At 73.1% G+C, this 94,650-nt stretch carries 84 protein-coding genes, 1 rRNA gene, 2 pseudogenes and 1 riboswitch; of the genes and pseudogenes, 40 read left to right on the top strand and 47 right to left on the bottom strand.

What is annotated here, in order from left to right; genetic code table 11:
• Nucleotides 1-140: 140 nt before the first annotated feature.
• Nucleotides 141-905 (bottom strand): GntR family transcriptional regulator, encoded by a 765-nt coding sequence (locus ABT354_RS29780; RefSeq protein WP_351499436.1) that lies wholly within the window; start codon nt 903-905, stop codon nt 141-143.
• A gap of 1,191 nt (nt 906-2,096) precedes the next feature.
• Nucleotides 2,097-3,224 carry a DMT family transporter gene (locus tag ABT354_RS29775; protein ID WP_351499434.1) on the bottom strand — a complete coding sequence of 376 codons (1,128 nt, stop codon included), beginning with the start codon at nt 3,222-3,224 and terminating at the stop codon, nt 2,097-2,099.
• A gap of 47 nt (nt 3,225-3,271) precedes the next feature.
• Here ABT354_RS29775 and pdxR point away from each other — a divergent pair, with 47 nt between their 5' ends.
• The 6 genes from pdxR (at nt 3,272) to ABT354_RS29745 (ending at nt 14,468) form a co-directional block, all read left to right on the top strand.
• Nucleotides 3,272-4,780 (top strand): MocR-like pyridoxine biosynthesis transcription factor PdxR, encoded by a 1,509-nt coding sequence (pdxR, locus tag ABT354_RS29770; RefSeq protein WP_351499432.1) that lies wholly within the window; start codon nt 3,272-3,274, stop codon nt 4,778-4,780.
• 184 nt (nt 4,781-4,964) lie between these two features.
• On the top strand, nt 4,965-6,548 hold the full coding sequence (locus ABT354_RS29765; RefSeq protein ID WP_351499430.1) for an alkaline phosphatase D family protein: 1,584 nt from the start codon (nt 4,965-4,967) through the stop codon (nt 6,546-6,548).
• Nucleotides 6,549-6,753: 205 nt separating this feature from the next.
• The gene (locus ABT354_RS29760) at nt 6,754-8,175 is read left to right on the top strand and encodes an SWIM zinc finger family protein (protein ID WP_351499428.1); all 1,422 of its coding nucleotides are present in this window, start codon (nt 6,754-6,756) and stop codon (nt 8,173-8,175) included.
• Complete coding sequence (locus ABT354_RS29755) at nt 8,172-11,132, top strand: DUF7824 domain-containing protein (RefSeq protein ID WP_351499426.1); 2,961 nt, start codon at nt 8,172-8,174, stop codon at nt 11,130-11,132. Before ABT354_RS29760 ends, ABT354_RS29755 begins: the two co-directional genes overlap by 4 nt.
• A gap of 97 nt (nt 11,133-11,229) precedes the next feature.
• Nucleotides 11,230-12,693: a GNAT family N-acetyltransferase gene (locus ABT354_RS29750; RefSeq protein WP_351499424.1), complete on the top strand. Its 1,464-nt coding sequence runs from the start codon at nt 11,230-11,232 to the stop codon at nt 12,691-12,693.
• 98 nt (nt 12,694-12,791) lie between these two features.
• The gene (locus tag ABT354_RS29745; protein WP_351499422.1) at nt 12,792-14,468 is read left to right on the top strand and encodes a DUF885 domain-containing protein; all 1,677 of its coding nucleotides are present in this window, start codon (nt 12,792-12,794) and stop codon (nt 14,466-14,468) included.
• Between the two features lie 131 nt (nt 14,469-14,599).
• Here the strand turns inward: ABT354_RS29745 and ABT354_RS29740 are convergent, their stop codons facing one another.
• Nucleotides 14,600-15,451, bottom strand: a complete 852-nt coding sequence (locus ABT354_RS29740; RefSeq protein WP_351499419.1) for an SDR family oxidoreductase — start codon at nt 15,449-15,451, stop codon at nt 14,600-14,602.
• 152 nt (nt 15,452-15,603) lie between these two features.
• Nucleotides 15,604-16,065 (bottom strand): rhodanese-like domain-containing protein, encoded by a 462-nt coding sequence (locus ABT354_RS29735; protein ID WP_351499417.1) that lies wholly within the window; start codon nt 16,063-16,065, stop codon nt 15,604-15,606.
• 93 nt (nt 16,066-16,158) lie between these two features.
• Between ABT354_RS29735 and ABT354_RS29730 the strand changes: the two genes are divergently transcribed.
• Nucleotides 16,159-16,605, top strand: coding sequence for an Lrp/AsnC family transcriptional regulator (locus ABT354_RS29730; protein WP_351499415.1), 447 nt, complete (start codon nt 16,159-16,161; stop codon nt 16,603-16,605).
• A 74-nt stretch (nt 16,606-16,679) separates the two neighbouring features.
• On the opposite strand, the gene ABT354_RS29725 is transcribed toward ABT354_RS29730, so the two are convergent.
• Nucleotides 16,680-20,579 (bottom strand): AAA family ATPase, encoded by a 3,900-nt coding sequence (locus ABT354_RS29725; protein ID WP_351499412.1) that lies wholly within the window; start codon nt 20,577-20,579, stop codon nt 16,680-16,682.
• Nucleotides 20,576-21,745, bottom strand: a complete 1,170-nt coding sequence (locus ABT354_RS29720) for an exonuclease SbcCD subunit D (protein WP_351499410.1) — start codon at nt 21,743-21,745, stop codon at nt 20,576-20,578. Before ABT354_RS29720 ends, ABT354_RS29725 begins: the two co-directional genes overlap by 4 nt.
• A gap of 446 nt (nt 21,746-22,191) precedes the next feature.
• Between ABT354_RS29720 and ABT354_RS29715 the strand changes: the two genes are divergently transcribed.
• Both ABT354_RS29715 and ABT354_RS29710 read left to right on the top strand, forming a co-directional pair.
• Complete coding sequence (locus ABT354_RS29715; RefSeq protein ID WP_351499408.1) at nt 22,192-22,788, top strand: ankyrin repeat domain-containing protein; 597 nt, start codon at nt 22,192-22,194, stop codon at nt 22,786-22,788.
• The gene (locus tag ABT354_RS29710) at nt 22,785-23,945 is read left to right on the top strand and encodes a YncE family protein (protein ID WP_351499406.1); all 1,161 of its coding nucleotides are present in this window, start codon (nt 22,785-22,787) and stop codon (nt 23,943-23,945) included. The genes ABT354_RS29715 and ABT354_RS29710 overlap by 4 nt, the downstream gene beginning before the upstream one ends.
• Nucleotides 23,946-23,987: 42 nt before the next feature.
• On the opposite strand, the gene ABT354_RS29705 is transcribed toward ABT354_RS29710, so the two are convergent.
• Nucleotides 23,988-24,614: a YigZ family protein gene (locus ABT354_RS29705; protein WP_351499404.1), complete on the bottom strand. Its 627-nt coding sequence runs from the start codon at nt 24,612-24,614 to the stop codon at nt 23,988-23,990.
• A gap of 94 nt (nt 24,615-24,708) precedes the next feature.
• Here ABT354_RS29705 and ABT354_RS29700 point away from each other — a divergent pair, with 94 nt between their 5' ends.
• Nucleotides 24,709-25,209, top strand: a complete 501-nt coding sequence (locus tag ABT354_RS29700) for a CoA-binding protein (RefSeq protein ID WP_351499402.1) — start codon at nt 24,709-24,711, stop codon at nt 25,207-25,209.
• 69 nt (nt 25,210-25,278) lie between these two features.
• Here ABT354_RS29700 and ABT354_RS29695 read toward each other — a convergent pair whose 3' ends face one another.
• Together ABT354_RS29695 and ABT354_RS29690 are read right to left on the bottom strand one after the other, a co-directional pair.
• A complete protein-coding gene (locus ABT354_RS29695; protein WP_351499400.1) occupies nt 25,279-25,833 on the bottom strand; it encodes a YbaK/EbsC family protein in 555 nt (184 codons plus the stop codon).
• Nucleotides 25,834-25,968: 135 nt separating this feature from the next.
• A complete protein-coding gene (locus ABT354_RS29690; protein ID WP_351499398.1) occupies nt 25,969-26,544 on the bottom strand; it encodes a helix-turn-helix domain-containing protein in 576 nt (191 codons plus the stop codon).
• A gap of 100 nt (nt 26,545-26,644) precedes the next feature.
• Between ABT354_RS29690 and ABT354_RS29685 the strand changes: the two genes are divergently transcribed.
• A complete protein-coding gene (locus tag ABT354_RS29685) occupies nt 26,645-27,511 on the top strand; it encodes an EamA family transporter (protein WP_351499396.1) in 867 nt (288 codons plus the stop codon).
• Between the two features lie 74 nt (nt 27,512-27,585).
• Here ABT354_RS29685 and ABT354_RS29680 read toward each other — a convergent pair whose 3' ends face one another.
• Nucleotides 27,586-28,548, bottom strand: a complete 963-nt coding sequence (locus ABT354_RS29680; RefSeq protein WP_502983524.1) for an acyltransferase — start codon at nt 28,546-28,548, stop codon at nt 27,586-27,588.
• A gap of 476 nt (nt 28,549-29,024) precedes the next feature.
• Between ABT354_RS29680 and ABT354_RS29675 the strand changes: the two genes are divergently transcribed.
• The 5 genes from ABT354_RS29675 (at nt 29,025) to ABT354_RS29655 (ending at nt 33,717) form a co-directional block, all read left to right on the top strand.
• Nucleotides 29,025-30,842, top strand: a complete 1,818-nt coding sequence (locus ABT354_RS29675) for a sensor histidine kinase (protein WP_351499394.1) — start codon at nt 29,025-29,027, stop codon at nt 30,840-30,842.
• Between the two features lie 170 nt (nt 30,843-31,012).
• Nucleotides 31,013-31,429, top strand: coding sequence for a roadblock/LC7 domain-containing protein (locus ABT354_RS29670; RefSeq protein ID WP_351499392.1), 417 nt, complete (start codon nt 31,013-31,015; stop codon nt 31,427-31,429).
• Nucleotides 31,429-31,788 carry a DUF742 domain-containing protein gene (locus ABT354_RS29665; RefSeq protein WP_351499389.1) on the top strand — a complete coding sequence of 120 codons (360 nt, stop codon included), beginning with the start codon at nt 31,429-31,431 and terminating at the stop codon, nt 31,786-31,788. Before ABT354_RS29670 ends, ABT354_RS29665 begins: the two co-directional genes overlap by 1 nt.
• Nucleotides 31,769-32,386 (top strand): GTP-binding protein, encoded by a 618-nt coding sequence (locus ABT354_RS29660; RefSeq protein ID WP_351499387.1) that lies wholly within the window; start codon nt 31,769-31,771, stop codon nt 32,384-32,386. Before ABT354_RS29665 ends, ABT354_RS29660 begins: the two co-directional genes overlap by 20 nt.
• Nucleotides 32,383-33,717, top strand: a complete 1,335-nt coding sequence (locus ABT354_RS29655; protein WP_351499385.1) for a cytochrome P450 — start codon at nt 32,383-32,385, stop codon at nt 33,715-33,717. Before ABT354_RS29660 ends, ABT354_RS29655 begins: the two co-directional genes overlap by 4 nt.
• A gap of 132 nt (nt 33,718-33,849) precedes the next feature.
• Here the strand turns inward: ABT354_RS29655 and ABT354_RS29650 are convergent, their stop codons facing one another.
• The 4 genes from ABT354_RS29650 to ABT354_RS29635 all read right to left on the bottom strand — a co-directional run bounded on the left by ABT354_RS29650 (nt 33,850) and on the right by ABT354_RS29635 (nt 37,134).
• Nucleotides 33,850-35,088, bottom strand: a complete 1,239-nt coding sequence (locus ABT354_RS29650) for a cytochrome P450 (RefSeq protein WP_351499383.1) — start codon at nt 35,086-35,088, stop codon at nt 33,850-33,852.
• A gap of 182 nt (nt 35,089-35,270) precedes the next feature.
• Nucleotides 35,271-35,804, bottom strand: coding sequence for a gamma carbonic anhydrase family protein (locus ABT354_RS29645; protein WP_351499381.1), 534 nt, complete (start codon nt 35,802-35,804; stop codon nt 35,271-35,273).
• A gap of 157 nt (nt 35,805-35,961) precedes the next feature.
• Entirely contained in the window at nt 35,962-36,414 is a 453-nt protein-coding gene (locus tag ABT354_RS29640; protein WP_351499379.1) for a DUF4442 domain-containing protein, read from the bottom strand.
• 120 nt (nt 36,415-36,534) lie between these two features.
• Nucleotides 36,535-37,134, bottom strand: a complete 600-nt coding sequence (locus ABT354_RS29635; RefSeq protein WP_351499377.1) for a hypothetical protein — start codon at nt 37,132-37,134, stop codon at nt 36,535-36,537.
• Between the two features lie 214 nt (nt 37,135-37,348).
• On the opposite strand from ABT354_RS29635, the gene ABT354_RS29630 reads away from it, so the two are divergent.
• The 4 genes from ABT354_RS29630 (at nt 37,349) to ABT354_RS29615 (ending at nt 41,735) form a co-directional block, all read left to right on the top strand.
• Nucleotides 37,349-38,461, top strand: a complete 1,113-nt coding sequence (locus tag ABT354_RS29630; protein WP_351499375.1) for a sensor histidine kinase — start codon at nt 37,349-37,351, stop codon at nt 38,459-38,461.
• Nucleotides 38,458-39,132, top strand: coding sequence for a response regulator (locus ABT354_RS29625; protein WP_351499372.1), 675 nt, complete (start codon nt 38,458-38,460; stop codon nt 39,130-39,132). The genes ABT354_RS29630 and ABT354_RS29625 overlap by 4 nt, the downstream gene beginning before the upstream one ends.
• Nucleotides 39,133-39,205: 73 nt before the next feature.
• Nucleotides 39,206-40,240 carry a DUF8017 domain-containing protein gene (locus ABT354_RS29620; protein WP_351499370.1) on the top strand — a complete coding sequence of 345 codons (1,035 nt, stop codon included), beginning with the start codon at nt 39,206-39,208 and terminating at the stop codon, nt 40,238-40,240.
• Nucleotides 40,241-40,355: 115 nt separating this feature from the next.
• A complete protein-coding gene (locus ABT354_RS29615; protein WP_351499368.1) occupies nt 40,356-41,735 on the top strand; it encodes an MFS transporter in 1,380 nt (459 codons plus the stop codon).
• Here ABT354_RS29615 and ABT354_RS29610 read toward each other — a convergent pair.
• Both ABT354_RS29610 and ABT354_RS29605 read right to left on the bottom strand, forming a co-directional pair.
• Nucleotides 41,697-42,554 carry a spermidine synthase gene (locus tag ABT354_RS29610; protein WP_351499366.1) on the bottom strand — a complete coding sequence of 286 codons (858 nt, stop codon included), beginning with the start codon at nt 42,552-42,554 and terminating at the stop codon, nt 41,697-41,699. The genes ABT354_RS29615 and ABT354_RS29610 overlap by 39 nt on opposite strands.
• Before the next feature lie 111 nt (nt 42,555-42,665).
• Entirely contained in the window at nt 42,666-43,868 is a 1,203-nt protein-coding gene (locus ABT354_RS29605; RefSeq protein WP_351499364.1) for an elongation factor Tu, read from the bottom strand.
• A gap of 519 nt (nt 43,869-44,387) precedes the next feature.
• On the opposite strand from ABT354_RS29605, the gene ABT354_RS29600 reads away from it, so the two are divergent.
• The 7 genes and pseudogenes from ABT354_RS29600 to lnt form a co-directional block, all read left to right on the top strand.
• Complete coding sequence (locus tag ABT354_RS29600) at nt 44,388-45,095, top strand: TVP38/TMEM64 family protein (RefSeq protein WP_351499363.1); 708 nt, start codon at nt 44,388-44,390, stop codon at nt 45,093-45,095.
• Nucleotides 45,096-45,328: 233 nt separating this feature from the next.
• Nucleotides 45,329-46,201 carry an undecaprenyl-diphosphate phosphatase gene (locus ABT354_RS29595; protein WP_351499447.1) on the top strand — a complete coding sequence of 291 codons (873 nt, stop codon included), beginning with the start codon at nt 45,329-45,331 and terminating at the stop codon, nt 46,199-46,201.
• 758 nt (nt 46,202-46,959) lie between these two features.
• Complete coding sequence (locus ABT354_RS29590) at nt 46,960-47,118, top strand: hypothetical protein (protein WP_351499361.1); 159 nt, start codon at nt 46,960-46,962, stop codon at nt 47,116-47,118.
• 139 nt (nt 47,119-47,257) lie between these two features.
• Nucleotides 47,258-48,424, top strand: coding sequence for a methyltransferase (locus ABT354_RS29585; RefSeq protein ID WP_351499359.1), 1,167 nt, complete (start codon nt 47,258-47,260; stop codon nt 48,422-48,424).
• 38 nt (nt 48,425-48,462) lie between these two features.
• Entirely contained in the window at nt 48,463-49,080 is a 618-nt protein-coding gene (locus ABT354_RS29580; protein ID WP_351499356.1) for a lipoprotein, read from the top strand.
• Between the two features lie 424 nt (nt 49,081-49,504).
• Entirely contained in the window at nt 49,505-49,969 is a 465-nt protein-coding gene (locus ABT354_RS29575; RefSeq protein ID WP_351499354.1) for a nuclear transport factor 2 family protein, read from the top strand.
• Nucleotides 49,863-51,535, top strand: a pseudogene (lnt, locus tag ABT354_RS29570) (apolipoprotein N-acyltransferase); the annotation flags it as partial. The gene ABT354_RS29575 and the pseudogene lnt, both read left to right, overlap by 107 nt.
• On the opposite strand, the gene ABT354_RS29565 reads toward lnt, so the two are convergent.
• Together ABT354_RS29565 and ABT354_RS29560 are read right to left on the bottom strand one after the other, a co-directional pair.
• Complete coding sequence (locus ABT354_RS29565; protein ID WP_351499350.1) at nt 51,522-52,433, bottom strand: Gfo/Idh/MocA family protein; 912 nt, start codon at nt 52,431-52,433, stop codon at nt 51,522-51,524. The pseudogene lnt and the gene ABT354_RS29565 overlap by 14 nt on opposite strands.
• Nucleotides 52,430-53,668 carry an FAD-dependent monooxygenase gene (locus tag ABT354_RS29560; RefSeq protein ID WP_351499347.1) on the bottom strand — a complete coding sequence of 413 codons (1,239 nt, stop codon included), beginning with the start codon at nt 53,666-53,668 and terminating at the stop codon, nt 52,430-52,432. Before ABT354_RS29560 ends, ABT354_RS29565 begins: the two co-directional genes overlap by 4 nt.
• Nucleotides 53,669-53,749: 81 nt before the next feature.
• Here ABT354_RS29560 and ABT354_RS29555 point away from each other — a divergent pair, with 81 nt between their 5' ends.
• Nucleotides 53,750-54,481, top strand: coding sequence for a TetR/AcrR family transcriptional regulator (locus tag ABT354_RS29555; protein WP_351499345.1), 732 nt, complete (start codon nt 53,750-53,752; stop codon nt 54,479-54,481).
• A 91-nt stretch (nt 54,482-54,572) separates the two neighbouring features.
• Nucleotides 54,573-55,082, top strand: coding sequence for a hypothetical protein (locus ABT354_RS29550; RefSeq protein ID WP_351499342.1), 510 nt, complete (start codon nt 54,573-54,575; stop codon nt 55,080-55,082).
• 65 nt (nt 55,083-55,147) lie between these two features.
• Here ABT354_RS29550 and ABT354_RS29545 read toward each other — a convergent pair whose 3' ends face one another.
• From ABT354_RS29545 to ABT354_RS29515, 7 genes are all read right to left on the bottom strand, one after another.
• Nucleotides 55,148-55,636: a hypothetical protein gene (locus tag ABT354_RS29545; protein WP_351499340.1), complete on the bottom strand. Its 489-nt coding sequence runs from the start codon at nt 55,634-55,636 to the stop codon at nt 55,148-55,150.
• Between the two features lie 156 nt (nt 55,637-55,792).
• A complete protein-coding gene (ung, locus tag ABT354_RS29540; RefSeq protein ID WP_351499337.1) occupies nt 55,793-56,488 on the bottom strand; it encodes a uracil-DNA glycosylase in 696 nt (231 codons plus the stop codon).
• Between the two features lie 115 nt (nt 56,489-56,603).
• Nucleotides 56,604-58,184 (bottom strand): ABC transporter substrate-binding protein, encoded by a 1,581-nt coding sequence (locus tag ABT354_RS29535; RefSeq protein ID WP_351499335.1) that lies wholly within the window; start codon nt 58,182-58,184, stop codon nt 56,604-56,606.
• A gap of 148 nt (nt 58,185-58,332) precedes the next feature.
• Nucleotides 58,333-59,106, bottom strand: a complete 774-nt coding sequence (locus ABT354_RS29530; RefSeq protein ID WP_351499333.1) for an SDR family oxidoreductase — start codon at nt 59,104-59,106, stop codon at nt 58,333-58,335.
• 117 nt (nt 59,107-59,223) lie between these two features.
• On the bottom strand, nt 59,224-59,985 hold the full coding sequence (gene fabG / locus ABT354_RS29525; protein ID WP_351499331.1) for a 3-oxoacyl-ACP reductase FabG: 762 nt from the start codon (nt 59,983-59,985) through the stop codon (nt 59,224-59,226).
• Nucleotides 59,986-60,258: 273 nt separating this feature from the next.
• The gene (locus tag ABT354_RS29520; protein WP_351499328.1) at nt 60,259-60,642 is read right to left on the bottom strand and encodes a DUF3037 domain-containing protein; all 384 of its coding nucleotides are present in this window, start codon (nt 60,640-60,642) and stop codon (nt 60,259-60,261) included.
• The gene (locus tag ABT354_RS29515; protein WP_351499326.1) at nt 60,639-61,475 is read right to left on the bottom strand and encodes a HipA family kinase; all 837 of its coding nucleotides are present in this window, start codon (nt 61,473-61,475) and stop codon (nt 60,639-60,641) included. The genes ABT354_RS29520 and ABT354_RS29515 overlap by 4 nt, the downstream gene beginning before the upstream one ends.
• Before the next feature lie 242 nt (nt 61,476-61,717).
• On the opposite strand from ABT354_RS29515, the gene ABT354_RS29510 reads away from it, so the two are divergent.
• Entirely contained in the window at nt 61,718-62,254 is a 537-nt protein-coding gene (locus ABT354_RS29510) for a Rieske (2Fe-2S) protein (protein ID WP_351499324.1), read from the top strand.
• A gap of 237 nt (nt 62,255-62,491) precedes the next feature.
• A complete protein-coding gene (locus ABT354_RS29505; RefSeq protein WP_351499322.1) occupies nt 62,492-62,959 on the top strand; it encodes a pyridoxamine 5'-phosphate oxidase family protein in 468 nt (155 codons plus the stop codon).
• Between the two features lie 106 nt (nt 62,960-63,065).
• Here the strand turns inward: ABT354_RS29505 and ABT354_RS29500 are convergent, their stop codons facing one another.
• Nucleotides 63,066-64,004, bottom strand: a complete 939-nt coding sequence (locus tag ABT354_RS29500) for a LysR family transcriptional regulator (protein ID WP_351499320.1) — start codon at nt 64,002-64,004, stop codon at nt 63,066-63,068.
• Nucleotides 64,005-64,079: 75 nt separating this feature from the next.
• Between ABT354_RS29500 and ABT354_RS29495 the strand changes: the two genes are divergently transcribed.
• Entirely contained in the window at nt 64,080-65,183 is a 1,104-nt protein-coding gene (locus ABT354_RS29495; protein ID WP_351499318.1) for a DMT family transporter, read from the top strand.
• On the opposite strand, the gene ABT354_RS29490 is transcribed toward ABT354_RS29495, so the two are convergent.
• On the bottom strand, nt 65,174-66,505 hold the full coding sequence (locus tag ABT354_RS29490) for an aminotransferase class I/II-fold pyridoxal phosphate-dependent enzyme (protein ID WP_351499316.1): 1,332 nt from the start codon (nt 66,503-66,505) through the stop codon (nt 65,174-65,176). The genes ABT354_RS29495 and ABT354_RS29490 overlap by 10 nt on opposite strands.
• A 23-nt stretch (nt 66,506-66,528) precedes the next feature.
• On the opposite strand from ABT354_RS29490, the gene ABT354_RS29485 reads away from it, so the two are divergent.
• A complete protein-coding gene (locus ABT354_RS29485; RefSeq protein WP_351499314.1) occupies nt 66,529-67,227 on the top strand; it encodes a pyridoxamine 5'-phosphate oxidase family protein in 699 nt (232 codons plus the stop codon).
• Nucleotides 67,228-67,305: 78 nt separating this feature from the next.
• Here the strand turns inward: ABT354_RS29485 and ABT354_RS29480 are convergent, their stop codons facing one another.
• The 3 genes from ABT354_RS29480 to ABT354_RS29470 form a co-directional block, all read right to left on the bottom strand.
• Nucleotides 67,306-68,280, bottom strand: coding sequence for a DMT family transporter (locus ABT354_RS29480; RefSeq protein ID WP_351499312.1), 975 nt, complete (start codon nt 68,278-68,280; stop codon nt 67,306-67,308).
• Nucleotides 68,281-68,499: 219 nt separating this feature from the next.
• Nucleotides 68,500-69,576, bottom strand: coding sequence for an EamA family transporter (locus ABT354_RS29475; RefSeq protein WP_351499309.1), 1,077 nt, complete (start codon nt 69,574-69,576; stop codon nt 68,500-68,502).
• 145 nt (nt 69,577-69,721) lie between these two features.
• Complete coding sequence (locus tag ABT354_RS29470) at nt 69,722-70,408, bottom strand: Clp protease N-terminal domain-containing protein (protein ID WP_502983523.1); 687 nt, start codon at nt 70,406-70,408, stop codon at nt 69,722-69,724.
• A 304-nt stretch (nt 70,409-70,712) separates the two neighbouring features.
• Here ABT354_RS29470 and ABT354_RS29465 point away from each other — a divergent pair, with 304 nt between their 5' ends.
• Nucleotides 70,713-71,150: a type II toxin-antitoxin system Rv0910 family toxin gene (locus ABT354_RS29465; protein ID WP_351499307.1), complete on the top strand. Its 438-nt coding sequence runs from the start codon at nt 70,713-70,715 to the stop codon at nt 71,148-71,150.
• Between the two features lie 163 nt (nt 71,151-71,313).
• Here ABT354_RS29465 and ABT354_RS29460 read toward each other — a convergent pair whose 3' ends face one another.
• Both ABT354_RS29460 and ABT354_RS29455 read right to left on the bottom strand, forming a co-directional pair.
• Nucleotides 71,314-71,949 (bottom strand): PadR family transcriptional regulator, encoded by a 636-nt coding sequence (locus ABT354_RS29460; RefSeq protein WP_351499305.1) that lies wholly within the window; start codon nt 71,947-71,949, stop codon nt 71,314-71,316.
• Between the two features lie 264 nt (nt 71,950-72,213).
• Nucleotides 72,214-72,579, bottom strand: coding sequence for a VOC family protein (locus tag ABT354_RS29455; protein WP_351499303.1), 366 nt, complete (start codon nt 72,577-72,579; stop codon nt 72,214-72,216).
• Nucleotides 72,580-72,675: 96 nt separating this feature from the next.
• On the opposite strand from ABT354_RS29455, the gene ABT354_RS29450 reads away from it, so the two are divergent.
• Nucleotides 72,676-73,641 carry a helix-turn-helix transcriptional regulator gene (locus tag ABT354_RS29450; RefSeq protein WP_351499301.1) on the top strand — a complete coding sequence of 322 codons (966 nt, stop codon included), beginning with the start codon at nt 72,676-72,678 and terminating at the stop codon, nt 73,639-73,641.
• 39 nt (nt 73,642-73,680) lie between these two features.
• Here ABT354_RS29450 and ABT354_RS29445 read toward each other — a convergent pair whose 3' ends face one another.
• Nucleotides 73,681-74,523: a phosphotransferase gene (locus ABT354_RS29445; RefSeq protein WP_351499299.1), complete on the bottom strand. Its 843-nt coding sequence runs from the start codon at nt 74,521-74,523 to the stop codon at nt 73,681-73,683.
• Nucleotides 74,524-74,625: 102 nt separating this feature from the next.
• On the opposite strand from ABT354_RS29445, the gene ABT354_RS29440 reads away from it, so the two are divergent.
• Entirely contained in the window at nt 74,626-75,054 is a 429-nt protein-coding gene (locus tag ABT354_RS29440) for a VOC family protein (protein WP_351499297.1), read from the top strand.
• A 156-nt stretch (nt 75,055-75,210) separates the two neighbouring features.
• Nucleotides 75,211-76,035 carry a PhzF family phenazine biosynthesis protein gene (locus ABT354_RS29435; RefSeq protein ID WP_351499295.1) on the top strand — a complete coding sequence of 275 codons (825 nt, stop codon included), beginning with the start codon at nt 75,211-75,213 and terminating at the stop codon, nt 76,033-76,035.
• A gap of 17 nt (nt 76,036-76,052) precedes the next feature.
• Here ABT354_RS29435 and ABT354_RS29430 read toward each other — a convergent pair whose 3' ends face one another.
• Complete coding sequence (locus ABT354_RS29430; protein ID WP_351499292.1) at nt 76,053-76,850, bottom strand: CPBP family intramembrane glutamic endopeptidase; 798 nt, start codon at nt 76,848-76,850, stop codon at nt 76,053-76,055.
• A 176-nt stretch (nt 76,851-77,026) separates the two neighbouring features.
• Nucleotides 77,027-78,541: a glutamate-cysteine ligase family protein gene (locus ABT354_RS29425; protein WP_351499290.1), complete on the bottom strand. Its 1,515-nt coding sequence runs from the start codon at nt 78,539-78,541 to the stop codon at nt 77,027-77,029.
• Between the two features lie 502 nt (nt 78,542-79,043).
• On the opposite strand from ABT354_RS29425, the gene ABT354_RS29420 reads away from it, so the two are divergent.
• Both ABT354_RS29420 and ABT354_RS29415 read left to right on the top strand, forming a co-directional pair.
• Entirely contained in the window at nt 79,044-79,634 is a 591-nt protein-coding gene (locus ABT354_RS29420; protein WP_351499288.1) for a hypothetical protein, read from the top strand.
• Nucleotides 79,635-79,977: 343 nt separating this feature from the next.
• Nucleotides 79,978-80,175, top strand: coding sequence for a DUF5999 family protein (locus ABT354_RS29415; protein ID WP_351499286.1), 198 nt, complete (start codon nt 79,978-79,980; stop codon nt 80,173-80,175).
• Nucleotides 80,176-80,413: 238 nt separating this feature from the next.
• On the opposite strand, the gene gcvP is transcribed toward ABT354_RS29415, so the two are convergent.
• Nucleotides 80,414-83,299 carry an aminomethyl-transferring glycine dehydrogenase gene (gcvP, locus tag ABT354_RS29410; RefSeq protein ID WP_351499284.1) on the bottom strand — a complete coding sequence of 962 codons (2,886 nt, stop codon included), beginning with the start codon at nt 83,297-83,299 and terminating at the stop codon, nt 80,414-80,416.
• A gap of 187 nt (nt 83,300-83,486) precedes the next feature.
• A riboswitch (glycine riboswitch) is annotated at nt 83,487-83,586 on the bottom strand.
• 112 nt (nt 83,587-83,698) lie between these two features.
• Here gcvP and ABT354_RS29405 point away from each other — a divergent pair.
• Nucleotides 83,699-84,124 (top strand): PRC-barrel domain-containing protein, encoded by a 426-nt coding sequence (locus ABT354_RS29405; RefSeq protein ID WP_351499282.1) that lies wholly within the window; start codon nt 83,699-83,701, stop codon nt 84,122-84,124.
• A 164-nt stretch (nt 84,125-84,288) separates the two neighbouring features.
• Here the strand turns inward: ABT354_RS29405 and ABT354_RS29400 are convergent.
• The 11 genes and pseudogenes from ABT354_RS29400 to rrf form a co-directional block, all read right to left on the bottom strand.
• Nucleotides 84,289-85,563: pseudogene (locus ABT354_RS29400) on the bottom strand (DNA polymerase IV); the annotation flags it as partial.
• 117 nt (nt 85,564-85,680) lie between these two features.
• Nucleotides 85,681-86,295: a MerR family transcriptional regulator gene (locus tag ABT354_RS29395; protein WP_502983522.1), complete on the bottom strand. Its 615-nt coding sequence runs from the start codon at nt 86,293-86,295 to the stop codon at nt 85,681-85,683.
• A gap of 222 nt (nt 86,296-86,517) precedes the next feature.
• A complete protein-coding gene (locus ABT354_RS29390) occupies nt 86,518-86,991 on the bottom strand; it encodes a bifunctional nuclease family protein (protein WP_351499280.1) in 474 nt (157 codons plus the stop codon).
• A 53-nt stretch (nt 86,992-87,044) separates the two neighbouring features.
• Entirely contained in the window at nt 87,045-87,827 is a 783-nt protein-coding gene (ftsR, locus tag ABT354_RS29385) for a transcriptional regulator FtsR (protein ID WP_351499278.1), read from the bottom strand.
• Between the two features lie 17 nt (nt 87,828-87,844).
• A complete protein-coding gene (locus tag ABT354_RS29380; RefSeq protein ID WP_351499440.1) occupies nt 87,845-88,795 on the bottom strand; it encodes an FHA domain-containing protein in 951 nt (316 codons plus the stop codon).
• Nucleotides 88,796-88,877: 82 nt separating this feature from the next.
• Nucleotides 88,878-89,597, bottom strand: a complete 720-nt coding sequence (locus tag ABT354_RS29375; protein WP_351499438.1) for a DUF881 domain-containing protein — start codon at nt 89,595-89,597, stop codon at nt 88,878-88,880.
• A gap of 182 nt (nt 89,598-89,779) precedes the next feature.
• The gene (locus ABT354_RS29370; protein WP_351499276.1) at nt 89,780-90,112 is read right to left on the bottom strand and encodes a small basic family protein; all 333 of its coding nucleotides are present in this window, start codon (nt 90,110-90,112) and stop codon (nt 89,780-89,782) included.
• Nucleotides 90,109-91,050: a DUF881 domain-containing protein gene (locus ABT354_RS29365; RefSeq protein WP_351499274.1), complete on the bottom strand. Its 942-nt coding sequence runs from the start codon at nt 91,048-91,050 to the stop codon at nt 90,109-90,111. Before ABT354_RS29365 ends, ABT354_RS29370 begins: the two co-directional genes overlap by 4 nt.
• 90 nt (nt 91,051-91,140) lie before the next feature.
• Nucleotides 91,141-93,636 (bottom strand): sugar phosphate nucleotidyltransferase, encoded by a 2,496-nt coding sequence (locus ABT354_RS29360; protein WP_351499271.1) that lies wholly within the window; start codon nt 93,634-93,636, stop codon nt 91,141-91,143.
• Nucleotides 93,637-93,745: 109 nt separating this feature from the next.
• Nucleotides 93,746-94,354, bottom strand: coding sequence for a cardiolipin synthase ClsA (clsA, locus tag ABT354_RS29355; RefSeq protein WP_351499269.1), 609 nt, complete (start codon nt 94,352-94,354; stop codon nt 93,746-93,748).
• Between the two features lie 227 nt (nt 94,355-94,581).
• Nucleotides 94,582-94,650: ribosomal RNA gene (gene rrf, locus ABT354_RS38120) — 5S ribosomal RNA — on the bottom strand; the annotation flags it as partial.

Genomic DNA, 94,650 nt, shown 5'->3' with positions numbered 1-94,650 from the left:
AGCGCCTCGGGACGGCCGACTGCTCACGACGACGGTTCCTCCCTGGCCTACTGCGTGTGCGGACAGCGGGCCCCATCTTGCCCCTCGGTCCACGCGCGCCCCGGCCCCGGGGTACCGGGGCCGCATCGGACGGGCCGATGTCAGGAGGCGCGGCGGGTCTCGTCGTGATGGCTTATCTCGACATCGCCGGAGGCACCGAAGGTGAGCCGGCAGGTGTCGGCCCGGTAGGTGGCGACCGTCACCGCGGCGGTCCTGCCGCCGGAGAAGTAACGGGTGGTCACCACCAGCACGGGGGCGCCGGGGAGCCGATCCAGCTCCTTGGCGTCGTCCGCGCGGGCGGAGCCCAGCTCCACCGCCCGGTCCTGCCCCTCCAGATCGAGGCGCTGGAGCTCGCGCAGGACCGCGCGGGCCCGTGCCGCTCCCGGCGGGGCGTCTATGGCCGACAGTTCGGGTACCGAGGCGGGCGGGACATAGAGCTGTTCCGCCGCGACCGGCTGTCCATGGCTGACGCGCAGTCTGCGCAGTGTGTAGGTCTCGTCGTCGGCCGCCGTTCCGAGGAGCCGGGCCACCGAGGCGGGTGGCACGGCCTTCTGGCAGTCGAAGGACTGCCATGCGTCCTGGGCGGATCCCGGCCATGCCTGCTGGGTGGTGGAGACATCCACTCCCATGCGCGGCGGAGCCACGGTCGTGCCCACACCCCTGCGTCGTTGCAGGCGTCCTTCCAGTTCCAGCTGTTCGAGGGCCTGTCGCAGTGTCGCGCGGGCGACCCCGAACCGCGCTGCGAGGTCCCGTTCGTTCGGGAGGACCTCGCCCACCGAGAAATCGGAGTCGAGCGCCTCCCCGATCACGGTCTTGAGGTGCCAGTACTTTGGTTCCGGCACTGATTCCAGCTGCGTGGTCCCCACCCTGATCCTCCGCATTCGCCGTGTCAGCGGCGGCTTTTTCGCGCCCTTGTTTATTAAAGGTTCCTGCACTATCTCTGCCGACCATAGGGTGGCGCGGCACCTTGGTCAAGACCAATCCTGCGTTTGTCACCCGGGTAAGTCGACTCGACGGGGGAAGCGTTCACAGGCTGTTAGCACCCCAGTGAAGCGCGCGCCATTCAGGACCCATGCCTTTTTGGACACGGCTCTGACGTGCGCGAAAGGGCTCACATGAACGTCACCCCGGCGACTTTGTCGGGGTTGCGCACCCATGTCGGGACCGTGTGCGCGGTCACCCGTACGACCCGGCCGGACAGCACTGTCCGGCGTTTCGGCGGGGCCCACGGACGGTCCGGGGTGCCGTTGGATCCGGCGGACCGGGGCTCCCTGTCCGGAACCGGCCCTCCGGCGGCGGCCACGAACCGATCGACGGGCTCCGCGTCCACCATTATCCGTGGTGATCGCCCCGCTCTGTCCCCATCATCGCCGATCGGGCGCCCTCGGAGGGCGAGCGGGCCGGTTGGCGCGTCCGTCTCCCCGCCGGACGCGGCGGCGGACACCCGCCCCGGACATCGGCCCGGGGTCACCACCCAGGCCGCTCCCAGGACTCCGCCTCCGGCCGTGCGCACGGGCATGCGACAGGGCGCCGCGGCCGGCACGGCGGAGGGACGGTGTTCCTGCGGGAGATCGGTCGGGGTCCGGTTCGCCACTCGTCCATCCCAGCCCACATACGCTTCCGTGTCCAGGTCGCCACGGTGCGTCATATGTCTCCCGGCCGGATCCGTCGGGTCGACACACCATCGACGGCTGTCGACGCCCCGATCTTGAAACTACCAGCCGGTAATCAGGGCTGACGACCCGTCCACAAGCTCCGATCAGGGGTGACACCCAGGAGCAACAGGCGCGGTCAGGGACATTTCCTGCTCCATCGCGCCACCCCGGGACAAGCGGAACGTGTCCGTCGACTGCGCGGAAAATGGCGCGGGAAGGCCGTTGCCCCGTGGTGAGCACGCGGAACACCGGCGGAGGGCGCACCGGGTGACACCCCTGGGCGACCGCGCTCCCGGGTGGCGCGGAACGGGCGAGGGGCGCCCGGCGGATGCCGGACGCCCCTGGGGCAGGGATGGCGTGAACTGCTCGCCGTGGGAGTCGGGGCCACGGTGCCCGCCGGGACTACCGCGACGGTCCGCGTACGGCCGGAGGCTTCCGAACCTCCGATGACTTCGCTGACTCCTGTGGTCCAGGCGGCTGCTGTGACGCCTGAGCGCCTTCGAGCCCGCCACCGGACCCGCCTTCGGAACCACCACCGGATCCGGTATCGGCTGCGGCATCGGCTCCGCCGCCGGACCCGCCATCGGACCCCTGGGCGCTGTCGGACCGCCGGGAGCGCCGGAGGGCGAACAGCCCCGACCCCAGCGCCGCTCCCGTCCCCACCAGGACCCCGCCCGCCGCCTGGGCCGCGCCGAAGGTCCCCGTGCCCACCAGCGGCGCGGTGAGCGCGGCGGCCACCGGGATCAGCCCGGTGAAGAGGGTCGCCCGCTCGGTGCCGATGCGCTGGATCCCCATGTACCAGGTGACAAAGCCGATCACGGTGACCACCGCCGCCTGCCACAGCAGCGCCCAGGCCTCGCCCTGGTCGGGCATCCGCACCCACTCCCGGCCGTCGAGGAGCACCCCGATGACCGCCGACTCCAGCGCCGCCACACCACAGACGCAGGCGGTGAGCAGCCGGGGGCCGAGGGGGCGCAGCACCGGCGCCGCGAGCACCGCGAAGCCGACCTCACCGGCGAGCGCGGCCACCGACCAGAGGACCCCGAGGGCGTCGGCGCGCCCCCACCCCTGGACGGTGAAGGCTCCGGCGGCGACGAGCAGCGCCCCGTACAGCACGGGACGGGTGGGCCTGCGGCCCTCGGTCAGCGGGACGAGGACGGCGACCACGACGGGTGCGCAGCCGACGAAGACGCCCGGCACGGCGGGTTCGGCGGTGCGTTCGGCGGCGAGGACGGCGAGGTTGAAGCCGACCATGCCGACCCCGGCGAGCAGGGCGATCCGGCCCCACTGGCGCGGGGTGAGGGCCCTCAGGGGGGCGAGGGCCCGGCGGCCGCCGAGGAGGGGCAGCAGGAGCAGCAGGGCGAGGGCGTAGCGGAGGGCCTGGCCGCCGGCCCAGGGGTACTCCCCGAGGACGCTGTTGGCGGTGAAGGAGGCGCCGACGAGGCAGTAGGCGAAGGAGACGAGGAGGATGCCGTGGAGGGCGGAGCGGTCGGTGGCCCACGCGGTCGGAGTGGGGGACGGGTGGTTCATGGGGCCGACGCTAGGCAGTGCGGCGGTCCCCTTTAAGGTCCACTTCCATGACGTCATCGGGGACCACTTCACACAACGGCGAGGACGGCGAGGGCGGGAAGGACAGGAAGGACGGGCGGGAGCGGGAGGCGCCCCGGGGGACGGGCCCGGCGTGGGAGCTGCTGCTGCCCGCCGCCGGGGCGCCCGCGCGGCAGCGGGGGCGGGCGCTCCAGTCGGCGCTGCGCGACGCGGTCCGCTCCGGCCGGCTGGCCCCCGGTACCCGGCTGCCCGCCAGCCGGGAGCTGGCGGTCGATCTGGGGGTGTCCCGGGGGCTGGTGACGGAGGCGTACGAGCAGCTGACCGCCGAGGGGTATCTGCGGAGCGAGCGCGGCTCGGGGACCTGGGTGGGTGCCGCGGCCCGCTCCGTACCGGATGCCGTACGGGATCTCGCGCCGCGCTCCTCCGGTCGCGGGGCGCTGGTGGACTTCCGGCCGGGGAGCCCGGATCTGTCGCTCTTCCCGCGCGCGGCCTGGGCGGCGGCGCAGCGGGCGGTGCTGGCCCGGCTGCCGCACAGCGCGCTCGGCTATCCGGATCCGCGCGGGCTGCCCCAGCTGCGGTCGGCGCTGGCGGCGCTGCTGACCCGGCGGCGGGGTGTGGTGGCCGACCCGGAGCGGATGGTGGTGTGTTCGGGGGTGGCGCAGGCGATGACCCTGCTGGGGTCGGTGCTGTACGGGCGGGGGCTGCGCTCGCTGGGGGTGGAGGATCCGGGGAGTCCGGGGCACGGTCCGCTGTTCCGGGCCGCCGGGCTGGAGATGGAGCCGCTGCCGCTGGATGGTGAGGGGCTGGCGGTGGGGCCGCTGTGGCGGTCGGGGGTACGGGCGGTCAGCACCAGCCCGGCCCATCAGTTCCCCACGGGGATCGCCTACTCCGCGCGGCGCCGGGTGGAGCTGCTGGAGTGGGCGCGCTCGGTGGACGGGCTGATCGTGGAGGACGACTACGACGGGGACTTCCGCTACGACCGGGCGCCGGTGGGCGCGCTCCAGGGGCTGGATCCGGAGCGGGTGGCCTATACGGGGTCGGTGAGCAAGTCGCTCGCCCCGGGGTTGCGGCTGGGCTGGCTGCTGGTGCCGGGGCCGCTGGTGGAGGAGGTGGTGGAGCGCAAGCGCACCCTGGACATGGGCCATCCGGCGATCGATCAGGCGCTGCTGGCGGAGCTGGTGACGAGCGGCGGTTACGACCGTCATCTGCGGTGCTGCCAGCGGGCCTACCGGGAGCGGCGGGACACCCTGGTGGCGGCGCTGACGGAGCACTTCCCGGGGGCACAGGTGAGCGGGATCGCGGCGGGGCTGCACATCATCGTCCGGCTGCCGGACCGGTACGGGCCCGAGAAGCGGTTCAAGGCGGCGGCCCGGCGGGCAGGGGTGATCGTCCGGTCGCTGGCGTCGCATGCGCTCGTCCCGGTGCCGGAGAGCGGGGTACGGCTGGTTCTGGGGTACGCCCATCTGGCGCCGTCCGACATCATGCGGGGGATCCGGCTGCTGGCGGCCGCGGCACGGGCGGAGGCCACCGCGGGCTGATGTGGCGCGTGTTGTTCATCCGGAGTTCCGGCGGGTGTACGGGGCGGGCGTCCATGATGGCCCGGCGGCCGTGCGGCCCGTACCGCACCCCGTACTGCCTGCCCGTACCGCACCGACTGCCTGCCGGTACCTCGCCGTACTGCTCCGTACCGCCCCGCACCGCCCGTCCTGGAGGCCCGTTCCGATGACTCTCGGTCAGTCGTACCGTCCCGTCCGGCCCAGCCGCCGTGCCCTGCTGCTCGGGGGTGCCGGTGCCTCGGCCGCGCTGGCGCTGCCCGCCGCCGTGTCCCTTCCGGCGCTCGCGCTGCCGGGGCGTCCGGAAGCCTCCTGGGGGGTGCAGAGCGGGGCGGTGACCTCCTCGTCCGCGCTGGTGTGGGTGCGTTCGGACCGTCCGGCGCGGATGCTGGTGGAGGTGGCCGCGACGGAGTCGTTCCGGCGGGTGCGCCGCTTCACCGGGCCGCTGATCGGGCCGGGGACCGACTTCACCGGCACCACCGCGCTGCACGGGCTGCCCGCCGGGGAGCGGGTCCACTACCGGGTGACCCTCGCCGACCCGTCCGATCCGCGCCGTACCGGCCGCCCGGTGCACGGCTCGCTGCGGACGGCGCCGCTCGGGCGGCGGCGCGGTGTGCGCTTCCTGTGGTCGGGGGACATCGCGGGCCAGGGCTGGGGCATCAATCCGGACATCGGGGGCTTCCGGGTGTACGAGGAGATGCGCCGGCTCGACCCGGACTTCTTTCTGTGCAGCGGGGACACGATCTACGCGGACGGGGTGATCCAGCCGAGTGTGACCCTGCCGGACGGGCGGGTGTGGCGCAATGTCACCACCGAGGAGAAGTCACGGGTGGCCGAGTCGCTGGACGGGTTCCGCGGCAACTTCCGCTACAACCTGCTCGACTCCCACGTACGGCGCTTCAACGCCCAGGTGCCGACGGTGGCCCAGTGGGACGACCACGAGGTGCGGAACAACTGGTACCCGGGGCAGCTCCTGGACGATCCGCGCTACTCCGAGAAGAACGTGGATGTGCTGGCGGCGCGGGCGCTGCGGGCCTTCGGCGAGTACTTCCCCGGGAGCACCCCCGCGCCGCACGGGACCACCGGACGGATGCACCGGGTGGTCCGGCACGGCCCGCTGCTGGATCTCTTCGTGCTGGACATGCGCTCGTACCGGAACGCCAACTCCCCCGGGCGGCAGCCGGAGGACCGGCAGGGGATCCTCGGGGAGGCCCAGCTGACCTGGCTGAAAAGAGAGCTGGCACGATCGCGGGCGGTGTGGAAGGTGATCGCCGCCGATATGCCGATCGGTCTGGTGGTGCCGGACGGGTCGGCGAACTTTGAGGCCGTCGCCCAGGGCGACCCGGGTGCTCCGCTGGGGCGTGAACTCCAGATCGCCGAGCTGCTGCGGTTCATCAAGCACCGGCGGATCACCGGCACGCTCTGGGTGACCGCGGATGTGCACTACACCTCGGCCCAGCACTACCGTCCGGAACGGGCCGCCTTCCAGGACTTCGCGCCGTTCTGGGAGTTCGTCTCCGGGCCGCTGGCGGCGGGCGGGTTCCCGGCCAACGCGCTGGACGCCACCTTCGGCCCCGAGCGGGTCTTCGTCCGGGCGCCGGAGCGGGCCAATGTGTCGCCGATGGAGTCCCCCCAGTACTTCGGCGAGGTCGCCGTCGACGGGGAGAGCGGGGAGCTGACCGTACGGCTGCGGGCCGAGGGCGGCACGGTGCTCTTCACCCGGACCCTCCAACCCGGCCGCGTGGGCCAGTGAGCAGGCGCCGGTGAGCAGGCCGGGTGACCAGGCAGGTGCGACCGGGCCGGTGCGACCGGGCCGGTGTGACCGGGCCGGTGTGACCGGGCCGGTGTGACCAAGCAGGTCCGACCGGGCCGGTGACCACACCCGGTCGACCCGCTTGACCTGCGAAAACCCTGGTGGGCAGGGGCCGTTGTCAGTGGCGGGTCCTACCTTCGGACCCATGACGCGAACCATGCAGGCGCTCGCCTACACCCGGTCGTCCGCCCTGGAGTCCGGTGCGGACGGCAGCCTCCTCGGCCTGGAGACCTCCGGCGGGCTCACCCCCTCCGGCGCCGAGGCCCACCCCACGTTCTTCTCCGGTTTCCTCGCCGCGCCGCAGGCGGCGGCCCGCGCCCTGCTGGCCGTCGCCGATGTGGCCGCCGCGCGCTACACCGACCCCACACCGCGCCCGCTGCTCGACCCGGTGGTGACGGGGAACGGCGACCGGCTGCGGTTCGAGTCCTTCTCCGGCTGCTGCGGGGTGTACGCCCGGCTCGATGTGCTGCGCGACGGCCTGGACGGCGCGGAGACCGGGCACGGCACCACCAATGTGGATGTGAACAACCCACTGCGGGAGGCGCTCTCCCGGATGACCGGGGACAGCCCGATGCATCTGCGGGTGGGTCCGGACGAGCTGGCGGTGACCACGCTGGACGGCCCGGTGGTGGAGAAGAAGGTGCCGCTGCCGGACCGCTGGCTGCGCGGGTTCGCCGAGGCCCAGGTCGCCACCGCCGGGTTCGACCTCCGGGCAGAGCTGTCGGGCCCCGAGGCGGTGCGGTTCCTGCGCACCCTGCCCCGGACGACCGGCCGGGCCTCCCGGGGCACCACCTGGGTGATCCCCTCGGGTCGCACCCTGCGGCCGACCACCCGGCCGGCCGCCGGAGCGGTCTGTCTGCCGGGCCCGGAGCGGCTGACCGCGCTGCACCGGGTGCTGCGGAACGCCACCGCCCTGCGGGTGTACGCACCGGCGGGCACCAGCGGCGAGGCGGCGCCGTCGGCCTGGGAGGTGGAGCTGCCGGGGATGCGGCTGACGCTGACCCTCTCCCCGGAGACCGGCCGGGGCTTCTCCGGCGAGGGCGGTGTCCTGGAGGCGCTCTCCACCGAGGAGGCGGCCGGGGACGCCGAGCTGATCTCGGTCCTGCTCGCCTGGGAGCCGGTGATCGACCCGGCCGAGCTGGCGAGCCGCTCCGGTCTGACGGCGGAGCGGGTCCGGGCCGCGCTGGTGCGGCTGGGCACCGCGGGCCGGGTGGGGTACGACATGGCCGACGCGGCCTACTTCCACCGCGAGCTGCCCTATGACGCACGGCGCGCGGAGAAGCACAACCCCCGGCTGGTCAACGCCCGTGAGTTGGTGGCCGCGGGGGCGGTGCGCCCCGGTACCGGCGGCGAGCCGGCCGCGGTGATCTCCGGCGACCGCACCTACCGGGTGGGTGAGCGGGCCGGGCGGCTCTGGTGCACCTGCCCCTGGTGGGCGGAGCACCAGGGCGGACGGGGACCCTGCAAGCACGCCCTGGCGGTCCGGATGGTCCGGCGCGGCGCCACGGCGGACGGCACGACCCACGCCACGACGGCCGGTGCGGACACGGCGGGAGTCGCCCGATGAACGAGATCATGGACGCCGTGCGGCGAGGCCGGCTCCAGGAGCTGACCAAGCTGCTGGCCCCGCTGACCACCGCCGAGCGCAAGGCGCTGCTGCCCGAGCTGAAGACCCTGCGGACCACCCTGCGCGACGGCGGGTGGGAGGACTGGGAGAGCTGGCAGCAGCTCGGAAAGGCCCGGATGGGGCTGCTGGTCGCGGGGGCGGCCTGCCACACCGGTGCCGCGGCCGCCGCGGCCTGGATCGGCGCACGGGATCTGCGGGTGCCGCGGGGCCCCGCCGAGATGCCGCTGCTGCCGCATCTGGTGGAGGTGCTGTCCACCCGGGAAACCGTCTGGCTCGGGGATCTCGCCCACCGGCTGGCGGCCCGCGCCTCCACCGGTGACGAGGACTACCCCCTGATCCGGCAGCTGGTGAACCTCACCCGCTGTCCGGTGCCCACCAGCGACGCCTATGTGATCGGCTGGGCCCTCCATCTGACCCAGCACCGCGGACTGATGCGCGGGCTGGCGCTGGAGCCGGAGGCCTCCGTCCTGGTGACCCGGCTGTTCGAACTGCCCGAGCTGCCCGGTGCGGTGCTCTCCTTCGCCGAACCGGACAAGCCCCACCACTGGCCGCAGGCGCTCGCCCGGCTGCCCGAGTCGGCGATGCCCCGGACCGAGCTGGCGGACAGCTGTGTCTCCCGGCTGCTGCGCGGCGGACGGCCACAGGATCTGCGGTTCGTGCTGACGGTGCTGAAGCAGCTCGCCCTCACCCCCGAGGAGGAGGCCGCGCGGATCCCCGACTGGATGGGGATGGCCGCCGACAGCACCTCCCCGGTGGCCGCCCACGCCCAGGGGGTGCTCGGCGCCCTCGCCCTCAGCGGCGCGCTGCCGGAGCACGCCCTGGCCGAGACGTCGGGAGCGGTGTTCTTCCGCCCCGAGAAGAAGCTCGTCCGTGACCAGCTGATCCTGCTGGGCAAGGTACTGACGGCACGGGCGCACGACGGGGAGACCGAGGCCGTCGGCACCCTGCTGCGGGCCGTCGGCGAGGCGTTCGGCCATACGGACAGCGGGGTGCAGCAGCGGGCACTGAAGCTGGTCGCCCGTCATCTGCCCACCGTGGACGCGTCGGTACGGGAGGAGCTGGCCGGGGCCGCGCTGCTGCTCGGCCCCCTCCACCGGGAGACGGCCGCCGCGCTGGGCCTCGTCCCCGCCGACGAACCCGTGGTGTACGAGGCGGAGACCCTGCCCGCCGTCCCGGCGCGCCGCCCGGCGGGCGCGCCCGCGGACTCCGTGCCCGAGCTGCTCTCCGAGCTGGTGGCGGCCCGGTCCGGGCGGGGGGAGCCGGTCGTCTTTGAACGGGTGCTGGACGGTCTGGTCCGGCTGGCGTACCGGGAGCGGGAGCCGCTCCTCGACGCGGTGCGGAAGTCCTTCGCCGACGAGTGGTGGTTCTCGTCCAGCCACACCCGCGGCAACCCCTTCCCCTACGGCATCACCGGGGTGGAGGAGCTGGTGACCGCGCTGGCCGGGCCCGTCCCGGTCGAGGCGGTCCGCAAGGTCCACGCGCAGAGCACCGGCTCGGACATCTGCCCCATCCAGGGTCTCGGCGAGCTGATCGGCGGACGCCTCGCCGAGGTGGCCTGGCGGCTGCGGACGGACCCGCTGCCGCTACTGCTGGCCACGCCGACCTGGGAGACCGGGGCGCTGGACGCCGAGGTCCTGGTGGAGCGGCTGCGCGAGTACCAGCGGCTCGGGATCGCGCCCGCGCCCCGGGACTTCGCCCAGGCACTGCTGCGGGTGGCGCCGGGCAGCGGCGGACCGGCGGCGCGGGAGGCCGCACTGCTCGGGACCGAGGAGGGCGGCCGGCTCGCCTCCTGGCTGGAGGGCACCTGGCCCGAGCTGCCCGCGCTCCAGTGGCCGCAGGGCCGCCCCGACGGCACCGAGGCGCGGCCCGAGCCGTCCTGGCCGGACGGGCAGGAGGGACAGGGCAGGCAGGAGCGTCAGGAAGGGCAGGAGACCGAGGGGGCCGGGGCGGCCGGGCTGCTGGAGCTGACCGCCCGCGGTGCCCGCGCCCTGGCGGACCGCACCCGGGAGGCGCTGAGGCTCCGCAAGCTGCTCCCCGCGCACGCCCGCTGGCTCACCCGACCGGTCGACACCGGCCATCGGCACACCTACCGGTGCCCGGACCGGTCCACCGTCGACACGGCCGTTCCCCGCTGGGCGGCGGCGCTCCCGCACCACCGGGACGCGGTCGCCGCATGGCAGATCGACCTGCTGGACCAGCTCGACAGACGGGGCGCGGGCCGCTGGGAATGGCGGTGGCTCATGGGCTCCCTGGCGCTGCTCGCCGAGGGGGAGGGCGAGGGCACCGCGGGCCGGCCTCTCCACCGGGCGGTGGCGACCGCGCTGGGCGCGGCGGACCGGGAGATACGGCTGTCCGGGGTGGACGCGCTGCTGGTGCTCGCGGCACGGCGACAGCTGGATCCCCGGCTGCTGGGTCGACTCCTGGGCGAGCTGGTCGTGGCCGGTGACCTCAAGCCCAACCGGCTCGCGGAGGCGATCCGTACCGCCGCGGCGACGGGTGCGCACCGGACGGTCTGGTCGGTGCTGGCGGCGGCGCTCCCGGTGCTGCTCCCGGTCCGGCCGGCGATACGGTCCCTCGGGGAGCTGCTGGAGGTGGCGGCGGACTGCGCGGAGCGCTGCGACCCCGATGCGGTTTCCGGCCCGACCCCCGGCCCGACCCAGGGCCCGGTCCCCGATGCGGTCTCCGGCGCGGTCTCCGATGCGGCCGACGGCCCGGTCGGCCGGCCGGATGCCGGGGCCGCCGCGGGAAGCGTGTCGTCCATCGGGGATCATGGTCTGATGGACCTGGCCGGTCCGCTGGCCGAGGTCGCCGGGGCGGGCGGTTCGTCGGCGCGGGTGACCCAGGCGGCCCGGTTGCTGACCACGGTTCAGCGGCTGACCGCACCTTCCACGCCATAAATGGCCAAGAATGGCGCATAGCATCCCAGATATGCGCTTAACCCATCGGTCACAATGCGTTGGTGATCGTGCAACACGGCTCGGTGACAGTGGGGTCATGACCCAGATGACATCGGCTGTCCCTCCCGTACCGAAAGCCCGCCGCCACCACTGGCGGCGGGACCTCGTCGAACTCGCCGCGGTGTTCACGGCGGTGGTGGCCGCGGACGCGGTGGCCAAGCTGGTCGTACGCGGGCCCGACGGCCCGCTGCTGCTGGTGCTCTCGGCCGCCTCCCTCGTCGCGACCGCCGCGTTCCACCTCTGGTGGACGCACCGCCACAGCCATGCGCCACCCGGGGGCGGACCGGCCCCCGCCGAAGCCGTGGCCGGTGGCGGGGCCGCCGTCGGCCCCCCGGACCGCGAGGGGGAGCCGACGGAGCCCCGGCGCGGGGACGGGGCACCACCGGCCACGGGCCTCTGGCGTGTGCGCACCACCGTGCGGGACGCGCCCGGCAGCCTCGCCGCGCTCTGCGCCGCCCTCGCCGGCCTGGGCGTCGACATCCTGGCGCTCCAGACCCATCCACTGGCCGAGGGCACCGTGGACGAGTTCCTGCTGCGGGCCCCGGCCACGCTGGAACCCCGGCGGCTGACCGAGGAGATCGCGTCGGCCGGCGGCAGTGACATCTGGATCGAGCGCGCCGACCCGCATGACCTGGTGGACACGCCGACCCGGGTGCTGCACCTGGCCGCCCGTACCGCCCTCGACGCCGCCGAACTCCCGCTCGCGCTCCGCCGGCTCCTCGGCCGGTGCACCGTGACCTCCCGCCCCGCCGTCTCCCCCACCGGGCGCCCCCTCGGGGATCTGCCGCCGGTGGAGGGCTCCCTGGAGGAGAACCTGATGCGGTTCCGCGACCCCCGGGGCGGATCGATCGAGGTGGAACGGCACCATCCGCCCTTCACCCCGACCGAGTTCGCCCGCGCCCGCGCGCTGCTGGCGCTGGACGCACGGCTCGGCCCCCGGGTACCGCCGGGCCGGGATGTGCTCACCCTGCCGGAGGGCAATGAGATCACCGTCGGCCATGCCGACCAGCGGGACATCCCGGCCGCCCGGGAGCTGCACGCCCGCTGCTCCGAGCGGACCCTGCGCCAGCGCTACCACGGGCCGGTCGCCGACGCCGACCGCTATCTGGACCATCTGCTGAGCCCCCGCTTCGGCCGCACCCTGGCCGTACGGACCGCCTCCGGACGGCTGGTCGCCCTCGGCCATCTGCTCTGGGACGGGGAGGAGACCGAGGTCGCCCTGCTGGTGGAGGACGCCTGGCAGCGCCGGGGCATCGGCTCCGAGCTGCTCGCCCGGCTGACCGCGCTGGCCCAGGAGGCCGGAAGCCGCCGGGTCTACGCGGTGACCCAGCCCGGCAACAACGGCATGGTCACCGCGATGCGGAGCCTCGGACTCCCCCTCGACCACCAGCTGGAGGAGGGCACCCTGGTCCTCACGGCGGCCCTGGACACGGTGCCCACCGGTCCGCCCACCGGTCCGCCCACCGGTCCGGGCCCGGCACCGGAGCGTGCGGATCGCTGACACCCCTCCGGTGCCCGCCCCACCCGGAGGGGGCACCGCGCCGCCCGGCCAGCGGGTCGCTGATGACATGGGCCCCTCCCGTGAATGAGGATGTGGGCATGTCAGTAACTCCCCTTGGCCCGCTGCCCCGTGAGGTGGCCGACGCCCATGTCGACGCCCTCGTCCGCCTCGACCCGACCATCGGTTCCTATCTGGGTGACCGGGAGAGCCACTCCCGGCTGCCGGACTACTCCCCGGCCGGCGCGGCGGCCCGTGCCGGGCTGGCCCGGGAGACCCTGGCACGGCTGGACGACGCCGAGAAGCGGCCCGGGGCGGAGAGCGACGCCGAGCGACGCTGCGGCCGGCTCCTCCGGGAGCGGCTCACCGCGGAGCTGGCCGTCCATGACGCCGGGGAGGAGCTGCGCGCGGTGAGCAACATCAGCTCCCCGGTGCACGCGGTACGCCAGTCGTTCACCATGATGCCCACCGCGACCGACGAGGACTGGGCGGTGGTGGCCCGGCGGCTGCACGCGGTCCCCGGGTCGCTGGAGGGCTATCGCGCCTCGCTGGAACTCGGCCTGGAACGCGGGCTCCCGGGGGGTCCCCGGGCCACCCGGATTCATATCGGACAGCTCACCGAGTGGATCGACGGCGGCTGGTTCGCGGAGTTCACCGCCGGTGGCCCCGACGGCCTCCGCGCCTCTCTCGACCGGGCGGCCCACGCCGCCACCGAGGGGCTGACCGCCCTGCGCGACTGGCTGCGCGAGGTGTACGCGCCCGCCGTCGCGGACGCCCCCGACACCGTCGGCCGGGAGCGGTACGCCCGCTGGGCCCGCTACTTCAACGGCGCCGACCTCGATCTGGACGAGGCCTACGCGTACGGCTGGGCCGAGTACCACCGGCTGCTCGCCGAGATGCGGACCGAGGCGGAGCGGATCCTGCCGGGGGCGGGCCCCTGGGAGGCCCTGGCCCATCTGGCCGAGCACGGTCACCACATCGAGGGGGTGGACGAGGTCCGGAGCTGGCTCCAGGCGCTGATGGACGAGGCCATCGAGGCCCTGGACGGCACCCACTTCGAACTCGCGGACCGGGTACGGCGGGTGGAGTCCCGGATCGCCCCGCCCGGTTCGGCGGCGGCGCCGTACTACACCGCCCCCTCGGAGGACTTCTCCCGTCCGGGCATGACCTGGCTGCCGACCATGGGGGCGACCCGTTTCCCCGTCTACGACCTGGTGTCGACCTGGTACCACGAGGGCGTACCGGGGCACCATCTCCAGCTGGCGCAGTGGGCCCATGTCGCCGACCGGCTCTCCCGCTACCAGGCCACGCTGGGCAGTGTCAGCGCCAATGTGGAGGGGTGGGCCCTCTATGCCGAACGGCTCATGGACGAGCTGGGCTTCCTCCCCGACCCGGAGCGCCGGCTGGGGTACCTGGACGCCCAGATGATGCGTGCCTGCCGGGTGATCGTGGACATCGGGATGCATCTGGGACTGGAGATCCCGGCGGACTCCCCCGTCCACCCGGGGGCGCGGTGGACACCGGAGCTGGCCGAGGAGTTCTTCCGCGCGCACAGCGGTCATCCGGCGGAGTACGTGGCGAGCGAGCTGACCCGCTATCTGTCGATGCCCGCCCAGGCGATCGGCTACAAGCTCGGCGAGCGGGCGTGGCTGCTGGGCCGGGAGAATGCCCGGCGGGCGCACGGGGACGCCTTTGACGCGAAGTCCTGGCACATGGCGGCCCTGTCCCAGGGGTCGCTGGGTCTGGACGACCTGGTGGACGAGTTGTCCCGGCTGTGACGGACGGCGGCGCGGCCCCTCGGTGACAAGGGGCCGCGGTGACAAGGGGCCGCGCGGCCGGGAGGGGGCGGCCCGCAGGACCGCCCCCTCCTTCGGTGACTCCCGGTGGGCCGACGGCCCTTCCCGGTGGATCAGCGGCGGAAACCGCCCTCGGAGTCGATGACCTGGCCGGTGATCCACTCCGCCTCGTCCGTGACCAGCCAGGCGATCAGCCGCGCCGGGTCGTCGGGCATCCCCCAGCGCCCGGCGGGGAACATCCCGGCGATCGACCGATAGGCGTCGCCCTCCAGATAGTCGGTGTCCACCGGCCCGGGGTTGACCGTGTTGACGGTGACGGCCAGCTCCGCCAGGGCGGCGGAGAGCGAGCGGGTGACCGAGGCCAGGGCCCCCTTGGCCAGCGCGTAGGCGAGTTCGCCGGGCATACCGCCGGAGAGGTCCTGGCCGGAGGTCATCATGACGACCCGGCCGCCGGGGGTCCGGGCGGGCAGTGCGGCGCGCTGCCGGGCGAAGGCCTGGACCAGCAGCACCACCGACCGGGTGTCGACGGCCCAGTGGGCGTCGAGCATGGCCGCGTCGATCTCCAGCAGCTCACCGTCGGAGCCGCTGAGGGCGTGGTTGGCCACCAGGATGTCCAGCCGTCCGCCGAGGGCGCGGGTCGCGGTGGCGATCAGCTCGGCGGGGGCGGCGGCGTCGGAGAGGTCCCCCGGGCCGTGGAACACCTGGGCCGACGGGTCCGCGCGGGCGTCCCGTACCCCGGCGGCGACCGCCTCGGGCCCCTCCGGGTCGGCGCCCCAGGGCTGGGAGTCGTCATGGGGGACATGGTGGTGCAGATAGAGGCTCGCACCCAGGGCGGCGAGCCGGCGGGCCACCGCATAGCCGATGCCACCGCGTCGGCTGGCGCCGGTGACCAGGGCGGTACGGCCCTTCAGGGGCAGCGGGTCGCGGCGCAGGGCCGCCGGGTCGGGGTGAGGAAGTCGAGGCATGGAAGATCATGATGGTGATCCGGCGGCCCGCTGTCACCGCGTTTTCGCCCCGCCGTACGCCCGCCTCCTCGCCCCGCCGCACCGGCGCCCCTCCCCTGCCCCTCCCCTGCCGCGCCCCCGCCGTCGTACCGCGCCGGGTGCGGGCCCGCCGGTCAGCAGCCGCAGTCGGCGGTGGTGAGGGGCGCGGTGAGCGGATCGGCCGCGCGCCGGCCGTCGCCCTCCCAGGTCTCGTACGCGAAGCCCTCCCGTACCCAGTACTCGAATCCACCCAGCATCTCCTTGACCCGGTAGCCGCGTTCGGCGAGGGCGAGGGCGGCACGGGTGGCGCCGTCGCAGCCGGGGCCCCAGCAGTAGGTGATCACCGGAACGGCCGGGTCCAGCAGCGCGGCGGCCTGCTCGGGGATCAGCGCGGTGGGCAGATGGACCGCGCCGGGGATGTGCCCCTGGTCCCAGGCGGCCGTGGAACGGGAGTCGACCAGCACGAATCCCGGGTCGCCGCCCGCCGTCAGATCGGCGGCGACATCGGAGACATCGGTATGGAAGGCGAGCTTCGCCCGGAAGTGGGCGGCGGCGGAGGCGGGGTCTGCGGGCGGGACCATCAGAGAACGTGTCATGGCCGAAAATCTATGATCATCCGTGGCCGTTCCCCAGGGGGGATCCCCGGGGAAACTCTTGATCGGCCGGGGAATCCCCGGTTGTCTGTCCCCATGACCACGTATGCACCGGACGCCACGGACTGGCGGATCCTGGAGGCGCTCCAGGCCAACGGACGGGCCGGTTTCGCCGAACTCGCCCGGTCGGTCTCGATGTCGGCGAGCGCGGTGACGGAGCGGGTACGGCGGCTTGAGGAGGCGGGGGTGATCACCGGCTATACGGCGGTGGTCGACCGGGAGCGGCTGGGGCTGCCGATCCTCGCCTTTGTCCGGCTGCGGTATCCGCACGGGAACTACAAGCCGTTCCACGATCTGCTGGAGACCACCCCGGAGATCCTGGAGGCACACCATGTGACCGGCGACGACTGTTTTGTCCTCAAGGTGGCGGCGCGGTCCATGCGGCATCTGGAGGAGGTGACCGGCCGGATCAGCGGGCTCGGCCCGGTCACCACCAGCATCGTGTACTCCTCGCCGCTGCCGCGCCGGGCGCTGGGCCGCTGACGGACACCGGACGCCGGGCGGCTGACCACCGGCCGGGCCCCGGCCGGGCGACCGGCCCGGCCGGGGCGTTCCGGTCAGCCGCCCAGCGGGGCGGTGTGCAGCCGGACGGCGGAGCCGTGCCGTTCCTTGACCACCTCCAGCCGGGTGGGGACCCGGCGGCGGAGATCGGCGACATGGCTGACGATGCCGACACAGCGGTCGCGTTCCCGCAGGGTGTCGAGGACGTCGAGGACCTCGTCCAGGGTCTGTTCGTCCAGGCTGCCGAAGCCCTCGTCGATGAAGAGGGTGTCGAGGCGTACGCCCCCGGCCTCCTCGGTGACCACATCGGCGAGACCGAGCGCCAGCGCCAGCGAGGCGAAGAAGGTCTCCCCGCCGGAGAGGGTGGCGGTGTCCCGCTCGGCGCCGGTCCAGGCGTCCACCACATGGAGCCCGAGACCGGAGCGCTTGCCGCCGGCGCGGGCGTCGGAGTGGACCAGGGTGTACCGGCCCGAGGACATCCGGCCCAGCCGTGCGGAGGCGGCGGCGGCGACCTGTTCCAGCCGGGCGGCGAGGACATACGACTCCAGGCGCATCCGGCGCTCGTTGTCGGCGGAGGTCCCCGCGGTGAGTCCGGCGAGCCGGGCCACCCGGTCGTACTCCTCGCGCAGCGGGCCGAGTCCGCGTACCCCGTCGGCGGCCTCGGCGGAGAGACGTACCAGCTCCGCACGGCGCTCACGGGCGGCGTCCCCGGCGGAGACGGCCTCCCTCAGGGCGCGTTCGGCGGTGTCGTGGGCGGCGCGGGCGGCGGCCGGGTCGGCGGGCGGCCGGGCTGCGGCGGCCCGGGTCTCCGGCTCGGCGAGCCGGTCCGCGACGGCGGCCTCCTCGGTACGCCAGGCGTCGGTACGGGCCTGGAGGCCATGGCGCCGGTCCTCGGGCAGCAGCGCGGCGGCGGCCCCGGCGGGGGTGGTGAAACCGGCCTCGAAGGCCGCGTCCGCGAGACGGTCGTCGGCCTCCTTGAGCCGGCGCGCCGCCTCCTCCGCCGCGCGCACGGCCGTACCGGCCCCGGCGAGCAGCCCGACCCGGCGTTCCAGCAGGGCGGCCCGCGCCGCGACACCGCCCCCTTCCGCGCCTTCGGTGTCCTCCGCGCTCCCGGTGTCGAGGTGGGCGAGGTCGGCGAGGAGCGCGGCGTACTCCTCGTCGAGCGCCTCCCGTCGGGAGGTACGGGCCGCCGAGCGCCGTTCCACCTCCTGCCGCTCCGCCAGCCGCCGCCGGTACTCGCGCTCGGCCCGGTCCAGGGCCTCCCGCGCGCCGTACGCACCGGAGGCGAGCCGGTGCGCCCGCCCGTGCTCCTCCTCCAGCCGGGCGACCAGCGCCGCCAGCTCGGCCACGGTGGGGTCGGCCTCCTCGGCCACCCGTGCCCGGGGGACCCCTGCCGCACCCGTGGACCCCTGTGCGCCCCCGGCCGGACCCTCGGTCCCACCGCTTCCGTTGCCGGGACCACTCGTCGCCGGGGACACCCCCGCGCCCCGGGAACCCCGGCCACCGCCGCCCGTACCCCCGGCACCGGTCCCCTCCGTGCCAGGCCCATCGGCCGGCGCCGGCACCCTCGCCTCCGGGGCACCCGCCCCACCCGCGCCCCCGGACAGACCGGAGCCGCGCCCCGCCCCGGACCCCCCGGCCACCCGCTCACCGGCGACGTCGCCCACGGCCGAGTACTCCGCGCCGGAGCCGCCCGACGGCGGGGAGGACAGGGAGGACAGGGCCGTGCCCCCGGTGCCGCCGGACGGGCCAGTGGGGTGACCGACCGAGGCAGCGGCTGGGCCCACACCAGGACCATCCGGCGCGGACGGAAAACCGGACCCGGCCACCCGCTCGCCGGAGGTGGAGGCGAGCCCCGCACCACTCGCATCGTCGCCTGCCGCCGAGCGCCCGCTGGAACCGCCCGAAGACGGGGACGACGCCTCCGCGCCCCCGGTGCCGGGGGTCCCGGACGGTGCGGCGGGATCGCCGGACCAGCCGGTGGGGTGGCCGAGGGGGGCTGTGGCGGGGCCCGCGCCATGGGTGGCATCGCCTGCGGCCGAGCGCCCGCCGGAGCCGCCCGGGGACGGGGAGGACACGGTCGTGCCTCCGGTACGGGGGGTGCCGGACGGCGGGGACGGATCCATCGCGGGATCGCCGGACGGGCCGGTGAGGCGGCCGACGGAGGCCGGGGCAGGGCCCGGGCCCGGGGTGCCCCCCGTACCGCCCGGCAGGGCGGTGGCGCGGGCCTCGGTGCGGGCGGTGGTCAGGGACTCGGCGAGGACGGCGAGTTCCCGTTCGGCGGTGGCGCGGGCCGTGTCCGCGCGGGTGAAGTCGTCCAGGGCGGTGTCCTCGGCCGCCGCCGTCGCCGAGCCGTCGACCGGGCGGGCCGGGTCCGGGTGGTCGGTGGAGCCGCAGACGGCGCACGGGCCGCCGGGGGTCAGCCCGGCCGCCAGCTCCGCCGCGATCCCGAGGAGCCGGCGTTCCTTGAGGTCGAGCCAGGTCTCGCGGGCCAGGCCCGCCCGGTCGCGGGCGGTCCGCAGGGTCTCCTCGGCCACCGCGTTCAAGGCCGTGAGCCGGTCACGCTCCCCGGCCGCCCGCAGCCTTCTGCGCGCGGGCTCGATCCGGCCCGCCAGATGTTCGGCGCGGGTGGCGGCGTCCTGCGCGGCGGCGATCCTCGCCCGGTGCTCCTGGTGGAGCGGCTCCCACCCCGCCAGCCAGCCCTCCGCCTCCGCCAGCAGCTCGTCGTCGGCGCGGGCCTGCCGGTCGAGTCCGGCGCGCTCCCGGACGATCTCCGCCCGGCGGCGCTCCGCCCGCAGCGCCGCGTCCAGCCCGCCGAGGTCCTGGCGGAGTCCGTGCTCCAGCGCGGTCAGCTGCTCCGCGCCCGCCTCCCGCAGCTCAGCGGGGAGCAGACTCCTGGCCCGGTCCTGGGCGGCGGTCGCGGCGGCCTGTTCCCGGGCCGCGTCGTCCCGCAGCCGCAGCGCCGGGGCGACCCGTACGGCCCGCTGGGCGGCGTCCAGCCGGGCGCACAGCTCCTCGTACGCGGGGCGGCGCTCCTCCAGGGCGTCCCGGCGCCGACGGGCATCGGCGTGGCGCCGCTGGAGCCGCTCCTCCTCCTCGGCGGCGTCGAGCGCGCGCCGGGCTTCCGCCTGGCGCTCCTGGGCCGCCGAGCGGGCGAGTCCGGCGATGTCATGGCGTTCCACCGCGCCCGCGCGGGCGACGGCGGCCCACTCCAGGACGGCGCCGGCCAGCCCCGGGTCCCCGGGCTGCCGCCGGGGCGGCGGCCACTCGGCGGCGGCGGGTCCCGCCGCCTGCTCCATGCGGTGCGCGACCGCGAGGAGCCGCTCGTCCCCGGCCCGTACCCGCCCCTCAGCGGCGCGGCGCCGCTCGGCGAGGTGCTCCTCCACGGCGGCGAACCGCCTGGTGTCGAAGAGCCGTCCGAGGAGCTTGGCGCGGGCCTCGGCGTCGGAGCGCAGAAAGCGCGCGAAGTCGCCCTGCGGCAACAGGACCACCTGGCAGAACTGGTCCCGGCTCATCCCCACCAGCTGGGTGATCTCCTCCCCGATCTCCTGGTGGGAGCGGCTGAGCGGCTGCCAGGCCGCCCGCTCGGGGTCGTACTCGCGCAGCCAGGTCTGGGCCCGCTCGGTGGTCGTGCCGGTGCCCCGGCTCTTGGGCCGGGGCTGGGCGGGCCTGCGGCGGATCTCCAGCCGCCGCCCGGCCACGGTCAGTTCGAGGAGCACCTCGGTGGGGGTGCCGACGGCGGCGTGGTCGCTGCGCAGCGAGGTGCCGGGGCCCTGCCGGGCGCCGGGGACCGCCCCGTAGAGCGCGAAGCAGACCGCGTCGAGCACGGAGGTCTTGCCCGCGCCGGTGGGACCGTGCAGCAGAAAGATCCCGGCGCCGGAGAGCCCGTCGAAGTCGATCTCCTGGGTGGTGCCGAAGGGCCCGAACGCCGTGACCGAGAGCCGGTGCAACCTCATCGTCCGTCCCCTTCCCGTACCGCCCCGTCCACCCGCACCCCGTCGAACGCCTCCCGCAGCACCGTGCGTTCCCGTGCGTCGGGGCCGCTGCCGCCGCGCACATGGGCGACGAAGTCCTCGGCGATCTGCTGGTCGCCCCGGCCCCGGAGGCGCTGGGCGTAGGAGCGGTCCGGGTCGCCCTCGGGGCGCTCGGGTTCGAGGACCAGGCTGAGGGTGTACGGGAAGCGCTCGGTGAGCCGGGCCATCGGCTCGTCCGGGCGGACCGGGTCGGTGAGGGTCGCCTCCACGAAGGAGTCCCGGTGGCGGGCGAGCGCGGGGTCCGCGAGCAGCCCGTCCAGGGTGCCCCGGATCCGGGCGAGCGGCCGGGGCACGGGGCAGTCGATCCGCTCGGCGGCGATCCCGCCCCCCGGGCCGAGGTCGATCAGCCACAGGGTCTTGCGGTGGTTCGCCTCGGAGAAGGAGTACGCGAGCGGCGAACCCGAGTAGCGGACCCGTTCGGTGATCGTCTGGCAGCCGTGGAGATGGCCGAGGGCCACGTAGTCGACCCCGTGGAAGATCCCGGCGGGCACCGCGCTCACCCCGCCGACGGTGATGTCCCGCTCGCTGTCGCTCGGCTCGCCCCCGGCGACAAAGGCATGGGCGAGCACCACGGAACGGGTGGTCGCGGGGCGGGTCGCGAGATCGGCCCGGACCCGGTCCATGGCCGCGCCGAGCACGGCCTCATGGTGTGCCTTCTCGGTGGCGAACTCGTCCTTGACCAGCGCGGGCTCCAGATAGGGCAGCCCGTACAGGGCCACCTCGCCCTGGGCGTCGGTGAGCAGGACGGGGGTGGCGCAGCCCGCCGGGTCGGTCCGCAGATGGATCCCGGCGCGGTCGATCAGCCCGGCGCCGACACCGAGGCGGCGGGCGGAGTCATGGTTCCCGGAGATCATCACGGTGGGGACGCCGGCTTCGGCGAGCCGGTGCAGCGCCCGGTCGAACAGCTCGACGGCGGAGAGCGGCGGTACGGCCCGGTCGTAGACATCGCCCGCGACGAGCACCGCGTCCACCGCGTGGGTCCGCACGGTGTCGATCAGATGGTCGAGGAACGCGGACTGGGCCGCCAGCATGCTGACCCGGTGCAGTGACCGTCCCAGATGCCAGTCCGATGTGTGCAGAAGCCTCACCGCACCGCCCCGACGCGCATGTCCGTCACTCTCCGACCTCGGTGGCCCTGGTGGGGGTCGATCCGGTGGTACGAGGAGGAGTGCCCGTTCCGCATGGTTGTCCTCCTCCGCCTCACGACCCGTGTCACCGGACCGCGCCCGCTGATCCGGTCCGGCCCGGTCCGACCCGAAGGAACGACCCTAGCGCTGTCGGCGCCCCGGTCCCGCACGGACCTCGAAATCGATGACCACCACGGCCGCGCTCCCCGGTGCTCCCGGCACTCCCCGGTCTCCGGGCCGCCGCCGGAAGGAGTCCGCCGAACGCCCCGACGGCGTGCGCATCGGCCGATCGGTCGACACGGGGGTCGGCCGACCGGCCCGGCCCGCCCCCCGGAAGGGGGAGGGAGAGCTTCCGGTCGTTGCCGGAGGATGGAGGGGACCTTCTCCGCCGTCGTTGGGAGCCGCCCGTGACCACCGTCCACCATCTGCTGCTGGAGGCCGCCGGGCGCGGTGACGACCCCGGGGTACGCGCGGCCCTCGCCGCGGGTGCCGACATCGAGTCGCGCGACGAGGAGCTGCGCACCCCGCTGCTGCTGGCCTCGCTCGGCGACCATGTGCCGGTCGCCCGGACGCTGATCGACGCGGGCGCCGACCCCGACGCACAGGACCGCAGGCACGACAGCCCCTGGCTGGTCACCGGGGTGACCGGCAGTGTCGCGATGATGCGGGTCCTGCTCCGCGGCGGCCCGGACGTACGGCTGCGCAATCGTTTCGGCGGGGTCTCGGTCATCCCGGCGAGCGAGCGCGGGCATGTCGCCTATGTCCGCGCCGTGCTGGCGGAGACCGCCATCGATGTGGACCATGTCAACGATCTGGGGTGGACCGCCCTGCTGGAGGCAGTGATCCTCGGCGACGGCGGCCCGGCCCACCGGGAGACCGTGGAGGTGCTGCTGGCGGCGGGGGCGCGCCCGGATCTCGCGGACGCCGACGGGGTCACCGCCCTGCTCCACGCCGAGCGCCGGGGGTACGAGGAGATCGCGACGCTGCTGCGGGCGGCCCGGTGAACCGCCGCCCGCTCACCGCCCTGGTCCTGGCGCCCGTGGTGGCCGCGCTGCTCGCCGGGTGCGCCGCGGACCCGGCGCCCGACCGGCCCGCCGCCGGTACGGCCCCCCGTGCCGCTGCCGGGGAAGGGAGCACCCCGCAGCGGACCACCGCACCGGTGCCCCAGGACGACGCCCCCGGCCGCGCCACCCCGCCGGGCACCCTGCTCGTCGCCGACTTCGGCGGGGACACGGTCACCTTCCTCCACCCGGAGCGCGGACCGTTCGCCTCCGTCCGGGTGGGCACCGCCCCCTACGGTCTCGTCGTCGGCGCGGACGGCCGCGCCTGGGTCGCCACCGCCGAGGGCGTCGCGGTCGTGGACACCCGTACCCGTACCGCCCTGGGGAGGATCGCGTACCGAACCGACTCCGGACCCGTCACCACCGGGGAGTACCGGGGCGGCGGCATGGGGATCGCGCTCTCCCCCGACGGGCGGCGGCTCTATGTCGGGGTGAACGTCCCGGACGGCCCGGGGGTGCTGGAGGTCGTGGACACCGCGACCCGGAAGGTCACCGCGACCGTCCCCGTCGGCCGCCGTCCCTTCGATGTGGATGTCTCCCGGGACGGCCGTGAGGTGTACGCGACGAACCACGACTCCTTCGATGTGACCGCCGTCCGGGCCGATGACCTGCGCGCCCGCCGCCATGAGGTCGCCCCGTACGGCACCGAGGGCGGTCTGGGCTCCTGGCTCAAGCCGCACTACGCCGTGGTGCGCGAGGACGGCCGGCTGCTGCTGCCGTTCGAGGGCGAGCGGCTGGCGGTGCTCGACCCGCGCACCGGCCGGGTCACCGTGGAGCGGATGACGGCCGACACCCATCAGCACGGCGCGGCCCTCACCCGGGACGGCACCCTGCTCGCCGTGGGGACCGGACCGATCGGCTCCGAGGACCGGGAGGCCTCACTGACGGTCCGGTCCGGGGACGGCACGGAACGGGTGATCCCGCTCGACGGTCCGCACGAGGATGTGGCGGTGTCGGCGGACGGGCGGACCGCCTATGTGACCGGCGGCTTCACCCGCGACGGGTACTGGGACGGGATCACCGTGGTCGACCTCGAACGGGAGACGACCCGCCGGCTGCCCGGCGGCTCCCGTCCGCTGGGGATCGCGGTACTCCGCTAGCCGGGTGGTGTACGGGGAAGGTCGAGGGGTACGGGGACGGGCTCAGGCGTCCCCGTATGCCTCGCCGCCCGGCTCGAACTCCGCCGCGCCCGCCGTCGCGTTCGCCAGCCAGACCCGGAACGCCTCGACCTCGCTGTCCGGCAGGCCGATGTCGATCGCGACCCGTTCGCCGTACCGCACCTCCCGTACCGTGCGTCCCGCCGCCCTCAGCTCGTTCTCCAGCTTTCCGGCCCGCTGGAGGTCGACGGTGACGGTCGCGAGGCGGAACCGCTTACGGGTCAGGGTCCCCAGCGTGTCCAGCGCCTCGCCGACGACTCCCCCGTACGCCCTGATCAGCCCGCCCGCGCCGAGCTTCACCCCGCCGTAGTAGCGGGTGACCACGGCCACCGTGTAGCGCATCTCGCGCCGCAGCAGCATCTGGAGCATCGGCACCCCCGCGGTGCCGCCGGGCTCGCCGTCGTCGCTCGCCTTCTGTACGGAGGCGTCGGCTCCGATGACATACGCGAAGCAGTTGTGGGTCGCGGTCGGGTGCTCCTTGCGGATACGCGCGACAAACGCCTGGGCCTCCTCCTCCGTCGCGGCGGGTGCCAGCGCGCAGAGGAAGCGCGACCTGTTGATCTCTGTCTCGTAGACGCCCGCACGGGCGACGGTCCGGTACTGCTCCTGCATCGGTCCACCCTATGCCGCTCCCGGGTGCTCGCCGCGCCGTGCCCGGGGCGTCCCCGCCGGGAATGCTCCGCACACCCCGCCCGTTGTCCGTGCCATGAACGCGGATGCGGCGGATGAGACGGTTCAGGGGCAGGGCGGCGCGGAGCGCGGGCCGGACACCGACACGGGCACGGGCACAGAGGCCGAGACGGTCGACGCGGTGGTGGAGCGGATCCTGACCGCCACCGGGGACACCTGGGCGGTGGTGGGGCTCTCGGAGAACCCGTCACGGGCGGCGTACGGAGTGGCCCAGGTGCTCCAGCGGTTCGGCAAGCGGGTGGTGCCGGTGCACCCGAAGGCGCAGACGGTCCACGGGGAGCGGGGGTACGCCTCGCTGGCGGAGATCCCCTTCCCGGTCGATGTGGTCGATGTCTTCGTCAACTCCGACCTGGCCGGGGCGGTCGCCGACGAGGCGGTGGCCATCGGCGCGAAGGCGGTGTGGTTCCAGCTCGGGGTGGTGGACGGGGCGGCGTACACCCGGACCCGCGCCGCCGGGCTCGACATGGTCATGGACCGCTGCCCGGCCATCGAGATCGGGCGGCTGGGCCGGAGCTGACGGCCGGCCCGAGGCCGACAGCCGGACCGCAGCCGACGGCGGGGACCGCGCTCCGGGGGCGGGGCGGGGTCAGACGCCAAGACCCGCCAGGACCACCGCGCCCGGCAGCGCGGCGAGCGCCTTGCCGGGCAGGATCAGCTTGCCCCGGCGGCGTCCGCTGCCGACCAGCACCCAGGGCAGCTCGGCCACGGAGGCGTCGATGAGCAGCGGCCACGCGGCGGGCAGACCGACGGGGGTGATGCCGCCGTACTCCATGCCGGTCTCGCCGGTCGCGGTGTCCATCGGCGCGAAGGACGCCTTGCGGGCGCCGAGGTGCTTGCGGACCACCCCGTTGACATCGAGCCTGGCCCGGGAGGGGACCACACAGGCGGCGTACGAGGTCTCACCGCCGCGCTTGGCGGCGACGACCACACAGTTGGCCGAGGGTTCGAGCAGATCGGGCCCGTAGTGCTCCACGAAGGCGGCGGTGTCCGCGATCTCGGGGTCGGTGTCCACAAAGATCAGCTGGTCGGGCGGGACGTCACCGGCGCCGCCCCGTACGGCGTCGGCGACCGGGCCGGTCAGCAGATCGAGGCTGTCGAGGGCGGGCCGGGCGTGATCGAAGTCACCGATGGGAGCGCGCATGGCGGTCACAGTAACAGCGGCGCCCCGCCCGGCACATGACCGTTCGGGGGACGGCTCCCCCGTCCGGCGGGGACCCCGGGGCCGGGGTCCGGCCGCCCGCCCCGGCATGGCGCCGTCCGTCCCGGCACGGCCCGCTCAGCGCTTGGCGGGCGGGACCGAGACCGTCATCGTCATGGCCACGGCCGACGCGCCCCCGTTGCGGTACCCATGGGGCCGGTCGGCGTCGAACGCGGCCGAGGACCCGGCGGGTACGGGATAGCTCTCCCCGTCCACGACCAGGGTCAGTTCGCCCTCGGTGACATGGATCAGCTCGACGGTGCCGTCCGGGTGGGCGTCGGACTCGCTGTGGTCCCCCGGCATCAGCCGCCACTCCCACAGCTCCAGCGGGCCCGGCCGCTCCGCGCCGATCAGGAGCCGGCTGTGGCTGCCGGTGGAGGTGGTCCACATCCGCACCGCCGTGTCGGGCGGGACGATCCTGACCGCCGGTCCCTCCTCGTGGTCCAGCAGCGTGGTGAGGGAGACCCCGAGGGCGTCGGCGAGCTTCACCGTGGTACCGACGCTGGGGTTGGTACGGGCCTGCTCGATCTGGATGATCATGCCCCGGCTGACGCCCGCGCGGGCGGCGAGGGCGTCGAGGGTGAGCCCCCGTTCGCCGCGCCAGTGCCGGAGATTGCGGGCGAGTGCCTGGGTGAGCTGGTCGAGGTCCGACACATTCCGTCCAGTGGAGTGAATGACAGAGTCTATTATTTTGAACTACAGTCCGGGGAAACGTTCACTGCACTGTACTTCGAGACGGTACTGCGAGGTCCTGATGGCCGCCCTGTTCGCCCTCGCCGCGGCCCTGCTCTGGGGGCTCGCCGACTTCGGCGGCGGACTGCTGACCCGCCGCGCGCCGGCCCTCACCGTGGTGGTGGTCTCGCAGACGATCGCGACCGTCGTCCTGGGTGCGGTGGTGCTGGCCTGCGGGGCCTGGCGGGAGACCGGACCCCAGCTCTGGTACGCCGTGGCGGCGGGTGTCGTCGGGCCGGTGGCCCTGCTCTGCTTCTACAAGGCGCTCGCCCTGGGGCCGATGGGGGTGGTCTCCCCGCTGGCCTCGCTCGGGGTCGCGGTGCCGATCGGCGTCGGCCTCGCCCTCGGCGAGCGGCCCGGGGCGCTCCAGCTGGCCGGGACCGCCGTCGCCGTCGCCGGGATCGTGCTGGCGGGCGGGCCCGAGCTGCGCGGGGCGCCGGTGCGGCGGCGGGCGGTCGGGTACACCCTGGTCGCGGCGGTGGGGTTCGGCGCGGTGATGGTGCTGATCGCCGAGGCGTCCAGCAGTGTGCCGGGCCTCTTTCTCGCCCTCCTCGTCCAGCGGATCACCAATGTGGTGGTCGGCGGTGGCGCGCTCTGGGCCTCGGCGCGGCGCGGGGCGGCGGTGCTGCCCGAGCACGGCGGGCGCCGGGTCCTGGTCGCGGCACTGCCGGCGCTCGCCTTCGTGGGCATCGCGGATGTGGCGGCCAATGGTGTCTACACGGTCGCCGCGCAGAGCGGTCCGGTGACCGTCGCCGCCGTCCTCGCCCATCTCTATCCGGTGGTGACGGTGACGGCAGCGCTCGTGGTGCTCAGGGAACGGCTGCGTCCGGTGCAGACCACCGGGGCGGCGCTGGCGCTGGCGGGCACGGTCCTGCTCGCCTCCGGCTGACCCCACCCCACTCCCCGCCACTTCGGCCGGGCCGCCGCACCGGCCCGACACGGTGCGTGCCGGTCCCGGCCGGCTCAGACCCCGCCCGGGGACGGCGCTCCGGGGGTGCGCTCCACCGGCCCGCCCACACCCTCCGGCGCTCCCGCGCCCTCCCGGGGAGCCCCGGCCTCTCCGGTACCCGCAGCCTCTCCCGTACCTGCGACCTCCCGGAGGGTCCCGGTCTCCGGAGCCGGGGCGGCCTCCCGGGAGGTTCTCGCCGTCTCCCCGGCCCCGGTGGCCCCCTCCGCCACCAGAGCGTCGGCGACCGCCAGCGCCTCGGAGACCGCCAGCAGCTCCCCCGGAGTGATGCCCTCCGGCAGGGGTACGGGGGCGGGCGTCCGCAGCGGTGGCTGCCATCCCGTGGCCGGCTCCCAGCGCCGGACGATCCGCGCGGGCGCGCCCGCCACCACACAGTGGTCGGGGATCTCGCCCCGGACCACCGCTCCCGCCGCGACCACCACATTGCGGCCGAGCCGGGCGCCGGGCAGCACCACCGCCCCGGTGCCCAGCCAGCAGCCGGGTCCTATCTCCACCGGTTCGGTGCGCGGCCACTGGCGGCCGACGGGCAGGTCGGGATCGTCGTAACTGTGGTTGGTGGAGGTGATGTAGACATAGGGCCCGCAGTAGGTGTCCGCGCCGATGACCACCCGGGTGTCGGCGACGACATGGCTGCCCCGCCCGAGCACCACCCCGTTCCCCAGGGTGAGGATGGGGTCGGGCCCCAGGTCCAGACCGGGCATCATGCCCGCCGTGAGGGTGACCTGTTCACCGATGATGCAGTGGTCGCCCAGCTCGATCCACTCTTCGCCGAAGACGGTGCCCTGCGGAAAGGCCAGCCGGGTGCCCGGCCCCAGCCGGCGGAAGCGCAGCCTCCCGGGGTGCTCCGCCGTGACGGAACCGGCCCGCCGCACCCAGCGCCAGCCCTGGTGGACGGCCCGGGTGAGCAGCCCTCGGCACCACACGGAGGGCGAGGCGAACAGGTTTCCGTTTCTGGGCATCCGGTCACGGTAGTCGGCCCTCCCGGAGGCATCGCCGACCCCCGACTGTGATCTTTGCCCCACAGACCCCATGGAACCCGCCGCAAGCCCCACGGACCGGACCCCTCCCATCCGCCACCGCACCCCTGGATGACCGAAAAGCACCGCAGGGATGGCGACCCCGGATGCCCGCAGGACCGTTCCGCCCGGGGTCGGGGCCACCCCGACCCCCCTCCCGGGCCGCATTCCCAAGGATCCTGTGGAATTCCGCATCTATCACGACCACCGCCACCGGACGATGACTTCGGGTCTGATTCCACCGTTCCGTGGTCCACAACGCCGACGGCGGGGTCTGTGCCCATGACACGTGACTAGCATGAGCGCCACATACCTGCGGATGATCACCATCAACTCCCGATGGGTGATACCGCGTTCGGCCACCACCACCGGCCGGCCCATCCGCACTCCCCCGGACTCCAGCAGCGAGGGACCGCTCCATGTCAGTGCCCGTCACACGCGCACCGCGCCGTATACGTCAGCCACGGCCCCGGCCCCTGGCCGTTCCGCTGGTCTCGCTCCTGGTCGCGGGGGTGGCCGGGGGCGCGGTGAGCACACTGGCGCCGCATGCCGCACGCCCCTGGGTGGGCGGTACGGTCGCGGTCGCCTGGCTCCTGCTGGCGTGCGCGCTGGTCGGCGCCGCCCGTACCGCCCGGAGACTGCGCTCCCGCTCCGCCGCCCTCACCGACGAGCTGCGCACCCTGCGCTCCCAGGGCGAGCGGACCGCCGCCGAGGCGGCCCATCTGGCCGATGTCACCCTCCCCGCCGTGGCCCAGCGGCTGCGCGAGGGGGGGAGGGCCGAGGGCTCGCTCACCCCCTCCGAACCCTCGCTGCGGCGGCTGCTCCAGCTCTTCACCCAGGAGATCGCCGCAGGTGAGGACCGGCTCCGGGCCACCGCCGAGGCGGAGCGCGCGGCGGCCGGGGAGCGGCTGGACCGGGCCGCGGCGGAGCTGGACCGGCTGACCGCGGTGATGCTGCCCGCCGCCGTGGAGCTGCTGCGCGGCGGCGCGTCCGCCGACACCGCCCTCGCCGAGCTGGAGCGGCCCGACGACCCCCGGCTGCGGGCGGTCCTGGAGACCGTCGTCCGTGAACTGGCCTTCAGCGAGCGGCGCGGAGCCGCCGTACGGGAGGCCGGGATCAAGGTACTGAGCCGGGTCCAGGCGAAGTCCGTGAGCATCCTGGCCGATCTGCGGGAGATGCAGGATCGTCACAGCGAAGAGGTGTTCGGGGATCTGCTCCGGCTCGACCACGGCACCTCGCAGCTCGGACTGCTGACCGACCGGCTGGCGCTGCTGATGGGCGGCCGGGCGAGCCGGTCGTGGAACAAGCCGATCGTGATGGAGTCGATCCTGCGGGGCGCGGTCGGCCGGATCGCGGCCTACCGGCGGGTGAGGCTCCACTCGTCCAGCACCGCTTCGGTGGTCGGGTACGCCGCCGAGGGCGTGATGCACCTGCTGGCCGAACTGATGGACAACGCCGCCAACTTCTCCCCGCCGATCGACGAGGTCCATGTCTATGTCGAGGAGCGGATGGCCGGTCTGGTCGTCACCATCGAGGACAGCGGGCTGAAGATGCCGGACGCGGCCATGCGGCGGGCCGAGGACGCGGTGTCCGGCCGTGATCTGGACCTCGCCCGGCTCCAGAGCACCCGGCTCGGTCTGGTCGTGGTGGGGCTGCTGGCGGCCAAGTACCGCATGGGCGTGAGCTTCCGGCCGTCGGCCCGGGGCGGCACCGGTGTGGTGGTGCTCTTCCCGCCGGAGCTGCTGCACCGTACCCGGAGCGCGGTGCCGGAGGCGGTGACTCCGCAGCCGGTGTCCCCGGCGGCCCCGGCGGCCCCCGAAGCCGCCACCCGGTTCTCCGGCGCGCCGCAGGGATCCGGCGTACCGCCACTGTCCGACGTACCGCTGATGTCCGACGTACCGCAGGTCACCGCCGTACCCCAGGCCACCGCCGCACCGCAGGTGTCCGCAGCGCCCCGGGGACCCGGGGCCACCACCCCGCACTCCCCCACGCCCCCCGCGGCGCCCGCGTCCGAGCGGCCCACCCTGCCCGCCCGGGGCGGGCTGCCGCTCGCCACCCCCGGCGGCCTGCCGGTGCGCCCCCCGGGGCGGACCATGGCCGCGGCCGACCGGAGCCGCCCCGACCCCCGGGAGCAGCCCCCGCCCCCGCCGCCCGCCGCGCCCGCCCGGAACCTCGGGGAGCGGTTCGGCGCCTTCCACCGGGCCCGCAAGGAGCGGCCGTCGCCCGGGGACAGCTGACCTCCTCGTCCGCGGCGACCCGCCGCACCCATCCATCGACACCCGCATCCACCCACGTACACATCCATCACATCCATCGACGCACGGACACACCGACGCACGGAAGACAGGAGGCACGGGCCGGTGGGCCGCCCGTTCGGTACGGGCCAGGGACACCCGCCCCACGCACCATGCAGACCACGGACAACAGCCTGACCTGGCTACTGGAGAACCTGCTCGACCGCACCCCGGGCACCCGGCACGCCCTGGTGCTCTCGCGGGACGGGCTGAAGCTCTGCTGGACCCCGCATCTGACGCTCGACCAGGCCGACCAGCTGGCCGCGATCTGTTCGGGCATCCAGGCCCTCGCCCAGGGCGCCTCGGTGGAGTTCGGGGACGGCAAGGGCGGCGTACGGCACTCCATGACGGAGTTCCACGGCGGACTGCTCTTCATCGTGGAGGCGGGCGCGGGCGCCCATCTCGCCGTCGTCGCCGAGGAGGGCGCCGACCCGGGGGCGGTGGGCCATCAGATGACCGAGCTGGTCGAGCAGATCGGTGAGCATCTGCGGGCCGAGCCGCGCACCCCGGCGCCCGAGACCCGGCGCTGATGGCGCGGCGCCCCGTCGACATGGGGGACCCGGACCGGCTCTATACCGTCACCCAGGGCCGCAGCCGTCCCGACGACGAGACATTCGACCTGGTCACCCTGGTGGTCAGCGAGTGCGAGCCGACGGCCGGCATGCAGTCGGAGCACCTCCGGATCCTGGAGATCTGCCGTCACCCCACCGCCGTGGTGGAGATCTCCGCCGAGTTGCGGCTGCCGATCACGGTGGTACGGATCCTGCTCGGCGACCTCCAGTCGACGGGGCGCATCACCGCGCGCCACCCGCGTACGGCGCGCTCCTTCATCGATCTGCCCGACTCGGCCCTCCTGGAGGAGGTGCTCCATGGACTCCGCAATCTCTGACCCGCCCCGGCACCGGACCCCGCTGGCCCACTCCGCCGAGACCGGACTGAAGATCGTCGTCGTGGGCGGTTTCGGGGTGGGCAAGACCACCCTGGTCCGTTCCGTCAGCGAGATCCGGCCGCTCAACACCGAGGAGGTGATGACCCAGGCGGGGGTCGGTGTGGACGAACCCGTTCCGTCCAGTACGAAGACCACCACCACGGTCGCCTTCGACTTCGGCCGGATCAGCCTCAACGAGCGGATGGTCCTCTATCTTTTCGGCGCCCCGGGGCAGGAGCGCTTCTGGTTCCTGTGGGACCGGCTCTTCTCCGGCACCCTCGGCGCGGTCGTCCTGGTGGACACCCGGCGGATGAGCGACTCCTGGTACGCCATCGACCGCCTGGAACACCACCGGACCCCCTTCGTGGTGGCGGTCAACCGTTTCGACGGCGACCATGCCGCCTTCGATCTGGAGGAGATCCGCCAGGCGCTGTCGCTGGACCCCCGTATCCCGCTGATCGACTGCGACGCCCGGGTGCGCTCCTCCGGGAAACAGGTGCTGATCACCCTTGTCGATTACCTACAGCGACTGGCCCGAGCCAGGGAGACGACCGCATGACCGATAGTGATCTCATTCCGGGCCGGGGCGCGGGGCCCGGTGACGGCGGGCCGTCGGCGCCGGCGGCGCTGTCAGGGGGATGCCCCGCCCATCGCGCCGACCCGGCCGGTGGAGGCTTCCCGGCCGCGGGGGCGGTGCGGCTGGGTGGTCTGGAGTATCAGCAGACCCCGTCCGAGCTGTACCGCACCCTGCGCCGGGAGCACGGCCCGGTGGCCCCGGTGCTGCTGGACGGCGATGTCCCCGCCTGGCTGGTGCTGGGGTACGCCGAGGTCAGCCATGTCACCACCCATGACGAGCTGTTCGCCCGGGACTCCCGGCGCTGGAACCAGTGGCCGTCGATCCCGGCGGACTGGCCGCTGATGCCCTTTGTCGGCCATCAGCCGTCGGTGCTCTTCACGGAGGGGGCCGAGCACCAGCGGCGGGCGGGGGTGATCACCCAGGCGCTGGAGGGGGTCGACCAGTTCGAACTGGCCCAGTGGTGCCGGGAGATCGCCCAGCGGCTGATCGACGCCTTCGCGGGGAGCGGGCGGGCGGAGCTGATGGCGGCGTACGCGCACGCGCTGCCGATGCGGGCGGCGGTGCGGATGTGCGGGATGCCGGCGGGCGGCGAGGACACCGAGGACCTGGTGACCGATCTGCGGATCTCGCTGGACGCCCGGGAGGGCGACGACCCGGTCGCCGCGTACGGGAGGGTCCAGGAGCGGATCCAGCGGCTGGTACGGGAGAAGCGCGCGGCGCCCGGCCCGGATGTCACCTCCCGGATGCTGGGCCACTCCGCCGGGCTGACCGATGTCCAGATCGTCCAGGACCTGATCTCGGTGATCGCGGCGGCGCAGCAGCCGACGGGCAACTGGATCGGCAACGCGCTGCGGCTGATGCTCACCGACGACCGGTTCGCCCTCAATGTCTCGGGCGGCCGGCTGAGTGTGGGGCAGGCGCTCAACGAGGTGCTGTGGCTGGACACGCCCACCCAGAACTTCATCGGGCGGTGGGCGGTCCGTGACACCCGGCTGGGCGGGCGGACGATCCGGGCCGGGGACTGTCTGGTGCTGGGGCTCGCCGCCGCCAACACCGATCCGCAGATCTGGCCGGAGGGGCATGTCGGCGCGGAGAACTCCGCCCATCTGTCGTTCGGCAACGGCGAGCACCGCTGTCCGTATCCGGCGCCGCTGCTGGCCGACTGTGTGGCCCGTACCGCGATCGAGACGCTGTTGGAGCGGCTGCCGGATGTGGTGCTGGCGGTGGAGCCGGAGGAGCTGACCTGGCGTCCGTCGATCTGGATGCGGGGGCTGACCTCGCTGCCGGTCCGTTTCACCCCGGTCGCCGACTGAGCCGGACCGGCGGCCGCTGAAGCCGGACCGGCCGCCGACCGGGGCCGGACCGGACCGGCGGCCCGCCCCGCGCCCGCGTACCCGTACCCAGGGGCCGGGGTGCGGGGCAGGACCCCGGTCCGGGTACGGATGTCAGCCGGGTACGGGGGTGAAGCGCACCGGCAGCGCCGCGGGCCCCCGGGTGAAGACCCCTCGCTCCCGGGGGACGAAGCCGTCGGCGAAGCGCAGCTCCGGCATGGCGTCGAGGAGCTGGTTGACGCCGGTCTCCACCTCCGCGCGGGCCAGCAGCGCGCCGACGCAGAAGTGCCGTCCGAGCGCGAAGGCGAGATGGTCGGCGGCGGCGGTGAAGGCGTTGTCCGCCGCGAGATCGGTACGGTGGATGTCAAAGGTGTCCGGGTCCCGGTAGCGCTTCCCGTCCCGGCCCGCGGCGCCGATCAGACAGGTGACCGTGGCCCCGGCGGGGACGGTGCACCCGGCGACGGAGACCTCCTCGGCGGACTGCCGCATGATCATCTGTACCGGTGGGGAGTGGCGCAGGGTCTCCGCGAACGCCCGGCCGATCAGTGAGCGGTCCTCCTGGACGGCGGCGAACTGCTCGGGGTGGGCGAGGAGGTTGGTGAGAAGGGCGCCGATCGCCTTGTCGGTGGTCTCGCCCCCGGCCGCGAGGAGCAGACTGCAAAAGGCCTTGACGTCCTCGTCGCTCATCCGCACCCCGTCGACCTCGGCGGCGCAGAGGGCGGAGAGCAGATCGTCCCCCGGGTCCGCCCGGCGCTCGCGGATGATCGGGAACAGATACTCGGCGAACTCGGCACGGGTGCGTTCGCCCGCCGCGGCGATCTCCGGGTCGCCGGAGAGATTGCCGAGGAAAGCGATGACACTGGTGTACCAGCCGTGGAAGCGGGCGTGGTCGGCCTTGTCGAGGCCGAGCATGTCGGCGATGACATTGACGGGGAAGCGGGTGGCGAAGGAGTCCACGAGATCGGTGGCCCCGGTGTGCCGGAAGGTGTCGATGAGTTCCCGGGCGTTGCGCTCGATGACCGGGAGGACCTTCTCCCGCAGCTCGGCGCCCCGGAAGGCGGGCACCACCAGTGCCCGGCGCACCGCGTGCTCCCTGCCGCTGAGCTGGAGGATCGTCCGGCCGTGCACCGGCTCGATCTGCCAGGCGTAGTTGTCGGTGGTGAAGCGGCCCGCCTTGTCCTTGAAGATCCGCTCCACATCCTCGTACCGGGAGACCAGATAGCTCCCGGTGGCCTCGTGCCAGAGCAGCGGGGCGTGCTCGCGCAGGGCCCGGTAGGTGGGGTAGGGGTCCGCGGCGAACTCCGGGGACAGGATGTCGGGCATCCGGTCGGGGATCCGATCGGGGATGACCATGCGCGCTCCCTGGGGGTGGGTGGACGACACCGGTCACGCTAGGCGCCGTTGACAGGTCCCAGACAGACTGATCTTGGCCGAATCCAGATGTTCCCCTTCGCCAGGAATGGCGGATTCCCAGGCGGCTTCCGGGGCCGGCCGGCCCGGCCCGTCACGGTGGCGCCGGACGGGCCGGGCGCTGCTCAGGAGCGCGGGGTCGCCGAGCGGTGGGTGTCCGCCAGATCGCGGTAGACGGCCGCGTTGAGGGCGATCCCGGCCCGCTCCTCCTCGGTCAGCTCCCGTCTGACCTTGGCGGGAACACCGGCGACCAGGGAGCCCGGCGGGACCTCCATCCCCTGGGGGACCAGCGCCTGGGCGGCGACGAGCGATCCGGCGCCGATCCGCGCGCCGTTGAGGACGGTGGCCCCCATGCCGATCAGTACGTCGTCCCCGACCGTGCAGCCGTGCAGGACCGCGTTGTGGCCGACGGAGACCCGCTCGCCGACGGTGACCGGAAAACCCGGGTCGGCGTGGACGGTGCAGTTGTCCTGGATATTGGAGTCGGCGCCGATCGCGATCGGCGCGCAGTCCCCGCGCAGGACGGCGTGGTACCAGACGCCCGACCCCGGGGCCAGGGTGACATCACCGACCACGACCGAGGTGGGCGCGGTGAAGGCGTCCGGCGCGATGTCCGGCTCCCTGCCGCCCACGGCGGCGATCCATGGTGCTGCGGTCATCGCGCTCTCCTTCCGGCGCGCGCCCCCTCGGCGCGACGCCGGGGCAGCCTACCCAGGGGGGTGGCCGGGAGGTCAGGGGGCCAGGGGGGTCGTGAGGTCGGAGGGGCAGGACTGCGGGCATCCGGGGGTCAGGACGGTCCCGATCCCGGGCGGCGGGTCAGGACTTGGGGCGGAGGGTCCAGACGATGGTCATCTCCCCGGTGACCGCGCCGTCCGCACGCTCGATGGTGACCCGTACGGGGAACTCGGGGCGGCCGCCCCCGTCCAGCTCGGCGACGATGTCGGCGACCGGGCGGCCGAGGGTGGCGGTGGCGGTCACCTCACCCATGGCGAGCTTGCGGTAGGCGATCTCCGCCGTGACGGCGAGCGGGACGGCCCGGTCCAGCAACCCGCCGAAGGCGGCGAGGACGACCGCGCCGCTCGCCGACTCGGCGAGGGTGAACATCGCTCCGGCGTGCGGCCCGCCGATGTGGTTGTGGTGGGCCTCCCGGTCCGGCAGCCGCAGCACGGCACGGTCGGCGGTGGTCTCCAGGAACTCCAGCTCCAGGGTCCGGACCATGGGGACGGTGGCGGCCAGGAGTTCGCCTACGGACATCTGATCTGCGCTCATGGGCCGCGATGTTACCCACGAGTAAAGCGCTTGGCCATCCCCGGGACCTCCCGGGTGCGGGGCCGGGGAGCGGGCCGTCACCGCCGGACCTCCCGGGTGCGGCGGCCGAGGAGCGGGCCGTCACCGCCGGACCCCGCGCTCCCCGCGCCGGCGGCGGTAGTAGGCGACCGTGACCACGGCGAGCAGCGGCCCCCACGCCAGCAGGGGGACATAGCAGGCGGTCATCACCCAGTAGAGACCGCCATCGGGGGATCCGGCGGCGCCCATGTTGTCGGTGTCGTTCCAGGTGAAAGCGCCACTGACCGTGATGAGGGTGACGAGCACCGCGCCGAGCGAGGCGGGGACCACCGCCGCCATCACGGGGATGCGCCGGCCGCCCAGAACGGGTACCCAGCGCGGGAGTTCCTCGCCCCAGCGGTGGATCAGCCCCAGCGTCAGCAGTCCGAGCGCCTCGGCGAACAGGCTCAGGCCGATGAGGTAGAAGGAGTCGAAGCCGGGGAAGTTGCTCGGGTGGAGGTACTCGTCGGTGAATCCGGAGTCCCAGCCGAGGGCGACGGCGATGCGCCACAGGCCGGACGGCACCAGGGTCAGCGCGGCGGCGTGCGCCGCCAGCCGGACGGAACGGGGCACCCGGGGCGCGGGCTTTCCGGCGACCGGGATGTCACCCATGGCGGACGGTCGCACCGGATGGTACGGGGCGGCGATTGCGGTGGTGCGCACGATGAACTCCCTGGTTCTGGAAGGGGACCGGAGGGGCCGGAGGTGACAGGTTTCGCCGTGACGGGTTTCGCCGTGACCGGCTGGATGACCCAAGCCTCGCTCCCGGCGCCGCGCGATCCCATCCGCCGATCGGCAGAGAGATCGCGCCGCCGCCCAGCGCCTCTCCGCCGATCGGCACAGGGCCCCGCGGCGTGCCCACCCGTACGCTGATCACATGGGGGAATCGACCGGCCCGGCCGTCATGGCGCTGGGCACTCTGCCGGTGCTCACGGCGGCGGGCGCACTGGTGTGGGCCGCCGCAGGCCCGCGTACCACCGTCCGCCGGCGGCTGGGCCGCCTCGCCCGCCCGGCCTCGGTCTGCGCGGTCCTCTCACTGATCACCAGTTTCGCCCTGCCGAAGGCCGGGCCCGGCCCCGGCTGGAAGCTGGTGGAGACCGCCGTCCTGCTGCTCCTCCTGGCCGTGGTCACCCGCTGGTCACCCCGGCGGGACCTCACCTGGGCCCTCCCGCCGGGCGTCCTGGCGGTGGCCCTCTGGCCGCTGCCGCTGGTCGCCGACGAGTCCTTCCTGGAATCGATCGGAGCCGTCGCCTTCTGGCTGGTTCCTGCGGCCGCCTCGGTGGCGGCCGGCGCCTACCCCCGCCGCCAGGCACGGCGCCGCCGGAGCGCGGTCGCCGAGGCCCGCCGGACCCAGCGCCGTCAACTCTCCCGGGACCTCCATGACTTCGTCGCCCATGACATCAGCGGAATCGTCGTCCAGGCCCAGGCGGCCCGCTTTGTCGCCGCCACCGACCCCGGCCAGGCGCTCCTCGCCCTGGAACGCATCGAGAGGGCGGGCCTGAGCGCCCTGGCCTCGATGGACCGGACGGTGGAGATGCTGCACGGCCCGGAGGCGTCCACCACCGAGCCGCTCCCCGATCTGTCCCGGCTCCCCACCCTGATAGCGGACTTCACCTCGGCGGGGGCCACCCGGGCGCGGCTGGAGCTGCCTCCCCCGGTCGCGCGGGCGCTCTCCCGCGAGGCGGGCCGCGCCGCGTACCGCATCGTCGTCGAGGCACTGACCAACATCCGCCGGCACGCACCCGGCGCCTCCCATGCCACCGTCGTCTTCACCGCCACGGCCGCCACGGTGGAGATCCGGGTCACCAACGACCGGGGGACCCGCCCCGGACCGGCCCGCCGCCGTGTCGCCCGGGGCGGTCTCGGCCTCCCCTCCCTCACCGAGCACACCCGGGCCCTCGGGGGAACCCTCTCGGCGGGGCCGCACGGCGACGGCGGCTGGCGGCTCACCGCCGTTCTCCCCGCCACTCCCCCGAAAGAGACGCCATGACCGCCCTCCCCGGACCGACCCGGATCCTGATCGCCGACGACCAGGAGGACATCCGCAACGGCTTCCGTCTGATCCTCGGCTCGCAGCCCGACATGGCCGTGGTCGGTGAGGCGGCGGACGGCCTCACCGCCGTCGATCTCGCCCGTTCCCTGCGCCCGGACCTGGTCCTCGCCGACATCCGGATGCCGGGCCTGGACGGCCTCGAACTCACCCGGCGGCTCGCGGGACCCGGCGTACCCGACCCGCTGCGCGTCCTGGTCGTCACCACCTTCGACCACGACGACTACGTCCGCACGGCGCTGCGGGACGGGGCCTGCGGGTTCCTGCTGAAGCGCTCGGGCCCCGGGCTGCTGATCGAGGGGGTCAGGGCCGCGATGGCCGGGGACCTTCTCATCAGCCCTCAGATCACGGTCCGGCTGCTCCGGAGCCTCGCTCCGGCCCCGGCCCCGGCCCCGGCGGCGTCCCCGGCCCTGACGCCGCTCACCGCCCGGGAGAGCGAGATCGCCCGGCTGGTCGCGGAGGGCCTCACCAACGCCGAGATCGGCGAGCGGCTCTTCATCTCGGCGGGCACCGCCAAGACCCATATCGCCAACGTCCAGGCGAAGCTGAAGGCCCGTAACCGGGTGGGCATCGCCGCCTGGGCCTGGGAGAACGGTCTGGCCGAGGCATAGGGGAACCCCGCCGGCAGGGACAGCGGGTCTCCCGGGCGCCTGGGCGTCTCCGCACGGCACTAGGGTTCTGGCCATGTGGCCAGCACAGCAGCAGCCCGGTGGCGGGCACCCTCCGCAGCCGGATCCGTATCAGCCGCCCGGGTATCCCCCGCCCGGCCAGGGGCAGCCGCCCCACCCGTACGCGGGGCAGGGGGCGCCGGGCACTCCCCCGTACCCGGGGCAGCCGGGGTACCCCTACGGCGGTGGCGGGCCGGACCATCGGGACGACCAGGACGACCGGCGGCGGACGCGGCGGGTCGCCATCGGCGCGGTGGCGGCGGTCGTCGCGACGGCGGTGATCACCGGAGTGATCGTCCTCGGCGGGGAGGATCCCGCTCCGGCTGCCGCCGGGACGGGCGAGCGGGCCCGTACCTCCGAGCGGGACACCGACCGGGCGAAGGGGCCGGAGAAGCCTGCGGACGCCCCCGCTCCGGCGGCGGAGAACCCGCGCGGCGCCGGGGAGAGCGAACCGACCGTCAAGGGCTGGAAGGTCGTCACCAACCCCAAGCACGGCACCCGCTTCGACGTCCCGGCGGCGTGGACCGTCGCCCCCTCGGGGATCAGCACCTTCCTGGAGGACCGGGCCAAGGGCGGCGGAGCCCCGCTGGTCACCATGTCCGCGCCGGCGCACCTCCGGCCCGACTCCTGCACCGCCGAGGGCAAGGACGGCGGCCCCTCCGTCTCGTCCAGCCGGGCCACCGTCGGCACCAAGGGCGGCAAGGGCGCCAAGGACACCGCGAGCGCCGCGACCGCCGAGGCGGGCTTCTGGGCCTGGGGCGCCTATGCGCAGACGGAGCCCAAGGGGACCGTACGGACCACTCCCGCCCGGCCGTTCACCACCGCCTCCGGGATCCGGGGCAGTCTGGCGACCGCGACCGCCGTGGGCGTACGGAAGAACACCCCGTGCGCCACCGACGGCAAGGCCGCCGCCTTCACCTTCAAGGACCCCGACGGAGAGTTCCGGACCTGGGTGCTCTACGCCGACAAGGGGGTGGCCGACGAGATCCCGGACGCCACCGTCGAGAAGATCCTCACCACCCTCCGCCTCGCCGGAACGGCCCCCCGCTGAGCCCCTCGTACCGCCCACGGCCGGTACCCGTACCGCGCACATCCGGTACGGGACCCGGCGCGGCGGGGCCGTTTATTCGCTTGGCAGACCGGGCACGGGGCGGAATAGTCGCGGGGTGACCACCCCTCCCCCCGTCTCCCGCGCATCCGGCCGGTGGTCCTCCCGGCGCCCCTCTTGGGCCGGTCGCAACTACGTCCTGCTGGCCGCCGCGGCCGTCGTCACCCAGCTCGGCAGCCATGGGGCGACGATCGCGGCGGCCTTCGCGGTGATCGAGACGGGCGGCGGCGCGGCCGAGGTCGGGCTGGTCACCGCCGCCCGGACGCTCCCGCTCGTCCTCTTTCTGCTCATCGGCGGCGCGGTGGCCGACCGGATACCCCGGCACCATGTGATGGTCGCCGCCAACGCCCTCAACTGCGTCTCCCAGGCGGTGTTCGCCGTTCTGGTCCTCTCCGGCGAGCCCCGGCTCTGGCAGATGATGGTGCTGACCTCGCTCGGCGGCACCGGCCAGGCGTTCTTCAGCCCGGCGGCCGAGGGAATGCTGCTCTCCAGTGTCAGCGGCGATCAGGTGAGCCGCGCGTTCGCGCTCTTCCGGATGGCGATGCACGGGGCCGCCATCGGCGGGGCGGCGCTGGGCGGGGGGATGATCGCCGCGTTCGGGGCCGGCTGGGTGCTCGCCGTGGACGCCGCCGCGTTCGCCGTCGCCGGGCTGCTGCGCGCCTTTCTGGACGTGAGCCATATCGCCCCGCGCGCACGCGGCGGCGGACTGCTGGCGGATCTGCGCGAGGGCTGGCACGAGGTGATCGGCAGACCCTGGCTGTGGTCGATCATCGCGCAGTTCACCGTGGTCGTCGCCGTCATCGGCGCGGCGCAGGGGGTGTACGGGCCGATGGTCGCCCGGGACGAACTCGGCGGCTCCCGGCCCTGGGGCATCGCACTGGCCGCCTTCGGCGTCGGCACCCTGCTGGGCGCGGTGCTGATGACCCGCTGGCGGCCCCGGCGGCTGCTGCTCGCGGGCACGCTCTGTGTCTTCTCCTACGCCGTCCTGCCCGCGGCGCTCGCCGTGCCGCTGCCGATCGAGGCGCTGGTGGTGGCCATGCTGCTCAACGGCGTGGCGATCGAGGTGTTCGGGGTGACCTGGATGACCGCGCTGCACCAGGAGATCCCGGAGGAGAAGCTGTCCCGGGTGTCGTCGTACGACTGGTTCGGCTCGGTGGCGATGCTGCCGGTGGCCACCGCGCTCGCCGGGCCAGCCGAGAGCATCTTCGGGCGCGGTCCCGCGCTGTGGGGCTGCGCGGTGCTGGTGGTGGTGGCGACCGCGCTGGTGCTGCTGGTGCCGGAGGTACGGAATCTGACCGACCGCCGTACCCGGAAGGACCCGGCGGCCGGGGCTTCCGGGGTTTCCGACACGACCGGAGCACCCGGGGTCACCGAGGCTCCCGGGGTGACCGGTGCCGCCTCAGCCGATGCCGAAGGTACCGTCCGGCGGCCGGGGTGACGGTCGGGCCGAGGCGTCGGTGACCGGCCGGGCGTCCCCGATGAGCCGGTCCAGCGCGGCCCCGTGGACCACCCGCGCGGGGAAGGGGTCCGCGGCGACCCGCCGGGTCAGCGCCGCGAGGTCGGGCGGGACGCCGGCGGCGAGCACCACCACATTGCCGAAGCGGCGGCCGCGCAGCACGGGCGCCTCGGCGACGACGGCCAGCTCCGGCAGGACCTCGCGCCAGGTGGCGAGCTGCCCCCGGAGGAAGTCGAAGGGGGTGCCGTCGGCGAGATTGGCGGCATGGATCCCGCCGGGGCGGAGCACCCGGGCGGCGGCGCGCGCGTACTCCAGGGAGGTGAGCCGGGCCGGGACCCGGGAACCGCCGTAGACATCGGCGACGACGACATCGGCCGAGGCTGCGGGGGCGGTCTCGATCCAGTCGCGGGCATCGGCCGCGCGGACCTCGATCCCGGAGTCGGCGGGCAGCGGCAGCACCTCGCCGACCAGGGCGATCAGACCCCGGTCGGCCTCGACGGCGAGCTGTCGGGAGCCGGGCCGCACGGCGGCCACCTGCCGGGGCAGGGCGAGCGCTCCGGCGCCGAGGTGGACGATGTCCAGCGGGGTCCCGGCGGGCGGGTGGACGGCGATGGCGTGGGCCAGCCGCCGGGTGTACTCGAACTCCAGATGGGCAGGGGCGTCGAGGTCCACATAGGACTGCGGGGCGCCGTCGACGGTGAGCAGCCAGGCCCGTGGCCGGTCGACATCGGGGAGCAGCCGGGCGGTGCCGAAGTCCACGTCCCGGATGACGGGGCGCGGCTCGTCGAGCGGTTCGTTCACCTGTTCATTGTCCCCTCTCCCCGGGGGCGCCTGCTCCAGGGGCCCGCGCCGCCCGGCCCCGGGGGGCGGGCGGCGCGGGCCCTGGTGCCGCACGGCCGGGGGCGGACCCGGTCACAGCACCTCGGTCACCGTCCCCGTGCCGATGGTCCGCCCGCCCTCGCGGACCGCGAAGCCGAGCCCCGGCTCCAGTGGGGTGGGGCGGCCCAGCCGTACGGTCATGGCGACGGTGGAGCCGGGGCGGGCGGTGTCCGGGGCGCCGAGGTCGATCCGGCCGGTGAGATCGGCGGTGCGCAGATGGAACTGGGGCCGGTAGCCGCTGTCCACCGGCCGGGTCCGGCCGCCCTCCCGCCCGGAGAGCAGCCGTACCCACGCGGCGAAGTCCCGCCCGGGGACCAGGCTGCCGGGCTGGGCGACCACATGGCCGCGTCGGACGGCCTCCCGGGGCACCCCGCGCAGCAGCAGCGCGACCCGGTCCCCGGCGCTCGCGTGCTCCAGCGGGCGGCCGAAGGACTGGAGGCCGGTGACGGTGCAGGTCCTCGGGCCGCTCTCGGCCCCCACCAGCTGGACCGGGTCACCGATCCGTACCGTGCCGCGCTCCAGCACCCCGGTGACCACGGTGCCCCGCCCGGTGACGGTGAGGGCGCGGACCACGGGCAGCAGCAGGGGCGCGGCGGTGGCCCGTTGCGGCAGGGGTACATAGGTCTCCACCGCGTCGAGCAGCGCCTCCACCGCGGCGGTCCAGCGTGGCCGGCCCTCCAGGGCGCCGAGGGCGGAGACCCGGACGACGGGGGTGGAGTCCCCGCCGTAGCCATGGGCGTCGAGCAGGGCGCGGATGTCCCGCTCGACCTCGCCGGCGCGTTCGTCGTCGCACATCTCCACCTTGTTGAGGGCGACGACGAGATGGTCGACCCCCGCCTGACGCGCGATCAGCACATGTTCGGCGGTCTGCGGCATCACCCCGTCGGGCGCCGAGACGACGAGGACGGCTCCGTCGAGGCCACAGGCCCCGGCGGCGGTGGTCCGGACGAAGTCGGCGTGGCCGGGGAGATCGACATGGGCGTAGTGGCGGGTCTCGGTCTCGTACTCGACCTGGCCGAGGTGGATGGTGATGCCCCGGACGATCTCCTCGGCGGCCCGGTCGATCCGGTGGCAGGGGACGAAGGTGCCGCCGCCCCGGGCGCTCAGGACCAGGGTGATGGCGGCGGTGAGGGTGGTCTTGCCGTGGTCGACATGGCCGATGGTGCCGATATTGAGGTGCGGCTTGGCGGTGGCGGGGCGGTCGCAGGGATTCGGGGCGGTGGACACAGTGGACATGGCACTTCCTCGGAGTTCGTGACGAAGGTGTGCAAGGCCCCGGGAGCGGGCCGACCCTCCCCACAGGGGCCCCGCCGGACGATCCGGGAAGGGTCAGCGTCGGGTGCCGCTGGGAGGGGGCACCACGATGACGTCGGCGGCACAGCGCGGATGCCGGACGGCGGGCGGCCCGGAGGAGGGCTCGGCGGCGGATCCGCTGGGGGATCCGGTGAGGGATCCGGTAAGGAACAGGGCGGCCTGGGGCTCCGGTGCCACCGTGCGGGGCACTGCGGGAACGACCGGCCGGAACATGTCACCGATCATCGCCCTCGGGGCGGACGGCGTCGACTGGTTTTCACCGGGGCGGCCCGCCCTCACGACCCCTGGTACGGGTGGGTCCCCGGAGGTCGCCGCGATCCCTGGTACGGGTGGGCCGTGGGGCTGTCCCGACGCCCCGGGACGCCTCCGCGCGGAAATCGTCCGGCGTGGCAGCGACGGTCATCACGGCGATCACATCCGGTTGTCGGTTAGTCTCCCCGGATGTTCGAACCCGCTCCCCGACAGCCGTCCGCCCTCGCCGTGCGCTGCGGCCGGGTGCTGCTCTCCCCGTGGTCGCGGCTGTCGCTGCTGGTCCTGATGCTGGTCTGCGCCGGAGCCCTGGTGGTGCTGTACGAGCCACAGCGGCTGCTGGCGGACGGCTGGCCGTCGGCACGGCTGACGGGTGCCGCCTCGGTGGTGTTCTTCGCGCTCGCCTACGGGGCGTGCACGGCGGCGTTCGTCCCCCGGCCGATCCTCAATCTCGCGGCGGGCGCGCTCTTCGGTACGCAGGCGGGTCTGCCGGCGGCGGTCGCCGGGACGGTCCTGGGCGCGGGGATCGCCTTCACACTGGGCCGGCTGCTCGGCCAGGACGCCCTCCGTCCGCTGCTGCGGGGGCGGATCCTCACCACGGCGGACACCCAATTGAGCGAACACGCCTTCCGTTCGATGCTGGCCATCCGGCTCTTTCCGGGGATTCCGTTCGCCGCCGCCAACTACTGTGCCGCGGTCTCCCGGATGGGATATCCGCCCTTTCTGCTGGCCACGGCGCTGGGCACCATTCCGAACACGGCGGCGTACGTGGTGGCGGGGGCGCGCGCGAGTTCGCCCACCTCCCCCGCCTTCCTCGCCGCGATGGGGTTCATCGTGGTGACCGGACTGATCGCGACGGCGGTGGCCTGGCGCAAGCGGCGCGCCCTGGCCCGGGGCTGACGGTCCGCCGGTTCCCTCCTGGCCGTCCGGGCCGACGGCGCGCCGGGGCCACCGGCCCATCGGGGACCACTCGTACAGCGGTTCTCGGTACACGGTCCGCCCGTACGCCACTTCGTGTTCACCTCGGAGCGCTACGCTCATTTCGCACCGGCGCGCATTCGAGTGCTTTTATCTGACTCATATGATGACGCGCGCCGTTCAGAAATGATCTTTCTTGGGTGGCGCGCTTTTCCATGTCCTGGTTCGAATCCCTGATTCTCGGCCTCGTCCAGGGGCTGACCGAATTCCTGCCGATCTCCTCCAGTGCGCATCTGCGCCTCACCGCGGCCTTCGCGGGCTGGGAGGACCCCGGCGCGGCCTTCACCGCGATCACACAGATCGGCACCGAGACGGCCGTCCTGATCTACTTCCGTGAGGACATCAAACGGATCCTCTCCGCCTGGTTCCGCTCGCTCACCGACAAGGCGATGCGCCATGACCACGATGCCCAGATGGGGTGGCTGGTCATCGTCGGCTCCATCCCCATCGGCGTGCTCGGGGTCACCCTCAAGGACCAGATCGAGGGCCCCTTCCGCGATCTGCGGCTGATCGCGACCACCCTGATCGTCATGGGCATCGTCCTCGGCATCGCCGACCGGCTCGCCGCCCGCGACGAGTCCGGCGGCCGGCACCGGGCGGCGAAAGAGCGCAAGACCCTGCGCGACCTCACCGTCAAGGACGGCCTGATCTACGGCTTCTGCCAGGCGATGGCACTGATCCCGGGCGTCTCCCGCTCCGGCGCGACCATCAGCGGCGGGCTGCTGATGGGCTACACCCGTGAGGCCGCGGCCCGTTACTCCTTCCTCCTCGCCATCCCGGCGGTGCTCGCCTCGGGGGTGTACGAGCTGAAGGACGCGGGCGAGGGGCATGTCTCCTGGGGGCCGACCCTGTTCGCCACGGTGGTGGCCTTCATCGTGGGATATGCGGTCATCGCATGGTTCATGCGATTTATTACCACCAAGAGCTTTATGCCCTTTGTCATCTATCGCATCCTCCTGGGCATCCTGCTGTTCATCCTGGTGGGCGCCGGAGTACTGAGCCCGCACGCGGGCGAATCCGGCGGCTGATCAGGGAGTTCGGGCGACGGCCCGGACCCGTCGCAGGGGTACGGATGGAGCCGGAACGGAGGGCTCCAGGAGGGCCGGAACGGGGGCCCGGTTTCACAGGATCCACAGAACGGCGGATTCCTGTCGGCGTACCCCTGGCGGACGGCGGCGCGGGCGGGTGCGCGCCCCGGAGGGCCGTCCCGGCGGGAACCGGTCCCGCGATCGGGGCCCGGCGGGCTTTACCGGCGGTACGGCGCGGGGCCCGTTCCGAACCGTACTGCTCGGCCGGTCAGCCGCCCGGGGCGCGGGTGGTGCGCCCGGCGCATCCGGCGGCGGGCGCGCCGTCCGCCACCCCCTTCCCCGGGGCCATCGATCACCAGCGCTTTCACCCGTCCCCCAGCCGCCGTCGGGGCGGGCTCCGGTCCACAGGGCGCTCCCCGGAACCCCGTACGCACACGGGACACCCGGGGCGCGCGAGGTTCCGTATGCGAATGTGACCACCGCTACACCGCCGTGGAGCAACCCGGCGCCGTGAGCGACACCACACGGTCCACGCCATGAGGTTCATCACCACAAGCGGGGGTCGTTCCTGTCGCCCCCGACCTCCTCCCGCCGGGAAGTGCCCAGTTCACCTTGGCCGGAACGCATACGCTGAGCGCCCGTACGGGCGGGAAGGGTGACTTGCTCCACCACCAACGGGGGAGACGACGCCCCGCCCGAGGCCGTAATCTGTTCGCATGTCCCCCCTTCCCCGCGAGTCAGAGACTTCTTTGTCCGCCTTGTCAGGCTTGTCCGCCGCCGAGCTGAACGCTCGTATCCGCGAGCTGTGGGCCGACGGCCAGCTGCCCGAGGAACGGCGCGGCGAGTACGAGGCGCTCGTCCTGCGGTGGGCCGCGGCTGCGCTGGACCGGGTCGAGAACGTCGAACCCGCCGCCTGAGCGGAGCCCTCCGTACCGACCCCCGAAGCCCAGCGGATCGCAGACGCGTCGCAGTAGCGAAGACCGGGAGGCCCGGCGGCGGAACACCGCGCCCGGCCTGGCGGGACCCGGCCCCGTACTGGGCTAGCCTGACTGCACGATGAACCGTTTGAGCACGTCCTGGGGCGACTTCGCCCTCACCCGCTTCCCCGAGGACCCCCGCGACCAGCTGCGCGCCTGGGACGCGGCCGATGAGTATCTGCTGCGGCAGCTCGCCGAGGACGGAACCGATCTCTCCGGAACCGTGGTCGTCGCCGGGGACCGCTGGGGGGCGCTGACCACCGCCCTCGCGGCCCACCGCCCCGTACAGATCACCGACTCCTTCCTCGGCCATGAGGCGACCCTCGCCAATCTCGCCCGCAACGGGCTCACCGCCGACCCGGACGCGCTGCTCACCGCCCGTGACACCCCGCCGGGACGGATCGACGTCCTGCTGGTACGGGTGCCCAAGAGCCTGGCCCTGCTGGAGGACCAGCTGCACCGGCTGGCACCCGCGCTGCACCCGGGCACGGTCGTCGTCGGCACCGGCATGGTCAGCGAGATCCACACCTCGACCCTCAAGCTCTTCGAGCGGATCATCGGCCCCACCCGCACCTCGCTCGCGGTACGCAAGGCCCGGCTGATCCACTGCACCCCCGACCCGGCGAGCACCCCGGGGCCCAGCCCCTGGCCACTGCGGTACGCGCTCCCCGACGACACGGGGGTGCTGGCGGGGCACACCGTCACCAACCACGCGGGCATCTTCTGCGCCGACCGGCTGGACATCGGCACCCGGCTCTTCCTGCGGCATCTGCCCACCCCCGACGGTTCCGCGCGGGTCGTGGACCTCGGCTGCGGCAACGGCGTGGTGGGCACGGCCGTCGCCCTGACCGCGCCCGACGCGGAGATCACCTTCATCGACGAGTCCTACTCCGCGGTCGCCTCCGCCGAGGCCACCTACCGCGACAACGTCCCCGACGGGGAGCGGGCCCGCTTCGTCGTCGGCGACGGCATGTCCCCGCTCCCCGACTCCTCCGTCGACCTCGTCCTCACCAATCCCCCCTTCCACTCCCACCGCGCGACCACCGACACCACCGCCCGCCGGATGTTCACCGGCGCACGCCGGGCGCTCCGGCCCGGGGGCGAACTCTGGGTCATCGGCAACCGCCACCTCGGCTACCACATCCGGCTGCGCAAGCTCTTCGGCAACTGCGAGGTCGTGGCGAGCGATCCGAAGTTCGTCGTCCTGCGGTCGGTCCGCCGGGGGACGGCGCGGCGCACCACTTAGGATCACCCCAAGTCGTGGACGAACAGGGGGGATCCGTCATGGGGCGGACCGTACGGGGCGCGGTGCCGATGACGGCGCTGGTGCTGGGGGTACTGGTCTCGGGGTGCAGCAGCGAGACCAAGAGGACGGGCGCGGACCCGGAACCCCGGGGCGGCGAGACGCCCCAGGCACGGAAGGCTGGCCCCCGGGACTCCGGCTGCGCCCTGCCGGTCTCCTTCGACCTGCCCCCCGGCTGGCAGGCGACGGCCACCGCGGCCGCCTCCGCCTCGGCGGACCCGGAGCGCAAGGAGTTCTCGCTCGTCTGCGAGCTGCGCACGGAGGACCCCCCGGGGGTCGCCCCCCTGCGCGTCTGGACGGCCCCGACGGCCGGGCGCACCCCCGAGCAGGCGCTGAAGAGCCTGGTCGACGGCGTGACCCTCCGGCTGAAGCAGTCCCGCTACTCCTCGGTCCGTACGGGGGCCTCCCCCATCACGGAGGCGGTCTTCACCGAGTCCCCCGGTCAGACGGACGACGAGGACATCACCGCCCGCGCCTTCGCCGTGGGGACGCCGGACGGTATCGTCGCGGTCCAACTCGGGGGGATGGGCGCTTCGGAGGACCCTTCGGCGCTCCCGGCGTATGAGCTGGCGCGGAAGTCGGCACGTGCGGGTGGGTGACCCCGGTCCGCGCCGGACCGGACGAACGGCTTCATCCGGAAGGTCCGTTGTGCCGGAGTCGACGGAGGTGAAGGAGAATCGCCCCTTCGGCCGGTGAATGAGCAGGTCGCGAGGTGTGGTCCCCGCGCGGGCGGGGGTGGTCCGGCCCTCGCCAGCATGGTGAAGTCCGGGAACGCGTGGTCCCCGCGCGTCCGGGGGTGGTCCCCAATATGGGCCGAGGTACGCGTTGTAGAGCAGGTCGTCCCCGCGCGGGGGTGGTCCTGTCCCGTCACCTTGGACCCACAGGGCGTAGTAGTCGTCCCCGCACGTGCGGGGCCTCCTCCGGGCCAGGGCTGCCCCCCGCCCGGCGATGTCGCCGAAGCGGCGCCGCGCCAAGTGGCGCAGGGCTCTTGGCCAGGGGTGGCCGGGGCCCGAGACTGAGGCGATGACACAGCGTGTGGATCTCGCGAGGATGATGGACCGGCTGGCCGTGGACGAGCTGGTCACCGGTTACGCCGTGGCCGTCGACGACGCGGACCGAAAGAATCTGGCGGCCCTGTTCACCCAGGACGCCGTGCTCGACTACCGCGACGCGGGCGGCACCGCCGCCCCCATCGCCGAGGCGGCCGAGGAGATCGTCCGGGCGATGGCGCTCTTCCCCGTACGGCAGCATCTGATCGTGAACCGGCTGGTGCGCATCGACGAGCTGGACGGGTCGCCCGGGGACACCGCCGAGGTGCGGGCCGATTATCTGATCCCGATGGCGCGGGAGACGGGCGAGGGCCGGATCTCGGGCGGGCGCTATGTCTTCACCGCGGTCCGGGCCGGGGACGGCTGGCTGCTCAGCGGGCTCACGGCGCGGGAGCGGTGGCACCGGGAGGGCGTCCTCCCGGGCCCGCACGCCGGGTAGCCCCCCTCCCGCCGCGCCGCCACACTGGGGGGAGTCCCCGGGCGAGGAGGCGCGGTGGTGCGGTGGACGGGCGGCGTACCGGGGTCCGGGGCGCGCGCCCTCGCCGCCGTCGTCGCCGGGGCGCTGCCCGCGCTCACCTTCCCCGAGCCCTCGCTGTGGTGGCTCGCGTACGGCGCGCTCGTCCCGTGGATGCTGCTGCTGCGGACCGCGCCGACCGGGCGGCGGGCCGTCGTCGAGGGCTGGCTCGGCGGGCTGGGCTTCATGGTCGCCGTCCACCACTGGCTGATACCCAGCCTCCATGTGTTCACGGTGGTCCTCGCCGCGCTCCTCGCCCTGCTCTGGGCCCCGTGGGGATGGCTGGTCCGGGCGCTGCTCGGGGATCCGGCGGGCGGACCCCGGGCCGCCCTGGCCGCGCTGGTGGCGGTTCCGTGCGGCTGGCTGATGATCGAGCTGGTGCGCTCCTGGCAGGGGCTCGGCGGGCCATGGGGCCTGCTGGGGGCCGGCCAGTGGCAGGTCGCCCCGGCGCTGCGGCTGGCGTCGGTGGGCGGGGTGTGGCTGGTGAGTCTGGCGGTGGTGGCCGTGAACACCGCCGTGACGGCGGTGATCGCGCTCCCCCGGGCCCGCGTCCCGGTCTGCGGCGCGCTGGGGGTGTGCGCGCTCGCCGCCACGGTGGTGGCGGTCGCGGCGCCGCGTCCCGAGGAGTCGGGGCGGGTACGGGTCGCCCTGGTCCAGCCCGGTGTCCTCGACGGTCACGACGGCGCCGAGCGGCGTTTCGCGCGGGCCGAGGAGCTGACGCGGGGCCTCGCCGGACGCGACCTCGATCTGGTGGTGTGGGGCGAGAGCAGTGTGGGCGCCGATCTCGGCCGCCGTCCGGATCTGGCCCGGCGGCTCGCGGCGCTCTCCCGGGCGGTGGGGGCGGAGCTGCTGGTCAATGTGGACGCCCGGCGGCCGGGCCCCGGCGGCGGGATCCACAAGAGCGCGGTGCTGGTGGGGCCCGCCGGGCCGACCGGGGACCGCTACGACAAGATGCGGCTGGTCCCGTTCGGTGAGTACGTCCCGGCGCGGGGGCTCCTCGGCTGGGCCACCTCCGTGGGCCGGGCGGCGGCGGAGGACCGGCTGCGCGGCACCCGTCCGGTGGTGCTGACCCTGGCCGACGGGCTCCGGGTGGGGCCGCTGGTCTGTTTCGAGTCGGCGTTCCCGGACATGACCCGGCGGCTGGCGGCCGAGGGGGCGCGACTGGTGGTGGTCCAGTCGGCGACCTCGACCTTCCAGCGGAGCTGGGCCCCCGAGCAGCATGCCTCGCTCGCGGCGCTGCGGGCCGCCGAGAGCGGCCGGCCGGTGGCGCACGCCACCCTCACCGGAGTGAGTACGGCATACGGCCCGGACGGCCGCCGGCGGGGCCCCGTGCTCGCCACCTCGGCCAGCGGTGCGGCGGTGTACGAACTGCCGCTCGCCCGGGGGACGACGGCCTATCTCCGTTACGGCGACTGGGCGGTGTACGGGGCGTTCGGCGCGCTGGTGGCGCTGGGCGCGGCGGCGGGTGTCCGCCGGCTCAGCCGCGGCCGGTGAGCTCCTCGATCCGCAGGACCACCCGCTCGCAGAGTTCATGGGTGAGCAGGGCGTCCCGGGCGCTGGGGACGCGGCCCGCGCGGACCTCGTCGAGGAAGGCGAGGGTGACCTGTTCGATGCCGCGCTGGCGGGCGACCGGCACCCAGTCGCCGCGCCGCCGGACGCTGGGCTGTCCCTTGTGGTCGATCACCTCGGCGATGTTCCGCACCTCGCGCTTGGTGTCCTGGCCGGAGACCTCCAGGATCTCCTCGGTGGAGCCGCTCTTGCGGTTCATGATGCCGAGTGCGGTGAAGCCCTCGCCGGAGAGCTGGAGCGTCACATGGTGGACGAGGCCGTCGACCACCTTGGCGCGTATGTCGGTGTGCTCGATGTCGCCGGGGGCGAGGAAGCGGAGGGTGTCGACGACATGGATGAAGTCGTCGAGGACGAGGGGGCGCGGCTCCTCGGCGAGCCCGACGCGGTTCTTCTGCATGAGGATCAGATCGCGCGGGTGGTCGGCGCACTGGGCGTAGGCGGGCGCGTGGCGGCGGTTGAAGCCGACGGCGAGCCCGGTGCCGCGTTCCTCGGCGAGCCGGACCAGCCGCTCGGAGTCGGCGAGGTGGTAGGCGAGGGGCTTGTCGACATAGGTGGGGACCCCGGCTTCGAGCAGGGCCGTCACGATCTCGGGGTGGACCTCGGTGGGGGCGTGCACCAGGGCGGCGTCGAGGTCCTGGGCGAGCAGCGCGTCCAGGGTGGTGTGGCGCCGGTGAGCGGGCACATGGTGGGCGTCGCCGACCCGGGCGAGGGTGGCGGGGGTGCGGGTCTGGAGGTGGAGTTCGACCCCGGGGAGGGTGCCGAGTACCGGGAGGTACGCCTTCTGCGCGATGTCCCCGAGTCCGATGCAGCCGATCCTCACCCGATGCCTCCCCGTTCCGTCGCGCGCCCCTGCGGCGCCCGGTCAGCATACGTGCGCCGGGGCGGGCGCCAGTCGGCGATCCCGTCCATGGTGCGGACGGCGGCGCCGGGGCCGAGGAGGGCGGCGAGGCGCAGCACTCCGTCGCGCGCGGCGACGGCGGGGCGGCTGGAGAGCTGGACCAGCCGGGCGACGCGGGCGGCCTTGCGGACGACGGCGGTGGTACGGGGGAGGCGTTCGGCGCTGTAGGCGGCGAGCGCGGGACCCCGGTCGATGCCACGGCCGGGGCCGGGGCCGAGGTGGTGGGCGAGGACGACGGCGTCCTCGATGGCCTGGTTGCCGCCCTGGCCGAGGTTGGGGGCCATGGCGTGGGCGGCGTCGCCGAGGAGGGCGGTGCGGCCCCGGTGGAAGGCGGGCAGCGGGTCGATCAGATGGTGGACGTCATGGCGGAGCACCTGGTCATGGGTGAGGGAGCCGAGGATCGCGGGGATGGGGTCGTGCCAGTTCCCGAAGCGGCGCAGGAGTTCGGCGTGTTCGTCCGGGGCGCGTTCCCCGGCGGGCGCGGGGGCGGCGGCGTAGGCGTAGATCCGGCCGTCCTGGAGCGGGAGGGTGCCCCAGAGCATGGCCCGGCCCCAGCTCTCGTGGGGCGGGAAGGGGCGGCCGAGGCCGGGGACGACGACCCGCCAGGTGGTGAGGCCCGAGTAGCGGGGGCCGGGGTGGCCGGGGAAGAGGGCGCGGCGGACACCGGAGTGGATGCCGTCGGCGCCGACGACGAGGTCGGCCTCGATCTCTTCGCCGTCGGCGGCGACCCGGGCGGGGGCACCCTGGGCCTTTCCGGGGTCGAGCAGACGGGCGGTGACACCGGTACGGACGGTTCCGCCGGGGATGCGGGCGAGGAGCCGTGCCACGAGTTCGGCGCGGTGGGCGATGACGACGGGGCCGCCGAAGCGCGCGGCGACGGCGGCGGAGCCGATGCGGCTGAGCCAGCGGCCGTCGGGGGTGCGGAGTCCGCCGTCGCCCTGCCAGGCGGCCAGTTCCCGGATCTCGTCGCCGAGGCCGACGGTATCGAGGGCGCGCTGGCCGTTGGGGGCGAGGCCGATGCCCGCGCCGACGGGTTCCAGCGAGGGGGCCCGCTCCAGGACGGTGACCTCCCAGCGGGTGCGGTGGAGGGCGAGGGCGGCGGTGAGGCCGCCGATGCCGCCACCGATGACGACGGCACGGGCGCGGGGTGCGGGCATGGCAGCTCCTCCGGAGTCAACTACAGGTGTAGTAACACTCCGAGATTACTACAGCTGTAGTAGGGGCGGTAGATTGGCCGGATGACCGCACGTGCCTCCGCTCCCGGCGGACCGGGTACCCCCACCCCGACCGCCGGACCGGGCTCCCCCACCAGGACCCGGGCCGACCTGATCGCCGACACCGCCCTGGAACTGCTGGCCGAACGGGGGATGCGCGGTCTCACCCACCGCGCGGTGGACGAGGCGGCGGGCCTCCCACAGGGCTCCGCCTCCAACCACTGCCGCACCCGGCAGGCCCTCCTGGAGGCGGCGGTCCGGCGCCTCGCGGAGCGCGAGGGGGCGCTGCTGGGCCTGGAGAGCATCCCCGTACCGGCACCCACCCCCGTAACGGCACCACCGCACGCACCGGATACACCGGGCACGGCGGACGGAGCGGGGCGGCGGGACGGCGCGCCCGCCGGTGTTCCCGAGGCGCTGCTCGACGCCTTCGCCCTCGGGCTGCATCGCTGCATCGACGGCGACCGGACCCTGCTCATCGCCCGCCATGAACTCGCCCTGGAGGCGACCCGGCGCCCCGAGCTGCGCGCCTACTACGACGCCACGGGAGCCAGGTTCCGTACCGCCCTGACCGGGCTGCTGAGGACGGCGGGTTCGACCGACCCGGAGCGGCACGCCCTCTCCCTGATCGCCTGGGCGGAGGGGATCATGTTCACCTGCGCGGCCGGGAGCTACCACGCCGAGCCGCCCTCCCCCGCCGAGCTGCGCACCGGTCTGACGGAGCTGCTGCGGGGGATGCTCGGCGCACCTGGCTGACCGGATGTCACCCGTGCGGGCCCTTGTGCGCCCAACCGGCCGCCCCGGGGGGCGCACAACCGCCAGAGTGGCGCGTGTGGACCGTACGACGATGACTGCGAGGACCGTGTTCTCCCTGGCCGCCTGGGCCCTGGCCGGACTCACCGCCACCGGCTGTGTGACCGTGGGGCGGGCCGCCGGGCCGCCGCCCGGGGACGGCCGGCCGGAGCCGACCGCCGGCGCCCGGGTGGTGCAGGGCCCCGGGTGGGAGGCGCTGCGCGCGGCCCCGGAGGAGGGGGCCGTCTCCTCGCCGCCCGACTCGACCGGGCCGCAGGGCGCGCGCGAGGCGCCCGTACCGCCCCCGCCGCCCCCGGGGCCGGAGGCCGGGCCGCCCGCCGCACGGGCACGGCCCGCCGCGCCCCCGGCCGCCGTGCCGACCGCCGGGCGGGGACCCCGGCCCGCCCCCCGTCCGGTTCCGCGCCCGCGCCGCACCCCGCCGGCCCCGGCGGTCGGTGTGCCGCCGGATGTCTGCGGGCTGAGCGAGGGCCTCGGCGGCTGGCGCGAGGGCAGCACCCAGTCCCGCTTCTGCCAGGGGATGTACGAACGGATCCTGGGCCGCTGACCCGGCCCGGACCGGGCCCGGCCCGTCAGCCTCGGCCCGGCGAACCCGGGCGCCGGCCCGGTCCGTCAGCCGCCGGTGCCCAGCGCCCGCTCCAGCCGCTCCGCGACCGTACGCAGCCCCGGGGCGCACCCCAGCTCCCCCAGCGTCGCCATCGCCTCCCGGGCCCGGTCGAGATGGAGCCGCGCGGCCTCGGGCCGCTGGAGCTTCAGATAGTCGGCGGCGAGATTGAGATGGAGCGAGGGATAGAAGGCCCTGACCGCCTGACGGACCGAGCCCCCGCCCGTCCGCCCGCCGGACCCCTCGTCGCCGAGCCGGTCCGCCGCCGCCAGCGCCCGCAGATCCCAGGCCAGCTCGTCGCCCGGGTCGTCCTGGGCGTCGGCCAGATAGTGGGCGAGCGTGCAGCGGCGCAAGTCGTCCCCGGACGCCCCGATCTCCGACCAGAGGGCGGCGAAGCGGTTCCGCGCCTCCTCCCGGTCGCCCCCGTGCAGCAACATCGCGGCCTGCCCGATCCGGGTCATCACGGCGTCGTCCGACGCCTCCCGCCGCTCCCTCATCCGGCCTCCCACATCCCTGCGCCGGGCGGCGGCGCCGCTCGATCCCTGTGGGACGACGCTAACCGCCACCGGCCCCGGCCGCACCGGCGCGCACCCGCCCGGCCCCGGCCGCCGGGAGGCGCCGGGACCGGGACGGGCCAGGGTGTGCCGGGCGGCTCAGGACGCCGACGGCCCGAGGTCCGGGATACGCCAGTCGATGGGATCGTGGCCCTGCGCGGCGACCGCCTCGTTGATCTGGGTGAAGGGGTGGGAGCCGAAGAACTTCTTGGCCGACAGCGGGGACGGGTGCGCCCCCTTGACCACCACATGACGGGTCTCGTCGATCAGCGGCAGCTTCTTCTGCGCGTAGTTCCCCCACAGGACGAAGACGGCGGGGTCGGGGCGGTCGGCCACCGCGCGGATCACCGCGTCGGTGACCTTCTCCCAGCCCTTGGCCTTGTGGGAGTTGGCCTCACCCGCGCGGACGGTCAGCACCGCGTTGAGCAGCAGGACGCCCTGGTGGGCCCAGGGGAGCAGATAGCCGTTGTCCGGGACGGGGAGGCCCAGCTCCGCGTGCATCTCCTTGTAGATGTTCCGCAGCGACGGCGGGACCTTCACCCCGGGGCGCACCGAGAAGCACAGCCCGTGACCCTGGCCCTCGCCGTGATAGGGGTCCTGGCCCAGGATCAGCACCTTGACCCGGTCGTACGGGGTGGCGTCCAGGGCGGCGAAGACCTCCTCACGCGGCGGATAGACCGGCCCCTTCGCCCGCTCCTCCTCCACGAACTCGGTCAGCTCCTTGAAATAGGGCTGCGCCAGCTCATCGCCGAGGACGCCGCGCCAGGACTCGGGCAGCATGTCGGTGTCGGTCACGTCAAGAACCTCCGGAACGCGTTCGGTTGCCGATCACAGAACCTACCGGTCACCACTGACAACGCCCGCACCGCCGGGACCCCGACCCTCCCGGGCCGGCCTCCGCCCACGGCTCCTACCAGCTCGCCCTGCGGTACAGCTCCCACATCTGCATGATCGTCTGGGGGTCGATCGCCCGCTCGCCGCCACCGGTCCGCTCGCTCACGGCGACATAGAGCTTGCTCTGCCACAGCGGCAGCAGCCGTACGTCCTTGGCGATGATCTGCTGCGCCCGCTCGAAGTCCCGCACCACCGCGGAACGGTCCCCCTCGCGCCGCGACGCGGGCAGCAGCCGCTCGGTGATCTCACGGCTCTCATAGGGGGTGGCCAGGACGTTCTTCCGGCCGACGAAGGGCGAGACAAAGTTGTCCGGGTCCGGGAAGTCGGGGAACCAGCCCCGGCCGAAGACCGGGTACTCACCCGCCTTGTAGCCGCGCTGGAGCCGGGTCTCCGGCAGTCCCCGTATCTCGATCCGGAACAGCCCGTCCGCCTCCAGCTGCCGCTTCAGCTCGGCGAACTCCGCCCGGGTCCCCGAACCGTAGCGGTCCGTGCTGTACCAGAACGCCAGCTTCACCGGGGTGTCGATCCCGGCGTCGCGCAGGATCCGGCGCGCCTTCGCGGCGCTCGGCTCCCCGTACCGGTCGAAGAACTCGGTGGTGTGTCCGGTGATCCCCTTGGGGATCATCGAGTACAGCGGCTCGGCGGTGCCCTGGTAGACCCGGGAGACCAGGGCGCCCCGGTCGACCAGTTGGGCGACGGCCCGCCGCACGGCGGGTCTGCCCGCGGTGGCGTCCTTCGCGTTGAAGACCAGATAGCGGATGTCGACCCCGACCGACTCCACCAGCCGGGGCCGGTCGCCGCGCGCCCCCTGTGCCTGCATCTCGACCACGTCCCGCGAGACCATCCCCCGGAAGGTGGCGTCCAGCCGCTTCCCCCGGAGCGCCTTCATCATGTCCTCGGAGTCCCGGAAGTAGCGGATGGTGACGGCTTGGTTCCGGCGCTCGGCGAATCCCTGGTAGCTGTCGTTCCGCACCAGTTCGGCGCGGTCGCGCCGGACATAGGTCTTCAGTGTGTACGGTCCGGAGCCGGTCAGCCGGCCGTCCCCGCGGAGCCGGTCGGCGGGATACTTTCCGGGCGGTACGAGGGCCATCGCCGGGGTCGCCAGGATCAGCGGGAAGGTGGCGTCGGGGGCCTTCAGCCGGAACCGTACGGTCAGCTCGCCCGTCACCTCGATCCGGTCGAGGGAGTGCAGCAGCCCCCGGGGCCCGCCGGGCTCGTCGATGGTCACGATGCGGTCCAGCGAGTGCTTGACCGCGGCGGCGTCGAGCGGGCTGCCGTCGGAGAAGGTCAGCCCCTCCTTCAGCTCGCACACATAGACACGGTTGCCGGAGTCGCGGAAACGGCAGAGGCGGGCCGCGTCCGGCTGGGGGGTCGTGGAGCCCGTGGGGAAGCTGAGCAGGGTCTGGAAGACATTGCGGTACAGCTCCCAGGAGCCGTCCCAGGCGCCCGCGGGGTCCAACGTGGTGGGCTCGCTCGTGGTGCCGACGACGATCGGTTCCTTGTCGTCCGACGCGTCGTCGTCGAGCAGCCCGCACCCCGCCAGAACGGAGAGGGACGCCAGGGTGGCTAAGGTCCGCAGACAGATCCGATGGAACACGTGCACGCTCCTCGTTCGGCCGTGAGTTGGCCGACCCTACCGCAGCGCCCGCACGGCCCCACGGGGTGTCCCCGCGCCGGTGCCGCCGCCGTCCGGGGCCCTCTCCCCGCGCCGGGAGAGGGTCGCCGGACGGCCGCGGCACGACCCGTCAGTGCACCCCGGCCTTGAGGAAGAGCCCTCCGTCGACCACCAGGGTCTGGCCGGTGATCCAGTCCGCCTGGTCGGAGGTGAGGAAGGCGGCGGCACCGCCGATGTCCTCGGGCACCCCGAGCCGGCCGAGCGGATATCCGGCGGCGGCCTCCTCCTCCTTGCCCTCCCACAGCGCCTGTGCGAACTGCGTCTTCACCACGGCGGGCGCGATGGCGTTGACCCGTACGTCCGGCGCGAACTCGTGCGCCAGCTGGAGGGTCAGATTGACCATGGCCGCCTTGCTCATCCCATAGGCGCCGATGAAGGGCGAGGGGGCGAGCCCCGCCACCGAGGCGATATTGACGATCGCCCCGCCGTGCTCACGCTGCCAGGCCCGATAGGTCTGCTGGGCGAAGCCCAGCGCCGAGATCACATTGGTCTCGAAGACCTTCCGCACCACCTGGAGGTCGAGTTCGGCCATGGGGCCGAAGACCGGGTTGGTCCCGGCGTTGTTCACCAGGTAGTCGACCCGGCCGAAGGCGGCCATGGTGCGCTCCACGGCGTCGGCCTGGTGGGCCTCGTCATGGGCCTTGCCGGGTACGGCGATCACCCGGTCGGGCCCGAGCCGGGCGACGGCCTCCGCCAGGGCCTCCTCGCCCCGGCCGGTGATGCACACCCGGTCGCCCCGGGCGACCAGCGCCCGGGCGACCCCGTATCCGATGCCCCGGCTGGCTCCCGTGACCAGCGCGACGCGTCCGCTGTCGGGTACCCCGGCGGCTGCCTCAGCGGCCATCTCTCGCGTTCCTCCCTCTGTGCCGTCCCGTGCCGCGCCGCGACCGCTCCACGGCCCCGGCGCCGTTACGCTTCCCGTTCCGTTTCCGGTGTCCCCGCCGCTGTCGGGGGGCGGTTGTCAGTTGAGCGGCCCGCCGGCCACGTACAGCACCTGGCCCGAGACAAAGCCGGCGTCGTCACCGGTGAAGTAGGCGATGGCCCCGGCCACGTCCTCCGGGCGGCCGACCCGCTGCACCGGGATCTGGGTGGCGGCGGCGGCCTGGAACTCCTCGAAGCCCATGCCGACCCGCTCGGCGGTCCGCGCCGTCATATCGGTGACGATGAACCCGGGGGCGACGGCGTTGGCGGTGATGCCGAACTTGCCCAGCTCCTTGGCGAGGGTCTTGGTGAACCCCTGGAGCCCGGCCTTGACGGCGGCGTAGTTGGCCTGCCCGCGATTGCCCAGCGCCGAGGAGGAGGAGAGCGAGACGATCCGCCCGAACCCGGCGTCGACCATATGCCTCTGACAGGCCCGCGCCATCAGGAAGGCACCCTTGAGGTGCACGTTCACCACGGTGTCCCAGTCGGACTCGCTCATCTTGAAGAGCAGGTTGTCCCGGAGCACACCGGCGTTGTTGACCAGGACGACGGGCGGGCCGAGTTCGGCGGCGATCCGGGTGACGGCGGCCTCCACCTGGGCGCTGTCGGACACGTCGCAGCCGACCGCGAGGGCGGTGCCGCCCGCAGCGGTGATCTTCTCGACGGTGTCCTTGCAGGCCGCCTCCTCCAGGTCGAGGACGGCCACGGCCCGGCCGTCGGCGGCCAGCCGTACGGCGGTCGCGGCGCCGATTCCCCGGGCCCCGCCGGTCACGACGGCGACACGCTGTTCGGTGGTGGACATGGTGTGCTCTCCTCGCCCTTGAGTGCGGCTCCCCGCCCGGACCGTGGTGGCGCGCCGCCCCTGTCCTTCCGGGCGGCGCGCCGGCACGCGGACAAGTGAGCGACCGCTTAGTACCTTCGGCAGACGAGACGCTAGAAGCCGCCGCACCCGGTGTCAACGGCCCCCCGGGTGGGCCGCATCACCCCGGCGGACCGAAGACGCCTCCCGGGAGCCCCGCACCGGCCCCGGGGCGGGCGCTCCCGCCCGTACCGCAGGACGGCCGGGGCCGGGGACTCAGCGGACCAGCAGCCCCAGCAGCCGTTCCACTTCGGCCTCCGGATCGGCCGTCAGCCCGGTGTGCACCGGACCGGGCTGCACCACCGTGGAGCGCGGCGCGACCAGCCACCGGAAGCGCCGCCCGGCCTCGTCCGCCGCCGCCTGTCCGGCCGCCTCGCCGCCCCGGCAGACGGACTCGACCGCGTGCAGCGCGGCCCGTACCCCGGTGATATCGGCGTCCGGGTCCAGCGCCCTGAGCTTGGCCTCGTCCAGATGGGTCCGGGCCCCCACGAAGGAGTGGCCGCGGCTGTAGACCACGACTCCCGCGTTGAAGCACTCGCCCCGCTCGACACGGGGGACGACGCGCAGCAGCGCGTACTCGAAGACCTGGCGCTCGCTCATGCGCCCTCTCCCTTCGGGGTGGTGCTGTCCGGGCGGCCGGTGAGCCAGCCGGGGGCCTGCGAGGGCCGGTCGGGAGTGGGCGCGTCCAGCACGATCCGGGTGTGGACGGAGGCCGCCCTCGGCAGCAGTGCCTCCACATAGGCCCGGCGCAGCGCGTCGGGGGTGTCGAAGCCCGGCTCGTCGGTGAGCCAGACATCGGGCACCTGGGCGGCCACCTCGGTCAGCAGCTCCTCGGTGACCTGCGGGGCCAGCTCGGCCGCCGCCGCCGGGACATCGGGCCGGAAGCGGGCGAGGGCGTGGTCGGACGCGTTGTACGGCTTGGCCGCCGAGGCCGCCGCCGAGGGCCAGTTGTGGTGCCAGATCATGGTGGCGCCATGGTCGATGAGCCAGAGGTCGCCATGCCAGACCAGCATGTTCGGGTTCCGCCAGGAGCGGTCGACATTGTTGATCAGCGCGTCGAACCAGATCACCCGTCCGGCCTCGGCGGGGTCCACCTCATAGGCGAGCGGGTCGAAGCCGAGGGCGCCGGGCAGGAAGTCCATGGCGAGGTTGAGCCCGCCGCTGGCCTTCAGCAGCTCCTGCACCTCCTGGTCCGGCTCGCCGAGGCCGATCACCGGGTCGAGGTGGATCTCGGCCAGCTCCGGCACCCGCAGCCCGAGGCGGCGGCCCAGCTCGCCGCAGATGACCTCGGCGACCAGGGTCTTGCGGCCCTGTCCGGCGCCGGTGAACTTCATGACATAGGTGCCGAGGTCGTCGGCCTCGACGATCCCGGGGAGCGAGCCGCCCTCACGCAAGGGCGTGACATAGCGGGTCGCGGTGACATGGGTGAGCATCGTCCCAGCCTACGACGGAGCCGGGGGCGGCCCGGGCACCCCCGGGAGGGCCTGCGGGGCACCGGGTCTCCCGGGAGGAACGGAGGAGCGGATGAGCGGCCCGCTCCGGTTCGAGGTCGATTCTCTGAGAAAATCCTTGAATTTTTGAGGAGTTGAACGTTTCCGGTACCACCCCCGTAGAACACCACGAACCATCGGCCGCGCCTTGGGCCGCACGGGACCGTGAACAGAGGAGCGAGTACATGACCGGATCGCAGGGGACCTCCCGGAGGGTCGCACGCCGGACCATTGTCAGCGCGGTGGGGGCCGCCGGGCTCGCCACCGCACTGGTGGCCTGCGGATCGGATGACGCGGACACCAAGAAGAGCGGCACCGGCGACACCTCCGCGGAGACCGGCGGCGGCACGGACGGCGGTACGACCGGCGGTACGGGGGACAGCGGCGGCACCGGCGGTACGGGGGACAGCGGCGACACCGGCGGTACGGGGGGCTCCGGCGGCAAGGAGCTGGCCAAGGTCGCCGACATCCCCGAGGGCGGCGGCACGATCGTGGACGGTCTGGTGATCACCCAGCCGTCGGCCGGCACCTTCAAGGCGTTCTCGGCGAAGTGCACCCACCAGGGGTGCGCGGTGAAGTCGGTCGAGAACAACCTCATCAACTGTCCCTGCCACAACAGCAACTTCGACGCCACCGACGGCAGCGTGAAGAGCGGCCCGGCCACCGCGCCGCTGCCGGAGCAGGCGATCACGGTCGAGGCGGGGGCGATCAGGCTGGGCTGACCCGCCCGGACGGGAGGGGTCGGCCGTCCCCCGGGGCCCCTCCCGGCAGGGCCCTCCCGCAGGGCACCTCCCGGCAGGGCTCCTCCCAGCGGGAGAGACCGTGCGGCCGCCGGACGACGAGGCCCTCGGGGCACGGGCGGCGCCCCCCTTGCCCGTCCGGCGCCCACCCCGCATGATTTCTGACGACACGTCAGCCCTATCGCTCCATCCGTTCCACGCTCAGGGGAGGGGAACGCCATGGCCGCCGTACAGCGCCGGGGCCGCCGGATCATGATGACCCCCGGGGAGCTGGACGCCTTTCTGGCCGAGGAGCGCACCTGCCGGGTGGCGACCGTCGCCGCCGACGGGCGTCCGCATCTGGGCGCGCTCTGGTTCGTCTGGGACGGGGGCGCGCTCTGGCTCTACTCGCTGGTCCGCAGCCGCCGCTGGGCCCAGCTGCGGCGGGACGCCCGGCTCACGGTGCTGGTGGACAGCGGTACGGAGTACGGGGAGCTGCGCGGCGCGGAGCTGTCGGGGACGGCGGTGTCCGTCGGCGAGGCCCCGCGCACCGGCCTGCCCTGTCCGGAGCTGGCGGATCCGGAGCGGCTCTTCGCGGGGAAGTACTTCGGGCTGGAGGCCATGCCGCACGACGGGCGGCACGCCTGGCTGCGGCTGGTCCCGGAGGCGGTGGTCTCCTGGGACTTCCGGAAGCTTCCCCGGGGCTGAGCGGGGTCCCACCGCCGCACGCTCTCGACCCGCCGCCGCACCATCCGCCTCCCGAACCGATGCCGCACGATCCGCCTCATGACCTGCCGCCCCACGACCCGTCGGCTCACGACCCGTCGGCCCCGGACAGGGCGGCCCGGCCCGGCGCGTCCCGCTCCGCCGCCTTCCGCAGCGCCGTGACCGCCGCCCGGAGCGACGGCCGCCGTGCCGCGTCCGCGCGCCAGACCGCGTACACATGGCGCCGCATCCCGCACCGTACGGGAACGACCGCGACGGTCCCCGGCACCGGCCCCCGCCCCAGCCGGGGCGCCACACAGACCCCGAGCCCGGCCTCGACCAGCGCCAGCTGGGTGTGGTGCTCGGCCGCCAGATGGCTGATCCGGGGCTCGATGCCCTGGGAGCGCAGCGTGAACATCAGCCAGTCATGGCAGAACTCGCCCTCCGGCCAGGAGATCCACTCGTCGTCGGCGAACTCGGCCAGCTCCACATCGGCGCGGCCCGCGTGCCGGTGGTTCGCGGGCATGGCGACATCGGCGGCGTCGTCGAACAGATGCACCTGGGCGAGACCGCCGGGCACCGGCAGCCGCCGGTTGCTCCAGTCGAGGACCACCGCCACATCGAGATCGCCCCGCACCACTCCCCGTACCCCCTGCTCCGGCTCCAGCTCCCGGGTGCGGACCCGCAGATCGGGATGGTCGGCACGGAGCGCGGCGAGGGTGGCGGGGAAGAGCCCGCGCGCGGCGGTCGGGAAGCCGCCGATCCGGACCTCGCCCACCACCTGGCCGCGCTGTGCCTCGATATCGGCCTGGGCCAACTCGACCTGGGAGAGGATCCGGGCCGCGTGGTCGGCGAGCAGCCGTCCGGCGTCGGTGAGCCGGACCCCGCGACCGTGGCGCGCCAGCAGTCGCTGACCGACCTCCCGTTCCAGCTTGGCCATCTGCTGGGAGACGGCGGAGGTGGTGACATGGAGCCCCTCGGCGGCGCCGCTGACCGAGCCATGGCGGGCGAGCGCGTCCAGGGTCCGCAGGCGTTCCAGGTTCAACATGTAAGCAATGCTAAGTGAATAATTGAAAAAACTCTCACTTGTGCTAAGTGGTTACGGGGCGCGAGGCTGGGATCCATGACCCGTTTCGCTCGCACAGACGTTCGTACCACCCGTCCGTCGGCCGCCTCCCCGGCCCTGACCGCCCGCCCGGGCCACCACTTCCGTACGGACTGGCGTCTGCGCTTCGCGTTCCTCTCGGTCGTCTGGGGGTTCAGCTTTCTGCTGATCAAGGTCGGCACCGAGGGGTTCGCCCCCTTCCAGGTCACCCTCGGACGGCTCTTCTTCGGTACGGCGGTCCTCGCCGTGGCCATGGCGGTACGCCGGGACCGGCCGCCCGGCCGGGGACGGGTCTGGCTCCATCTCACCGTGGCCGCCTTCCTGCTCAACGCGGCACCGTTCTCCCTCTTCGCCTACGCGGAGCTGACCATTCCGTCCACCCTGGCGGGCATCTGCAACGCCACCTCGCCCCTGTGGGGGATGCTTCTCTCGCTGGTGGCACTCTCCGAGGACCGCCCCGACCGGCGCCGGGTCGCCGGGCTCGGTATCGGCTTCCTCGGGGTGCTGACCGTACTCGGCGCCTGGCAGGGCTTCTCCGGCGTGGACGCCCGGGGCACGGCGCTCGCCCTGCTGGCCTCCCTCTTCTACCCGATCGGCTGGATCTACGTCCGCCGGACCCTGGCCGGGCGCGCGGAGTCCCATCTCGCCCTGACCGGCAGCCAGCTCTTTCTCGCCACCGTGCAGTTGGCGGTGGTCTCCGCGCTCTTCACCGAGATGCCGACCGCCTTCCCGCCGGTGCCGCTGCTGGCGGTGGTGGCGCTCGGCGCCCTGGGGACCGGTTTCGCGCTGCTGCTCCAGTACGGCCTGGTGGCGGAGGTCGGCCCGACGACCGCGCAGACGGTCACCTATGTCATCCCGGTCGTCGCCACCGCCGCCGGGGTCGCGATCCTGGGTGAGGAGCTGAGCTGGAACACCCCGGTGGGGGCGGCGATCGTCCTGGTGGGCGCGGCCCTGACGCAGAGCCGGGGCACCGGCTCCGGGAGGCGGGGCTCCGGCTCCGGCTCCGGCTCCGGCTCCGGGGGGCGGACGAGAACCGTGCGCGAGGCACCTCCCGCGCCCCGCGCGGCACCGGAGGCGGCGGCCGGGGTGCCCTGCTCCGCGAACGGCTCCCGTCAGGCGTAGTTACGGGGGGACGCCGGGGTGAGCGCCGCCGCGACCGCGTCGGCCACCTCGGCGATGTCCGCCAGGGAGAGATCCGAGACGGTGATCCGCACCCCGGTCGCGGCGGCGATCCGGAACCGAGCACCCGGGGCGACCGCCCACCCCGCGCCCAGCAGCCGGGCCACCGCGCCGGTCTCGTCCGGCACCGGCACCCAGACATTCATCCCGCTGCGGCCATGGGCCTCGACACCCCGGCGGGCCAGCGCACCCACCAGGGCGTCGCGCCGCTCCCCGTAGGACCGGGCCACCGTGGCGGGGTCGACCGCGCCCGAGGCCCAGAGCCCGGCGACCGTGCGCTGGAGCACCCGGCTGACCCAGCCGGGGCCGAGCCGCTGCCGCCCGGCGAAACGGTCGACGGTGAGCGGGTCCCCGGTGACCACGGCGACCCGCAGATCCGGCCCGTACGCCTTGGCGGTGGAACGGACGAGGGCCCAGTGCCGGGTGGTCCCGGCGAGGGGGACGAGCGGCTGGTCGACGATGCCGTGCCCATGGTCGTCCTCGACCAGGAGCGTCTGCGGGAAGCGGGCGAGCACCGTCCGCAGCTCGGCGGCGCGGGCGGCGCCCACCACCGCCCCGGTGGGGTTCTGCGCCCGGTCGGTGACGATCAGCGCCCGCGCCCCGGCGGCCAGGGCCCGCTCCACCCCGGCGGCGAGCGGCCCGTCGTCGTCCACGGGGACCGGTACGGCGGTGAGTCCGAGCGCGGGAACGAGATCCAGCAGACTCCCCCAGCCGGGGTCCTCGACGGCGACGGCGTCCCCCGGGCGCAGATGGGCGGTGAGGACCCGCTCGATGGCGTCGAGCGAGCCGGAGGCGACGGCGACCGGCCCGGCGGGCACCCCGTCGGCGTCGAACGCGGCGCGGGCCAGCCGGGCGAACTCCGCGTCCACCGGCTCCTCGCCGTAGAGCCCGGGGCGCTCGTCGTAGCGGCGCCCCACGGCGGCGAGGACCGCCCCGAGCGGGGGCAGCAGCGCCGGATCGGGGTTGCCCGCGCTCACATCCCGCCCACCGGGCGGCGCCTCGACCCCGATCGAGCCGCGCGAGGTGCTGGCGGGCCGCTGCCGCACCCGGCTGCCCCGGCGGCCGGCGGTCTCGATCACTCCGCGCTCGCGCAGGGTCCGATAGGCGGCGGCCACGGTGTTGGGGTTGACCCCCAGGGTGGCCGCCAGCTCCCGCATCGGCGGCAGCGCCTGACCCGGCGCCAGCTCACCGCTGCCGACCGCCCGCTCGACCTCGGCCGCGATCTCCGATGCGCGCCGCCCACTGATCCGATACTCTCCTAGCACAAAGAGGATTATGCACTAGTGCAATGGAGTCTGCAATGCGGGACACCTACGAACCCACCGACCGCACCGTGCCCACCCGCTCCAAGGACCGTGCCGTCTACGACCGCGAGCGGGTGCACGCCCTCCTGGACGAGGCCTATCTCTGCCATCTGGGTTTTGTACGGGACGGCGCGCCGGTGGTGCTGCCGACCCTGTACGCCCGGGTCGGCGAGCGGGTGTACGTCCACGGCTCGACCGGCTCCCGGCCGCTGCGGATGGCGAACGGGACGCCTGGCGGGGCGGCGACGGAGGGCGGTGAGGAGCCCGGCCTCGCGGTCTGTCTGACCGTCACCCATCTCGACGGGCTGGTCCTCGCGCGCTCCGCCTTCCATCACTCCATGAACTACCGCTCCGTCGTGATCCATGGCACCGCCCACCCGGTCACCGACCCCGAGGAGCGGCGGATCGCCCTGGACGCCTTGGTCGACGCGGTGATACCCGGCCGCTCCCGGGACTCCCGGCCGGCCAACCCCCGTGAGCTGGCGGCGACGGCGGTGCTCGGCCTCGACCTCGCCGAGGTCTCGGCCAAGGTCCGCACCGGCCCGCCGGTCGACGAGCCGGAGGACATGGACCTGCCCTACTGGGCGGGGGTGGTCCCGGTGGTGCGCTCCTACGGCACACCGATCCCGGACGACGCCATGGACCCCTCGATTCCGCTGCCGGAGTATCTGCGGGACCGGTGAGCCGGGGGGCGGAGCGGCCGGGTCCTCATCCCGGGGCGCACCGGCCGGACACCCACCCCGGGCCCGCCGGCCGGACACTCATCCCGAGGTGCGCCGGCCCGCCGTCTCCGCCCAGGCGAGCCCGGTGACCGCCGCCAGCAGCAGCGCGGTCCCCGCCACGGTCGCGACGGTCAGCCGCTCCCCCAGGAAGGCCACCGCGAACACCGCCGCGCTCACCGGCTCCAGCAGCATGACCACCGAGACGGTGGCGGCGCGGACATGGGCCGCCCCGGAGAAGTAGAGGACATAGGCCAGCGCGGTGGGCACCGCCGCCACATAGGCCAGCAGCCAGAAGACCTGTACGGCGTCACCGGTCTGCGGGAACAGCCCCTCCGCCAGCGCCAGGGGCAGCAGCCCCACCGCGCCGAGTCCGAAGGCCCAGGCGGTGGTGGCGACCGGGTCGGATCCACCCCCGCGCACCGGCCACCGGGCGAGCAGGGTGATCGCCGCGTACCCGGAGGCGGAGAGCAGCGCCAGTGCGACCCCGGCGGGCCGTACCGTACCGCCCTCGCCGCCCAGGACCAGGACGGCCAGCCCGCCGAGGGCCCCGCCGACCGCGAGCAGTCCGCCGGTGCCCAGCCGTTCACCCATCGTCAGCCGGGCGCCGACGGCGATCAGCACCGGCCCGGCGCCCAGGGTGACGACGGTGCCCACGGCGAGACCGGTCGCCTCCACTGCGGCGAAGTACGCGCTCTGGAAGACGGTCAGCCCGATGCCGGTACCGAGGATCCGGACGGTACGGCGGCGCCGGGACTCGGGGACCGCCGGGGCCGGCCGGGGGGCGCGCCGGGCCCGTACCGCGAGTGCCGCGAGAAGCAGCAGCAGTCCCCCGGCGCAGCGCCAGAAGGAGAGGGCGAGGGCCCCGAGGTCACTGGCCCGGAAGACCAGCGAGGCGGCGGCGCCCGCCGTGCCCCAGGCGATCCCGGCGACGGCCAGGAAGAGCAGGCTGCGGCCGATGGGGGCAGGGTCCCCGGCCGGTACGGACGCGGCGGGAGCACCCGGAACAGCGGGCACAGGGGGAACGGGGGAAGCAGCGGGCACAGGGGCGCCCGGCAAGGGGGAGTTCGACACGTGGGGTCTCCGTGAGAAGAACGGGAAGGGTGGTCGCTCGGCTCCGGCACGCGGGCAGCGACGAACCGCTCGGGGACACCCCGAGCCCGGTTCTTGTCAGCGGAGGGCCGCCCGCGCTAGGCGGCGGGAGGCGGCAGTACGGTCGAATGCATGGTCGGGACTCTACGGTCCGGCCGGTCCGGCGGACAACTCCCCCTCGGCGGCCCGGTCGTCGGCCGCGTTCACCGGCGGTACGGGCGGGGCGACCGCAGGTACGGACGACGCCACCGGAGGTACGGACGAGGCGACCGGCGGTACGGACGAGGCCACCGGGTCGGGTGAGGGGGCCTTCGGGGCCTGTGACTGGGCGATGAAGGCGCCCAGCAGCACCAGTCCGCCGCCCAGCAGTTGCGGCAGCGAGAGGTGTTCCCGCAGCAGCACCCAGGCCAGGACGGTCGCGATCACCGCCTCCAGACAGGCGACCACCCCCGCGACCTGCGGCGACAGACTGCGGACCGAGATGACCCCGGTGATGTACGCGAGCACGGTGGCGATCAGCACCACCCAGGCGAGCAGCAGCGCGGCGGGGAGCTGGATCCCCGCCCCGCCGACCGGTACGTCCTGGGCGAGGAGTGAGAAGTCCAGGTTCCAGGGGCGGGCGATCACGGTGAGGACCAGGGTGCCGATCAGCAGACCGAAGGCGATGACCCCCAGCGGGTCGACGGGTTCCGCCCCGTCGGAGCCATGGTCGGAGAGGATGAAGTAGCACGCCTGGCAGCAGGCGGCGCCGAGGGCGAGGAGCAGCCCCAGCGCGTCGAAGCTCAGCCCGGCCCAGATCTCCACCACACAGGCGAGACCGGTGACCGCGAGCATCACACCGACGGCCGCCGCGCGGGTGACGGGGCGGCGCTGGACGAAGCGGATCCAGCCGAGGACCAGTGCCGGGCCGAGGTACTCGACCAACAGGGCGACCCCGACGGGGATACGGGAGATGGAGGCGAAGTAGAACGCCTGCACACCCGCGACGGCGAGCACCCCGAAGCCGCAGAGCAGGGCGGGGCGCCGGCGGAGGAGGTCCCGGTGGCGCCAGGCGAGCGGGAGCATCAGCAGCGCGGCTCCGGTGACCCGTAGCCACACCATATGGAGCGGGTCCGTGCCCGCCTCGATCAGCGGCTTGGCCGCCACTCCGGAACCACCGAACGCGACCGCCGAGACCAGGGCTATGCCCAGGCCCGTGCTTCTTCCTCTTGCCCCTTGCACCGGCACATCATGACAGGTGCGAGTCAGGACCGTAACCCCTCACGGTGCTGGCCTTTCCGCCGTTCACGGGCCCCGGGGGGCACCCCGTACCGGAGCGGTGGGCACTGTACGGGCGAAGGCGGGCCCCGGAGCGGCGGGCGCCGTGTCAGCGGAGATCGGCCCCGGCGGCCAGCCGCCGGGTGTCCACCCCCGCCCGGCGCAGCACCTCCACCGCGCGGCAGCCATCGTCGGCGGCGAGCGCGATGAGCAGATCGACCCCGGTGGGGACGCCCCCGGCGCCCCGGGCGGCGGCCCGTGCCAGGGCCCGCTCCAGCGCGACGGCGGCGGCGGGCGAGTACCCCGGGAAGACCGCACGCGGACCGGTGCACCCCGCCGCCGGGCCCGGTGGGCCATGCCCCAGGAGGGGCAGGGCGCCCGAGTCCTCCACCGAGCCCTGCCAGCGCAGCCCGTAGCCGATGGTGCGCTGGACGAGATAGGCGAGGACCCGCGCCACCTGAGGAGCGGGCCCGAGGGCGTCACGCACCCCGGCGTCGGCCTCGGCCAGCGCGTGCAGCAGATGAGCCGTGTCGATGTGCCGGTCGCCCACACGATGGGCCCGCCGGCGGGCGGCGGCCACCACCGGCCCCAGCGCACGGCCCACCTCCACGGCCGGACCGGCGGGGCGGCGGGCCTCGGGGCGGACGGCCGGACGGAGATCGGATCGGGCTGCCGAGCGCGCCTCGGAAGGGACCTCGGAACAGACCTCGGAACGGGCGGCGGACCCGGTACGGGCGGTGAACCCGGCGCGGGGCACGGCGGACGGGGTCTGCGGCCTCGGCGGGGGAATCTGCACAAGCTCCACCTCACCAGACAGAACAGCCTTTTACCTCCCCATAGAGTGCTATCCGCGCATCACACGCAGGGTGGGCACCCGGCCGCGTCGCGTCATCCTGGAGGAGGAGGTACGCCCTCCGGCACACGGCGCGCACCCCGGGCGAACCTGTACGCCCCGGCCGGGTACGCACGCCCCGGACGCGGGTGCGCGCCCGCTCCGGGAAGGGGCGCGCCGCCCGGCGTCCGACAGTCCGTCAGTTGAGTTCTCCCCCGGCGGCGGCTACCTTCCCGGGCACCGTGACCCGACAGCGAAGGGTGGTCGTATGGCCGATGTGAGCGCGGAGGCCCGTATCGCGGCCCCTGCGGAGAAGGTCTGGACCCAGCTCACGGACTTCGGCGGCCACACCCGCTGGAACACCACCCACACCGGCTTCCCCGACGGCGGGCCGGCCGACCTGGCGCGGGGCACCCGCTACCGGGAGAACATGCGCCTGATGGACTTTCCCGCCGAGGTGACCTGGATGGTCGAGGAGCTGGAGCCGTTCCGGCTGTTCGGGATCTCGGGCCAGGGCCCGATGGGGGTCACCGTCGGCAACCGCTATCTGCTCACCCCGGACGGCGACACCACCCTGCTGCGGATCGAGTCCACCTTCGCCGGGGCGGCCGTCTCGCTCATGGCCGCGAAGCTGAGGGAGTCGGCGACGCGGGCGCTCCAGGAGTCCCTGGAGCGCCTGGCCGCACTGCCCGAGCTGAAGAGCTGAAGAGCTGACGTGTGCGGGGGCCTGCCGGGATCCCCGGCCGGCCCCCGCCACACCCGGCCCGTACCGGCACCGGTCCACTCGGCCCAGACCCACTCAGTCCAGGCCCACTCAGTCCAAGTCCACTCAGCCCTCGATCCGCTCAGCCCCTGGTCCGCCCGTCCGCTCAGTCCCGGTCGGTCCGGTCCTCGTCGGCGAGGATCAGATAGAGCCGCTTGCGGGCGTCATTGATCACCTCGACGGCCTTGGTGCGCTGCTCGGGGCTGCCCGTCTTCCAGACCTGCCCGAACGCCTCCATCAGCCCCCAGCCCGCCTGGCGGATCTCGTTCACCGTGTCCCAGTCGACACCGCGCCCGGCCTCCTCCCAGGGGGCCTCGGGACCGGTACCGGCCTCCTCACGGCCCGTTTCGGTCAGCGTGAACAGCTTCTTGCCGCCCTCGCTGGCGCTGACGATCAGCCCCTCGTCCTCCAGCATCTGGAGGGTCGGATAGACCGAGCCGGGGCTGGGCTTCCAGGCGCCGCCGCTGCGCTCGCCGATCTCCTGGATCATCTCGTAGCCGTGCATCGGCCGGTCCTTGAGCAGCGCCAGGATCGAGGCGCGCACATCACCGCGCCGCGCCCGCCCCCGACCGCCACCCCGGCCGCGCCCGCCACCGAACGGCCCCCCGCCGAAGGGGCCACCACCGAAGGGCGGACCGAACTGCCCGAACGCCCCCCGTCGCCCCTCGGCACCGCCCCGACCGCGATGGCCGGGTCCGCAGTGTCCACGACCCGGCTCCCCCGTGAAGTCCCTGTCATTCATCACGACACTCCTTCCATCTTTGATCTTGATCTGTCGCGATACCTCAACGATATATCGGAATAGCTCGCCCGACAAGGCTCCGCACCCCGAGTGACCTGTGACAGCGATCGTTGATGACGAGTCGAGCGACTTTCAGCCGGTGGCGGGCGGGGTGAGGGCCGCGTTCGAATGCGACATTTCTGAGCTCCCAGACAGGCCGAAAGGCCGGCCATGGTGTGTGGCCGGCCCTTCGGCTTGGAGATATACGGGGAGGGATAGTGCAGGTCAGTCGACCGGGGAGACTCGGATGAGGTTGCCGTCAGGGTCCGTAATCACGAACGTGCGGCCGAAGACCGCATCATGCGGCTCCTGCACAACGTGGACCCCCTTCGAGGTCCACCTCGTGAAGATCTCGTCAATCGCCTGCGATGACCCCGGCACCATGAGTCCGATCTCTGTCGTACGAGGGAGGCTCGGGACCGCGTGCTCGCTGTAGCCCGTCCACAGTGCGAACAGGACACCGGGGGCAGCTTCGAAGGCTACGTAGTGGGGACTGGTGAAAGTCGGTTCGATCTCGAACAGGTCGCTGTAGAAGGCGGTGGCGGCCTCGGCGTCGCGGACGCCGATCAGGAACAGGTTCGGTGCGGGCATGGAGTGCTCCCCAACTCGTCGATTTCTCGGTCCAGCACCCAGTGGATCACCCAATCGCGACGGAACCTGTCACCTTTTCTGAGAACATGGGCAAGCATGAAGGCTTCAAGACTCCTGCACCTCCTGCTGCTCCTGCAGACCCGTCAGCGGCTCACCACCACGGAGCTCGCCGCGCGTCTTGAGGTGTCCCGGCGGACTGTGCTGCGGGACGTCGAGGCGCTATCGACAGCGGGCGTGCCCGTCTATGCCGAACGTGGGCGGAACGGCGGGATCGTCCTGCTCCCCAGTGCACGGCTCAGCGCATCCCATCTGGAACCACCAGAACTGGAGGCCCTGTCCGTGGCCGGCTTGGACAGCGCACTACGTGAGCGAATGGGCCTGACTGCGGTGTGGGAGTCGGCCGAGCGCAAGATCGCCGCCTGCCAGGCCGCAGCACCTGGGGCGCCGAGCCCGCTGCGGCTGGCTGACCTTGTGCTTGTCGACAGCACCGCGTGGTTTGCCGCCCCCGAGGCAGCGGTCGAAGTATCGGATCTGGCCTCGACCCTGCGACACCGGCGACGCCTTCGAATCCTGTACCGGCGCAGCGCCGAGAGCCAGGCCTCGACACGGGTGGTCGACCCGTACGGGATCGTGGCGAAATCAGGTCGCTGGTATCTCGTCGCCGACGACCAGGGCGACAGCCGGCTGCTCGCTCTGGAACGACTGTCGGCCTTCGAACAGCTAGACGCACCAGCCGTGCTCCAACCAGGCGAAACCCTCCGCACCAGATGGGCCGTGCTGAAGAAACGCACTGAGGAGCAAGATCGCGTGAGCGTAACCATCCGCCTGCCGGAAAGGGGTCTCGACCTGGCGCGGCGCATCCTCGGCACCCGCATCCACCATGTCTCCGACGCGGAGAAAGGCTCGTGCGTCGTCGTCGTGCGCTACCCCGACATCGAGTCGGTGCGTCAGCTTCTTCAGTTCGGCGACCACATCGAGGTACTCGCCCCTGAGACGGCCCGCGCACGCATCAGTCAGCTCGCCAGGGACCTGGCTGACAAGCACTCAACCCCCGCATCGTGATTGCCGATCAGGTCCCCTGTTCTCAATCAACGTGCCCGGTCAGTACATCCAGCCACGTTCAAAGCACGGCCTGACTTCGTCGCGGCTGCTCAGGCCGGCCACGGGACAACCGATAGGACTGACGCAAGCACCATCGCCGAGTCCAGCCGCGACCATCGCGAGGACGAGCTGCCGGCAGTCGTCCAGCAGCCCTTGGTCGACATTCGGATAGTGCTCGCCGACCGCCTCGGTGACATGGGCGAGATCGAACTCGACGGGCCCGCGGCAGCAGGTCTCGAAGTCGATGAACAACGGGCCGTTCGCCGTGCCGAGCACATTGCCCGGATGCGGTTCGCCGTGGAGCAGCTGCTCCACGGCGCCGCGCTCCTCGATCGCCCGTCGCAGACCCGCCAGCGTGCCGCTGAGGAACGCACGGTCCGTGTCGGCGAGTTCCGGCGAGCGACGCGGGTCGGCGACGATGCCCTCCGCCTCCGCGACGCGATCCGTGAACCGCGGGCTCGCCACATCGATCTCGCGCATACCGGCGTGCAGCCGCTCCAGCGCCCTGGCACAGTCGACCGGCGGGATCCGAGGTGTCACGGGCTCGTAGTAGGTCCACAGCGTCACCGCGAAGCCGTCGTGCGTGTACACAAGTGGGTCCACCCGAGGCTCCAGGAGGCCCGTCGGGCATCCGGCCCGGGCGAACCGCTGGGCCAGCTCGACCTCGAACCGCGCGACCTCGCGCCCCACCGGGGCCACCCGGGCCAGGACATCGCACGGCGTCAGCCGCAGCGCCACCTTGTTCGAGTTGTGGAGAACGATCGCGTCGTCGACCGGCAGGCCGCATGACGCGGCGACCGACGTCGCAGCCGTGATCGCGCGCGTGATTTCGGTCGCCTCCACCCTTGAATCCTGGCATGGACGAACGAGGACGGCGCCGCATTTCCACGGCTCGGCACACCTCCGCCCGGGCCGGAGCCCGGCGCACGCCAGTAGGGTGATCCGATGGCAACGATCAAGCAGTTCCAGGTCACCTTCGACTGCGCGGAACCCGAGCGCCTCGCCCGTTTCTGGTGCGAGGTGCTGGGATACGTCGTACCGCCGCCGCCCAAGGGGTTCGCCACCTGGGACGACTACACGGGCGCGCAGCCACCCGAGGAGCGGGACTCCTGGTTCGCCTGTGTCGATCCCTCGGGTGTGGGCCCCCGGCTGTACTTCCAGCGCGTCCCCGAGGGGAAGGCCGCCAAGAACAGGGTGCATCTCGATGTGCGGGTCGGCACCGGACTGGTGGGGGAAGAGCGCCTCGCCGCGCTTGAGACCGAACGCGCACGACTGGTCCCGCTGGGCGCGGTCCATGTACGGACGCTGTACGACGGCACCGATTCCTGCATCCCGATGCTGGACATCGAGGGCAACGAGTTCTGTATCGACTGAGGCGCCATGAGCATGCCCCCGTACGGCATGTCCCCGAACGGCGCGCCCTCATACGACGGCCCCGTACGACATGTCACCGTACCGGGGCCGTTTCCATGCCAGTTCCTCCGCGGTGGCCTTGGTCCGGGAGGCCGGCGGCTCACTAACGTCGGATCCATGCGCATCCGATTCGTCGACGCCTTCGCCGACACCCCGTTCACCGGCAACCCCGCCGCCGTCCTGCTGCTCCCCGATGCCGAGGCCTTCCCCGGGGACGACTGGCTCCAGAGCGTGGCCGCGGAGATCAATCTCTCCGAGACGGCCTTCGCCCATCCACTGCCGCCCGGTGCGGAGGCCGACTGGGCCCTGCGCTGGTTCACCCCGGCCACCGAGGTCGATCTCTGCGGGCACGCGACGCTGGCGACCGCGCATGTCCTGGCCACCACCGGGATCGCGGGCGGCACCGTCCGTTTCACCGGGCGCTCCGGGGTGCTGGTGACGACCGCCCAGGACGACGGCTCGATCACCCTGGACTTCCCCACCTCACCGCTGACCCCGACGGCGGAGCCCCCGGGGCTGGCCCAGGCGCTCGGCACCGCCGTGCTCTCGGTCCACGACACCGGCCCGAACATCGGCGACCTGCTGGTGGAGGTGGCGGACGAGCGGACGGTACGGGGGCTCACGCCCGACCCCCGGGAGCTGGTCCGGCACGCGGAGCGCGGGATCGTCGTCACCGCGGCGGCCGAACGGCCCGGCCTCCCGTACGACTTCGTCTCCCGGGGTTTCTTCCCCCGGGTCGGCATCGACGAGGATCCGGTAACGGGCAGCGCGCACACCGCCCTGGCGCCCTTCTGGTCCGCCCGGCTCGGCCGGACCGGACTGACCGGGCTCCAGGCGTCGGCCCGCTCCGGGCTGGTCCGCACCGAGCTGCGCGGCGACCGCACCCTGCTGACCGGGCGGGCGGTCACCGTGATCGACGGCGAGCTGCTGACCCGGCCCTGAGCGACCGCCGGCCGGGGTCAGGCCGTGGGCAGCCAGCCCACCTTCCCCGCCAGCAGCGCGTACCCGATGAAGGCCACGATGTCGAGCAGGGCATGGGCCACCACCAGTGGCCCGACCCGGCCCCACCGCCGGTAGAGCAGGACGAAGACCACGCCCATGACCATATTGCCGATGAAGCCGCCGATGCCCTGGTAGAGGTGGTACGAGCCGCGCAGCACGGAGCTGGCGGCCAGCGACGCCATCGGGGTCCAGCCCAGCTGGTCGAGTCTGCGCAGCAGATACCCGACCACGATGACCTCCTCGACCACGGAGTTCTGGATCGCGGAGAGGATCAGGACGGGGAACTTCCACCACACCTCGGGCAGGGACTCGGGCACCACGGTGAGGTTGAAGCCGGTGGCCTGGGCGGCCAGATAGAAGGCGAGCCCGGCGCTGCCGATGCCCGCCGCGATCAGGGTGCCGCGCCCCAGGTCGGGCCAGGGGCGGGTGCGGTCGAAGCCCATCGAGCGCAGCCCGCCCGCCCCCTCACGGAGCAGCAGATGCGCGACCAGCGCCACCGGGACCAGGGCGGTCGTGATGCCGAAGAGCTGCCAGGCGAGGTCGAGCCAGGGCCGGCCGGGGGCGGCCGAGCCGTTCAGCTTGGCGGCCTGTTCGCCGAGGCCGCCGGGCCGGGTGAGCGCGCCGACAAAGCTGATCAGCGAGGAGAGCGCGCTGGCACCCAGCGAGAGCGCGAGCACCAGCAGCAGTTCGGACCGCAGCACCCTGGGCGGCAGCTCCTCCCGGGGAAGAGCGTCGGCCACTCGTCCGGCCTCCATCCGCACCCTGCCTCCCGTGATGTCGTCCCCCGGCCGCGCTCATGAGCGGCCGGGCGAACGTCATCCTAGGTCGGGCCCGTCCAGCTGGAGGTCACGACCCCATAGGTCAGGACCTCGTACAGCGGAAGGTCACGCCTTCTTCCGGTGGACGGTCACACCCCCCTTCCGGCGGACGATCACGCCTCCTTCCGGCCGGGAAATCCGACCGGCCAGGTGTGCACGGGATCGCCCTGGAGCATCAGCTCGCGATAGCGGCGGGTCATGGCCGCGAGCGCGGCGTCCCGTCCCAGCCCCGCCTCGCGCGCCCGGTGGAAGGTCTCGGCCTGCCAGGAGGCCCCGTTGACGCGCCGCCGGCAGCGCTCCTCGATGACGCCGAGATAGCGGTCCCGGTCGGCGGGGGCGACCTGCCAGGCGTCGAGCCCCGCGGCGGCCAGCGGGAGCAGTTCGTCACGGACGAGCTTCACGGCGGGCACCCGGGTCACCCCGCCCGCCCGGCCCGGACGGGGCCAGTACAGCTCCGCGTCGATGCCCTGGCGGCACGCAGTGTCAAAGTTCTCCTCCGCGGTGGCGAACGGCATCCGGGTCCACACCGGGCGCGGTTCCTCGGCGAGCGCCCTGACCAGCCCGTAGAAGAAGGCGGCGTTGGCGATGACATCGGTGACCGTGGGCCCGGCGGGCAGGACGCGGTTCTCCACCCGCAGATGGGGCACCCCGTCCGCCACCGAGTAGACCGGGCGGTTCCAGCGGTAGATCGTGCCGTTGTGAAGGGTGAGTTCCCGCAGGTCAGGGATGGAGCCCTCATCGATGGCCCGCATCGGGTCCTCGTCCGAGCAGATCGGCAGCAGAGCGGGGAAGAAGCGCAGATTCTCCTCGAAGAGGTCATAGGCGGAGTCCACCCAGCGCTCGCCGAACCAGGTGCGCGGCCGGACCCCCTGGGCCTGGAGCTCCGGCGGCCGGGTGTCCGTGGCCTGCTGGAACAGAGGTGGCCGCGACTCGCGCCACAGCTCCCTGCCGAAGAGGAAGGGGGCATTGGCCCCCACCGCGATCTGTACGGCGGCCACCGCCTGGGCCGCGTTCCACACATCGGCGAAGCGGCCCGGCGTCACCTGGAGATGGAGCTGTACGGAGGTGCAGGCCGCCTCGGGAGCTATCGAGGCGGAAGTGCAGGTCAGCCGCTCGACACCGGAGATATCCAGCTCGAATGCCTCACCCCGGGCGGTCAGGATCTGATCGTTCAGCAGGGTGTAGCGGTCGACGTCCGAGAGGTTCCCATGGACGAGATCCTCCTGGGTGAGGGTCGGCAGAATACCGATCATCATGATCCCCGCGCCGACCTCGTTCGCTTTCCGGTCGGCATATCCGAGCCCGGCCCGCAACTCCTCGGCGAGCTGGTCGAGAACACGGCCGCCGAGCCGGTGCGGAACAATGTTCACCTCCAGGTTGAACATGCCCAGCTCGGTTTGGAAATCGTTGCTGGCGATACGGTCCAGAACTTCGGCATTCATCATCCTGGGCAGGCCGTCCGCTCCAGTCAGATTCAACTCGATCTCCAGCCCGAGCAGATTCCTGGGCCGGTCGAACCTCTTCTCCTCCAAGAGCCGCCCCAGTGCCGCCAGACACTGTTGCAGCTTTCTCCGGTATCGCTGGCGATCGTCCAGGGCAAAGCCCCCTGCCACGTCCTTATCCCCCATCGAAGGGTCCCTCCTCGACTGGGCACCGCGCGGCATCGATGGCTCGCGTCACGGACGATAATGCCCACCCTGACTGATCGATAACGCCACGGGGACCGCCGGTAACCGGTAGGGTGTCCGAAGTGACGGGCCACACATCCCCCCAGCCGGAGGGATCCCGCTCCAGCCAGGCTTCAGTACACAGGTACCGCCGCTCATCGTCTGGTGAAAAACACCGATGAGTTTCGGCCTACCAGTCGTCGGGCAAATGCCCAGGCCGGGCAGGATAACCCCAGAACAATCCGGCGGATCCGCCACGCCCGAAAGACCTGATACACCCTTGCGGAGAATGCGCACGGACAGTAGCGGAATCACTCTCTGAACACGTGTCGTATAAACTCCGTACAGGAGGCAGATAGTTGGCGCCCAGTGGCCCCTTCGGCCCCTCTGGCCCCGCACGCTGACAGCGCCGTCCGCACCCACCCTGCCTTACCGTGTCTCCCCAAGTGAGAGGCCTTCCACCATGCCGTTGCACGTCCTCCCGGCTCCCGCACCCGCCCTTCGCAGCGTCCTCACGGCACTCGGTTCCCCGGCCGCGGTGCGCGAGGACCGTACTCCCGCGCTCCGCTCCTTCCAGGGATCCGTCAGCCCCGAGTCACCGCTGCCGGTCCATGTGCTCGACCCGATCGTCCCCACCTCCACCGACCGGCCCCGTACCCGGCTCACGGGCTGGCGCTTCCTGATCCGCGGCGGCGACCGCAGCGTCGCCGCCGCCGAGACCATCCTCACCGCGGACGGCTGGACCTTCTCGCACTTCTTCGAAGGGCCCTATCTCACCTCCACCGAAAGGGCGCTGCGCCAGGCGGAGGCCACGGCCATCGCCTACCAGCCCCGGCTGCTCTCCATCCCCGAGCTGTACATGCTCGCCCTCTGGCTGCACACCGGCGCCGACGCCGACGCCGGTCACGGCTCCCTCCAGCCGAACGATCTGCTGGTGCCGCTCGCCCCGGCCCCGCCGGGCATCGCCGCCCACCGGCCCCACCGGGTCGCCGAACTGCTTCCGCTGATGACCCTCCGGGTCGCCCCCGCGCCGCTGCTCGGCTCGCCCGCCTGACCCGGCCCGCCAGAGTTCCGGAGCACCGTCACCGACGGCCGCGCTCCGGCGTGAACCGCCCTCCGCGCCCCGTGACCGCCCGGTCGCGGGGCGCGGTCGCTTTTCGGACGGACTAGTCCGTCCCGGCCCCCTTGAACCACCCAAAAGGACAAGGCGCTTGAGATGAACCACCCGGATGACGGGGACGTCATAAATCAGTAGGACGAGCTGCCGGGAAATCCCTGCGGGATAACGTCGTCAGGGCAACACTGGTACCTGAAATCCACTCACGATACGGGGGGCGGCCTTGAACACCTCAGCGAGCCGCAGCGCAGTCACCACACCGCAGCGAAAGAACCCATCCATGTGCCAGCATCAGCCATCCTGCCCCACCTCCGACTCGGCCGACCGGGACGCCGCGCGCCTGGTGGCCCACCATCCCGAGCAGGGCTGGAGCCTGCTGTGCAATGGCGTGCTCCTCTTCGAGGACACCGGAGAGCTGCTGCCGGACGGGCAGGTCATCGCCCCGCACCGGCTCGGCCTCACCGCGACGGCCGCCTGACCGGGCGACCGCACCCGACCGGGCGCCCATCGCAGCGGGCGTCCACCCGCGTGGCTGCGCCGGCCCGACCGGGCGACCGCACGGGTCACCCGCACCACGCACTCCAACCACCGTGTCGCGCCCATGAGACACCGCGCGTCACAGATCGGGGCCGGCACGGATCACTCCGCACCGGCCCCGGAACCCGGGGCGCCCCCTCACACGGGGCGCCCGTCGTCATTCACCCGCGTATCGCCCGTCAGCTGTCGTACGCGTCGAGCGGCGGGCAGGAGCAGACCAGATTGCGGTCACCGAAGGCACCGTCGATCCGGCGCACCGGCGGCCAGTACTTGTCCGCCGCGTTCACCCCCGCCGGGAAGACCGCCTCGTCCCGCCCGTAGGGGTGCTCCCACTCCCCGCCCAGCGCCGCCGCCGTATGGGGCGCGTTCCGCAGCGGGTTGTCCTCGACGGGCCACTCACCCGAGGCGACCTTCTCGATCTCCCGCCGAATGGCGATCATCGCCTCGCAGAAGCGGTCGATCTCCTGGAGGTTCTCGCTCTCCGTCGGCTCGATCATCAGCGTCCCCGCCACCGGGAACGACATCGTCGGCGCGTGGAAACCGTAGTCGATGAGACGCTTGGCGATGTCGTCGACGCTCACCCCGGTCGCCTTGGCGAGCGGACGCAGATCCACGATGCACTCATGGGCGACCAGCCCCGCCGGGCCCGTGTACAGCACCGGGTAGTGCGGCTCCAGCCGCTTGGCGACATAGTTCGCGGCCAGCACGGCGACCTGCGTGGCGCGCTTGAGCCCCGCGCCGCCCATCAGCCGGACATAGGACCAGGAGATCGGCAGGATGCCCGCCGAGCCCCACGGCGCCGCGGAGATCGGCCCGACACCCGTCTCCGGGCCGGCGGTCGGCTGGAGCGGGTGGTTGGGCAGATACGGGGCGAGGTGCTCGCGCACCGCCACCGGACCGACACCGGGGCCACCGCCGCCGTGCGGGATGCAGAAGGTCTTGTGCAGATTCAGATGGGAGACATCGCCGCCGAACCGGCCCGGCTTGGCCAGCCCCACCAGCGCGTTGAGGTTGGCGCCGTCGACATAGACCTGGCCACCGGCGTCATGCACCCGGGCGCAGATGTCGGCGACATGCTCCTCGAAGACACCATGGGTGGACGGGTACGTGATCATGAGCACCGCCAGCTCGTCACGGTACTGCTCGATCCGGGCGTGCAGATCGTCCACATCGATCTCACCGTCGTCGGCCGTCCTGATCACGACGACCTTCATCCCGGCCATCACCGCGCTGGCCGCGTTGGTGCCATGCGCGGAGGACGGGATCAGACAGACGGTGCGCTGCTCGTCACCGTTGGCCCGGTGGTACGCGCGGACCGCGAGCAGACCCGCCAGCTCGCCCTGGGAACCGGCGTTGGGCTGGATGGAGACCTTGTCGTACCCGGTGACCTCGGCCAGCCGCTCCTCCAGCTCCTGGATGAGGGTGAGATAGCCGGCCGCCTGGTCGACCGGGGCGAAGGGGTGCAGCTGCCCGAACTCGGGCCAGGTCACCGGCTCCATCTCGGTGGTCGCGTTCAGCTTCATCGTGCAGGAGCCGAGCGGGATCATGCCCCGGTCCAGCGCGTAGTCCCGGTCGGCGAGCCGCCGCAGATAACGCAGCATCGCCGTCTCCGAGCGGTGCTGGTGGAAGACCGGGTGGGTGAGGTAGTCGTCGCTCCGGAGCAGCCCCGCAGGAAGGGTGTCCTCCGTCTCCGCGTCCAGGGCGTCGATATCCGCCTCGACACCGAACGCCGCCCAGACGGCGGCGAGCGCGGCCCGCGTGGTGGTCTCGTCACAGGCGAAGGAGACCTCGGAGTCGTCCACCTGATGGAGGTTCACCCCGCCCGCACGGGCGGCGGCGACCACCTCGGCGGCCCGGCCCGGGACCCGCGCGGTCAGCGTGTCGAACCAGGCGCCGTGGACGACCTCGACACCGCCCGCCGTGAGCCCAGCGGCGAGCAGCGTCGCATAACGGTGGGTCCGCCGGGCGATGGTGCGCAGCCCATCGGGACCGTGGTAGACGGCGTACATGCCCGCCATGACGGCCAGCAGCACCTGGGCCGTGCAGATGTTGCTGGTGGCCTTCTCCCGGCGGATGTGCTGCTCACGGGTCTGGAGCGCGAGCCGGTACGCCCTGTTGCCGTCCGCGTCCACGGAGACGCCGACGAGACGTCCGGGGAGGCTGCGCGCGAACTTCTCACGGACCGCCAGATAACCGGCGTGCGGGCCGCCGAAGCCCATCGGCACACCGAAGCGCTGGGTGGTGCCGACGGCGATGTCGGCGCCCAGCTCCCCGGGGGAGGTCAGCAGGGTGAGCGCCAGCAGATCGGCGGCGACGGTGACGACCGCGCCGAGTCCCTGGGCCTGCTCGATGACGGGCCGCAGATCACGCACGGCGCCGGAGGCACCCGGGTACTGGAGCAGCACACCGAAGATCCCGCGCTCGGCGATCTCGGCGGGAATGCCGTCGGAGAGGTCGGCGGTGACGACCTCGACACCGGTCGGCTCGGCCCGGGTCCCGATCACGGCGAGGGTCTGCGGCAGGACATCGGCGTCGACCAGGAAGACCCCGGTCTTGACCTTGCCGACCCGGCGGGAGAGGGACATGGCCTCGGCCGCCGCGGTGCCCTCGTCCAGCAGGGAGGCACCGGAGGTGGGCAGTCCGGTCAGCTCGGCGACCATCGTCTGGAAGTTGAGCAGGGCCTCCAGCCGGCCCTGGGAGATCTCCGGCTGGTACGGCGTGTACGCGGTGTACCAGGCCGGGTTCTCCATGACATTGCGCAGGATCACCGGGGGCGTGAAGGTCCCGTAGTAGCCGAGGCCGATCATGGAGGTCAGCACGGTGTTGCGGTCGGCAAGCTCGCGCAGCTCGGCCAGGACCTCGGCCTCGGTACGGGCCTCGGGCAGCCCCAGCGCCTCGGTGCTCTTGATCACATCGGGAACGGCGGCGGCGGTCAGCTCGTCCAGCGAGCCGTATCCGACCTGCGCCAGCATCTTGGCCTGCGCCTCGGCGTCGGGGCCTATGTGGCGCTGCTCGAAGGGGATGCCCTGCTCCAGGCGGGAGAGCGGAGTGCGGTTGGCGGACATGATCGGGGGGCCTCCTGGTCTGACGCGACCTGCGAGGGGCACCACGGCGCGGATACCCCGGACGGCCTCCCCCTCTGTCATCTCAACCTGAGAGCTTCACCGGGCCGCCCGTGCTCGACGCCCCGGCTTTCACCGTCGGTGAGAGCGGATGCCACCGACCGGCACCCGCCCTGCTTTCCAGAGTGACCTCACCCATGCGGTACAGGTGCCTGAGAGATTCCGGGGAGGAGTTGCTCCTTCGGCGCCGCCGGCGGTGGTCTGCCGGCGGACTCTCCCGCGTGGGGTCGACGGCCGATCTCAGCCTACCAGCGGACCTTTCCGCAATCGCTCAAGTGGCCGATACCTCCGATCTGCTCTTTGGTATGCCTTAAGGAGCAGTCGCGACCTCTTGGAGGGACCGTGCAGACCGATGTCGATCCGCGCAGTCTGATCGGCCGCAAGGCGTTCGACCGCAGTGGGGCCAAGATCGGAACGGTGGACGAGGTGTACCTCGACGACGCCACCGGGGCACCCGAATGGGCGGCGGTGCGCACCGGGCTCTTCAGCCGGGACGCCTTTGTCCCGCTGGCGCCCAGCACCCTGGTGGACGAGGCGCTGAGCGTGCCGTACGACCGCGCCCTGATCAAGGACGCCCCGGACTTCGGTGTGGGCCGCCATCTCTCCCCCGAACAGGAGCTCCAGCTCTATCACCACTACGGCCTGGCGCTGCCCCCCGCACCGGAGCCGCCCCCCGCGCCCTCGGGCGACGGCTCGGGGCGGGTGGTGGGAGACGCCGGGCGGGTGGTGGGTGACACAGAGAGCCCGGCTCCCTCGGGCGGCGACTGACCTCCCGGGCCGGCCCCGCCCGCCGGACGCCCCACCACCGACGGCTCGGACTCCGGCTTTGGCTCCGGCTCCGGCTGGGGCAGCGGCCCCACCACCATGACCAGCGGCAGTGGATCGGACGGCACCAGCTCCGGATCGTCGGTACGGAAGGTGCGCACCCGGCCCGGCGGCGAATCGGGCCGCTCGAAGCGCACGGTGACCCGGCCCACGCCGCTGCCCTGCACCCAGCCCGGCCCGTACCGGCCGTGGCGGACATCGTGCCCGGGCTGCCACTGCCGCTCGACGGGGGCGGCCGGAGCCGCGGGGGCGCTCGGCGCCGCCCCGGTGGCCTGCTCGGCCTCCCCCATCTTCCCCGCCTCCCCCGTCCCCTCGGCCACCGCCCGGCCCGCCGCCGCTGCCGCCGCCTGGGCGAACAGATCCTCCTGGGTGTAGTCGGCGAGCCCGGACACCCCCACCCCGAGCAGCCGTACACCGCCGGTGGTGTCCACCGACTCCAGCAGCCGCGCCGCCGCCTCCCGCACCACCGCGGAATCGTCCGTCGGCCCCCGCAGCGTCTCCGAACGGGTCAGCGTGGAGAAGTCGTACCGCCGCACCTTCAGCACGATGGTGCGCCCGGAGTGGCCCGAGGCGCGCAGCCGCGCGGTGCAGCGGTCGGCCAGCCGCTCCACCTCGACCCGGATCCTGACCCGGTCATGCAGATCCACATCGAAGGTGTCCTCCACCGACACCGACTTGGTGTCCCGCTCGGCGACCACCGGACGGTCGTCATGGCCGAGCGCCATCCGGTACAGCGCGGCTCCATGGGCCCTGCCCAGCAGCCGCACCAGCTCGTCCTCGCCCGCCTCGGCCAGCTCCGCGCAGGTCGTCATGCCGGCCCGCCGCAGATGCTCACCGGTGGCCGGGCCGACCCCGGGCAGGGTGCGCACCGGCAGCGGCCCCAGCAGCTCCCGCTCGGTGCCCGGCTCGATCAGCACCAGGCCGTCGGGCTTGGCCTGCTCGGAGGCGATCTTCGCCAGCATCTTGGATCCGGCGAGCCCGACGGAACCGGTGAGCCCGGTGACGGCCAGGATGTCGGCGCGCAGCCGCTCACCGGTGCGGCGGGCCCCCTCCGGGCCGTCGACGCCACCCGCCACGGCCTCCAGATCCACAAACGCCTCATCCAGGCTCAACGGCTCCACCAGCGGTGACAGCTCCCGCAGCAGCCCCATCACCTGCTCGCTGATCCCCCGGTAGAAGGCGAAGCGGGGGACCAGATACGCCGCGTTCGGCGCGAGGCGCCGGGCCTGGGCCATGGGCATCGCCGAGTGCACCCCGAAACGGCGTGCCTCATAGGAGGCGGTGGCGACCACCCCCCGGGGTCCGAGCCCTCCGACGACCACGGGCTTTCCGCGCAGGCTGGGCTTGGACGCCTGCTCCGCGGCGGCGAAGAAGGCGTCCATGTCCAGATGCAGGACCGACGGCACGGATCTCACATCTACGATGCTGCCGCACCGCACTGACAGTGGAGCCCCGCCGGCCCCGGGCGGGTCCCGGACCGCGCCCGCCGGGAGGGGGGCTCAGACCGCGCGGTTCTGCCGCCGCCGGGCCAGCTCATCGGCCGGATTGTGGCCGATCAGGGTCTCGCCGGTGTCGATCCGCTCGCCGTGGAGCTGGGACAGGGCCGCCTCGACGTCCCGCCAGACCACCCCGACCGCGATCCCGAAGATCCCCTGGCCGCCCTGGAGCAGATCGACCACCTCGTCGGGCGAGGAGCACTCGTGGACCGTGGCCCCGTCGCTCATCAGCGTCATCCGCTCCAGATCCGCGTAGCCCCGCTCCCTGAGGTGCTGGACGGCGGCGCGGATGTTCTGGAGCGCCACCCCGGTGTCGAGGAAACGCTTCACGATCTTGAGGACGACCACATCGCGGAAGCTGTACAGACGCTGGCTGCCGGAGCCGTGCGCGGCCCGCACACTGGGTTCGACCAGGCCGGTACGGGCCCAGTAGTCGAGCTGCCGATAGGTGATACCCGCCGCCGCACAGGCCGTGGGCCCCCGGTAACCGACGGTGTCCAGCTGTCGCTCGGACCGTCCGGACCGGTCGGCCGCACCTTCCGGGAGCGGATACGGACCCGTCTCCACCGGCCCTCGTCCGAGGGGTCCCCCCACCGCGCCGTCGCCGCTGATTCTCACGCCGACCCTCCGTCCTTGACCTGCCCGACTCGACGGTAGGCAGTCACCAGGGGTGCGTCAACGATCGCCGCGCTCGGCACGCCGAGTGATAATCACCCTGAGGGTGGTTTGACGTGACCCATATCCGGGAAGCAGTGGCCGAATGGGCGGAATTCACCTCCGCCGGACGGCCCTCCGGTGACCGCCGGACCGTCCGCCGGCCATCCGCTCACCCCGGCACGGTCACTGGTTGCTGGTACCGAAGTCCTCGGGAGAGATCTGGTCGAGGAACTCGCGGAACTTCTCCACCTCGTCCTCCTGCTCATCGGGAATCGCGATGCCGGCGTCGTCGAGCACCCCGTCACTGCCGAAGATCGGCGTACCGGTGCGCAGGGCGAGCGCTATGGCGTCGGACGGCCGCGCGCTCACCTCGACCCCGCTGGCGAAGACCAGCTCCGCGTAGAAGACCCCTTCACGCAGATCGGTGATGCGGACCTCGGTGAGCTCCTGGCCCACCGCCTCCAGCACATCCTTGAAGAGATCGTGGGTCAGCGGTCTGGCAGGTGCCATGCCCTGCTGGGCGAAGGCAATGGCGGTCGCCTCCCCGGGACCGATCCAAATGGGGAGGTACCGATCGCCTCCCACTTCACGCAGGAGCACGATCGGTTGGTTGGAGGGCATTTCCACCCGGACACCCACAACGTCGAGCTCGTTCACACAGCAACCCTAGGACGTGCCCGACCCCTTTGGGTAGTCGGGCACGACCTGGATCAGGTCAGACGCACTCCCAGAGCCATCTGGACCAGGGTCGCGTGCAGCCGTACGGAGAGCTCCGCCAGCTCCTTGGCGGTGGCCTCCGCATGGGCCCTGGTCTGCGGATTGCGGTGCCGCCGCAAGGGTGCGACCACCTGTTCGACCAATCCGGCCTCCCGCTCGGCGGCGGCCTTCATGGCGCGAAGATGCCGGGGTTCCAGACCGAATCTCCCCAGATCCGCGACGAGCCTCGCCAGGGTCACCGCCTCCGCGTCGAACGCCCCGGCGGCATCCTGGACGAGCAGGCCGTACGACTCCCACTCGACCAGCTCCTCCTCGCTCACCCCGGCCGCGGCCAGCAGCTCCGCACGGCCCACCCGAGCGGCCGTACGAGGCTCGCCGAAGGCCTCCCAGGGGGCCGGCTCCCGGGCCCCGGACCCAGAGGCCACCTGATCCCTGGGGGACCCCTGAGCGGGCAGCTGGACCTGCTCACCACGGGCGACCGCGTCCAGATGCTCCCGGATCACTTTCAGCGGAAGATAGTGGTCCCGCTGCATCCGCAGCACCTGAGCGAGGCGCTCCACATCCTCCTGGGTGAACTTCCGGTACCCGGAGGGGGTGCGCCGCGGCTCGACCAGGCCCTCCGCCTCCAGGAAGCGGATCTTGGAAATCGTGACCTCGGGAAACTCAGCCCGCAGCTGACCGAGGACGGTGCCGATACTCATCAGCCGCTCCGCCCCGGACAGCCTCTCCCCCGCGGTGGCGGTGCCGTGCCCGGCACCGCCCGTCGGTGTGCGCATGTGCCTTCCCTGACGGGTTAACCGACCCGCTGGCTCCCGTAGAAGACCAGCCGGTACTTGCCGATCTGGACCTCGTCACCGTTGTTGAGATAGGCCGACTCGATCGGCTCCCGATTGACATAGGTGCCATTGAGGCTGCCGACATCGGCCACCCCGAAGCTGCCGTCGGGGCTGCGGCGGAACTCCACATGACGACGCGAGACCGTCACATCGTCCAGGAAGATGTCGCTCTGCGGATGACGGCCGGCCGTGGTCAGGTCGGAGTCCAGCAGGAAGCGGCTGCCCGAATTGGGCCCGCGCCGCACCACCAGCAGTGCCGACCCCGGCGGCAGCGCCTCCACCGCGGCCTGCGCCTCGGGCGTCAGCGACGGCAGCTGGGTCTGCCCCGTCACCTCCGAGTCATAGGCTTCCAGGCCGGAGATGGAGATCGTGGACGTGGTCTCCGAGGCCCGCTCCGGAACCGCCTGGCCCCGCAGGGGCGCACCGCAGTTGGAGCAGAACTTGCTCGTCTGCGGATTGCGGTTGCCGCACCTCGTACAGACCGTCACACCCGTCATGGACGGATCCTCCTGCCGCGGCCGCCCCCCGTGGGGGTTGGTCGCATACGGATCGGGGGCAAACCCTCCACCCGAGGTCGATGGTTCCCCGAAACCTATGCGGCCGGGACCGGCAGGGTCAACAGACGACGCGCCCCGCGCGCCGGGAATGTCACCGCCCGGACCAGCGAACTCGTCCCGGTAGAGGGGACGCTCTCCGCTCTGGCCCTCTCCCTGGCCCTGACCCTGACCGCGCGCACGATGCCTGGCGCTGCCGCCTTCCTCGCGTGCGCTCTTGCCGAACAACTTCGCAAACAACTTCACGGGCGATTCCCCTTGACCGAAATAGACCCGCCCGTGGGGCAGGACGAACCCTGACTGATCACACCTGCCGACCCGGACATCCTCACAACGTCCGTACCCATCAGACAGTTTCCACCACGCGGCACGACTTCTGTGGGCCGACCCCCCGCGACCCCGGACCCCGACACACAGGACCCGCTCCGTGACCGCTTCACCGCGCTGACGACCGAGCGTAGTCAGGCCGCTTCTCGGCCCGCAAGGCGTCCACGACGATCCTCTCCGAGCGGGCCACCTCCACGGTGGCCTGCTCCTTCTCCAGTGTCTGCACCACTCCGCCCGGGATGTTCAGAGCGGGCTCCAGATCCTGCGGCTTACCGATGACCTGGAAGATGTAGGGCGTTCCGATCCGGTTCCCGTCGACCTCGACGGCACCCTCCAGACCGCTCAGATAACTGTCGGCGACCACCCGGACACCATTCACCTGGATCGCCTCCGCCCCCGCGGCACGCAACTCCTGGATGGCGTCCAACAGCATGTCCGCCTCGACCGCGCCGGAGCGGTCCTTGACGGTGAGCGTGATCCCCGGCCCCTCGGCACCGACGGTACCGGCGAGGACACCCAGCTGCCGCTCCTTCAGCCGGGTCTGCTTGCGCGCCTCCTCGGCCTGGTCGGAACTGTTCTCCAGCTCCGTCCGCTGCTCGGCCAGCCGCTGCCGCTCGTCCTCCAGCCGCTCCGTGCGGTGGTCCAGCTCGTCCAGGATCCGCACCAGGTCCTCCTGGCGCGCACCGCGCAGGGCGCTGTTGTCGCTCGTGGAGCGCACCTGGATCGCGAGACCCAGACCGAGGACGAACAGCAGCGCCGCCACGGTCAGTTGGGCCCGGGTCACCCGGGGCGGCCACAGACCCGCGACCAGCCGCTGCCTGCCGGTCATCCCCGCCCGCGGCCCACCGGTCGTACCGGCACCCGTGTCGTTCCGCTCGCCCTCGTCGCTCCGGCCGCTCCGGCCGCCGTCACCACCGTTGTCGCTGCTGGTGCTGTTGTCCTTGCTGGCGCTGCTGACGTTGCTGTCACTGCTGTCGCTGCTGTCGCTGTTCATCGGCTCCGCCACCGCGCTCACGCCCGGAACACATGCCGCCGGATGGCGGCGGCGTTGGAGAAGATCCGGATACCCAGCACCACGACCACACCCGTGGACAGCTGGGCCCCCACCCCGAGCTTGTCCCCCAGATACACGATCAGCGCCGCCACGACCACATTCGACAGGAAGGAGACCACGAAGACCTTGTCCACGAAGATCCCGTCCAGCATCGCCCGCAACCCGCCGAAGACGGCGTCGAGGGCGGCCACCACCGCGATCGGGAGATAGGGCTCGACCACCGCGGGCACCTCGGGCCTCAGCAGCAATCCGGCCACGACTCCCATGACGAGGCCCAGTACGGCGATCACGATGTGCCCTTCCCTGTCTCTGCCGCTCCCCGCCCACCGCTCCGGTCGGCGGCGAGGCCCCTCGGCTCCGCTGTACGTACGATCAGGCTCGGGGCAGCCGGCAGACGCACCTCGTCCTTGCTGGAGACAGTGAAACGGATGCCGAAATTCTCCCGCAGGACCCGCAGATACTGGCCGTCGGCACTGCTGCGGAACCTCGTGTCCAGCCTCTTCCCGTCCCCCACCGCAAGCACCGTGTACGGCGGCACCAGCGGCCTGTTGTCCACCAGTATGGCGTCTCCGGCGGCCCGGATCGCCGACAGGGCCGTCAGCCGCTGCCCATTGATGGCCACGGCCTCGGCACCCGACTCCCACAGACCGTTGACGATCCGCTGCATGTCACGGTCGCGCACCCGGCCCGTGTCACTGAAACCGCTGCTCCCCCGGGGACCACCGGCCCCCGGCTCGGTGTCGGCCGCGTCGTCCACGACCAGCCGCAGCCCCGGCCCCTCGACCTCGGTACCGCCCGCCAGCAGCTCGACCAGGTCCTCCCGGTCGCTCCCCGCCGAGTTGAGCGCCTTGCGCTGCCGCTCCCCCACCTCGTCCCGGAGCCGGTCCACCCGCCGCGCCAGCTCGTCCGCCTGCGCGGTCTTCGCCTCGACCCGGTCGATCAGCTCCTCGCGCTCCTTCGCCAGAACGGGCGCGGATATCCGGGCCTCGGCCGCGCCCACCGTGACAATCGCCGCGGCCAGCACCAGACCCACCGCCAGACCGAGTTTCGCCCGCAGGGTACGGGGCAGGGGGCCGCCCTTCTCCCGGCGGCGCGCCGTCGCCTCGGCGTACCCCTCGTCCAGGCCGTGCTCCATCACGTTCGTCAGCAGCGACATCGACGCGTCGGGGCGTCGCGGCGGTGAGCCAGTGGTCCGAACGGGGGGCTGCTGCGGCGGCATGCCGCACATCGTCGCACGTCATGGCCGCTACCGCCGAATGGCCCCACCGGTGTGCCGGAAGCATCGGTTCCGAAGCCTTCCGGCACACCGGCGGCAGCCTCAGTGGCCCGCGCTGTCGACCACCGCGGCCCACTCGTCGAGCAGTGCCTGGGCCGAGGCGTCATCGGGCCCCTCGGCCCACAGATGGGTGACGGCCTCCGAAGGATCGGGCAGCACCATCACCCAGCGGCCGTCGGGCTCCACCACCCGTACCCCGTCGGTGGTGTCCACCTGCCGGTCCCCGGCCTCCTCCACCACCCGGCGCATGACCAGGCCCTTGACCGCCCACGGTGTGGCCAGATCACGCCTGAGCACATGCGCACGGGGGATACGGGCGTCGATCTGGCTCACGGTGAGCTGAGTCCGCGCCACCAGACCCACCAGCCGCACCAGTGCCGCCGTACCGTCGAAGACGCTGCTGAACTCCGGCACGATGAAGCCGCCGCGCCCGTCCCCGCCGAAGATGGTCGTCTCCTCGCGGCCGACCCGGGTCAGATCGTCGGGCGAGGTCGTCGTCCACTCCACCTGGGTCCCGTGGTACGCCGCCACCTGCTCGGCGATCCGGGTCGTGGTCACCGGGAGCGCCACCCGGCCGCTGCGCCGCTCCGCCGCCACCAGATCCAGCAGGACCAGCAGGGCCCGGTCGTCCTCGATGATCCGGCCACGCTCGTCCACCAGGGAGAGCCGCTCGCCGACGGGGTCGAACCGCACCCCGAAGGCGGCGCGTGCCGAGGCCACGATCTCGCCGAGGCGGACCAACCCGGCCCGCCGGGTCTCGGCGGTCTCGGTGGGCCTCGCCTCGTCCAGCCCGGGGTTGATGGTGAGCGCGTCCACACCCAGCCGTCCCAGCAGGCTGGGCAGAACGAGCCCGGCACTGCCGTTGGAGGCGTCCACGACGACCTTGAGACCGGAGTCCGCGACCCCCGTGGTGTCGACGTTCCGCAGCAGCGACCCCGTGTACGAGTCGAAGACGCTCGCCGGGAAGTACAGATCGCCGATCTCACCGGGGAAGGCCCGGCGGTACTCCTGCCGTGCGTAGATCCGGTCCAGCTTCCGCTGACCCGCCTGGGAGAGATCCGCCCCGCGTCCGTCGAAGAACATGATGTCGACGTTGTCGGGCACCCCGGGTGAGGTACGGATCATGATCCCGCCCGCGCTCCCCCGGGCGGTCTGCTGACGGGCCACCGGCAGCGGTACGTTCTCCAGGTCCCGTACGTCGATGGCGCTCGCCTGGAGGGCGGAGATCACCGCTCGCTTGAGCGCCCGCGCGCCTCGCGAGTGGTCACGCGCCGTGGTGACCGTGGACCCCTTCTTCAGCGTGGTGGCGTACGCCCCGGCGAGCCGTACCGCCAGCTCCGGGGTGATCTCCACATTGAGGATCCCGGAGACCCCCCGGGTGCCGAAGAGATGCGCCTGCCCCCGCGACTCCCAGATGACCGAGGTGTTGACGAACGCGCCGGCCTCGATCGTCTTGAACGGATAGACGCGCACATTGCCCTGAACAATCGATTCCTCACCGATCAGGCACTCGTCCCCGATGACGGCTCCGTCCTCGATCCGGGCCGCGCGCATGATGTCGGTGTTCTTGCCGATCACACAGCCGCGCAGATTGGAGTGCTCGCCGATGTAGACGTTGTCGTGCACGACGGCCCGGTGGAGGAAGGCACCGTTCTTGACGACGACGTTCGACCCGACGACGGTGTGCTCACGCAGCTCCGCGTTGGCCTCCACCTTGGCGTAGTCGCCGATGTAGAGCGGTCCGCGCAGTACGGCGTCGGGGTGGACCTCGGCGCCTTCGGCGACCCACACCCCGGGTGAGATCTCGAAGCCGTCGATCTCGACGTCGACCTTGCCCTCCAGGACATCCGCCTGGGCCTTCACATAGCTCTCGTGGGTGCCCACGTCCTCCCAGTAGCCCTCGGCGACATAGCCGTAGATCGGCTTGCCCTCCTTCATCAGCTGAGGGAAGACATCCCCGGACCAGTCGACGGGAACATCCGGCTCGACATAGTCGAAGACCTCGGGCTCCATGACATAGATGCCGGTGTTCACGGTGTCGGAGAAGACCTGGCCCCAGGTCGGCTTCTCCAGGAAGCGCTCCACCTTGCCGGCCTCGTCGACGATGGTGATGCCGAATTCCAGGGGATTGGGCACCCGGGTCAGACAGACGGTGACAAGCGCCCCCTTCTCCTTGTGGAAGGAGATCAGATCGGTGAGGTCGAAGTCGGTGAGAGCATCACCCGAGATGACGAGGAAAGCATCGTCCTTCAGCGCCTCCTCGGCGTTCTTCACACTGCCGGCGGTACCGAGGGGCTTTTCCTCGTTGGCGTAGGTCAGCTCCATTCCCAGCTCTTCGCCGTCACCGAAGTAGTTCTTGACCAATGAGGCAAGAAACTGCACCGTTACGACGGTTTCCTTGAGCCCATGGCGCTTGAGCAACCGCAGCACATGCTCCATGATCGGCCGGTTCACCACCGGCAGGAGCGGCTTGGGCATGCTCGACGTCATGGGGCGAAGTCGGGTTCCTTCGCCACCGGCCATCACGACGGCCTTCATGTCGGAAGCGTCCTCCTTGAGAGACGACGGTCAGCCGACCTCGCTCGTCCTCGGAGGCCCTCTGGCGTCATGCGAGCCGGCTACGCTGCACGGCTCCGCATCGACGAGGTCAATCGGCCGCTGCGTCCGCCTTGACGAGACGGCGGACCTGGACCACATAGAGGATCCCTGCCCACCAATACAGAGTTGTACCCCATCCGGCGAAAGCCCATCCGAAAATAGCAGCGAGTGACGCGAGCCACCCGCTTCCGTCACCGAGCAGCATCAAGGGGAAGGCACACATCAGGTTGAAGGTCGCGGCCTTGCCGAGGAAGTTCACCTGGGGCGGAGGATAACCATGACGGCGGAGGATCCACACCATCACCAGCAGCATCACTTCTCGCGCCAATAGCGCCGCGGTGAGCCAGAGCGGAAGGATCTCCCGCCAGGTGAGCCCCACCAGGGTCGACAGAATGTACAACCGGTCGGCGGCGGGATCGAGGAGTCTGCCCAGACTGCTGATCTGATTCCAGCGACGGGCCAGCTTGCCGTCGAGATAGTCGGTGATCCCACTCAGCATCAGCACCAGCACGGCCCAGCCGTCGCTGCTCGGGCCACCGAAGACCGGGCGGAGAATCAGCCACAGGAAGAGGGGCACACCGAGAAGGCGTGCCATGCTGAGGATGTTGGGGATGGTGAGGACCCGGTCCGTCTGAACGCGGGTCTCCTGGACCTCCACCCGGGGGCCTCCATATGTGTAACGTGCCGATGACTCCCCCCGACCCTACCGTCCGTCGAGGACACCTCCGGACAGGGGGAAGCGCCGGCGCCCCCTGTCGGCCTCGGATTCCGACGCTGGTTCCGACTCGGGTTCCGCGCCTTCCGGGAGGATCCTGAAGGGTCTGGAACGCAAAATAGCCCCGGCCCCGACACCATTCAAGGTATCGGGGCCGGGGCCCAAAATTTGTTCGGCGGCGTCCTACTCTCCCACAGGGTCCCCCCTGCAGTACCATCGGCGCTGAAAGGCTTAGCTTC

This window comes from Streptomyces sp. NPDC000594 (assembly GCF_040299965.1).
Classification (GTDB): domain Bacteria; phylum Actinomycetota; class Actinomycetes; order Streptomycetales; family Streptomycetaceae; genus Streptomyces.
Note: the sequence above shows the minus strand (reverse complement) of the source record. Positions and strands in the feature narration are given on the sequence as shown.

What these genes read in the sequence shown, in the direction of transcription:
- ABT354_RS29600 (WP_351499363.1), top strand. Translation starts at nt 44,388, where the DNA reads ATGTTCGAACCCGCTCCCCGACAGCCGTCCGCCCTCGCCGTGCGCTGC.
- ABT354_RS29520 (WP_351499328.1), bottom strand. Translation starts at nt 60,642, where the DNA reads ATGAGCGAGCGCCAGGTCTTCGAGTACGCGCTGCTGCGCGTCGTCCCC.
- ABT354_RS29680 (WP_502983524.1), bottom strand. Translation starts at nt 28,548, where the DNA reads ATGCCCAGAAACGGAAACCTGTTCGCCTCGCCCTCCGTGTGGTGCCGA.
- ABT354_RS29505 (WP_351499322.1), top strand. Translation starts at nt 62,492, where the DNA reads ATGGCCGCCGTACAGCGCCGGGGCCGCCGGATCATGATGACCCCCGGG.
- ABT354_RS29510 (WP_351499324.1), top strand. Translation starts at nt 61,718, where the DNA reads ATGACCGGATCGCAGGGGACCTCCCGGAGGGTCGCACGCCGGACCATT.
- ABT354_RS29560 (WP_351499347.1), bottom strand. Translation starts at nt 53,668, where the DNA reads ATGCCCGCACCCCGCGCCCGTGCCGTCGTCATCGGTGGCGGCATCGGC.
- ABT354_RS29580 (WP_351499356.1), top strand. Translation starts at nt 48,463, where the DNA reads ATGGGGCGGACCGTACGGGGCGCGGTGCCGATGACGGCGCTGGTGCTG.
- ABT354_RS29740 (WP_351499419.1), bottom strand. Translation starts at nt 15,451, where the DNA reads ATGCCTCGACTTCCTCACCCCGACCCGGCGGCCCTGCGCCGCGACCCG.
- ABT354_RS29545 (WP_351499340.1), bottom strand. Translation starts at nt 55,636, where the DNA reads ATGAGGGAGCGGCGGGAGGCGTCGGACGACGCCGTGATGACCCGGATC.
- ABT354_RS29735 (WP_351499417.1), bottom strand. Translation starts at nt 16,065, where the DNA reads ATGACACGTTCTCTGATGGTCCCGCCCGCAGACCCCGCCTCCGCCGCC.
- ABT354_RS29595 (WP_351499447.1), top strand. Translation starts at nt 45,329, where the DNA reads ATGTCCTGGTTCGAATCCCTGATTCTCGGCCTCGTCCAGGGGCTGACC.
- ABT354_RS29700 (WP_351499402.1), top strand. Translation starts at nt 24,709, where the DNA reads ATGAACGCGGATGCGGCGGATGAGACGGTTCAGGGGCAGGGCGGCGCG.
- ABT354_RS29650 (WP_351499383.1), bottom strand. Translation starts at nt 35,088, where the DNA reads ATGGTCATCCCCGATCGGATCCCCGACCGGATGCCCGACATCCTGTCC.
- ABT354_RS29660 (WP_351499387.1), top strand. Translation starts at nt 31,769, where the DNA reads ATGGACTCCGCAATCTCTGACCCGCCCCGGCACCGGACCCCGCTGGCC.
- gcvP (WP_351499284.1), bottom strand. Translation starts at nt 83,299, where the DNA reads ATGTCCGCCAACCGCACTCCGCTCTCCCGCCTGGAGCAGGGCATCCCC.
- ABT354_RS29730 (WP_351499415.1), top strand. Translation starts at nt 16,159, where the DNA reads ATGACCACGTATGCACCGGACGCCACGGACTGGCGGATCCTGGAGGCG.
- ABT354_RS29670 (WP_351499392.1), top strand. Translation starts at nt 31,013, where the DNA reads ATGCAGACCACGGACAACAGCCTGACCTGGCTACTGGAGAACCTGCTC.
- ABT354_RS29760 (WP_351499428.1), top strand. Translation starts at nt 6,754, where the DNA reads ATGACGCGAACCATGCAGGCGCTCGCCTACACCCGGTCGTCCGCCCTG.
- ABT354_RS29460 (WP_351499305.1), bottom strand. Translation starts at nt 71,949, where the DNA reads ATGAATGACAGGGACTTCACGGGGGAGCCGGGTCGTGGACACTGCGGA.
- ABT354_RS29550 (WP_351499342.1), top strand. Translation starts at nt 54,573, where the DNA reads ATGACTGCGAGGACCGTGTTCTCCCTGGCCGCCTGGGCCCTGGCCGGA.
- ABT354_RS29665 (WP_351499389.1), top strand. Translation starts at nt 31,429, where the DNA reads ATGGCGCGGCGCCCCGTCGACATGGGGGACCCGGACCGGCTCTATACC.
- ABT354_RS29415 (WP_351499286.1), top strand. Translation starts at nt 79,978, where the DNA reads ATGTGCCAGCATCAGCCATCCTGCCCCACCTCCGACTCGGCCGACCGG.
- ABT354_RS29645 (WP_351499381.1), bottom strand. Translation starts at nt 35,804, where the DNA reads ATGACCGCAGCACCATGGATCGCCGCCGTGGGCGGCAGGGAGCCGGAC.
- ABT354_RS29630 (WP_351499375.1), top strand. Translation starts at nt 37,349, where the DNA reads ATGGGGGAATCGACCGGCCCGGCCGTCATGGCGCTGGGCACTCTGCCG.
- ABT354_RS29365 (WP_351499274.1), bottom strand. Translation starts at nt 91,050, where the DNA reads ATGTGCGGCATGCCGCCGCAGCAGCCCCCCGTTCGGACCACTGGCTCA.
- ABT354_RS29495 (WP_351499318.1), top strand. Translation starts at nt 64,080, where the DNA reads ATGACCCGTTTCGCTCGCACAGACGTTCGTACCACCCGTCCGTCGGCC.
- ftsR (WP_351499278.1), bottom strand. Translation starts at nt 87,827, where the DNA reads ATGCGCACACCGACGGGCGGTGCCGGGCACGGCACCGCCACCGCGGGG.
- pdxR (WP_351499432.1), top strand. Translation starts at nt 3,272, where the DNA reads ATGACGTCATCGGGGACCACTTCACACAACGGCGAGGACGGCGAGGGC.
- ABT354_RS29425 (WP_351499290.1), bottom strand. Translation starts at nt 78,541, where the DNA reads ATGGGGGATAAGGACGTGGCAGGGGGCTTTGCCCTGGACGATCGCCAG.
- ABT354_RS29500 (WP_351499320.1), bottom strand. Translation starts at nt 64,004, where the DNA reads ATGTTGAACCTGGAACGCCTGCGGACCCTGGACGCGCTCGCCCGCCAT.
- ABT354_RS29515 (WP_351499326.1), bottom strand. Translation starts at nt 61,475, where the DNA reads ATGCTCACCCATGTCACCGCGACCCGCTATGTCACGCCCTTGCGTGAG.
- ABT354_RS29605 (WP_351499364.1), bottom strand. Translation starts at nt 43,868, where the DNA reads ATGTCCACTGTGTCCACCGCCCCGAATCCCTGCGACCGCCCCGCCACC.
- ABT354_RS29625 (WP_351499372.1), top strand. Translation starts at nt 38,458, where the DNA reads ATGACCGCCCTCCCCGGACCGACCCGGATCCTGATCGCCGACGACCAG.
- ABT354_RS29555 (WP_351499345.1), top strand. Translation starts at nt 53,750, where the DNA reads ATGACCGCACGTGCCTCCGCTCCCGGCGGACCGGGTACCCCCACCCCG.
- ABT354_RS29640 (WP_351499379.1), bottom strand. Translation starts at nt 36,414, where the DNA reads ATGAGCGCAGATCAGATGTCCGTAGGCGAACTCCTGGCCGCCACCGTC.
- fabG (WP_351499331.1), bottom strand. Translation starts at nt 59,985, where the DNA reads ATGTCCACCACCGAACAGCGTGTCGCCGTCGTGACCGGCGGGGCCCGG.
- ABT354_RS29530 (WP_351499333.1), bottom strand. Translation starts at nt 59,106, where the DNA reads ATGGCCGCTGAGGCAGCCGCCGGGGTACCCGACAGCGGACGCGTCGCG.
- ABT354_RS29585 (WP_351499359.1), top strand. Translation starts at nt 47,258, where the DNA reads ATGAACCGTTTGAGCACGTCCTGGGGCGACTTCGCCCTCACCCGCTTC.
- ABT354_RS29705 (WP_351499404.1), bottom strand. Translation starts at nt 24,614, where the DNA reads ATGCAGGAGCAGTACCGGACCGTCGCCCGTGCGGGCGTCTACGAGACA.
- ABT354_RS29765 (WP_351499430.1), top strand. Translation starts at nt 4,965, where the DNA reads ATGACTCTCGGTCAGTCGTACCGTCCCGTCCGGCCCAGCCGCCGTGCC.
- ABT354_RS29485 (WP_351499314.1), top strand. Translation starts at nt 66,529, where the DNA reads ATGGAGTCTGCAATGCGGGACACCTACGAACCCACCGACCGCACCGTG.
- ABT354_RS29755 (WP_351499426.1), top strand. Translation starts at nt 8,172, where the DNA reads ATGAACGAGATCATGGACGCCGTGCGGCGAGGCCGGCTCCAGGAGCTG.
- ABT354_RS29430 (WP_351499292.1), bottom strand. Translation starts at nt 76,850, where the DNA reads ATGGAGGCCGGACGAGTGGCCGACGCTCTTCCCCGGGAGGAGCTGCCG.
- ABT354_RS29450 (WP_351499301.1), top strand. Translation starts at nt 72,676, where the DNA reads ATGAAGGCTTCAAGACTCCTGCACCTCCTGCTGCTCCTGCAGACCCGT.
- ABT354_RS29455 (WP_351499303.1), bottom strand. Translation starts at nt 72,579, where the DNA reads ATGCCCGCACCGAACCTGTTCCTGATCGGCGTCCGCGACGCCGAGGCC.
- ABT354_RS29655 (WP_351499385.1), top strand. Translation starts at nt 32,383, where the DNA reads ATGACCGATAGTGATCTCATTCCGGGCCGGGGCGCGGGGCCCGGTGAC.
- ABT354_RS29375 (WP_351499438.1), bottom strand. Translation starts at nt 89,597, where the DNA reads ATGACCGGCAGGCAGCGGCTGGTCGCGGGTCTGTGGCCGCCCCGGGTG.
- ABT354_RS29695 (WP_351499400.1), bottom strand. Translation starts at nt 25,833, where the DNA reads ATGCGCGCTCCCATCGGTGACTTCGATCACGCCCGGCCCGCCCTCGAC.
- ABT354_RS29360 (WP_351499271.1), bottom strand. Translation starts at nt 93,636, where the DNA reads ATGAAGGCCGTCGTGATGGCCGGTGGCGAAGGAACCCGACTTCGCCCC.
- ABT354_RS29750 (WP_351499424.1), top strand. Translation starts at nt 11,230, where the DNA reads ATGACCCAGATGACATCGGCTGTCCCTCCCGTACCGAAAGCCCGCCGC.
- ABT354_RS29620 (WP_351499370.1), top strand. Translation starts at nt 39,206, where the DNA reads ATGTGGCCAGCACAGCAGCAGCCCGGTGGCGGGCACCCTCCGCAGCCG.
- ABT354_RS29745 (WP_351499422.1), top strand. Translation starts at nt 12,792, where the DNA reads ATGTCAGTAACTCCCCTTGGCCCGCTGCCCCGTGAGGTGGCCGACGCC.
- ABT354_RS29675 (WP_351499394.1), top strand. Translation starts at nt 29,025, where the DNA reads ATGTCAGTGCCCGTCACACGCGCACCGCGCCGTATACGTCAGCCACGG.
- ABT354_RS29440 (WP_351499297.1), top strand. Translation starts at nt 74,626, where the DNA reads ATGGCAACGATCAAGCAGTTCCAGGTCACCTTCGACTGCGCGGAACCC.
- ABT354_RS29775 (WP_351499434.1), bottom strand. Translation starts at nt 3,224, where the DNA reads ATGAACCACCCGTCCCCCACTCCGACCGCGTGGGCCACCGACCGCTCC.
- ABT354_RS29685 (WP_351499396.1), top strand. Translation starts at nt 26,645, where the DNA reads ATGGCCGCCCTGTTCGCCCTCGCCGCGGCCCTGCTCTGGGGGCTCGCC.
- ABT354_RS29725 (WP_351499412.1), bottom strand. Translation starts at nt 20,579, where the DNA reads ATGAGGTTGCACCGGCTCTCGGTCACGGCGTTCGGGCCCTTCGGCACC.
- ABT354_RS29435 (WP_351499295.1), top strand. Translation starts at nt 75,211, where the DNA reads ATGCGCATCCGATTCGTCGACGCCTTCGCCGACACCCCGTTCACCGGC.
- ABT354_RS29575 (WP_351499354.1), top strand. Translation starts at nt 49,505, where the DNA reads ATGACACAGCGTGTGGATCTCGCGAGGATGATGGACCGGCTGGCCGTG.
- ABT354_RS29465 (WP_351499307.1), top strand. Translation starts at nt 70,713, where the DNA reads ATGGCCGATGTGAGCGCGGAGGCCCGTATCGCGGCCCCTGCGGAGAAG.
- ABT354_RS29420 (WP_351499288.1), top strand. Translation starts at nt 79,044, where the DNA reads ATGCCGTTGCACGTCCTCCCGGCTCCCGCACCCGCCCTTCGCAGCGTC.